Below are 90,941 nucleotides of genomic sequence, written 5' to 3' on the forward strand. Positions count from 1 at the left end.
CACGTGCTTCACGATCCCGCCCTTGCCGGCGGTGTCCATTCCCTGCAGGATCAGCAGGACGCGCTTGGTGCCGCCAAACTTGGACTCGGCAAACAGCTTTTCCTGCAGCTCGGCGAGCTTGTCATCCAACTCCTCAAGGAGGGCCTCGCCGTCGGCCTTGTTCCCGGGATAGCCCGGGGTGGTGTCCGGATCAACTTCCGCCAGCTTGAACCCCTTGCCGACTTTCAAGGATTCGGAGGGGAACTTCGTGAATTCCGCAACGCCGGCCATGGGGACCTCTTTCCACTGTTGTCTGTGGGTAAAGGCTAATTCCCCTGATACCTGCTGAGGAAGTCTCCCATGCGGCCAATTGCTTCCTCGATGTCCTTGACGTTCGGCAGGGTCACCATCCGGAAGTGGTCGGGCCGGACCCAGTTGAACGCCCGGCCATGCGAGACCAGGATCTTCTGTTCCTTGAGCAGGTCCAGGACAAACTTTTCGTCGTCCCGGATGTTGTAGACCTCCGGGTCCAGCTTGGGGAACAGGTAGAGGGCTCCCCGTGCCTGCTGGGTGCTGACGCCGGGGATGGCGTTGAGCATCTCGTACGCCTTGTTGCGCTGTTCCAGCAGCCGGCCGCCGGGCAGGATGAGGTCGCTGATGCTCTGGTACCCGCCCAGGGCAGTCTGGATGGCGTGCTGGGCCGGGACGTTGGCGCACAGCCGCATGTTGGCCAGCAGGTTAATGCCTTCGAGGTAGTCCGCGGCCTCCTTCTTCGGTCCGGAGATCGCCATCCATCCTGCGCGGTAGCCGCAGACGCGGTAGGCCTTGGACAGCCCGCTGAAGGTCAGGCACAGCACGTCGTCGCCGGTAAGCCCGGCCAGGTTCACGTGCACGGCGTCCTCGTAGAGGATCTTCTCGTAGATTTCGTCGGCGAAGATCACCAGCCCGTGCTTTTCCGCCAGGGCAACGATCTTGCGCAGGGTGCTTTCCGGGTACACGGCGCCGGTGGGGTTGTTCGGGTTGATGACCACGATCCCCTTGGTGCTGGGCGTGATCTTGGCCTCGAGGTCTTCCAGGTCGGGCTGCCAGCCGGACTCCTCGTCGCAGAGATAGTGCACGGGACGGCCGCCGGCCAGCGCCACGGAGGCAGTCCACAGCGGATAGTCCGGGGTGGGGATCAGGATTTCGTCGCCGTCGTCGAGCAGTGCCATCAGCGACATGGTGATCAGTTCGCTGACACCGTTGCCCAGGTAGATGTCGTCCACGTGGATGCTTTGGATGCCGCGGGTCTGGTAGTACTGCGAGACGGCGGTGCGGGCCGAGAAGATGCCGCGGGAATCGCTGTATCCCTGGGCGTGGGGCAGGTGGCGGATCATGTCCACCAAAATCGCGTCCGGCGCTTCAAAACCGAAGGGTGCTGGGTTGCCGATGTTCAGTTTGAGGATGCGGTGCCCCTCTGCCTCCATCTGCTGGGCGGCCTGAAGAATCGGTCCACGGATGTCGTAAAGGACATTATGAAGCTTGGTGGACTGCTTGAATTCTGCCATTCATCAAATATGCCACAAGCGGGATGTACTTCCGGGGAGACGTGCCTCACAGTCCCGTCACCCGCTTAACGACGACGGCGGCTGCCGGTCCGCGCGGAACCGGCAGCCGCCGTCGTACTCACTGAGTAAGCAGCACCGCCTACTTGACGATGCCCTTGTCCTTGAGCCACGCGGCAGCCGCATCCTTGGCGTTCTGCTTCTGGCTTCCGCTCACGGCACGGTTGAGGTTGATCAGGTCGTCCGTAGTGAGGGTCTTGGAGACGTTGTTCAGCGCCTCCTTGGCCTTGTCCGTCACCTTCGCGTCGTTGTAGAGCGGGAGCACCTGCTGGGCCTTGAAGTTGTTCTTCGGGTCCTCCAGCACAACGAGGTCGTTGTCCGCGATGGACGGCGTGGTGGTGAAGATGTCGGCCACCTGCACCTCGTCGCTCAGGAGCGCCTGCAGCGTGAGGTTGCCGCCGCCGTCGCTGAACGGCTTGAGCGCCTTGAGCTCGCAGTTGTAGTTCTTCTTGAGCCCCGGGAACCCGTAGGACCGGGTTTCGAAGGTGGCAGGCGCGGCCATGGTCAGGTCCTTGCAGACCTTGGCCAGGTCCTCGATGGACTTCAGCTGGTACTTTTCGGCGGTGGCCTTGGTGACCACCATGGCGTCCTTGTCCTCGGCCTTGGACGGCTCAAGCACGGCGAGACCCTGCGGAAGTTTGCCCGGAAGGGCCTTGTAGACGTCCTCCGGCGTGACCTCAGCAGCCTGCGCGTCGACGTGGGACAGAAGGTTGCCGGAGTAGTCGGGAACCACATCCACGGATCCGTCCTGGACGGCCTTGAAGTAGATCTCGCGGGAGCCGATGTTCGGCTTGGTGGTGGCGGTAACTCCGGCCGCGTTCAAAGCGCCGGCATAGATCTCGGCGATGATCTGGCTTTCCGGGAAGTCCGCGGAGCCCACGACAAGGGAACCGCCGGAGGTGGCGCCGCCGGTTGCACTCGTGGAGGGGGAAGACAGCGGGCTGCCGCTGCTGCAGGCGGACAGGGCAAGGACGACGCCGACACCGGCGGCGAGGCCGCCCAGGCCACGGCGGGTAAGAGTCGTGCGGACGGGGTGCTTCATGCGGTGCCTCCTTGAACAGCGGCCGCCGCGGGCGCGGCAGCCGAGAGATCGGTGGCGGCCTTGCGGCCGCCCTTGGAACGTGCGGAAAGTCCCGGTGAAACGACCAGCCGCTGCACGGCCGCCAGGACGAGGTCGACGACGATCGCCAGCGCCGCGATAAGAAGCGAACCTGCCAGCATCCGGGGGAAGTCCTGGAGCACCAGCCCGTCGAACAGGTAGCGTCCCAGGCCGCCGAGCGGAAGGTAGGCCACCACCGACACTGTGGCGATCACCTGCAGCACGGCGGTGCGGATGCCGCCGAACATCACGAGGAGCCCGTTGGGAACCTCCACGCCGAACAAGACCTGCAGCTCTTTCATGCCCATGGCGCGGGCGGCGTCCACCACGCTGGCGTCCACGCTGGAAATGCCGGCGTAGGTGCCGGCCAGCAGCGGCGGGACCGTGAGGATGACCAGCGCCCACACCGGCGGCATGAGGCCGCTTCCGGCAACGAGGGCGAACAGCACCAGCAGTCCGAGTGTGGGCAGCGCCCGGAGGGCTCCGGCCACGGCCACGGCCACCACGCGGCCCCTGCCCGTATGGCCGATGTAGAGCCCCACCGGGACGGCAATGGCCGCGGCGATAAGCAGGACCAGGCCGCTGTACTGCAGGTGTTCGAGGAGACGGACGGGTATCCCGCCCGGGCCCGACCAGTGCGAAGGGTCGGCGAGCCACGCGAAAGTTTCGGTGAAGATGTTCATGAGCCGGCCCCCGCGTGCACCTTGGCGTCGGCGAGGAATTCGGCGCCGGATTGAGCCTTCGCGCCGGTCCCTATGGAGCCTGCCCTGGTCCAGGGCGTGAGGACCCGTTCCAGGATCACCAGCAGGGCGTCCATCACCAGGGCCAGCAGCAGGATGGCGATAATCCCCACCACCACCTCGGTGACGAAGTTCCGCTGCAGCCCGTCCGTGAACAGCATTCCGAGGTTCCCGACCCCCAGCAGGGCGGCGACGCTCACCAGCGAAATGTTGCTCACCGACACGACGCGCAGGCCAGCGAACATCACGGGCAGGGACAGCGGCAGGTCGATCTGCAGGAACCGCGCGGCGGGCTTGTACCCCATGGCCACGGCCGCCTGCCGGAGGTCATCATCCACGGAATCGAAGGCGTCCATGGCGGCCCGCACCAGCAGCGCCACCGCGTAAATGGTCAGGGCGACAATAACGTTCAGCGGGTCAAGGATCCGGGTTCCCAGCAGCGGCGGCAGGATGATGAACAAGGCCAGCGAGGGGATGGTGTAGAGCAGGGAACTCACGGTGGCCACGAGCTGCCGGAGTGCGCTGTGCCGCCGCGAGAACTGTGCCAGCGGGATGGAGATCAGCAGGCCCAGGATCATCGGCACCAGGGCCAGGACCAGGTGCTGGCCGGCCCGTTCAAAGACCATGGGGCTGTTCGCCAGGAACCACTCCATCAGAGTGCGCCCTGCCGGGCCCGGCGTGCGGACTCGATGACGCTGAGCACCTCCGCGCCCTTGACGACGCCGGCAACCTTGCCGTCGCCGTCGACCGCGACGCCGAGCCCCGACGGCGAAGACAGCGCGGCGTCCAGGGCGCGCCGGAGGGTGTCGCCCGGCCGGAACAGTGAGCCGCCGGGAATGAGCTGGGAGTCGAGGCCGGGGCCTTCCCAGCCCAGCGGGCGCTGCTGTTCATCCACCACCAGTCGCCAACTGTCCGGATGTGCACCGGCGTCCCCGCCCCGGGTGACCGTTTCAACGGGATGGACCGCAACGCCGTCGGCCGTGGTGAACCCAAGGTGCCGGAAACCGCGGTCCCGGCCGACGAAGGAAGCGACGAACTCGCTCGCCGGTGCCCGGAGGATCTCCTCCGGCGTGGCGTACTGCGCCAGCTTGCCGCCGACGGCGAAGACCGCCACCTTGTCCCCCAGCACGGTGGCCTCGTCGATGTCGTGGGTGACAAAGACGATGGTCTTGGCCAGGTCGCGCTGCAGCCGGAGGAGCTCCTGCTGCAGTTCGTCGCGGACCACGGGATCCACGGCACTGAAGGGCTCATCCATCAGCAGGACCGGCGGATCGGCGGCGAGCGCCCGGGCCACGCCGACGCGCTGCTGCTGGCCGCCCGAGAGCTGCGACGGGTACCGCTTGCCCAGCGACGGGTCCAGCCCCACGACGTCGAGCAGTTCTTCCGCGCGCTTGCGGGCGTCGGCTTTCGAGACGCCGTTCAGGCGGGGCACGGTGGCGATGTTGTCCACCACGGAGCGGTGCGGCATCAGCCCGGACGACTGCATCACGTAGCCCATGGAGCGCCTGAGCTCGGCCGCCGGTACGGAGGTGACGTCCCGCCCGCCCACGGTGATGGTCCCGGACGTGGGTTCCACCATCCGGTTGATCATGCGCAGGGAGGTGGTCTTGCCGCAGCCTGACGGTCCCACGAACACCGTGATGGAGCCCCGGTCAATGGACATGCTCAGCTGGTCCACCGCCGGTTGCCCGCCCTGGTACTGCTTGGTGACGCTTTGGAACTCAATCATGGCTTCGGCCATACCCGGCTTACCTAACTGTTGGGCGGCAACATCGGACGGTAAAGCGAACTGATCATAAGCACGCTGTTTTTTGGCTGTAAAGCGCGTCTTGACACAGCGTAACCAGTGCCCGAAGCAAAACCGCCGAAGCCGCGGACACCGTGATCATTCGGAGACAAACACTGGTGATTCGGCGCCCTCCCCCGTCCGGATGGGTGGAGGAGTTTTTGTCCGGATAATGGGTCCAAATGCCCCCGGAGCGGCCATTGGCTGGACAAAAACTCCAGCCTCAGGAGTGGCGGTAGCGTTCGGCGGCCCGCTGGCTCCGGCCGGCCACCACCACCTTCTGGTGCCATTCCCGCTGGTACGCCCTTCTCGCCGCAGCGTCGTGGCGCCGCTCAAGGGCACCAAGCTCGCGCTGGAGCTTGCGGTAACTGGCCCACCGCCTCTCCTCGAGGGACCCGTCGTCGAGCGCGGCCCGGACGGCGCACCCGGGTTCGGTGTCATGGGCGCAGTCGGAGAAGCGGCACTGTTCGAAGAGCGCCTGCAGGTCGCTGAACATCTCCTCCATGCCGTCCTCGGCGTCGAACAGCCCGAAGCCGCGGACACCGGGAGTGTCCATCAGCACCGCGCCGTTGGGCAGCGGCACCAGCTCGCGCGACGTCGTGGTGTGCCGGCCCCTGCCATCGGCGGCCCGCACGTCGCCGGTTGACTGGACCTGGTGCCCCACGAGCGCATTGATGAGCGTGGATTTTCCGGCGCCGGAAGGGCCCAGCAGGGCGAGCGTCCACCCCGGCTGCACCCGCGAGAGCAGTTCGTCGATGCCGTCCCCCTGCTCGGCCGAGGTGGTCACCACGTCCACGCCGGCTGCCTGCAGGATCACCTTTCCGACGACGTCATCGGCGATGTCCGACAGGTCCGCCTTCGTGATGATCACCAGGGGTGTGGCGCCGGAATCCCAGACGGCCACGAGTGTCCGTTCAAGCCGGTTATGGCTCAGCGGACGGTCCACGGGAACAACCACGCCCACCATGTCGATGTTCGCGGCGAGGACCTGTGCTTCCGTGGACGGGTCAAAGGCACGCTTGCGGCTCAACTCGGAGGTGCGCGGGAGAACGCCGACGGCGGCCGGTTCCGCAGCCCGGCTGCGGCCGAGCCAGATCCAGTCACCGGTGGCCGGTACGGCGTGGGCCGGGTACGGCAGGTGCACGAGACCGTCGGCTGTGGCCGCGACAATCCGGTTACGGTCCACCCGGACGACGCGGGCGGCCGCCTCGCCGCCGGCCGCCGGATGGGCCGCAAAGTGCTCGGCCACCGCTGCCGTGAAACCGTACGGGACCGGGCCGGGCATGGGGTCAGGTTTTATTGAAGGGGTCTGGTTTTGTAGCTGGTTGGCACGAATGCCGGAAGGATTTTTCACTGTGAACCTCGGGTTGGCCCCGAAGCGCCGCCAGCCGTCCAGCGGTGCGCTGAGCGCAGTGCTCTGTGCACCGAGTGCGCTGGACTGGTTACGAGTGGGCAGCAGCGGGGGCAGGAGTAATGAGAGTGCTTTCGACAGGGCGCGGAGCGCGCACGAATTCTGCAGTCATCAGGTCCACCTCCCCGGTGCGAAGTTCATGCCAGGCTGGCCGCCGCCGGACAGAACATCCGGGGACTCCCCCAGAATAGCCAGCGGGGCGCCGGCTGGCTAGGGAAACCATGCGGTGGCCGAAATTCAGTCCAGCTTCCCGTTGACCGGCCGCTCCCGGAACAGCCGCAGCGCAGCGTCCACCAGGGACACCCGGTTGAGCGAGCCGACGTCGGGCAGCGGTATCCACGCGGCGTGCGTGGTGGTGCCGTTCTCTTCGTGGGTGAGCTCCCCGCCCGTCACCCTCGCCTCATACACCAGGCGGAGCGCCTGGAAGTCGCGGTCCGCCCCGTCCAGCCGAGAATCCGCCGGCCAGTGCCCGACGTCGATCCCGAGCATCGCACCGATTTCGGCGTGGTAGCCGGTCTCCTCGAAGACCTCACGGATACAGCCGTCCACCGGGTGCTCGGCCAGGTCCAGCCCGCCGCCGGGCAGCGTCCAGCCTTCCTTGCCGTCCTGCTTCCAGTACGCCAGGAGGATGGCGCCGTCGCGGATGATCACCGCGTAAGCGGCGGGCCGGGTGTCAAAGAGAACGGTCATGGCTCCAGCGTAGCCCGCGCTATCCGCGTGCAGGCGGCCGGCCGCGGACCCGGTCCTAGGCCTGGTCGCGGACGAGCAGCGGGACTCCGAAAACGGGGTCCTGCTCCAGGATCCGCACGTCGTGGACTCCTGCCACGGCCAGATGCTGCCGGAACGATTCCTGGAGCCGGACAACGTTCATGCCCAGGCCGCTGCCCAGAATGACCGGTCCGTCCAGCCCTAGCTGCCGGAGGACCTGGGCAGCCATGTCCGCCAGGTCCTTGCCCGCCTGGTCGATCAGGTCCCGACTGACCCTGTGGCCGGCGTCGGCCGCCTCCACCACGAGCCGGGCCTGCTGCGCCCAGAATCGGCGTCCGGTGTCCGGGGAGTGGAAGAGCGCGATCAGCTTGTTCGGGTCATCGGTGTTGCAGGAGTCCAGCAGCGCCCTGGTCAGCTCGTCCGGTTCCTGCCCCTGGTTCATCCGCCGCAGACTGTGCCGGACGGCTTCCCTGCCCAGCCAGTAGCCGCTGCCTTCGTCGCCCAGGAGGTAGCCCCAGCCGCCGGCCCGCGCCTCCTGGCCGGCGCCGTTCGCGCCCCAGGCCGCCGAGCCGGTGCCTGCAATGACTGCGACGCCGGTGCTGGCGCCGCCTGCCGCGAGCAGGAGCCGGGAGTCGTGGACCACCGTAATCCGGGCCTCCGGGACGTGCGGCTCGATGAGTGCGGCCAGGGCAGCGGCATCCTCATCGGTGTCGATCCCGCCGGCGCCGGCGTAGACCTGCGCTACCGTGCCCCGGCCGATTTTGGCGAAGAGCTCCGCGAGATGCGCCGCGGCGTCCTCACGGCTGACGTTCTGGACGTTGGCGCTCCCCACGCTCTCATCGGCTACCGGTTCCCCGTGCTCGAAGCGGACGCCCCGCGTCTTGGTGCCGCCGATGTCGAGGCCGATCACGACGTCGCTGGGCTGGGCGGCGCCGGACGGGGCGGCGCCGGACGGGGCTGTGCTGGACGGGACGGGGGCCGCACCGGATAGGTTGTCAGAACTAGTCATCTGAACAGACTACTGATCAGCCCCAAGGAGCCGGCCATGCCCCACGCCCAGTTTGATACCCGCATTATCGCAGCGCCCATGGCAGGCGGGACGTCCACGCCGGGCTTCGTCTCGGCGGTCCACCGCGCCGGAGGACTGGGCTTTCTCGCCGCAGGGTATAAGACCGCGGACGCCGTCAGCGCTGAAATCCGCGCCTGCCGGGACGCCGGCGTCCGGTTCGGCGTGAACGTTTTTGTACCGGACCATGCACAGCTGAACCCTTCCGCCGACGCCGTGGCAAGGCTGGAGGAGTACCGGAGCAGCCTTGGCCGTGACGCCGGGCGCTACGGCGTGGCCGTGCCGCCCCTGGTGCTGGACGACGACGACGCCTGGCAGGAGAAGATCGACCTCCTGCTGCAGAACCCCGTTGAACTGGTCAGCTTCGCGTTCGGGCTGCCCGATTCCGCAGTTGTCGAGGCGCTCCGGAAAGCGGGGTCGACCATCCTCGCCACCGTCACCAGCCGCGCCGAGGCTGAGCTGGCAGCGGACCGCGGAGCCGATGCCCTCGTCGTCCAGCACACCAGCGCCGGCGCCCATTCCGGTGCTTTCCTGCCCGGGACGAAACCCGGCGGCATGCCGCCGTCGACGGCTGACCTGATCCGGGAGGTGGGGGCCGCCGTCGACCTTCCGCTGATCGCGGCCGGCGCGGTGTCGGACGCCGCCGCCGTCAGGTCGGCCATTGCCGCCGGGGCGGTTGCCGCGCAGGTGGGAACGGCGCTGCTGCGGACGGACGAAAGCGGCGCGCGCCAACTGCACAAGGACGCCCTTGGCGATGACCGCTTCACCGAAACAACACCCACCCGAGCGTTCACCGGCCGCTACGCACGGGCACTCGTCAATGACTTTGTCCGCGACCACGGCGACGCCCCTGAAGGTTACCCCGCCATCCACCACCTGACATCCCCCATCCGCGCGGCAGCAGCGGCCGCGGGTGACCGGGAGCGGCTGAACCTCTGGGCAGGAAAGGGCTGGCGCTCGGCCAGGACCGGCCCCGTGGCCGAAGCGGTGGGCGCGCTGCTGGACAGTTAAGCGCCCGGTGAGGAGCCCGGCGCCAACGGCCGGTCAGGCACCCGACCGGGCCCGGACCAGCTCAGCCAGCAGCGCCGGCCCCTCCTCCAGCACCATCATCCGGAAGAGGCGCAGCGCGTCCGGTTCGCGCTCCCGCGCGCCGCGGCGCTCGCGCCAGGCCAGACCGATCTCGCGGTATGCCAGGTCCGATTTCAGCGCAATTTCGACCCAGCCCAGGTCGCCGGTGGCTGCCGTGACGCCGCGGCCCGGGCCGCTGCCGCCCTCCGGGGGAAGGATGCTGACTCCCAGCCCTGCGGACACCAGGCCACGTGCGGTGTGTGAATCCTGGCTTTCAAAGGCAATCCGCGGCCTGAAGCCCGCCTCCCTGAACAGGGCATCCGTCAGCGAGCGCAGCCCGTAGCCGGATCCGAGCGCAACGAACGGGTCTTTCCGGATCTCCGCCATAGCCACCGACGTCCGGCCTGCCAGCGGGTGCCGGTGGTGCACCACAAGCCGAAGCGGTTCACGGTACAGGGCGGCCGAGCCGATGGTTCTGGCAGCGGGTGCCACGGGTGCGGTCAGGGCGAGATCGGCGGCGCCGGAGGAAAGTTCCGCCAGGCAGCTGTCGCGGGAGCCCTGGCTGAGGTCGAACTCCGTCTGCGGGTAGCGGCTCCGGAACGCGCTGATGAGCAGCGGCAACGTCGCCTCGCCGAATGTGTGCTGGAAGGTTACGGCGATCCGGCCGCGCACCACCTCCGACTCGTGCCGGACGAGGTCAAGGCCGGCGCGGAACTCGGCGAGCGCCGATTCCACATAGGGCAGCAGCGTCGCGGCAGCAGGCGTGAGCCTTACTCCCCTGCCGTCCCTCACCAGCAGGTCGGTTCCCACCACGGCACTGGCGCGCGCCAGTGCGCGGCTGACCGTCGACTGCGGAACGCCAAGCAGCTCGGCGGTTTCGGTGATGTGCTGTGTCCGCCCAATCTCCGCCAGCAGCGGCAGAACCGGCAGCAGCTGCACGAGCTGCCTGTGTTCGATGTCCACGGTTTCCTCCGTCAATCAATCCGTTGCAGCATGAATTATCGATGAATCATGCATTGGATGCTAGGTCAGCCTAGATCTACGCTGAAGGCATGCCAACGCCCCGCACCCACGGAACCCAGCCGAGCGACTCCCGGCCCGCGCCGGCAGCGCGGGCAGAACCGGTGGCAGGGACAGCCGTCGAGTGGAACGGTCATCCCAAGGGTTCACAGGCCTACGGCAGGATCCTCGCCGGCTTGGCGTTTGCCGGGGTGGCCACCTTCGCCCAGCTCTATTCCACCCAGGCCGTGCTCCCCGTCATGGCCGCCGAGCTTCGGGTGAGCGCCGCGGAAGCCGCGCTGACCATTTCACTGGCCACCGTGGGTCTCGCCGTCACCGTCATCCCCTGGTCGTTCCTTGCGGACCGGATCGGGAGGGTGAAGGCCATGACCTGGGGGATCTGCCTGGCCACGGCGCTGGGACTGCTGGTGCCTCTGGCCACGTCCTTCCCCGTCCTGCTGGGCCTCCGCATGCTGGAGGGCATGGCCCTGGGCGGTATCCCGGCCATTGCCATCGCCTACCTCAACGAGGAGATCGACCGGGCGCACGGTGCCGTAGCGGCCGGAAGCTACGTCGCGGGCACCACCCTGGGCGGCCTGGCCGGCAGGCTTGTGGCCGGTCCGGCGGGGGAACTGTGGGGATGGCGCGCCGCCGCGCTCGCCGTCTCCGTCCTGGCCACCGCGGCCGCGGTACTCTTCCTGGTCCTGATTCCCAGGGCCCGCGGCTTCAGCCCGGCCCGGGGCGTAGGCCTCCGCGGAGCGGCCAGGACCCTGTCGGGGCACCTGGCCAACCCCCGGCTGATGGCACTCTACGTGCAGGCCTTCCTGCTGATGGGCGGCTTCGTGGCCGTCTACAACTATCTCGGGTTCCGGCTCTCCGGCGAACCGTTCAGCCTGCCGGCCACGCTCATCAGCCTCATTTTCCTGGCCTATCTGTCAGGCACCGTGACCTCACGCTGGGCCGGAACCCTGACGCAGCGCTTCGGCCGGCGCACGGTGCTGCTGGCAGGCATCGGGGTGATGGCGGCGGGCCTGGCCCTCACCCTCACCCAGGTGCTGGTGCTGATACTGGCCGGCCTCATCATCTTCACCGGCGGCTTCTTCGCGGCCCACAGCATCGGTGCTGGCTGGACCGGAGCCATCGCCCAGTCGGGCCGGGCACAGGCAGCATCGCTGTACAACCTCGCGTACTACCTCGGCTCCAGCATCCTGGGCTGGGCCGGAGGACTGGTGTTCCAGTCCCTCGGCTGGCCGGCGCTGGCGGCCGCCGTCATCATCCTGGGGTGTGCGACGGCGGTGATCACCGCCGTCGCACACCCCACCTCCGGGCGCCGGCGGCGGCAGCGCCAGCCGGACCAGGCAACCCTGCAGCTTCCCTGAATAATTCGCCGCCGAAGCGGGCAGAAAACCTGCAGATGTTCGGAAGTGGCGCCCGCCTGTGAATGTCTTGGCAACATTGCCGCCGCTAAGATGAACGGAGAACACTTCAGGAGGATCCGTGAGCAGCAACCCGAAGAATATTCGGCCGCCGGCGGGGCACGAGCCGCTTGACGCCATCGATGAGCGGCTGCTGGCGGCCCTGGTGGACGATGCCCGGATATCCAACAAGCAGCTGGCCGAGCTCGTCGGCATCGCCCCCTCCACCGCCCTCATGCGCACCCGCGCTCTTTCGGACCGGGGCATCATCCAGGGATTTGAAGCGAAACTGAGCCTTTCCGCGATTGGCCGGTCGGTCCAGGCCCTGATCGCCGTCCGGCTCCGCGCCCACGACCGGGAGCAGATCGACCGGTTCACCTCCCGCGTCCCCAAGCTGCCCGCAGTACTGTCGACCTTCCACACGTCCGGCTCGGTCGACTATCTGCTGCACATCGCCGTCGCCACCACCGAGGACCTGCGGGACTGGGTTCTGGACAACCTTGCCACCGACCCCGTGGTGGGCCACACCGAAACCACACTGGTGTTCGACCACATGCAGGGCAACCACGGGCCGCTGCCGGAACAGGACTGACCCCCGGCTGGGTCAACCGACGGGCGACGGGCCAACCGGCGCTGCCTAGCGGCGGGGAAGGAGCAGCCCCGAGTGGGCTGCCCCCAGGACATCTCCACGCAACAGGCTCAATTCGTCGCGGCGCCGCGCCGCGTCCCGCTGCTGCCGGACGGCTTCCTCCGGAACAACCCGGCGCCGTTCCGCCCATTCCACCAGGCCGGCGCCTATGCGGACGGCAACGGCTTCCAGCATGGAGGCACGGCGGTAGCCGGGGACGGACTGGTTGACCGATAGAGCGCTCATGGCTCTTTCCTTTCGGGACTCTCTGACTGTTCTGTGTTGTGTGACTCCGCTTCGGCGGGGTACTGGGTCTTGCGCTGGCCGCGGGTGCCTGCGGACGCGGGGACACCGAGGATGGGGAAGGCATTGAAGTGGATCTGGACCGGCCGGGCACCCTCCTGGTCCCCCTCGCCGCGGATCTCCTCCAGCAGCCGGTAGGAGAAGGCCTCCATGGCCTGCGTGTAGGCGCCCAGCTGCTCCTCGTTCATCCGCACATTGGCGGTGCTTACGGTGGCGGCCTCCAGCCAGTCGCGCTCCAGGGTGTCCGCGCCGTGCGCCATAAAGTCGGCGAGCGCGGCCTGGCGGCGGAGCTCGAATTCCCGGTTCACCAGCCGCGACGCTTCCTGGGTGGCGGGGGAACTGGCGAGCTCAGGCGACGAAACCTCAATGGCGCCGCGCGGCCGCTCCCACCACCGCTCCCGCGCAGTGCCTTTACCCTCCACCTCCCGGACGAAGTCGTGCTTGGCCAGCTGGCGCAGGTGATAGCTCGTGGAGCCGCTGGACTCCCCCAGCAGCTCGCCGAGGCTGCACGCCGTCTGCGCACCGTAGCGGGACAGCATCTCCAGGATCTGGACCCGCAGCGGGTGCGCGAGGGCTTTGAGGGAGGCCGGATCCATCTTCCGGACGGGGAACGGCAGATCCTGCACGTCGGGGGCTTCAGAGTTCGGCTTAGCTGCCATATCGCAAGGCTACTCTTGCAAAGATTTCTTTGCAATGGTTATTTTGCAATCAATCCTTTGCAATCGTTTCTTTGCAAGATGCTTCTTACGACGGCGATACCGCCGCGCGCGCTGCTACCGCCTGCTGGTTCGGGCCCGCTCCTACTGGCGAAGGCTGCGGCGCCACGTGATCGCTGCGAGCAGCCCCGCCGCGCAGGCGCAGGCTGTCACGAATCCGGCGACGGCCGCGTCGAGCCCGAAGGCCGCCGTCGCCATCCCCAGCCCCATCACGGGGACAGCACTTCCGAGGTAAGTGATCACATAAACGGTACTGATGATCTGTGCGTGCCGGGATGCCTCCACCTTGCCCGCCACGTCGTTGAAAACAGTCCGGAAGGCGACGCCCTGGCCGGCGCCTGCGGTCACGCTCGCGGCAACCAGCAGCCACGGGTTTCCGGCGGCACCCGCGGCCGCGAGGAGCGCCACCGCGCCGCCCAGCACCGCCAGCCCCGCCGGCACCGCGAACCTGCTCCGGACGGCGACCAGCTGGCTCAGGGCGGACGATCCCAGGGTCAGCCCGGCGAGCAGGCCGATCAGCGGCCGCGAATCGGTGCCGAGGATCTTGGCGAAATAACCGGGCGCGAGGGACAGGCAGAAGCCGAAGACGGCAAAGCTCAGGAAGCCGACGGCCGCCGCCAGCCAGAATGCGCCCCGGGCCTCGCGGGACACTGTGGGCCGGCGCGGTGCCAGCGCCTTCAGCGGGCGGGGGCCGGCGGCAGGCTTGATGGCGGGACGGGCCCGCAGCAGGTACAGCGGGACGAGCAGGGCGGCCAGGACGAGTGAATGGATGAGGTAGGGCGTGGTGGTGGAGCCGGGCAGGAGGGAGAGGATCCCGCCGATCGCGGGTCCCGCCGCCACTCCCCCGGCCGAGGCCAGCAGGGTGAAACGGGAGGCCCACTCCGGGCGCTCCGGCAGTAGTTCGCGCAGTGCCGCCGAACTGGCCCCGGTGGCCAGGGCGACGGCGACGCCCTGGAGCGCCCGCCCGCCGCACAGTCCGGCAAGAGTGTCCGCGGCCGCAAAGACCAGGCCACCGGCAAGCCCCGTCAGCACGGCAAGAACGAGGGCCGCACGGCGCCCGATGTGGTCGGACCAGTGCCCTGCGAGCATGAGCGTGGCCACGAGCGCCAGGACGTAGGCGGCGAACGCGACGGTGATGCCCAGGGAACCGATGCCCAGCCGTACCTGCAGTAGCGGATACAGCGGGGTCGCCAGGTTTGCTCCCACCAGGAGCGTGAAAATGACGACGCCGGCCATGGCCAGCCGTGCGGTGGTGGACGCATTCCAGCCCCAGCGGGTGGCCGTAACCGGACGCATTCGAAGTTCGCTAAAGACGGTCATGCCCGTGCCCTTGCCTGTGTGTCCGCGGAACCTGCCCCTTGTGGGGGCTGCTCGCACGGATGGAATCTTGGTATCTAAAGAATGCGGCAGGAGTGCGTACCCGCGCGTCCTTCTGTGGGAATATTGAGCAAAACCATCAAACTTTGGCCGGATTCATGAACCGGAGTGACGATTTGAACACCTTGGACCCCACGGATCTGAAGATCCTGCTCGAGCTGATCCGCGACCCCCGCGTCCAGATCGGCGAGCTGAGCGAAAAACTCGGCATTGCGCGGAACACTGCCCAGTCACGCGTGCGCCGGATGCTGCGCTCCGGCATACTGCACGACGGCGGCCGCGAGATCGACCTCGAAGCGGTGGGATACGACGTCGTCGCCTTTGTGACGATTGAAGTGACGCACCGGGAGCTCGACGGCGTGATCGCCGCTTTGCGGCTGATTCCCCAGGTCCTCGAAGTGCACGAGATCTCCGGCCGGGGCGACGTCTGGTGCCGGGTGGTGGCCACGGACACGCAGAATCTCCAAGGCGCGCTGCGTTCGATCCTGCGCATCAAGGGCGTGATCCGCACCGAAACGGTGCTGGCCCTCCATACCCACATCCCGTACCGGACCGAGCCGCTGATCAGCCGCCTCGTTCAATCGTCTCCGGGGCCCGCGGCCCTCCGGCCGGAATAGGATTCGAGCATGGACTGGCTCTCTTACTTCTTTCAGGTCAACTGGCTTGCGGTGCTTCTTGCCTTCGCCGCGAGCATGGCCATCGGCTTCGTCTGGTATCTGCCCGCCGTGCTCGGCAGGCGGTGGATGGAGGCCGTGGGCAAGACAGAGGAGGACCTCAGGAACACTGACGGCGGCGCCGGAATCTGGGTTCCCATGATGGCAGCTGCAGCCCTGACAGCCATCCTGCTCGCAGTTCTGATCAGCAAGCTCGGACTCGACAACGCGCTGGCCGGCGGATCGTTCGCCTTTGTGCTGGCAGTGGTTTTCCGCGTAGGCGGCCACGTCATCCACAACGGGTTCGCCGGACGCCCTGCCGCGGTGACGCTCATCGACTCCGGCCACGATGTCCTCGCCGTGACAGCTGCCGGAGTCATCATCGGCGCGATGTCCTGACCCCACGCGATGTCCTGACCCAAAGTCCTGACCCAACCAGACGGAGACCTGCAGACTGTGACCATTATCGACAACGCCGTCTACGTCGACGGGGTCCGCACCGCGGAACCCGGAAACCTGGAACAGACGTTTGAAACCCTGGACAGCCACGGCGGAATGGCCTGGATCGGACTGTACCGTCCCTCACAGGCCGAAATGGCCGCCGTCGCCGAGGAGTTTGGCCTCCACGAGCTGGCCGTCGAGGACGCTGTATCGGCCCACCAACGGCCAAAGCTGGAGCGCTACGGCGACAGCCTTTTCACTGTTCTAAGGCCCGCCAGGTACCGCGATGACACCGAAACCGTGGAATTCGGCGAGCTCCACATATTCGTTGGCACGAACTTCGTAGTGACCGTCCGGCATGCCGAGATGTCCGGCGTCGGACAGGTACGCCGCCGTCTGGAGTCCAGGCCGGATCTCCTCCGCCACGGACCGCCTGCGGTGCTGTATGCACTGCTGGACCAGGTGGTGGACGACTACGCCCCGGTGGTTGCCGGGCTGGAAAACGACATCGACGAAATCGAAGACCAGCTGTTTTCCGGGGATTCCGCGGTGTCCCGCCGCATCTATGAACTCGCCCGCGAGGTTATCCAGTTCCAGCGGGCCATCCATCCGCTGCCGGCCATGATGCAGCAGCTCAACGAGGGATTTGACGACTTTGCTGCCGACGCCGAGCTCCAGCACAACCTCCGGGACGTCGAGGACCACGTGGAGCGGGTGATCTCGCGGGCTGATTCATTCCGTGACCTCCTGCAGAACGCGCTGACCCTGGACGGCACTCTCACCGCCAACCGGCAGAACGAGGCGAGCGCGCAGCAGAACGAACAGGTAAAAAAGATCTCGTCCTGGGCGGCCATCTTCTTCGCCCCGTCGTTCGTGGCCGGCGTATACGGCATGAACTTTGACCATATGCCGGAGCTGCATTGGGCCTACGGCTATCCCATGGCGGTGCTGCTGATGGCTGCCACGGCAGCCCTGATGTACCTCATCTTCAAGCGGAAGGGCTGGCTCTGATGGCCGGGTTTCACCGGGGCCTGCTCATCACGCCCGGCACGGAGCGGCAATTGGGCGCCTGCGGGCTGTTCAGGCCTTCCCCTTCCCAGCGGGACGTGCTGTCCCTCCCCGCCGGTCCGCTGCCGGTGAAAGGCGCCGACCCGGACATGCTGTGGGCCGGCTTTGCCGAGCTGTGCGGCGGGGATCGGTCGACGGCGGACTATCTCCTGCTGGCGGAGACGTTCCCGGCCTGGGTGGTGGACGGCATACCTTCACCTTCTGCAGAGTCCGCTGCCAGTCCGGCTGACTGGCAGCGGTTCCTGGCGTTGCTGGACGTCCTCCACGACCGGGACATCACTCCGTTCCTCATTACGCCGGTCCTGTTTGGCAGCTTCTCCGGCGCGCCCGACGCCGGTGCTCCTGGGGAACTGGCCGCCGTCCTGTCACGCATCGGAGCACGGCTCTCGGTGCTGAGAAGGATCGAGTCGGACGAACAGTTGGCGGATGAGCAGTCCGGCGGCTGCTAACAACAGCCGTAACCCTGCCGTCCCGAGCCGGTGGTGTCTGCTTACAATCGATTGACATCAACTACTGAGGGAATCATGAAGAAACTCACTACCGCCCTGCTTGCCGCCGGGTTCGTCCTCTCCGCTTCCGCCTGCGCTGCACCGCAGCTCACCACCGCACAGACCTGCGACCGGATCAGGACGGTTGTCTCGAACCCCACGAACTCCGTGGGCAAGACCGGCATGACCCGCCTGGCCAATCAGATCCGTCCCATCGAGGCCGTGTCCTCGGACGAGCTGCGCCCGGCGCTGCAGGCCATCCTGGAATACACGGACGAGTCCGCCAAGGAAACCCCGGACGAGGCGAAGCTCACCGAGCTGAAGACCGGCTACGAGCAGGCCGGCAGCACCTACAGCAGGTTCTGCGGCGGCCAGTAGCCCGCACTCCTACACGTCTGGCGGCCACGGGCGGGGTACTCCTCCCGACCTGTGGCCGCCTTTTGTGTTGGAAAAACAAGTCCGCCCCTGCATAGATGCGGACGAATCCGGCTCTGCCCCGCTTTTCCTGGTATGGCAGCTACACGCCCAAGCTTGGGAAAACCTTGGGCGTGCAGCGTCCGACCCCGCACCCGAGGGGTAGAAACGAAGCCTGGCTCTCAGGTTGCTCCGGCGTTTCATAGCGTGCAGGCTGCAGACTGTTCCTGTCCCTGAAGCAGAAGGTAGCCGCGAACCGCCGCTTCAGAACTGCCGGGTCCGGGAACGCATTCCCCCCATGTACTCCGGACCCGGCGGACAATTACCTCACGAACTCTTGATCCGAACCTGCGACGACAGTGTCAGGTTCTTGAGCTGTGTCCCGGACCATTTCATTGAGAATCGCAGGACGGCGTGGACAACTGGATGAGGTGGCTGCATGACGGAGGAGGACCCGAACGCGGGCCAGGACCTTCCGGTACTGGACGACGGCGCGCTGCAGGACCTCACGGAGGAAGCCGGTGAGGAGGTAGCGCAGAAGTTCATGGAGGAGTATCTGGTGATGCTCCCCGTACGGGCCGCCAAGATCTTCAAAGGTCTCACCCGCGGCGATACAGACACGACCCTTGAGGCCATCATCAGCCTGAGGGCCAGCTCAGGGATGGCCGGTGCGCAGCGGCTCGAGGCCTACTGCCGCAGCCTTGAGAGCGCGCTGAAGCACGGGCACAACCCGGACATGACGGCAGTGAAGGCAGTACTGTTCGCCAACATCCGGCAGGTAGTCCGGGAAGCATCCCGACGTGGCCATCTGCCGCCTAAATCCCACGGACCGTCGGGTCCTTGAGCTGCAGCCACACATTCCCCTGCCAGGCGTGCCCGGCCCCGGCATTGCCGCAGGAGTCAGCCGACGGGCCCTGGCAGAGATGCTGCGGAAGAACAAACGTCTACGTGGGCTACGAGGATGAGGGAGTACCAAGCCAGGTCAATTATCTTGATCCAGTATTGATCAGTTGCCGCTATGCCCTTGAGTCACGTGGAGGAGATTGTTCTCAGCAGGAGCGCTACCAGACAGGACCGGAATGAATTCCGGCGGGAGATAGGGAGTCCAGCAATGACAGTCCGGCCAGCGACGAACAGCACCAACGAGGTCTCCGAAGACAAGCCCGCGACTGCGTTCATGCCGGATAGCCCAACTCCATCGACCGGCATCCCGGAGCCAACTCCCGCTTCCAAGCAGCGGAAGCTGGCCCTTCCTGAGGTCTTCCCCGTATACCCATTCGTCTGACCATGCGTCCTGACGCGGTGTGGGGCCGGCGGCGACTGGGGGGGAGTTGCCTACTCTCGGAGGTACTCGTCGCCACCGGCCAAATACAGTTTCTCTTGGAAAGCCGGCTCGCACCCGAGTAGCCGGTACCCGAATCCGGCCCCTTTCCACCACCCGGCTCCGCAGGCGGGGCTGTCGGCACGTCCATGGGTCGCCAGCCAGGATGCAAAAACACCCCGGTCCGAAGACCGGGGTGTAACTGTGGAGCTAAGGGGATTCGAACCCCTGACCTCTTCGATGCGAACGAAGCGCTCTACCAACTGAGCTATAACCCCGTGGCGCCGTTTTCCAGAGGAACTTCAACGCCGGTTTCCCTAGGCTACAAATTTTCTTGCCGGTTTGCCAACCAGGCCTCAAATGTCGTGTGTCCGTAACGCTGTTCGGGCACCAGGTTCTTTCCGTCACGCAGAAATCTGCCCATCTGTCCGGGCAGCGGCAGTTCGGTCACGAGGCCCCTGGCACCGGTTACGCGCTTCCAGGCGCCTGCCAGCGATCCCATGCTCAGCACCTCCGGCCCGCCGATTGTCCGCAACGCGTGGGCGTCACTGGTCGGCGGTTCCAGCGCGGCTTTCAGCAGCGCCGACGCAACGTCGGACGGGGCGATCGGCTGGAACCGGGCACCTTTGATCACCGGCACGAGGCCAATGCGGATACCCGCACCGAAAATCCCCGCCACCAGGCTGTGGAACTGCGTTGCCCGCACAGTGCGCGTGTCGAGCGGCGACCGCGCGTACACGCCCTCTTTGTCCGCTTTTGATCGGTAGTACGTGAGGGCGCTGCGGTCACAGTTAACGATGGAAAGCTGTACGGCCCTGGCCACGCCAGCCGCCGCGGCTTCGCCCAGCAGCAGCGCGCCGCCGGCCGCGTAGTGCCTGAGTGCTTTGCCGGTCCGCGCTTCCAGGCAATCGATGACGACGTCGGCCCCCGCCAGCGCTTCCGGCACCCCTTCTCCGGTGGTGACATCCGCGCGGAAGTACGCGGCGCCGTCGTAATACTCCCGCGCGTCCGGGAGCGGCGGGTTCCGAGTCAGAACGGCGACGGAGTGCCCCAGTCCAAGCGCCTGGCGCACCACTTCACGGCCGGCCTCACCAGTGCCGCCGGCTACGCAGATTCGGCTCATCCCGGCGCCGCCTGGGCCGGCATGGATGCCAGGCTACGCGCGGCGGCGCTGCAGGACGTCATCAAGGTTGCTCAGCGCACTCTGGGCCTTGGTCAGCGGCTTGGCGGGCGCGGCATTCGGGGAAGCTGCAGGAGGTGCGGCGGCCGTACCCTGCTTGAGTGAAGGCTTGCCCACGGACTTCGGTGCCTCGGGCAGCGCCAGCGGCTCGGGCGCCGGACGCTCGGCCTTGGCCGCTTCAACGTATGTCGGTCTGGGAACCTCCACCGGATCCCAGCTTGATTCAGGAGCCACCGGGCCCTGCACAGGGGCGGCGGCGCTTGCGTCGCCGGCCGCGAGGGCAACTGCCAGTGCAGCCTCGCGCAGTTCCACTGCGGTGAGGGGCTTGGGCTTGGGCGCCTCTGCTTCGGCGTCGAAGAGGGCACTTTCCCGAGGTTTCACGGGCTCCGGGGCGGGTTCCGTCTCCGCGGGGGGCTCGACGGACGACTCCCGGCTGACGGGCGAGCCCATGGCCGCCCTAAAGGCGGCGCTGACTTTCCTGCGCCGGTCACGGACGGCAAGCCGCCGCAAAACCACGACGGCGGCAACACCGGTCAGGAACGCCACGGCCGGAACCCAGGGGTTGCCGAGCCCGAACAGCCGCAGGACTCCGGCGACAATCGCCGTCAGGAAGGACAGCAAGCCGACGAAGGCGATCGCCGTCCGCCCGTAGCGGATCCGAAAAGCACCGGCCTCCTTGGCGGCAGGCCTATTGCCGGACGGACCCGGGGTGAGGCCTGTTGCTGGTTCGCTGCTCTTCCTGGTGTCCATGCGTTTCTCCTGCTGGGCGGCCATATACACGATCGTCCCGGCTTGCGGGTTTGCAGTTTCGGCGTCGGCGTTTTCCAACGTCAGGTCTCCGGCAGCCTGAAACTGATGCCGGCCGTTGCGGAGCACGTAAGGGGCAACCCAAACGATCCAGAGCGCAACAGCAGCCACAAGGATGACTGAGCTGCTAAGGGGGAAGTCCACACACAAAACCGTATGAGGAATGTTGGGGCTGTTGTGGCATTCGTCTCGGTGTGTCGCGGCCGAGCTTCAAATCATTGGACTTATGCACAGAACCCGGCCCTGACCAGCGGCTCCGCCGGTGAGCGGTCAGGCGGGCCTGACCCGCAGCCAGCGGCTGAGGAGGCCCTCCGGAACTTCCTCTGAAGTCAGGGCGAAGGAGCGGTGGTCTGCCCATTCCCCATTGATGTGCAGGTACCGCGGACGGTAGCCCTCGTCCCGGAAGCCGAGCTTTTCCACGACCCGCAGGCTGGGTCCGTTTTCGGGTCGGATGTTGATCTCCATCCGGTGCAGGCCAAGTGTCCGGAAGCAGTGATCGGTCGCCATCGCCACCGCCGTGGGAGCGATCCCGTGCCCGGCCCGTGCTTGATCCACCCAGTAGCCAAGCGTCGCCATCAGGGCTGACCCCCACACAATGGAGGAGACCGTCAGCTGTCCCACGATGACGGGGTCACGGTGTCCGGGTGTCCACTCCGCGATTACAAAGGGCAGCGCCGTGGCCTGGGCCGCCTGGGTGTTAAGTGACCTGACCATCTGGCGGTAATCGGGCAGCGAGCCGCCCGGGATCGGATTGGAGGCCTCCTAGGGCGCCAGCCAGTCGCTGTTGCGGGAACGGACCTCAGTCCACTCCTTCCGGTCCCGGTACCTGATCGGCCGCAGGACAAGGTCCCCGCACTCCAGCGTGACCGGCCAGATGTGGCTGACCCTCATGAAGGGTTACTTGGACAGCCGGGCGGCAACTTCCGGAAGCCAGGCACGCAGACCGGGTCCGAGGTCGTCGCTGTCGATGGCGAGCTCCACGCAGGCCTTGAGGTAGCTAAGCTTGTCCCCGGTGTCGTAGCGGCGGCCGCGGAAGACCACGCCGTACACACCGCCGCCTTCACCGTCCCGGCTGGCCAGCTCCTGCAGGGCATCCGTCAGCTGGATCTCGCCGCCGCGGCCAGGTTCGGTCTTTTCCAGCACATCGAAGACATCAGGGTGGAGCACATAGCGGCCTATGACAGCCAGGTTGGAGGGGGCCTCGTCGACGTCCGGCTTCTCCACGAGCTTGTTGATCCGGACAAAGCTTTCGCCATCAATTGCGGAGATGTCCGCGCAGCCATAGGCGCTGATCTGGGAAGGCTCCACTTCGATGAGGGCTACCACCGAACCGCCGGTCTTAGCCTGCACATCGATCATGATGCTGAGGAGATCGTCGCGGGCGTCGATGAGGTCGTCACCGAGGAGAACGGCGAACGGCTCGTAGCCCACGTGCTGGCGCGCACGCAGCACCGCGTGGCCCAGGCCTTTGGGGTCACCCTGGCGGACATAGTGGATGTCGCCCAGGTTGCTCGCGGCCTGGATCGACTCCAGCTTGGCCGTGTCGCCCTTGGCCTCCAGCGTCGCTTCCAGGGCCGGGACGCGGTCGAAGTGGTCCTCGAGCGCGCGCTTGTTGCGTCCGGTGATCATCAGGACGTCGCTCAGGCCAACCTTGACAGCCTCCTCGACGACGTACTGGATGGCCGGCTTGTCAACCACCGGCAGCATCTCCTTGGGCATGGCCTTGGTGGCAGGCAGGAACCTGGTGCCGAGCCCAGCAGCGGGGATTACGGCCTTGCGGACTGAACAATTAGTGGAAGTCACTGGTCTAATCTATCCGAGGGAACATTCATACGGTAAATGCATCCGGCATCGGCCCGGCCGCCTGCCGCTGCGACAAAGGATGACATCCATGCCAACAGGGACCATGCCGTCGAAGGACGGGATCCGTTCACGGCACCGGCAGATCCGGGCCACGATGACAGCAACAGACCTCTCAATCGCCGGCGACGGCATCGCCACCCATGGGCTGCCGTGGGCCGAAGCCATCGCCGCGGGCAAGCCTGCCACGTTCACCGCCTACCTCGGCGTCGATTTCGAACCGCCAACCCTTCCGCTGCTGCACGCACTGCATGAGGCCGGCCACAGCATCCTGCTCCCGGTCTGCGAACCGGACCGGGAACTCAGCTGGGTCTTCTGGACGCCCGACAGCGAGTTCATCCGCAGCAGGTATGCCCCCATCCAGGAACCTGCCGGTGAGCGCCACGGCCTGGATACGGTGCGGACTGCGGCCGGAATGTTCATGCCGGCAACGGCGGTGGACCGCAGCGGCAACCGGATTGGACAGGGCGGCGGCTACTACGACAAGTTTCTGGCTGCAGCCAACGCCGGCGGCCTGCACCTTCCGAAGGCCGCCATCATCTATGACTCCGAACTCCTGCCCGCTCAGTCCATCCCGGCTGAGGACTTTGACCGTCCCGTCGAGGCAGTCCTCATGCCCTCAGGGCTGGTAGCCTTCGCGTGACCTCGCCCGGGCGGGGTGATAGAATTGGCACTCAGGCCCTGCGACTGCTAATGGAGGCATTTCCGCCGCGGTGATCCGTCAAGGAGAATCCGGGAAATGAAGCCAGGCAGCACGGGACCTGTCGTTTGTCCAAGAGGAGGATCTACAGTGCCCACGTATGCCTATGCCTGCAAGGATTGCAGCCATGCTTTCGACATCGTGCAGTCTTTCACCGACAGCACTCTGACGTCCTGCCCCGAATGCCAGGGCACGCTGCGCAAGAAGTTCAACAGCGTCGGCGTGGTCTTCAAGGGCTCCGGCTTCTACCGGACTGATTCGCGCGACTCCAAGGGAAGCACCGTCTCGCCCTCCCCCGCTGCGTCAGCGCCGGCCGCCCCGGCAGCCTCCTCGTCAGCTGCATCATCCGCTGCCCCGGCAGCTGCGGCCGCGAGCTAGACGGATTTCTGCGGCACCGGCCGCCTTCAAGCAATAGAGTCCGGCCGGGATTACCCGGCCGGACTCTATTGCTTCGGCCGGGTTCCCGCCGGCCTCAAGTGTCGGTGCGGGCAGCCTTCCGACACGCCTCGGGGGCGCCTTTTCCACATACGCCTGCCTGCACCTGTCGTGAGGCGAGGGATGGCCCGTAGCGTGGCGGCATGCCAGCTACCGGAATTTTCCCTGCAAGGGCATCCCGCCCGGCCGTTCGTCCCGGCCGCGGCAGCACATTGCCCGGTTCTGCCGCCCGCCCGCGCCCGCGCGGACGGCGCTTCGCGGGATGGCTGAACCGTAACCGCCGTCTTGCCGTGGCACTCCTCCTCTGCGCGGCCGCGGGGATCGCCGTCCACCAGCTCACTCCTGCCCCTGCCCAGACCGTGAGCGTCCTGGCCGCTGCCCGTGACCTTCCAGCCGGAGCGAACCTGGCCGGAACTGATGTCAGGACCGTCAGCGTTCCGCCGGCCATGGTGCCGGACGGGACTTTCGCGGACAGCGCCGGAGTGGACGGCAAGCAGCTGGCAGTGCCGCTTCGCGAGGGGCAGCTCCTTACTGATGCGCAGCTGGTGGGGCCAGGCCTGCTGACGGGGGCGCCGCCCGGGTCCGCTGCGGTGCCGCTGCGGATGGCGGACCCGTCATCCATCCAGCTGGTGTCCCCCGGACAACTCGTGAACGTCGTCCTGACAAGCGGCAACGGTTATGAGCAGGCATCAGCCTCGAAGGTGCTCGCCACGTCAGTTCCCGTCCTGTGGACCTCCGGCCAGGAAGGCCGGGCCAGCCAGTGGCTTGCTGCCGGGGATTCGGACGGGCTGCTGGTGGTGGCCGCCACCCCTGCGCAGGCCAGTGCCTTGGCGGGGGCGTCAACCCAGGGAAAGCTGTTTTTCGTACTGGTGGGATCCGGTGCCCGGTGAGCCGGCCCGTGCGATTCCCCTGGCTGGTGGGAATCCAGTCGCTGGCAGGCATCCTCCCGCTCGCGGGATTCCGCAGCGTGTTTGCCCGGTTGCTCAGCCCCAGTGCGGTGGCTTCTGCTCCTTCAGCCAAGCGTCGTGGTCGTTGCCGGATTCTGCGTCGCCCCAGGTCCGGGGATCGTCCTCGGCTGCCCTCTTGGGGACCACGCCGGTCCTCGGCTGCCCGCCCGTCTTGTCGCGGCGAGACGTTGCGGGCGTCTCCTGGCTTACGGACTGCGCATTCTTGCGCTCGGTCTCATCCTTGCGCCCGGTCCCGTTGTTGCGCTCGGCCCCGCCGTCGGATGTCACAGCGGGCCCTCCTTCCGTTCCGTGCCTGGCCGTTTCAAGCCGGGCCCAGAGCCGAAGCCTACTCCGGCGCGGGCTGCGTCGGAATCGGAATCGTCCCTGTCGCCGTCCGCCTGGCCGGCGCCAGCATGATCCGTATCCCTCTGGTCACCGTCCCTCTGGTCACCGTCCCTCTGGTCACCGTCCCTCTGGTCAGTGTCCCTCTGGTCAGCGTCGCTCTGACCGGCGCCCGCCTGATCAAAGTCGCTCTGGTCAGCGCCTGTCGGATCAGCGTCAGTCTGGTCCGCATCCGAGGAGTGCGCGTCCGCCAGGACCGCCTCGGCGGCGCCCTGGTCGGGTGCTTCCCGGCCGCTCTGGTCCGCATCGTGACCGTTCGGGTCGTCACCGAATCCGCCGTCTGTGTCTTGGTACGGGCCCTCCTCCCCCTGTTCGGGCTCCAAGTCGCCCACCGCAAGGGTACTGACGTCGTCATCCAGGAAGAATCCCGGCGCCCCCACGGAACGCAGCGCAGGGGCAGGCTTCTCAAGCCCGAGGTACCCGCCGATCCTGTCGGCGCAGGCCGAGGGATCTGTGAAGACCTCGATGGTCCACAGCGGCATATACCGCCAGCCGAGCCGCTCCAGCAGCTGGGGGCGCAGCCGGCTGCGTTCCCGGACTGTCATCTGCCGGTACTGCTCGGTGCCGTCCGATTCGATGGCTACCGGGCGTGGAATGTCGGCCTCGTCCTGGCCCATGGTGCTGAGCGGGTCGGCCGCGGCCACTACGTCGATTGCGCCGTCGTACTGGTGCCATACGCGGGCACCGCGGGCACGCAGCCGGTCGCCGAGATCAGCAACCAGCGGATCAGCGCCCAACGCCTGTTCACTTGCCGCTGCCCTGGACGCAGGCGTCCCCAGGTCCGTGTTGCCGGAGATCTCCCGGTCCAGAAGTTCGAAGAGATCGACGGCGCCGTGGGCCAGCCGTGTCCGGTCAAGGTCCTCCGGTTTGAAGCACGTCAGGACGTGGAGCGACTGCCGTGCCCGGGTCATGGCCAGGGCGAACTTGGCCCGGCCGCCCTCGGCGGACAGCGGACCGAAGCTGTGCAGGGCACGGCCGTGCGGTGTCCGCCCGTAGCCCGGCGAGAAGATCACGCGGTCGCGGACCAGCCCCTGGGCACGCTCCAGGTCCACAACCCGGAAGGATTCATCACCTGCCGTGAAGAAGCCGGACAGCGACGGATGGTTGGGCAGCTGCAGCCGGATGGACTCGCCAATCCGTGCCGCGTGCCGGAGGCTGGCGGTCACCACCGCCAGCGATGTCCGGGGACGGAGCCGCGCGTGCTCGAACACGAGCTCCACCACCCGGTTGACCTCGGCCACCACCGATTCGACGCCCTCGTGGTCGGCGCTGGGCAGTCCCGTGCCGTCGGGCAGGTACTCCACCGTCAGGGCACGGTCCAGTCCCGTGGCCGACTGCCCTTCGGGGAGCCGGCGGAGCCGTCCGTCGTAAAAGTTCTTGCTCAACTGCAGCACCAGGTCCTCGTCCACCGCGCGGTAGACAGAGCGCAGCGGCGCCGTCGGCAGCACTGCCGAAAGTGCGGTGAACGCGCTTTCGACACTCTGGTGCGACTGTTCGCCGGCGGCAAGCCGCTCCACGGCCACGGTAAAGGTGCGGGGGCTGGCGATCCTGTCGTCGCCAAAGGCGATCACCTGCTTGGCGCGGGCGACGGCCGGGAGGACCGCCTGCAGCGAGGTTGCCTCGGCGTCGAGGATCACCACAGCGTCAAACTTCTGCTCGGCAGGCAGGAGGCCGGTCATGAGGTAGGGGCTGACCGACCAGACTGGCACCAGCATGGGAACCAGCCCCGGTGCCTGCGCCGTCAGCGCGGCCAGCGTGACCCGCCCGTCCTTGAGCAGGCTCCGGAGCAGGTCCGCCTGGCGGGCATGCTCCTCGATGCCCGCGCGCCAGCGCTCAGCCAGCTTCCACCGCAGCCGCCCGGCACCGCTGGCGATGTGTGCGTTGTCCGCGAGCCGGTACTCGGCCTCCAGCTGGCGCAGCGCATCGCCGTCGGACATGGCCAGGTAGTCGTCACCGCTGATCATCGCCTCGAGCGCCGACTGCCACCAGGCCAGGTCAAGTTCGGCAGCGACGGATTCGGCCCCGACCTCGCGCTCCGAGAGGTCTGCCAGCAGCTCCCCCAGCCCGTGCTCGCGCATGTTTTCGATGAGCAGGGTGCGCTCGGGCAGGGTCTGCAGCGTCTGTGTGTCCGCGACCAGCCGTTCCAGACGCTCCATGAGCTCCGGGTACGGAATGTTTTCGAGCGAACCGCCCGCAGCCGTGTGCCGCAGGGCATCACCCAGCATCTTCATCTCGCGGGTCAGTCCGCGGTGCATGATGCTGATTTCCGCGAGGCCGGACGGCACCGCCGGATGCCGCTGTGTGGTAGCGTATCCGGCCCATTGGGCGCGCTGTTCCTGGACCAGCACCAGCGAACTGTGAAGATCGGCAATGTGCACGCCCGGGCGGACGTACTCCTTGGCCACCCGGCGCAGGCGGGACCGCTGCATGGAGGCCATGTCGATGCCGCGTTCCCTGCGCCAGGACGAGGACGCCGTCGCGGAAATCAGGTCGGTCACGGGGCGGTCAAAAATGTCCGGGGTGAATTTGTCCAGGCTTTCGCGGACGGCCACCAGGAGTTTGAGCTGGGAGCCCCACTCGGCGAAGGTGGTGCCCAGGCGGATTTCGGCGTGGCTGGCCACGTCCTTCATCCGTTCCTGCAGCAGCGGCAGCTTGTTCGCCACCGCACGCGCCAGCTCCTGCGCTTCCTCGGTTTCCTTGCGGGTCACCAGCCGTGCACCGTGCCAGGGGCTGGTGGTCGATGCCCTGCTGAACGCACCGAGTTCGGCGGCGCGCTTCAGCCGGCCGGCCAGCTCCTCGCGGTCCCGGATGCTATCCAGGACGCTGCGCTTGAGGCGGACGGTGGTGGCGGGGGCGGGCTGGATGGACGTCAGCTCCGCGAGCGACTGCATGGCCTGGTACGGCGAGCAGCCCCACCGCTGCCGCACGTTGTGCAGCGACGCGACGTGGTCCACCAGCGCATGGCGGTGCTCGGTCAGCGTCTTGTGCAGGCTCCCGAGCTGCGGCTGCTGGGCCTTCTCGTTGCGCACAATGGCACGCACCAGCTGGCCCTTGAGCTGCTGCGGTGTTGCGTTTCCGGACAGCTGGAAAAGGATGGAGTCCAGGCCCAGGTTTTCGAGGCGTCCGGCCACTTCGTTGAGACTGGCACGCCGGTCCCCCACCACCAAGACGGTTTTGCCTTCGTCCACGAGCGCACCGATGGTGTTGATCGCCGTCTGCGTCTGGCCGGTGCCGGGCGGGCTGCTCACCACCAGCGAATCCCCTGCCCTGACGGCGTCGATCACATACTGCTGGTCGGCGTCGGCGTCCAGGAGAAGCAGCTCCTCGGCCGGGTCCCGCTCGTCCACGCTGGGAAAGCGCCCGGGCTGGAGCGCAGGCACATCGGCGATTTCGCCGGACGCGGCCTTGGCCAGCGAGGCCACCAGCGCGTTCTGCCCGTTGATCCACGGATCGTCAAGGTTGCCGGAAAGGTCCGCGAAGGTCGAGACGAGCAGGTTGTGCTCCACGTCAGCGCCGTGGATCGGCTTGACCAGGGTGCTGATCCGGTCCAGCACGGGCAGGGGGTCGAACCGGGCTGTGCTGTACGCCATCCGTGTCACGGCGTTGACGTCGAACACGATCCCGTGGATGGTTTTCAGGTGCCGGACCAGGGCCGGATTAATGCGGGCCTGCTCCGTGAGCTGAAGTTCGTAGTCGTCTTCCCCGGGGCGGATGGTGAGCGACATGGCCGTCAGCATCACCGGCGCCGAGACGCGCTGCGGTTTCCCGCCCACGGCGGAGGTCCACACCACGGTGCCAGCCGAGAAGTACCCGGCCTCGATGCCGCGGTCATTGGCCAGTTCGAAAATCTTCGAGCGCAGGTTCCGGCAGGCCCGGGCGGCCACGACGTACTGTTGCTGGTCGCGGATCAGCGTGGAGAGCCGCGTCCGGCGCCCGGCCATGAGCTGCGCCAGGCCCGAAGGGTGCGCGTGGGTGAGGTCGATGGAACCCTCGGGCGTTTTGGTGAAGCGCAGCATGGTGTCTGCCCCCGTAACGGGCTTGAGCCCGGACAGCCACTTCCTGAGCTCCTCCGAACCCTCGGAGTCGACCTGACCTACTGACACTACTGCCTTCTTTTCTGAGCTTGCGCGTGACGCCTTGGACCATACGGGCATAGTTTCGAGCGTAGCCGGAAACCGCCGCGGTTGAGAGACCGCAACACTGGGTCGGCCCAAGTTGCGGCGCATTTCGCACCGTTGCCCGCCATCCAGGATCCGATACCCGGGAATGCAAAATGGCCGGCCTCCCTGCGGAGGCCGGCCATTTTCACAACGCTATTCCCACTCGATGGTTCCCGGCGGCTTGCTGGTGACGTCGAGCACCACGCGGTTGACGCCGTCGACCTCGTTAGTGATTCGGTTGGAGATCCGGGCCAGCAGGTCGTAGGGAAGCCGCGACCAGTCGGCCGTCATGGCGTCCTCGGAGGAGACGGGGCGCAGCACGATCGGGTGGCCGTAGGTACGGCCGTCGCCCTGGACACCCACGCTCCGGACATCCGCGAGGAGAACCACGGGCATCTGCCAGACGTCGTTGTCGAGTCCGGCAGCGGTCAGTTCTGCGCGGGCGATGGCGTCTGCCTTGCGCAGAAGGTCCAGGCGTTCCTTGGTGACCTCGCCGACGATGCGGATTCCCAGGCCGGGGCCGGGGAACGGCTGGCGGCCAACGATCTCCTGGGGCAGGCCGAGCTGGGCGCCCACGGCGCGCACCTCGTCCTTGAACAGGGCGCGCAGCGGCTCAACGAGCTCGAACTGCAGGTCCTCGGGCAGTCCGCCCACGTTGTGGTGGCTCTTGATGTTCGCTGCGCCCTCGCCGCCGCCGGATTCGACGACGTCCGGGTACAGGGTGCCCTGCACGAGGAACTTGATCTTTTCACCGTGTGCCGCTGCCTCGGCGATGATCGCCAGTTCGGCTTCTTCGAACGCACGGATAAACTCGCGGCCGATGATCTTGCGTTTGGTCTCGGGGTCGCTGACGCCGGCCAGTGCGGCCTGGAAGCGCTCCTGCTCGTTGGCCACGTAGAGCTTCACACCGGTGGCGGCAACGAAGTCGCGCTCCACCTGCTCGGCCTCGCCTTCGCGAAGCAGCCCGTGGTCCACGAAGACACAGGTGAGCTGGTCGCCGACGGCGCGCTGGACAAGGGCTGCGGCAACAGCGGAGTCCACACCGCCGGAGAGGCCGCAGATGACACGGGCATCGCCGACCTGCTTGCGGATGCGCTCCACCTGCTCCTCGAGGATGTTGCCCGTGGTCCAGTTCGGTTCCAGCTTGGCACCCTTGAACAGGAAGTTCTCCAGGACCTGCTGGCCGTAGGCCGAGTGCTTTACCTCGGGGTGCCACTGCACGCCGTACAGGCACTTCTCCTCATTGGCGAAGGCGGCAACTTCAGCGCCCGCTGTGGTGGCCAGCACCTCAAAGCCCTCGGGAGCCTCGTGTACGGAGTCACCGTGACTCATCCAGGTGTTCTGGTGCTGCGGCATTCCTTCGAGGACGGAACGGCCTTCGCCGAGGATGGTGGTCTGGGTGGAGCCGTACTCCCGCAGGCCGGTCTTGTCCACCTTGCCGCCGAGGGCGTTGGCCATGGCCTGGAAGCCGTAGCAGATGCCGAAGACCGGAACACCGGCCTCGAAGAGGTCGGCGCCGACGCTCGGGGCACCATCGGCATAGACGCTGGCGGGTCCGCCGGAGAGGATGATTGCGGCGGGGTTCTTGGCCAGGAGCTGCTCAGTGCTGTAGGTATGCGGAACCACTTCCGAATACACATTCGCTTCCCGGACGCGGCGGGCAATCAGCTGCGCGTACTGGGCACCGTAGTCAACAACCAGCACCGGCTTCTGGGAAGTTTGGGATGCAGTGGGAGTAGTCACCGTACTAGCCTACTTTGCGTGATTGCCCCGACGCATCTTCAGCGGGCCCGCTGTGACGGACGGAACGCTGATCAGCAGCGGTTGGGATCAGTAGCGGCTGGCGGCCTGCGGGTTGGCGGCGAGTTCGGCCTCCACTTCGGCGTGGAACTTCTTCTCCACGATGAAGGACAGGAACGGGACCACGCCGCCGAGTGCCAGCAGGATCATTTTGGCGAACGGCCAGCGCATCAGCGTCCAAAGCCGGAAGTTGGACATGAGGTACACGACGTACATCCAGCCGTGGACGATGAGAACGGTCACGGACACGTTGAACCCGCCAAGGACGCCCTTCGGTTCCGCCTGCGCGAAGCCGAAGCCGAACGGCTGGCCGGTCAGGGCGTCCGTTCCGCCGGCGAAGAGGTACTGGCCGAAGCCGTAGCGGGCCACCAGCTCCGCGCACAGCAGCAGCAGCATGGCACCCGTGAGGTAGGCCATGACCTTGTAGAACTTCAGGGCGGAGCGGATCTGTGCCTCCGTGCCGCCGAAGCGTCGCTTCTTCGCCGCCCCGGTGGGGTTCGAGGGCTGGATGGCCGGCTTGGGTTCGATCATGGCTGTACCTTTTGTTGGATCTCGTTGGGTTGGGTAGGTTCTGGCCCGTCGTGGCTGTGGCCACCGGCGTCGTGGTCCTCGGCGTCCTCGAGGCTTCTGCGGTAATCGTCCTTGACCAGCCGCCACCAGATGAACAGGGCAAATCCGGCAAAAACGATCCACTCCACGGAGTAGAACAGGTTCAGCCAGTTGACCTTCTCGGCCGGCGGCTGGGCAGGGATGCTGAGCGGCTCCAGGCCGCTGCCGGCGGCAGCACCGACGTCGGCCGTTCCTGACTTTTCCGCCGTGGCGGAAACGAACGCGGGGTAACTGCTGACGTTCCAGGCGTTGATGAGTTCAGCCACCGAGACTGCCGACGCGTGGCCGGGTTCAGGGGCCGCGTTGGGCACCGGAGCTTCGGACGGCAGAAGCCGTCCGGTCAGCCTGATAACGCCCGACGGCGGAGCGCTGGCGTCAGCGGGGTCAGCGATCCAGCCGCGGGCCACCGGTATGTAGGTTTTAGGTGAGGCTGCCGCGCCCTTGAGCACCGGGGCGTCCGTCACGGCGAATGCCGTGACCACCCAGTATCCGGTCTTGCCATCCTTCAGCCGGCCCGCAACCAGGACCTGCTTCGCGGGGTCGTAGGTGCCGGACGCCTCGACCATCTGGTCCGCCACCGAACCACGGAAGAAGTCACCGGGCTGCAGGGTTTTCGTTAAGGCCTGGACCTGCTCCGTGGCGGGGTTGACAGGTACTTCAGGCTGCGTGGAACGGCCGAACTGCCACTGACTCAGGAGCACAAAGACACCCGAAACGGCGATCGCAAAGACCAGGCCTGCGATCCACCGGGGCTGGAGGGCTGTTTTCCACACCCCTTAACGTTACTTCGTCCTTGTGTAGAACAACGAAACGAGAGTGGGGCAGCGGGGTCCCTGCGTGGCGACGAAGTCGGACACGAAAGGGCCTGCCCCTAGAGTGGGGCAGCGGGGTCCCTGCGTGGCGACGAAGTCGGACACGAAATTGCGTGGCGACGAAGTCGACACGAAAGGGCCTGCCCCAATCTCTAGTGATCGAAGAAGACCAGGCTTGAGTTGATGAGCTCAGCGATGACCTCGGCGTCGTAGGCCCGGCGCAGCGATTCGCGGAACGATTCCTTGGACAGCGACCTCGCCAGGGTGGCGAGCACCTCAAGGTGGTCGGAGAACGAGCTCGCCGGCGTGGCAATGAGCAGGACCACGGTGGCCGGACCGTCAGAGGCGCCAAAGTCCAGGGCCTTGCCGTACTTGGTGATTCCGACGGCGATCGAGGTCTCGGAAACGAATTCGCTGCGGGCGTGCGGCAGGCCAACTCCCCCGGGCAGGCCGGTGGCCAGCTGGTGCTCACGGGCGTTGACGTGCGCCAGGAAGCCCTCGAGGTCTGAGACGCGGCCGGCATCGTAGAGTTTCCGGGCCAGCTGGCCGGCCGCATCCACTTTGTCCTCGGCATCCATTTCGAGGATCACCATGTCCGGTGTGGTGAGTTCCGCGTCGTAACGGTCCAGTGGTTCCGCCAAGTGGTGTCCCTTCAGTGAGGCCGGGGCCTGTCCGGCGGCGGTTTGCGAGCTCAGCGGAGCGGGACGATGTCCTCCGCACCCAGCCGGGCAGCATCGGCCGATTCGTCATCGGGCTGCTGCTGACTGAGCCGTTCGGCTTCCACCCGCGCAAGGTAATGCTTGATTTCGCTTTCCCGCTGCGCATCGCTCCAGCCAAGAATTTCTCCCATAAGCTTAGCGACTACCGGGACGGCAGACACACCGCGGTCCCACGCCTCGATGGAAATCCGGGTGCGCCGGGTCAGGACGTCGTGCACGTGCCGGGCGCCCTCGTGGGTTGCCGCGTAGACAGCCTCGGCCTGCAGGTAGTCGTCCGCGCCGGGCAGCGGTTCCGCCAGTTCGGGCCGGTCCTGGATGAGCGCAAGCACCTCCGATGCCATGGATCCGTAGCGGTTCAGCAGGTGCTCAACGCGTGCCACGTGCACCCCGGATTCCTCGGCAGTCCGGTTGCGGCGGTTCCAGGCAGCCTTGAACCCGCTCGCCCCCAGCAGCGGGATGGTTTCGGTGCAGCTCGGGGGCACGCGCTCGTCCATGCTGCGGGCGGCTTCGTCCACGGCATCCTTGGCCATGACTCGGTACGTGGTCCACTTGCCGCCGGCCACCACCACCAGGCCGGGCACGGGATGGGCCACGATGTGCTCGCGGGAGAGTTTGGCCGTGGAGTCGCTTTCCCCGGCCAGCAGCGGCCGCAGCCCGGCGTAGACACCCTCCACGTCTTCCCGGGTGAGGGGGCGTTTGAGGACCTTGTTGACGTGTTCCAGCAGGTAGTCGATGTCCTTGCTGGACGCCGCCGGGTGGGCCTTGTCCAGCCGCCAGTCGGTGTCGGTGGTGCCGATGATCCAGTGCCGCCCCCACGGGATGACGAACAGCACGGACTTCTCGGTCCGCAGGATCAGCCCGACCGTCGACTGGAAACGGTCCCTCGGCACCACCAGATGGATGCCCTTGGAGGCGCGCACCTTCAGCTGGCCCCGCTCGGTGACCATGGCCTGGGTTTCGTCGGTCCAGACCCCGGTGGCGTTGATGACCTGCTTGGCGCGGATGTTGAAGTGGGATCCGTCTTCGCGGTTGACTACCTTGGCGCCCACCACACGCTCGCCCTCGCGCAGGAAGTCGACGACGGCGGTCTGGTTGACCGCGTGCGCCCCGTAGTAGGCGGCGGTCCGCACCAGGTTTGCCACGTACTTGGCGTCGTCCACCTGGCCGTCGTAGTAGCGGATCGATCCGATGAAGGCGTCGTCCTTCAGGCTCGGGGCGGCCCGCAGTGTGCCCCGGCGCGAGAGATGCTTGTGGAACGGAACGCCGCGCTTGTGCCCGCCGGAAATCGACATGATGTCGTACAGCGCTATGCCGGCGCCGATGTACGGCCGCTCGACGACGTGTTTGGTCAGCGGGTACAGGAACGGCACCGGCCGGGCAAGGTGCGGGGCGAGCTCGGAAAGCAGCAGCCCCCGTTCCTGGAGCGCCTCCTTCACGAGGGCGAAGTCGAGCATTTCCAGGTAACGGAGGCCGCCGTGGATGAGCTTGGAGGACCGGGACGACGTCCCGGCGGCCCAGTCGCTGGCTTCCACGATGCCGACGTTCAGCCCGCGGGTCACGGCGTCAAGGGCCACCCCGGTGCCGACGATGCCGCCGCCGACGATAAGGATGTCCAGTTCCTTGCCCGGCTCCGCCGAAGCCTTCAGCGCGGCAAGCGCGGCCTCCCGCGCCTCGGGGCCCAACGCTCCCCTGTTCGTCGCCGGACGTTCACCGAAACCGGTCATGACGGGCCTCCATCCTCATCGCACGCTGTAGTTCACCAGAGTACTTCGTACGTCTGCCGATGGGCAGGGTGCGGGTGGAGGGCTGTGGATCAGTTTCCGGCGTAGGGCGAAACCACGACGTCGACCCGCTGGAACTCCTTGAGGTCCGAATAGCCGGTGGTGGCCATGGAGCGGCGGAGTGCACCGATCAGGTTGGAGGTTCCGTTGGTGTGGTGGCCCGGCCCGAAGAGCACCTCTTCGAGCGGACCGACGGTTCCGATGTTGACCCTGTCGCCGCGGGGCAGTTCCAGGTGGTGGGCTTCCTGGCCCCAGTGCCAGCCCTTTCCGGGGGCCTCCTCCGCCCGGGCGAGGGCGGTGCCGAGCATGACGGCGTCGGCGCCCATGGCGATGGCCTTGACGATGTCGCCGGAGGTGCCCATGCCGCCGTCGGCAATGACGTGGACGTAGCGTCCGCCGGACTCATCCATGTAGTCGCGGCGGGCGGCGGCGACGTCGGAGATCGCGGAGGCCATCGGCGAGTGGATGCCGAGGGCGCGGCGCGTGGTGGTGGTGGCGCCGCCGCCGAATCCGACCAGGACGCCGGCCGCACCGGTGCGCATGAGGTGCAGGGCGGGCGTGTAGCCGGCGGCACCGCCCACGATGACGGGGACGTCGAGTTCGTAGATGAACTGCTTGAGGTTCAGCGGCTCGTGGTCCTTCGAGACGTGCTCGGCGGAAACCGTGGTCCCGCGGATCACAAAGATGTCGACGCCGGCGGCCACCACGGTCTTGTAGTGTTCCTGGGTCCGCTGCGGCGTCAGCGACCCGGCCACGGTGATACCCGCGGCGCGGATTTCGGCAAGGCGCGACGTGATCAGCTCGGGCTGGATCGGTGCCTGGTAGAGCTCCTGCATCCGGCGGGTGACGGCCGGGCTGTTGGTTTCGTCGGCCAGCGCCCCGATCTCGTCCAGCACGGACTGTGGATCCTCGTACCGGGTCCAGAGGCCCTCAAGGTCCAGCACGCCCAGGCCGCCGAGCTTGCCGAGCGTGATGGCCGTCGCGGGGGACATGGCGGAGTCCATGGGTGCCGCGATGACGGGCATGTCGAACTTGTAGGCATCGATCTGCCACGAGACGGAGACGTCCTTGGGGTCACGGGTGCGACGGTTGGGGACGATCGCAATGTCGTCCAGGGAGTAGGCACGACGCCCACGCTTGCCACGGCCAATCTCAATCTCGTAAGTCACTGCTCTAGGTTATCCCAGCTGAACGCCTGTCTGAGGACCGGGACCCCGGGAGGCACGCCCCGGCGACGCGGGCGTTGGCTACAGTGGCCGGATGGGCAGACGCTGGATCTTCGACGGACACATCGCCGGCATCGGAACCGCCTCCGGCCTGCGCGCGGTGGTCGGGATCTGGCAGGAGTCGCCCTTTGGGCCGTTCGCGGATGCGATGGTCCAGCTGCCGTCGGGGCGTCGGATACTGCTGGCTCCAACCGGGGCCGTGGCTGAGTTCGTTGCCGCCACCTACAGCTTCGAGGAGGTCCGCGTCGTCGACGCCGCTGCCGTGCTGGCCGGGCAGACGTTAAGGGTCGACGCCGGTCCCCTGGTGATTCGGGCCGGGATCGGGAGACGGGCCCTCCTGGGTGCGCTTCTGCGGACGGTGCCCAGGCCGCTTGCCGCGCACACCCGCTGGCTGACCGCTGTCAGCCCGCTGGCGGCCGTGGCCAGCCCGGGAGCCCGGACGTTCGGCACGGCGGGCAACGGCAGGCTCGAGTTTTACGGCGTGAGCGACCTGCATCACATCGGCTCCGCCGCCGTCCGCTGGGAAGGCACGGACGCGGGAACGCTGTCCCCCATCAACCCTCCGGTGACATTCGGGTTCAGCAGCGTTCCGCCGCGGCCCAGCCTGGCCCGGGTCCGGACCACCGTGGTGGAGGAATCCTAACCGCCGGCTTCTGGGCCCACACCAGCAGGGTTCCCTGGCTGGGGAGCCGATTCGGCGAGGGCCCCGGGCCGAGCTTGCGAGGGCAGGGAGCCGGATTGGACTTGCGAGGTCAGGGGGCTGGTGGGGACACTGAGCTGGGACTCGAACATCCGGAAATAGCGGCCGCGGAGTGCCACCAGTTCCCGGTGCGTGCCCTGCTCCACGATCCGGCCGTCCTCCAGCATGTACACAATGTCCGCCTTCTCGATCGTGGCGAGCCGGTGGCTGATGGCGATGATGGTGCTGCTGCGCTCGGCGAACAGCCGGGTGAAGATCCTGTGCTCGGCCAGCGCGTCGATGGCGGAGGTGGGCTCGTCCATGACCATGAACGAGGCGTTCCGGTAGAAGTTCCGCGCCATGGCCAGCCGCTGCCACTGCCCTCCGCTCAGTCCGCTGCCCTTGCGGCCGCGCGGATCCTCCATCCAGTTGCTGACGTGGTTGTCCAGTCCGTTGGGCAGCTTGTTGATGAAATCCAGGGCCTCGGCATCGGCGGCCGCGCGGCTGATCCGCTCGTCGTTCCGGGGCGAGTCGACATCGCCGAACAGGATGTTTTCGGCTGCGGTGGCGAACTCGTACCTAAGGAACTCTTGGCTGAGCACCGCCAGGTGGCGGTGCCAGGAGGTGACGTCGACGGCGGCGAGGTCCACGCCGTCGAGCATCACCTGGCCGGAATCCGGGCGGTAAAGCCCGGCCAGGATGCGGATCAGCGTTGACTTGCCGGCGCCGTTCTCCCCCACGATGGCGATGTGCTGGCCTTCGCTGATGGTCATGCTGATGCCGCGGATCACTTCGATGTCGCTGCCGGTGTAGGTGAAGCGGATGTCCCGAAGCTCCACTGTCTTGGGAGCCTGCAGCAGCGGCGGCGCGTGGCTGGAATGCACGGGCAGCGCCATGAACAGCTCATAGTCCTTGAGGTTGGCGAGGTCCTCGTCGATGGAGCTGAGCGAGGACACCAGGCTGTTCGCGGTGGACAGGGCCCGGCTGACGATCTGCTGGACGTAGAGGAACTGGCCCACCGGCTGGGCCCGGGCGATGATCTGGCCCACCACCCAGATGAGCGAGACAACCTCCGCGGCGTATTGCAGGGCGTCGGCCGCCAGCTGCTTGGGGATGTACCGCTTCTGGAAGTCCAGCCGGCGCTTCTCGTCGGCGTCCCGGAGCCGGGAGCGCAGGCCCATCAGGTACCCGACGATCCCGTACAGGCGCATCTCGGCAATGTGCTGCGGGCGGAGCAGGTTGGTTTCGATCATCCGCCGCTGCCGCCGCGAATCCACCTGGGTGTTCCAGTGCGCGATCTGCTCGCGGGACAGCTTGAACTGCAGGTACACGCTGGGCACGATCGCGACCAGCACGATCACCGCGATCCACCAGCTCACCAGCAGCAGTGCGCCGATGGCCAGGATCACAGACACCAGCTGGGTGAAGATGGCCGCGATCCGGTCCAGGACCCTGGCATAGGAATCGGAGAACCGCTTGGCGCGGTCGTAAAGGTCCACCGTTTCCTTGTCGTCATAACGCCAGAAGTCCAGCGCCAGGAACCGCTCGTACATCAGGTCGCCCACGATGGCCCCCACCCTGAAGCTCATGAGCTGCTGGATGTAGCGGTCCACGCTGCTGAAGGCTCCCCAGAACAGGCCCAGCGCGGCGGTGATGATGACGTAGACGATGGCCTGCTGCCCGGCGCCGGCGTCCCCGTTATAGGCGGCGGCCAGCGCAGTGGTGGTCAGGCCGGCGAAGTACGTCGTGACCAGGGGCAGGACCGCCGAGATCAGCGATCCGGCCACCTTCATGAGCACGGCACCTGGCGATGCGCGGAAACTGACGCGGAGGACCTGGGCCACGGCCCGCGCATAGGGCTTCAGTGCCAGCCGCCGCTGGGGTTCCCTTTTCGGGTTCAGTTCGGCGGGATGGCGTGGTTGGGACATGGCTCCAGCCTAGTGCCGTGCCCCGGGACGGTGTCGGTTAGTACTCCTCGCCGTATTCGTACTCCGGGAAGTCGAAGCAGGCACTGTAGCCTGCGACCCTCAGCGATTCCGGGCCGTCCTCAAAAGACACGAACAGGTGCGTGCCGTCGCTGTGCAGGAGGTCGATGCGCCGCGCCCCGTGCGGGGTCGCACCGTCTTCCACCTTCCAGCCGTCCCTGGCCGCCATCAACTCCACGACCTCATCCAGGATGGCACCGCGGTCCACACCGGCCCCAACTTCGGCTACAGCGTCCCCGGTCCACTTGCGCCGGTCCCCGCCAGCGCAGGGCATCAGGCTGGAAGTATCGTGGGCGAACGTGGACAAGACCGCATTCTCAGGCAGCAGCCCCAGGATTTCCTGCTCCAAGGACATGACTTTGGATTTAGCTGATTCGAGGCTGACGTCCGTATTCTGTCCGGTTCCAGGCTGGCTGCAGGAAACCACCATTGCCAGAAGTGCTGCTGCTCCGGCCAGACGCCACGCCGGCGCGGGTCTGGACCTACCGTTCACGGACACTCGCTCCCCCAATTTTCAGCCAGGTGTTCCGTGACCGAATATACAAGGCGGAGACGCAAAGGAGGTGGGGAGAACTCCCCACCTCCTTTTCGACGTCGGCCTAGCGTGAACCGTAGTTCGGCGCCTCGACGGTCATCTGGATGTCGTGCGGGTGCGATTCCTTCAGGCCGGCCGGGGTGATGCGGACAAACTTGCCGCGGGCCTTGAGCTCGGGAATGGTCGGGGAACCCACGTAGAACATGGTCTGGCGGAGGCCGCCCACCAGCTGGTAAGCCACCGACGCCAGCGGGCCGCGGTAGGCCACCCGGCCCTCGATGCCCTCGGGGATGAGCTTGTCATCGCCGGAGACGTCCGCCTGGAAGTAGCGGTCCTTCGAGTAGGACGTGTTCTTGCCGCGCGACTGCATGGCACCCAGGGAGCCCATGCCGCGGTAGCTCTTGAACTGCTTGCCGTTGACGAAGATGAGCTCGCCCGGAGACTCGTCACAGCCGGCCAGCAGGGAGCCGAGCATCACGGTGTCAGCACCGGCGACCAGCGCCTTGCCGATGTCGCCGGAGTACTGGAGTCCGCCGTCGGCGATCAGCGGAACGCCGGCCGGAATGGCAGCTTTCGCCGATTCGTAGATGGCGGTGATCTGCGGAACGCCCACGCCAGCCACGACGCGGGTGGTGCAGATGGAGCCCGGGCCTACGCCCACCTTGATGCCGTCGGCTCCGGCGTCGATCAGCGCCTGGGCGCCTTCGCGGGTGGCAGCCTGGCCGCCGATGATATCCACGTGCGCAGCAACCGGATCTGACTTGAGGCGGCGGATCATGTCCAGCACACCCTGCGAGTGGCCGTTCGCGGTATCCACAAAGAGGGCGTCAACGCCGGCGTCCACCAGCTTCATGGCCCGCTCCCAGCCGTCACCAAAGAAGCCGATGGCGGCACCGACACGCAGCCGGCCCTCGTCGTCCTTGGTGGCCAGCGGGTACTGCTCGGCCTTGGTGAAGTCCTTGGTGGTGATGAGGCCTTTCAGGCGTCCCTGCTCGTCCACCAGCGGGAGCTTCTCGATCTTGTTCGTGGCCAACTTGTGGGAGGCCTCTTCGCGGCTGATCCCGACGTGGCCGGTGACGAGCGGCATCTTGGTCATGACGTCGCTGACCAGCCGGATCGGGAAGTCGGATTCCGGCACGAAGCGGGTATCGCGGTTGGTGACGATGCCGAGCAGCCGGTTGCCGTCGTCGACCACGGGAAGGCCGGAGACGCGGTAGCGGGCGCACAGTTCGTCAAGTTCCTGCAGCGTGGCCTCGGGGCCGATGGTGAGCGGGTTGGTGATCATGCCCGACTCGCTGCGCTTGACGCGGTCCACCTGGTCGGCCTGGTCGTCGATCGCCAGGTTGCGGTGGACGACGCCGAGGCCGCCCTGGCGGGCCATGGCGATGGCCATCCGGGACTCGGTGACAGTGTCCATGGCCGCGGAAAGCAGCGGCGTCTGGACGGTGATGCGCTTGGAGATCCGGGACGACGTGTCGGCGTCGGAGGGGATCACGTCGGTGTGGCCGGGAAGCAGCAGGACGTCGTCGTACGTCAGGCCGATGAAGCCGAAGGGGTCGTGCTCGGGCTGGGTCATGAGTGCGCCTCTTACCTTGGTTTACAGGTTCACGGGTAGGGGTTGCAGCCGATGACCAGCCCGTCATTACGGGACTGGCCTGTGCAGGGTTGGCTTGGGGCCAGGAGGTGGTTCTGGAGGAATTGAATTAATACTAGAACCTTGGCGGCGATCCCCATATTCCGCGCTGGCATTGTGAGCAAGGGCACTACCGCATGCCGGCTATTTCCACCCCGTGGCGGCCAGGAGCCGCTTTTCGAACATCGGAATCATGGACTGGACGTACGTCTTGGTGAGGTGGTTGTCGTCCTTGTAGACGTAGACGTTGCCCACCACGGCCGGGCAGATGCCGTCGGCGCAGATGAAGTCGCTCATGTCCATCAGGTGCAGCCCGTCCACCTTGCCCCGGTACGCGTCCAGCGGCGACTTGGCGGCCAGTGATTCACCCAGGGGCGGGTTGCACTCCGGCGCGTCGGTGCCGTACTTCTGGACGCATTCGGGCATGTTGATGGCGAAGCGGGGGTTGTCCCGGACCCCGACTACGTCCATTCCGGCGTCAGTGAACGGCTTGATGCCCGCCAGGTAGCCGGGCACTTCGGTTTCGAACGGGGCTTCCTTGTGTGTGAGGGATGCCACCGTGAACACCGCGTCCGGCTTGTGCTCCATGACATACGCGGCGCTGGCCTTGTTGAAGGCGTTGCACTCGGCGTCGCGCTCCGGGGATTCGGCGCCGAACCGGCAGTTCCCCTTCAGGAGGGTGACCACCTCCCAGCCGTGGTCCCTGGCGATGGGGCCGAGCGCGGCCATGTACTGCTGCGCGTGGGAGTCGCCCAGCACCACGATCCGCTTGGTGACCTTGTCCGGCTTGCTGTTCTGCAGGCAGCCGTTGAGCAGCGGGTCACTGGGGACGTTTTCGTCGGTGCACAGCCCGTCGATGTCCGCCCACTCGTTTTTCATGGCGGCCGGTGCCGGAATCACGGTGGCCTCCGGCGTAGGCTTGCCGGCGTTCTCCGGCGCCAGTGCGGCGGCGCCCGGAGTCAGCTCCCGCGGCTGCGCCGCTGCTGCCGCCTCCTCCGCGTTCAGCTTGGTTTGCCACAGCGCGACCGGCCCGGCCAGCAGGGCGCCGCAGGCAACAATAACGACGGCGGTGCGCCAGGCCCGCAGTTGCGGCCAGTGCCACTCGCGCAGCGGCTTTTCCACGAAGCGGGTGGTCAGCACGGCCAGGACCACGGAAGCAGCCACAATGGCGAGGCCCTGAACCAGGTTGGGCGCCGCGATGCCGGTGCCCGCCAATGCCAGCACCAGGACCGGCCAGTGCCACAGGTACAGGGCGTAGGAGTTGTCCCCCAGGGCCACCAGCGGCCTGGAGCACAGGATCCGGTCCACGCCGAACCGGCTGCCGCTTTGCCCGGCGGCGATGATCGCAGCCGCGGCCAGCGTGGGCCACAGCGCAATGAAGCCCGGGAAGGACCGGTCCACGGTGAGGAGCAGGCCGCAGGAGATCATGGCGGCGAGCCCTGCCCAGCCCAGCACCACGCGCAGCGCCTTCCCCGGTTTCAGGTAGGGCAGCGCCAGGGCCAGCAGCGATCCCAGCGCGAACTCCCACAGCCGGGTCCGTGTGTCGAAGTAGGCGTATGCCTGGTTGCTGGCGGTCTGGTCGATGGAGAACACCAGGGAGGCGATGAAGATGCCGCTGAAGGCCACTATCAGGACGGTCCGGTAGCTGACTTCCCGGCGTCGCTGCAGCAGCCGCCACACCAGGGCGGAGCCGGCGAAGATGAGGGGCCAGAGAATGAACACCTGGCCCTGGATGGACAGGGACCAGAAGTGCTGAAGCGGGCTGGCTCCGGAGTGGTTCTGCGCATAGTAGTCCACCGCGCTGTTGGCCAGCAGCCAGTTCTGCCCGTAGAGGAGGGACGCCCACGCCTCATTGAGGACGTCGGGCCAGCGGCTCTGCGGCAGGACCAGCCAGGTTCCGGCGAGCACGCCCAGGATCACCACGACGGCGGCTGGGATCAGCCGCTTGAAGAGGTGCAGCCAGTGGCTCACGAGCCGCAGCGGCGTGCCCTTCTCCACCTTGCGGACGAAGGACAGGGTCAGCAGGAATGCGGAGATGAGGAGGAAGATGTCGACGCCGCCGGAAACCCGGCCGAGCCACACGTGGTAGGTGACGACCATGAGCACCGCGAGGGCGCGAAGGCCCTGGACCTCGGGCCGGTAGCCCGGCTTGGCCTTCAGGCGGGCAGCCCGCGGTTCATGGTTTTGTCCCCCTGCCGGCTCCTCGCGCGGCATGCTTCTCATCGGGTCAGTCGACCTCGCTTCTGGCACAGATAACCCCTCAAACGGCAGCACAAAGTACCCATGTTACCGATTCGTGACATTCGAGACGAATCAAACGCCCGGGGTGTGATCCGCGTCTCAGCAGGGCGGATACCTGTTTCATGGGCACTATAGAGTCGGCCCCTAGGGGATTTAGCGGCGTGGGATTGGAGAACCCGGTGATTGTGCAGATGCGCATTTGCGTTCCGGCCGAACTGACAACTCTTGTGGCTGACCTGTGCCAGCAGCAGGCCGGCACGGCCGAGGTTGCCCTGCATACGGGCGCCTCGATCCTTCCCAAAGGCGACGTGTTTGTGGTGCACGTTGCCCGGGAATCGGTGGAGGAGCTGATGGAGAAGCTCCGCGCCCTGAAGATTGAGAGTCTCGGTTCGGTTGCCCTTACAGCTCCGGACCTGGTTCTCTCCGACAGGGCCGACAGGGCTGAGGAAACGGCGCCCGGGGAAGGCGCCGACACGGTGATCTGGGACGAGGTGTCGCGGCAGACCGGTGAAGAGTCCCGGCTCAGCTGGACTTTCCTGTCGTTCCTTGTGCTTGCCACCCTGCTCGCGGCCATCGGCATTGTCACCGACTCCACCATCGCCATCGTCGGTGCCATGGCCGTGGGGCCGGAGTTCGGGCCGCTGGCGGCGCTGGCTGTGGCTGTGGTGCGGGGAAACTGGAGCCTCGGCGGGCGCGCGGCGCTTGCCCTCGGTGTGGGCTTCCCTATCGCGATGCTCAGCACCGCGCTGATCACGTGGCTTGCGCTGCCCGCGGACCTCTTTCCGCGTGACGTGCTGGACCGTGCCCCGGCGGCCGAGTTCATCTACCACCCGGGACCGTTTTCGCTGATCGTGGCTGTCCTCGCCGGCGCCGCCGGGATGCTTTCCGTGATCAGCGGGCGCTCGGCCGCCCTGATCGGCGTCTTTATTTCGGTGACCACCGTGCCCGCGGCCGGCTTTGTTGCTGTGGCGCTGGTCCTAGGCGAGTTCAGCAAAGCGGCCGGCTCTGCCCTGCAGCTGCTGGTGAACCTCGGCGGCATCGTGGCCGCCGCCGTCGCGGTCCTGTACTTTTACCGGCTGGTCACCAAACGGCTTCCCGACGGCGTCGCGCTGCGGCTGCGCGGCCAGGCCATTCGCGCCCGGAGGTAGAGGGCGCTTAACGCCGGACGCAGGAAGCGCAAAGGAGGCCCGGCCAGCAACAGCTGGACCGGGCCTCCTTGTGAAACCGCGGAGCGGGCAGCAGCCTAGTGGCTGTGGCCTGCGTGCTCGTTTTCCTCGGCGGGCTTCTCGGCCACGAGGGTCTCGGTGGTGAGCACCAGCGCAGCGATGGAGGCTGCGTTGCGCAGGGCGGCGCGGGTGACCTTGACGGGGTCGATGACGCCGGCCGCGATCAGGTCCTCGTACTCGCCGGACTTGGCGTTGAAGCCGTGGTGGACGGCGGATTCCGCAACCTTGGCAGCGACGACATAGCCGTCAAAGCCTGCGTTCTGGGCGATCCAGCGCAGCGGCTGGACCAGTGCACGGCGGACGATGCCGACGGCAGCAGCCGCGTCACCCTCGAGTGCCGTGACAGCCGGGTCCTCGTCGAGTGCCTTCAGTGCGTGGATCAGGGCGGAACCGCCACCGGCCACGATGCCTTCTTCGAGGGCGGCGCGGGTGGAGGACACTGCATCTTCGATACGGTGCTTCTTTTCCTTCAGCTCAACCTCGGTGGCTGCGCCGACCTTGATCACGCCGATGCCGCCGGCCAGCTTGGCCAGGCGTTCCTGCAGCTTTTCCCGGTCCCAGTCGGAGTCGGTGCGGGTCAGCTCGGCGCGCAGCTGGGCAACGCGTGCTGCGACGTCCTCGGCCGAACCAGCGCCGTCAACGATGGTGGTGTTGTCCTTGGTCACCGTGATGCGGCGGGCGGTACCCAGCACCTCGAGGCCCACGGAGTCCAGGCTCAGGCCCAGCTCAGGGGACACCACCTGGGCGCCGGTCAGCGTGGCGATGTCCTGCAGCATGGCCTTGCGGCGGTCGCCGAAGCCCGGAGCCTTGACGGCAACCACGTTCAGGGTGCCGCGGATGCGGTTGACGATCAGCGTGGACAGAGCCTCGCCGTCGACGTCCTCGGCGATGATGAACAGCGGCTTGGAGCTCTGCAGCGCCTTCTCCAGCAGCGGCAGGAATTCCTGCACCGAGGAGATCTTGCCCTGGTTGATCAGGATGAGGGCGTCCTCGAGGACGGCTTCCTGGCGCTCGGTGTCGGTGATGAAGTACGGGGACAGGTAGCCCTTGTCGAACTGCATGCCTTCGGTGAGAACCAGTTCGGTCTGCGTGGTGGAGGATTCCTCGATGGTGATCACACCATCCTTGCCCACCTTGCCGAATGCCTCGGCGAGCAGCTCGCCCACCTCGTCGCTCTGGGCGGAGATGGCGGCAACGTTGGCCACCTGGGTGCCCTCGACGGGACGGGCGTTCTCCAGCAGGCGTGCTGCGACGGCCTCGACGGAGACCTCGATGCCGCGCTTGATCTGGCCCGGAGCGGCGCCGGCAGCAACGTTGCGCAGGCCTTCCTTGACCAGTGCCTGGGCGAGCACGGTAGCTGTGGTGGTGCCGTCACCGGCGACGTCGTTCGTCTTGGTGGCGACTTCCTTGGCCAGCTGGGCGCCAAGGTTCTCGTACGGGTCGTCCAGCTCGATTTCCCGGGCGATGGTTACGCCGTCGTTCGTGATGGTGGGGGCGCCCCACTTCTTGTCCAGCACGACGTTGCGGCCGCGGGGACCAAGCGTCACCTTAACCGTGTTGGCGAGCTTGTCGATGCCGGCTTCAAGCGACCGGCGGGCAGCGTCGTTAAACGCAAGCTGCTTTGCCATGGTTTGTCCTTTCAAGACAGAACCCCGTGCAGCCGCCCGGTCAGACAGAAATCAGACGCGGACGGCGGCACGGGGATCCAGAGAGTTACTTAACGACGATCGCCAGAACGTCGCGGGCGGAGAGCACGAGGTACTCGGTGCCGCCGGTCTTGACTTCGGTTCCGCCGTACTTGGAGTAGATGACAACGTCGCCAACGGCTACGTCGACCGGTACGCGGTTGCCGTCTTCGAAGCGGCCGGGGCCTACTGCAACAACTTCGCCTTCCTGCGGCTTCTCCTGGGCGGAGTCCGGGATGACCAGGCCGGAAGCCGTGGTCTGCTCGGCTTCGAGCGGGCGGACAACAATACGATCCTCAAGAGGCTTAATAGAGACCGACACTCGGACCTCTCCTTTTCGTCAAAATTCATGGACATTAAAACTGTTGCGCCATGGCGGCAGACCGTCGTCGCGGTGCCGGCAGCAGCCAGGCTGGCAGCTCTTCGTGTGTTAGCACCCTCCTAGGGAGAGTGCTAATGATGACTCTATGTAAGGGGTTAGCACTCGGTCAAGGCGAGTGCCAGAAATTCATCCGCCGTAACCCGCGGGACGCCTTGGATCAGCGCCCGGCCAGGTCGTCGAAGCCCAGGTCCTCGCCGCCGTCAGCGTCGTCGTCCCCCGCTTTCCGCTGTGCGCGGACAAGCACGGCGGCGGCCGCCGCCGCAGCCACGACCGACACGATGAGCACCACGATGCCGCCCACACGCGCGCCCAGGTACAGGTCCCGGATCTGCCGGGCTTCCTCGGTGGCGTCGCTGATGTTCTTGCCGCCCACGGAGTAGACGGTGGCATTGAAGGAGTCCAGCAGGAAGATGATCACCAGCAGGACAAGACAGACGACGGCCACCACTGCTCCGGCGATCAGCGCGGGGCGTGCATACCGGACCAGGCGGCTATGCTGCGCCGGGCCGGGGTTGGTGCTTTCGGGCTGATCGGGGGTGGGCGTTTCGCTGGATTCCATTCAGACCACCCTAGCGGGAAGAGCTTGGAGCGGCCGCTCCACTAGGCTTGATCCCATGTCTGAAGCACCGCAGGACCAGATCGCCCCGCTCCTCACGGAAGAAGGATGGGAGCTGCTGGCCTCGCTCGGACCCTACCGGGAGGACCGCTCCTTCGCCCTCAACTCGAGCCTCCGCAAGGCCGGCCACTCCCCCGAACTCGTGTCCGCGGTCCTGACGCAGTCACGGCTCCGGACCAGGGCGGAGGCCAAGTTCGGCGAGTTCGCCCGGCAGATGCTGTTCACCCAGGCCGGCCTGGAGCAGGCCACGCGCCTCAACGTCGCGGCCCGGCACGCCCAGCGCTTTGCCCAGGCGGGCATCCGCCACGTGGCCGATCTGGGCTGCGGCCTCGGCGCGGACGCCATGGCGCTGGCGTCCCTGGACATCGCCGTGACCGCTGTGGAGGTCGACGAGACCACCGCCGCGTGCGCCACGATCAACCTCATTCCCTTTCCGCACGCCACGGTGGTCCATTCGGACGCGACTTCCGTGGCGCTGGAGGACGGGGCGGGCGTCTGGCTGGACCCCGCCCGGCGCACCACCACCACGTCCGGCACCAAGCGGATCTGGGACCCCGAGGCCTTCTCTCCTCCGCTGTCCTTCGTGGAGTCGCTGGCGGCCGCGGGGCGCGCCGTCGGCGTCAAAATGGGGCCCGGCATGCCGCACGAGTCGGTGCCTGGCGGCTGCGAGGCGCAGTGGGTCTCGGTGGGCGGCGACGTCACGGAAGTCACGCTGTGGTTCAACGCCGTGGCCCGTCCCGGAATTCGGCGGGCCGCCCTGGTGATCGGCGCAGGGGGGGCCGCGGAGCTCACCAGCGGGGACGGTTTCGACGCCGGACCCGTGGCCCCCGTGGGGCCGGTGGAGGGCTTCCTGTACGAGCCGGACGGCGCCGTCATCCGTGCCGGGCTCGTGGCCGACCTGGCCCTCGACCTTGGCGGCCACCTCGTGGACGAGCACATCGCCTACATCTGTGCCCCGGAGCTTGTGGACACTCCGTATGCCCGAGCCTACCGGGTCCTGGAGGTCATGCCGTACAACGTCAGGGCGCTCAAGGCCTGGGTCCGGGAGAACGGCGTCGGCGTGCTGGACATCAAGAAGCGCGGCACGTCGGTGACACCTGAGGAGCTGCGCAAGCAGCTGCTGCCCGGGAGCAAGGGCGGCGGTAAAGCCGGCGGCAAGGCCGCGGGCAAAAAGACAGCCACCCTGGTCCTCACCCGGATCGGGGAAGAGCGAGTGGCTGTCTCCGTGGAGCCCGTTTAATCACTGGCTCATCACTGGGCCCCTCAGTTACTGGGCGCGGACGAACGCCTCGGCATCCCGGACCTGCTCCTCGGTGGGGCGGATTCCCGTGTACAGCACAAACTGCTCCAGCGCCTGGATGGTGGCCACCTCGGCCCCGGTGATGACCTGCTTGCCGGTCCCCCGGGCAGCCTTGATGAGCGGCGTTTCCGCCGGCAGGGCCACGACGTCGAAGACCACTTTGGCTGCCTCTATCGTTTCGGCGGGGAAGGACAGCGCGTCGGCCTCCGGCCCCCCGGCCATTCCCACGGGCGTGACGTTGATGACCATGTCGGCGGTGGCATCCGGGCCGGCGCCCAGGTCCGCCCGCCAGGCAAAGCCGTAGAGGTCGGCGAGCGCACGGCCGGCTGCCTCGTTGCGGGCGATGATGGTCACGTCCTTGAACCCCGCGTCGCGCAAGGCCGCGGCTGTTGCCTTGGCCATGCCGCCGGCTCCCTTGAGCAGCACCGAGGACTCCGCCGGCACGGCGTTGCGCTGCAGCAGCTGCTCGATCGCCGTGTAGTCCGTGTTGTACGCCGTCAGCCGCCCGCCGTCGTTGACGATGGTGTTGACGGAATCGATGGCCCTGGCGGACGGGTCCATGGCGTCCACCAGGGCGATCACGTCCTCCTTGTAGGGCATGGAGACGGCGCAGCCCCGGATCCCCAGGCCGCGGACGCCCGCGATCGCCTGGGCCAGGTCGGTGGGCGCGAAGGCCTTGTAGATCCAGTTCAGGCCCAGCTGGTCGTACAGGTAGTTGTGGAAGCGGGTCCCGTTGTTGCTCGGCCGGGCCGAGAGGGAGATGCACAGGGTCATGTCTTTGTTCAGTATCGGCACTCCTCCATTAAACGGCGGCACTGCCCTTGTTACCTGCAGCCGGTTCCGGGGCGGTGAGGTCCGACGGCGGCCGGCAGCTTTCCGGGGGCGGTGGCCTTGCCTGCCAGGACGGCCAGCAGCGCCTTGTACGCTCCGGGTGTCCGGCCGTAGAGGGCGATCTTCGTGGGCGCGGCGGACTGCGCCAAGGGCCATGGCGCGTCCAGGGCCACCGCAACATCGCCCCTGGCAGGGCTGCCGCCGTAGCCGATCAGGGTGACCAGCGGACCCGTCCCCAGGGTGATCCCCGCGTCCTTGGCGGCAGCGGCAAACCGCGCCCGGTCCACTGGCGTGCCCCCTGCCACGCGCACGTGGCCGCGCACGGTAGCGCCCTTGCACCGGCCGGAGACCACCGTGATGGCCCGTGCCGAAATTTTCGCGGAAAGCGCCTCGCCGCTCCCCGGCGCCGCCGGAGGCTTCGGCTGTGCCGTCCGTCCCCGCCAGATCATCATGGTGACCACCCGGCGGGCCGCTTCCTCGAGTCGCGAGAGCGGGAGCTTCCCCTCGGTGACAGCCCGGACGACGGCGGCATGCGCGGCGGGGGCATCAGCCGGCATCAGCAGCAGGTCCGCCCCGGCCTCCAGCGCGGCCGGGGCTGCTGAGCCGCGGGGATAACGGCCGGCCACCGCGCCCATGTTGAGCCCGTCCGTGACCGCCACGCCCTTGAAGCCCAGGCCGCGGAGCGCCTTGTAGGTTGCCTTCGAGATGGACGCGGGCACCCCCGGGTCCAGGGCCCGTGCCGCGATGTGTCCGGTCATGATCATGGGGGTTCCTGCCTTGACGGCGGCCTGGAACGGCTGCCAGTCCCGCGCCTTCAGCTGCGCGAGGGTGGCGTTCTGGACGGGGAGGCCCTTATGCGAATCGGTGGTCACCGAGCCGTGCCCGGGAAAGTGCTTGACAGCGGGCAGCACTCCGCCGGCCAGCATGCCTTTGGCGAAGCCGGCACTCAATGACGCCGCGGCACGGGCGTCGGCGGACATGGACCGCGCGCCGATGGTGGGATCGGCGGGGCCCATCGTGACGTCGGCTGCGGGCGCGAAGTCCACGGTAAAGCCCAGCGGCGCGAGTTCCGCCGCGAGCCCGGTGCCCGCTTCCGCGGCCAGGGGCACGCTGCCGGCCGCGCCGTAGCTCATGGGGGTGGGCCAGCGGGTCAGCGGCGCGCCGACGCGGCTCACGGCTCCGCCTTCCTGGTCAACGCCGATCAGGCCAGGCCAGGTGCGGCCGCCGGAGCGGGAGGCCTTGTCCAGCCGGCGCGTCACGCCGGCGAGCGCCGTGACATCCACCAGGCCAGTGGCCGTTCCGGGCACGTTGTCGGCCATGATCATGGACCCGGCAAGGTAGAGGCGTTCCACCATGGCAGCTTGGGCTTCATGGTTGAGACCGGTGTAGAAGGGCAGGAGCACCTGCCCCGCCTTCTCCTCCAGGGTCATTTTCGCCACCGCCCCGGCGGCAGCCTCGGCATCCCGCTGCTGCGGGCCCCAGCCCAGCGCCGCAGTTTCCTTCGTTGCAGGCTGCGCCGCGGACGGGGCCGCGCTGTGCGTGCCTGTCTGCGGCGAAGCGGTCTGCGGCGTCCCAGGTGAGCCGGAGGCGGAAGCCCCGGGCGCCGTCGTCGTACGTTGTTCTGGTTCAGGTGCTGGCGGCGCAGTGCATGACGCGACGGCGAACAGCGCCGTGAGCGCTGCCGCTGTCCCGGCGGATGCAATGCCGGAACGTTTTTGGGGGGATTTCGGGCGGCTGGTTGTGTGAACAGTCTCACGCGCCCTGTGTAGCCAAGCCATCTCTTCGATGCTACCCCTGCACTAGACTTGGATGACCGTTCCCCTGCCAGCCGTTCGCCAGGAACGGACGGCACCCGGACCAGACGTCATTAGGCCAGCACACAGCGAGGAACACATGAAGATTGATTTCGCTTCATCCAGGCAATCAACTCTTGGTGTGGAATGGGAACTCGCGCTGGTGGATGCGCAGACCGGCGAACTGGCGTCCGTGGCCAACGAGGTCCTGCGCGGGGTGGTGGCACGGCATCCCGAGCTCAACGAGGATGACGAGCACCCGCACATCAAGCAGGAGCTGCTGCTTAACACCGTGGAGCTGGTCACCGGCATCTGCGAGACCGCCGCCGAAGCGAAAGAAGACCTGGCGCGCTCCCTGGCCGCCGTTCGTGAAGTCACGGACCCGATGGGCGTGGAAGTGTTCTGCGCCGGAAGCCACCCGTTCAGCCCTCCGCAGCTGCAGCCGGTCACGGATAAGGAACGCTACGCCAAGCTGATCGACCGCACACAGTGGTGGGGCCGGCAGATGGTCATCTACGGGGTCCACGTCCACGTCGGCCTGGACCGGCGCAGCAAGGTCCTCCCCGTGCTCGACGGCCTGGTCAACTACTTCCCGCATTTCCAGGCACTGTCCGCGTCCAGCCCGTTCTGGGGCGGCGAGGACACCGGCTACGCCTCGCAGCGGGCCCTCATGTTCCAGCAGCTGCCGACGGCGGGACTGCCGTTCCAGTTCCCCAGCTGGGAAGAGTACGAGTCCTACGTCCAGGACATGTTCACCACCGGCGTGATCGACACCATCTCGGAGATCCGCTGGGACATCCGCCCGGTGCCGGCGCTGGGCACCATTGAGATGCGCATCTGCGACGGCCTGGCCACGCTGGAGGAAGTGGGCGCCGTGGCGGCCCTGACGCAGTGCCTGGTCCACGAATTCTCCGACACGCTCGACGCCGGCGGCAGCATTCCCACCATGCCGCCATGGCACGTCCAAGAAAACAAGTGGCGGGCCGCCCGCTACGGCCTGGACGCGATCATCATCCTCGACGCCGAGGGCCACGAACAACTCGTCACGGACCACCTGCTGGAGACCCTGAACCGGCTCGAACCCATCGCCGCGAAGCTGGGCTGCCCGGACGAGCTGGCCGACGTCGAAAAGATCATCAGCCGCGGCGCGGGCTACCAGCGCCAGCGGCGGGTGGCGGCCGAAAGCGGCGGAAACCTCCAGGCCGTGGTCCTGGACCTCGTGAAGCAGATGCGGAACGGCCCCACCGCGTAAGGGCGCCTTCTGTGCCGCCGGACCCGACTAGGTAGCAGTTGAGGGCGTTCCCAGCGCCGAGAACGCCCTGTCCTGCGACCTACTTGGCGCGGAAACCGTGGTGACCGGCATGGACGAGTCCGGCGCAAAATGTATGCCGCTGGGTTCGATGCCGGCCATGACCAGCTGCGCGCCGAGTGCGGCCACCATCGCGCCGTTGTCCGTGCACAGGTCCAGCGGCGGAACGTGCAGCGTGATGCCGGCGGCGGAGCAGCGCTGTTCGGTCAGCTGCCGCAGCCGCGAATTGGCGGCCACTCCCCCGCCCAGCAGCACGTCCGTGATGCCACGCTCGCGGCACGCCAGGACCGCTTTGGATGTGATGACATCAACCACGGCTTCCTGGAACGCTGCGGCGATGTCCGCCACCGGCACGGGCTCGCCGGCGGCTTCGAATTGCTCCACGCACCGGGCCACCGCGGTCTTCAATCCGCTGAAGGACCAGTCATACCGGTGGCGGCCGGGCTCCTCCGCGGTGCCCATGTATTTGGGCTGCGTCAGTCCCCGCGGGAACCGGATGGCCTTGGCGTTGCCTTCGCGCGCCAGCCGGTCAATGGCCGGGCCGCCGGGGTAGCCCAGGCTCAGGATCCTGGCGACCTTGTCGTAGGCCTCTCCCGCTGCGTCGTCGATGGTGGAACCGAGCAGCTCGACGTCGTCCGTGATGCTGCGGATCCGCAGGATCTCGGTGTGGCCGCCGGACACCAGGAGGGCGCCGAGGTTGTCGGGCAGTATTGGCTTGTCCGCGCCGTTACCGCGGGTGCCGCCGCTGCCGCCGGTGCCGCCGGTGCCGCCGCGGGGGTTCAGCAGGCCGACCCCCACGTGGGCCACCAGATGGTTGATGGCGTAGAGCGGCTTGCCCGTGGCGACGGCCAGCGCCTTTGCAGCGCACACGCCGACCATCAGTGCTCCGGCCAGCCCGGGTCCGGATGTCACGGCGATGGCGTCGACCTCGTCCAGTGTCACGTCCGCCTCGGCCAGGGCGGCCTGCAGAGCAGGAACTAAAGCGTCCAGGTGGGCGCGCGAGGCGATTTCCGGGATGACCCCGCCAAACCGGACGTGCTCCTCCATGGACGAGGACACGGTGTTGGTCAGGAGATCCGTGCCGCGGACGATGCCTACGCCCGTTTCGTCGCACGATGACTCAATGCCCAGTACTAGCGGCTGCGAGCGGTTCATTTCTGGTCTGCCTCCGTCGGAGCGGTCTCGCCGGCGCGGCCGGCTTCGTCAGTCTGCACGGGCCGGGGTCCGGCGCCGGGGATGGTGTCCTGGTGCAGGATCCCGCTGTGGAGGGCGAGCACGTCCTCCAGCTGAAGCCGCATGATCAGGGCGTCCACGCCGTCGCGGTAGTACCTTTTCCGCACGTGGATCTGCTCGAAGCCAAAGCGGATGTACAGCTGCTGGGCGCGCGGATTGTCGGCGCGGACCTCGAGCAGGATGTCGGCTGCACCGCGGCGCCGCCCCTCGGCGATCAGGTCGGTGAGGAGGGCGGTGCCGATGCCCCTGCCCTCATATTCGGGGACGACGGCGATCGTCTGGACGTCGGCGATCGGTTCGACGCACATGAGTCCCGCATAGCCAACGATGCCCTCCGGCGCTTCCGCCACAAGGTACCTGCGGGTCTCCGGCTGCATCAGTTCGTCCGTGAACATCTGCAGCGGCCACGCGTCCACCGGGAACAGCCGGACCTCCAGTTCGTGGACGGCAGGGATGTCGGCGGGAAGCATGTCGCGGATGGTCACGCCCGAGGCCAGCCGGCGCGGCAGGACGGGCGCGGTGCCGGGTTCCGGATCGCCGGGCGTGGGAATCCCGGGTTCCGGGTTGCCTGATGGTTCGGGCAGCAGGTTCACAGGGCACGCTTCCGGGGGCCGGGGACCTGGGCGTCGGATTCCCGCAGGTAGAGGGGCGTGGAGTCCAGCAACTGCCCGCCCGCTGCCAGCCTTGCCAGCGCGAACTGGCCCAGGTAGAGCGCGTCCGGCTGTTCGGTGCTGAAGTCCGGATCCGCGCGCACGTCGTCGGGGTAGAGCCCTGCGCCCGCGCCGTACGCCGGCAGGTCGGGAAGGTCTGCGGCGAACCCTACGTGCGGCCCGTCGGTGAGCTTTGGCAGCTGGCCCGCGGCCAGGGTGTAGCGGGCCCAGTAGACCTCTTTGCGCCGGGCGTCGGTGGCCACAAGGAACTCGGCCGGCGCCTCGGTGGATTCGGCCACTTCGAGGGCGACGGCGTCGAGGCTCATCATGCCGTGCAGCGGCGTGTTCCAGACGAAGGCCAGGGTGCGCGCCGTCGCGATGCCGGACCGGAGCCCGGTGAAGGGACCGGGACCGACGCCCACAACGATCGCGTCAATGTCTGCGCCGGTTACTCCGGCGTCTGCCAGCAGCCGCTCGATTCCGGGCGCGAGGACCTCGGCGTGGCTTTTGGTGTCCTCGGTGGAGAAGTTGCCCACCACGCCTTCGAGGGCGTCGTCGGACACCAGCGCGGCGCTGGCCACGGCCGAGGTGTCAATGGCGAGAATGAGCATCAGGAAATTCCTTCCGCGGCCAGAACGGGCTGTTCTGCCCAGCGCGGCCCGAAGCCGCGGATGATGATGGTGCGGGGCTCGTCGTCGTCCTCCGACTCGAAGTCCAGGACAGGCACGTCGGGACTGGGCGCGTCAGGGCCTGGCGCCGCAGTGCCGGGTCCGGTTGATTCCCCAGCGGCGTGAAGGTGCGCGGGAGCGGCGCCGCCCAGCTGGCGGTGCAGTTCCACCTCGAGCCGGCTCTCGGTCAGGTGCTCCACGCGGTCCCGGCCCCACTCCACCACGGTCACGGCAGAGTCCAGTGTGTTCTCCAGGTCAATGTCGTCGATTTCCGACGCCGATCCCAGCCGGTAGGCGTCCACGTGCACCAGGTCCGGCCCGCCCGGGCGCGGTCCGTCGGGGAGGTTCGGGTGGATGCGTACCAGCACGAAGGTCGGGGAAATGATGCCCTCGCGGACGCCCAGGCCCTCACCGAGGCCCTGCGTGAAGGTGGTCTTGCCGGCGCCCAGTTCGCCTGTGAGCACCAGGAGGTCCCCCGCCCGGAGCACCTCCGCCAGAGCCGCGCCGAGCACGTGGGTCTGGTCCGCCGTCGTGACCGTCAGGGTCTGCACCCACAGCGGGGCGTTGCCGGTTTCGGGAATGTTCACGGCGCCGGCGTTTCAGGCGCGGTCGCTCCGGTGGCGGGCTTTTCGCCGGGCGCACCGCTGAGGGGCGACTCGTTGATGTACGTGCGGGGCACGCGGGGGCTGATGCGGGTGACGATCTCGTAGTTGTTGGTGCCGGCGGCGCGGGCCCAGTCATCGGCCGTGGGCCCGCCGTCGGCGCCGTCTCCGAAGAGGACCGCCTCTGCTCCGAGGACGCTGTGCCCGCCCCGGGAAACGTCGAGGGGGCCGAGGTCGATTACCATCTGGTCCATCGCTATCCGTCCCACCACGGGGTAGGTGATGCCTTCCACACGGACGGGCCCGCCGGTGGCGACGCGGGGAACGCCGTCGGCATAGCCGAGCGGGATGAGCCCCAGCGTGCTCTCGCCGGCGGTGTGGTAGTTGAAGCCATAGGAGACGCCCTGGCCCGAGTGCACGTCCTTGCAGTGGGACACGACGGTGCGCAGGGTCATCGCGGGGCGGAGGCCCAGTTCCGCGGAGGTCTGCCCTTCGAAGGGCGAGAGGCCGTAGATTCCCAGGCCCGCGCGGACCAGGTCGAAGTGCGTGTCCGGCCGGGACAGGGTGGCCGGGGTGTTGGCCAGGTGGCGGACTTCGGGGTCCACGCCGGCGTCTTCGGCGATGGCCAGGACCTCGCGGAACGCTGCGAGCTGGTCATCGGTTTCCGGGCGCTCGGGTTCGTCGGCCACGGCTAGGTGGGAGAAGATGCCCACCACGCGCAGCAGCCCCTGGTCCTGGTACTCCACGGCGTCGCCCACCAGCCGGTCCCACACCTCGACGGTGGCGCCGTTGCGGCCAAGTCCGGTGTCGACTTTGAGGTGGACGCGTGCCGGCCGTTCCTGTTCCCGGGCGGCGGCCACAATCTGTTCCAGCTCCCAGCCGGAGCACCCGATGTCGACGCCGGCGGCCACTGCCGCGCCGAAGTTGCTTTCCGGGGTGTGCAGCCAGGCGAGCAGGGGCGCTTCGATCCCCGCGGCGCGCAGCGCCAGGGCTTCGGAGATGTGCGCGACACCCAGCCAGCTTGCGCCTGCCTCGAGGGCCGCGCGGGCCACCGGCACGGCGCCGTGCCCGTAGGCGTCGGCCTTGACGACCGCCATGACCTTGGCCGGTTCGGCGGCCGCGGCGAGCCGGCGGACGTTGTGCCGGATGGCCTCGAGGTCGATCACTGCGGAACGTTCGTGGGCCGGCCGGGCGTAGCCGTGGGATGTCCCGGCCGGGCCCGCCACTGCCGGGCGGTCTCCTGTTGCTGCTGGATAAATCACGCTATTGATTCTAGTGCTGGCGCTTCGGGCCGAATAATTGCCGGGGAAGGGGCGTGCCGGTGCCTGCTCAGGCGTCCGAGAGGTGCGCGATGGTGGCGGCCGCCCGCCGCTGGGCCTCCTGCGGAACGTCCCGGACGATGTCGGCGAGGAAGGAGTAGCGGCGCAGCCACTGGCTGCCACGGCGTTCCGGCCGGGCGTTGGCGCGCTTCCACCAGTCGGCGATGTCTCCCCAGCCGGGCGCCGCGAGGGAACCGCCCACTTCCTGGACTGCGAGTGCGGCGCAGAGATTGGCGAACCGAAGCCGGTCGCTGAGGGGCCACCCCGCCAGGCTCCCGACGATGAACGCGGCCCCGAAGCAGTCCCCGGCACCGGTCGGATCGTAGGCGGCCACCGGCAGTGAGGGCACCCACTCCTCCTCGCCGGTTTCCGAGTCCACCGCCACGGCCCCCTGCGCCCCCAGGGTCACCACGGCCACCGGCACCCGGTCCGCCAGGGAGTACAGCGCCGCCCAGGGATCGTTTTTGCCGGTGAAGGCCATGGCCTCGCGCTGGTTGGGCATGAAGGCATGGAAGTACTGCAGGTTGGCAAGCCGAGCGTGGGCCCATTCACCGGTAGGATCCCAGCCGACGTCGCCGAACAGTTTCACGCCCTCCTTGTGCGCCGCGAGCGCCCACGGCTCCAGTTCATGGCCGAGGTCCGCCACAGCAGCCAGCGCGCGGGGCGGCTTGCCGATCAGCTCGGAGGAGGTCACCGGTGCCGGGTGCCCGTGCGTGACCATCGAGCGGTCGTGGTCCACGCTGAGTGACACGGTCACCGGCGAGTGCCAGCCCGGGACCCGGCGGGACAGGGACAGGTCCACGTGCTCCTGCCGGTCCAGGACTTTCCAGTTGTAGTCGCCGTAGCCGTCGTCGCCGAAGGCCGCAGCCAGCCCGGTGCGCAGGCCGAGGCGCGCGGCGGCGATGGCCTGGTTGGCCACGCCACCCGGGCAGCTGCCCATCCCCTCGCTCCAGATTTCGGTGCCGGGCTCGGGCGCGTGCGGCAGCCCGGTGAAGATGATGTCCTGGAAAACGGTCCCGGCCAGCAGCAGGTCGAACTCTCCGGCCGCCTGGGTACGGACGGCCGCGAGCGGGTCGAAACGGCGTGTGGGATTCGCCTCCATGTTCGGCACATTACGCTGTGTACCTTGGCGTTGAAACCCCGCGATGTGGGGGTCGGGACGCGTCTGGGTGGCCTCCGGCGCTGCAGGCCCGGCCGCGTTGCTGGCTGCTGCGCATAGACTCCTGCCATGCGGCTCATGATCGCCGGCGGCGGCGGATTCCGGGTTCCCCTCGTTTACCGTGCCCTGTGTTCCGGGCGCTATGCCGGCCTGGTCAGCGAGGTGGTGCTGTTCGACGTCGACGGCGGCCGCCTGGCCGCCATCGAGGCTGTCCTACGGTCCATGTCTTTGGAGTTCAGCCGGTCTTTGGAGTTCAGCCGGTCTTCGGAGGTGAGCGGCGCGGCGGACGGAAGTTCCGGCGTCGGACGTTCCTCCCGCCGCCCGCCCGCGGTGACGTCCACGACGTCCCTCCCCCGCGCCCTCAACGGGACGGACATCGTGTTCGCCGCCATCCGCCCGGGCGGAACGGCCGGCCGGGTTGCCGACGAGCGGGTGGCCCAGGACCTCGGGCTGCTGGGCCAGGAAACCACCGGCGCGGGCGGCATCTCCTACGCGCTGCGGTCCATCCCGGCGATGCTGGAGCTGGCCGCGAACATGCGGACGCACTGCCCGGACGCCTGGCTGATCAACTTCACCAATCCGGCAGGGATGGTCACCCAGGCGCTGGTTCCCGTGCTGGGCCGGAGGGTGATCGGCATCTGTGATTCCGCGAGTGCCGTGGTGCACCGCGCCGCCCGGGCGGCCGGGGTGCCGCTGCCGGCCGGAAAGCTCGACGGCGTGGGCTACTACGGGCTGAACCATCTTGGCTGGCTGTACCGGCTGGAGAGCGGCGGCCGGGACCTCCTTCCAGGCCTGCTGGCCGACCGGGAAGCCCTGGCCAGCTTCGAGGAGGGCCGGCTGTTTCCGCAGTCTTTCCTGCGCGATCTGGGGCTGCTGCCGAACGAGTACCTGTTCTATTACTACGAAGCGGCGCGCGCGATGGCGGGCATGCGTGCCATGGCCAGGACGCGGGGTGAGTCGATCCACGGTCAGCAGGCGGAGCTCTATCCGCGGCTGGCCGCCGCCGGGGACGAAGCGTACGGCTTGTGGGAAGCGGCCCGGCGGTCGCGCGAGGAGGGATATCTGGCCGAGGCCAGGACCGGCGGCGAGGCACGGAACCCCGAGGATCTTGCCGGCGGCGGGTATGAGCAGGTGGCCCTGGCCGTGATGCTGGCGCTGGCCGGAGGTGCCGCCGCCGATGGCGTGGCCGACGATGGCGCCAGGGACCTTGGGGGCGGCGACGTTGGCGGCGCCCGTGGCGCTGCCACTGAGCTGATCCTCAATACACCGAACTCCCCTGGACAGTCCTCCGACGAGGGACAGTCCTCCGCCGCGGGACAGTCCTCCGCCGCGGGACAGTCCTCCGCCGCGGGACAGTCCTCCGCCGCGGGACAGTCCTCCGCCGCGGGACAGTTCTCCGCCGCGGGACAGTCCTTCGCCGGGGCGGGCGGCGCCCGGGCCGCTGTTCCCGGGCTGCCGCCGGACGCCGTCGTCGAAGTTCCCTGCTCGGTCACGCCGGAAGGGGCGGTGCCGATACAGCAGGACATGCCCGCCGAACCGCAACTCGGCCTTCTGCAACAGGTCAAGAAAGTGGAACTGCTCACCGTCCGTGCGGCCTCTGCCGGCGACCGCGACGCGGCGCTGGAAGCCTTCGCCGAACACCCACTGGTCGGCTCGGCTGAGCTCGCCACCGCGCTGCTCACCGGCTACGAAGGCGCGTTTCCGGAGTTGGCCGGGTTGTGGCGCCGGTGACGGGGCTCCGCAGGGCTCATTGAGGCACGTGGGCTGATTTAGCAGGGCCGTGCTACATCCGCTGGCCGGCGTGGTTGGCGTGTGAAACGCCACGTTGGCAGCACTGGCAACGCCACCGTTGCGCTGACGGTTCAGGAGTAGTGTTTTATCCGATGCAGTTCCAGCAGTCCGGAGAGGAGGGAGGCCCATGTCCGTGATCAAGCGTGTGGCTTTCCTGTCGCTGCACACCTCCCCCATGGAACAGCCCGGTTCCGGGGACGCCGGCGGCATGAACGTCTACATCCGCGGCCTCGCCTCCGCCCTGGCCGAAACCGGCATCGAAGTGGAGATCTTCACCCGATCCACCGCCGCCGGGCAGCCCGCCGTCGAACACCCCGACCCCGGCGTCTGCGTCCACAACGTCCTTGCCGGCCCGCCCCGCAAGCTGCCCAAAGAGGAACTCCCCGAGCTGCTGCACAGCATGGTCGCCGAAATCGAACGCATCCGCGGCCAGCAGCCCCACGGCCGCTACGACCTCATCCACTCCCACTACTGGGTCTCCGGCGTTGCCGGCCTGGAACTCTCCCAACTGTGGAACGTCCCCCTGGTGCACACCATGCACACCATGGCGAAGGTCAAAAACCTCCTCCTGCACTCCGGCGAACAGCCCGAACCCCGGCGCCGCGAGGACGGCGAACACCGCATTGTCGACGGCGCCACCCGCCTGATCGCCAACACCACCGCCGAAGCCGCCGAACTCGTTTCCCACTACGGCGCCGACTTCGACCACATCGACGTCGCACCCCCCGGCGTGGACCTCTCCGTGTTCACCCCCGCGTTCCGTGCCCAGTCCCGGACCGACCACGGCATCGACGCCGCAACTTTCCACCTGCTCTTCGCCGGCCGGATCCAACGGCTCAAAGGCCCGCAGATCCTGCTCAAGGCCGCCGCCTTGCTGCGCCGCCGCCGCCCCGACATCGACCTCAAACTCACCATCCTCGGCGCGCTCAGCGGCGCCAAGGACTTCAACCTCAAAACCCTCGTCAGCGCCGCCGGACTGGACGACGTCGTCACCCACCACCCGCCCGTCAGCGCACCCGAACTTGCCGGCTGGTTCCGGGCCGCCGACGTCGTCGTCATGCCCTCGTACAGCGAATCCTTCGGCCTGGTCGCGCTTGAGGCCCAGGCCTGCGGCACCCCCGTCGTCGCCACCCGCGTCGGCGGACTCACCCGCGCAGTCAGCCACGGCCGCACCGGCCTGCTCGTGGACGGCCACCACGCCGCCGACTGGGCCGATGCCCTCGAGGCCCTCCACGACGACCCCACCACCCGCCACAACATGGGCACCGCTGCCGCCATCCACGCCGCAAACTCCGGCTGGCAGCGCACCGCCGCCATCACCCTCGACAGCTACCACGCCGCCGTCGACGAATTTGCCTCCAGCCACCCCATGGCCGCCGTCTACGGGTCACGGCTCACCGGCTAAAACCCTTCCGGAAAGGACAATGATGTCTGACAGCACTCCCCTGAGCGGTACCGGCCAGAGCAGCACTCCCCTGAGCGACCTGGACATAGCCCGCAGGGCAGTGCTGCGGCCGATCGAGGAAATCGCCGCATCGGCGGGCATCGATGCCGGGGCAGTGGAGCACTATGGCCGCTACAAAGCCAAGATCGACCCCTCGAAGCTGTCAGCCCCCGCGCCGGCAGGAAAGGTGGTTCTGGTTTCGGCGATGTCGCCCACGCCGGCCGGTGAAGGAAAATCAACCACCACTGTGGGACTGGCGGATTCGCTGGCACGTGCGGGCCACAAGGTGATGGTCGCGCTGCGGGAGCCCTCGCTAGGCCCCATCCTCGGTATGAAGGGCGGGGCCACGGGCGGCGGGCTGTCCCAGGTTCTGCCGATGGACGAGATCAATCTGCATTTCACCGGCGACTTCCATGCCGTCACGTCCGCCAACAATGCCCTCATGGCCCTCGTGGACAACCACATCTACCAGGGCAACGAACTGAGCATCGACCCGCGCCGCATGACGTTCAAGCGGGTCCTGGACATGAACGACCGCTCCCTTCGCGAGGTGGTCATTGGACTCGGCGGGCCTGCGCAGGGCGTACCGCGCCAGGACGGCTTCGACATCACCGTCGCATCAGAGATCATGGCGGTCTTTTGCCTCGCCACCGACCTGGCCGACCTGCGGGACAGGCTAGGCCGCATCACATTCGGCTACACCTACGACCGGGCGCCGGTGACGGTGGCGGACCTCGGCGTGCAGGGTGCCCTGACGCTGCTGCTCAAGGAAGCGATCAAACCCAACCTCGTCCAGACCATCGCCGGCACGCCGGCACTGGTTCATGGCGGGCCGTTCGCGAACATTGCCCACGGCTGCAACTCGCTGATCGCCACGCAGACCGCCCGGCGGCTGGCCGACATCGTGGTGACGGAGGCGGGATTCGGGGCCGACCTCGGCGCGGAAAAGTTCATGGACATCAAGGCGCGGATCGCTGATGTGGCACCGTCCGCCGTCGTGGTGGTGGCGACCGTCCGCGCACTCAAGATGCAAGGCGGCGTTCCCAAGGACCGGCTGAACGAGCCGAACGTGGAGGCTGTGGCGGCGGGTGTGGCGAACCTGCGCCGCCATGTCCGGAATGTGGAGCGGTTCGGCGTGACGCCGGTGGTGGCGATCAACAGGTTCCCCGCCGATACCCAGGAGGAGCTCGACTGGCTGCTCGGCTGGTGCTCGGGTGAGGGCATCCAGGCATCGGTGGCGGACATCTGGGGTCGTGGCGGGGGCGGCGACGGCGGCGATGAGCTGGCTGCCAAGGTCGCCGCCGCGGTGAACGGGCCGTCGTCGTTCCGGCATCTCTACCCGCTGGACATGTCCGTGGAGGACAAGATCCGCACCATCGTCCAGGAAATCTACGGCGCCGACGGCGTGGACTTTTCAGTCCCTGCACTGCGCCGGCTTGCGGAGATTGAGAAGAACGGCTGGTCCGGGCTACCTGTCTGCATGGCGAAAACCCAGTACTCGTTTACGGATGACGCCTCGCGGCTGGGGGCACCCAAGGGCTTCACCATCCATGTGCGCGATCTCATCCCCAAGACCGGCGCGGGCTTCATCGTGGCCCTGACCGGAGCGGTGATGACCATGCCCGGCCTTCCGGCCGTTCCCGCCGCAATGCGAATGGACGTGGACGACGCCGGCAACCCTGTCGGCCTCTTCTAGACCCTTCCTCACCTCGTGTCGCTTGAATCCCATCCCTTCCTCACCTCCCGTCGCTTCAACAAAAACCCTTCCTCACCTCCCGCCGCTTCAACCAAAACCCTTCCTCACCTCCCGCCGCTTCAACAAAAACCCTTCCTCACCTCCCGCCGCTTCAACCGCAACGCTTCCTAGGCAAATCCGGACGCCTGAGGATGGTCCAGGCGGCTGGTTCGTAACGCTCGCTTGATCAGGCGGATGGCCCGATCGAAGCCGTCAGCCAAATCCTTCTTGCCAAACACAACAACGGTCCACCCAGCAGCCTCGAATGCTTTGTCACGCCGCCTGTCACTGAAAATCTGGGGCTCGAGAAGGTGATGGCCGCCGTCGTACTGTATGGCCAGCCGCCGATGCCTGTAGCCGAGATCGGCAGTCGGCCCTGTCGTCTTGTCCTCTCGCAGTGGCACCTGCAGCTGAGGCTCCGGAAGACCGGCATCCCCCATCGCGAGGCGGAGTAGGGACTCGGGCGCGGAATCCGCTCCGACGCGCATCCGCTCGAGCGCGGCGCGCGCCCGAATCACACCTTGAAGATTCGGATGGCGGGCGACGAGTGAACGCAGTCCGTCAAGCGTGTCGAATGGCTCGGTGCGGTCTTCGAATTCCGCTCTGGGAATGCGAATCAGTTCATCGCCCATGCAGACCAGTTCGCTCTCCGACAGCATTCTCGCCATATCGAGCCAGGTGCGGGACCTGCTGCTTATTCGAATGCCGTCGACGAATTCAATCTCGTCCTCGGAGGCCAACACCGAGTGCCCGATTACGCCTCTTCGCCGCACCTCCGGCAGGGAACGGGGTTTGCTCAAATGCAGTTCGGTCGAATCTGCCAACCATGCCGGCAGGATTTGGCTTCGAATCCGTGCCGCCGTGACATGCGATATCCAGGCGCCGGGTGAGGCCGCAGACAGTGCTCGTGCCGCGGCCTTAAGCTCGAAGCTCCAGCCGGTCGGGCGGTACAGTTCACGACTGACATGCGCGACGTCGGCCCGTCGGAGTCTGTTGGGTGGAACTCCGGACGCTTTGGCAGATCCCAGCGTGAAGGGAGCAGATACCAGGCTGATAGGAAGATCGGTACGTTTTTGCATACGGCATTGTTACTCGAAACCGACCAGACTCGCAGAAGTTATCCACAGGCGGGGCTTGCGCCGAACAACACCTGAGGAAGCGTTCCGGTTCAAGCGACGAAAGATGAGGAAGCGTTCCGGTTCAAGCGACGAAAGATGAGGAAGCGTTCCGGTTCAAGCGACCAAAGGTGAGGAAGCGTTTGGCTGTGCGGGCTTATTTTGGGCCCGCCACGGCCCCTGCTGAAGATGCGGCTGCCGCAGCCTGGTCCAAGCGCCGCCCCGCGGGCTGGATTCGCCGGCCCTCGCCGCGCCGCAGGGAAATGAAGACGACGGCGACGCTGAGCGCCACCAGAGCGGCAACGAACAGGGCGGTCGGCAGGTCCTCGGCCAAGAGGCTGGGAATGGCACGGCCCGGCACCGAGATGGCGAAGCCGAACGCCACAGCGATGCCGATGTAACTGCCGATCATGTTCCCCCGGTGCGCTGGGATGTTCCGGCGCACTGCGCTGATGAGCCCGAGAGTGACAGTCACGATTGTGAACGCCGAGAGCCCGTGAAGCCAGCTGAAGTGCCCGTCACTGACGATCCAGAAGCTGCTGAAACAGACGTAGTACATGGCCGCGACCCACAGGTGTCCCATGCTGCGGTGGATGCGGTCGCGGCGGCGCCGTAGGATCTGGACCGGTCCGATGGCAAGGACAAAGAGGGCGGCAATGACGTGGCTGGCAAGCAGTACATTCCAAGGCTCCATGCACCTAGGATAGGAGCACTATCCTGTGGTGTACACCAAGATAGCCAGCGCGGCAGCAGCTATCCAAAGAGCTGCCATCCGCCGAGGAACGGAGCGGGCATGCAGCTAAAGGAGCTTAGCGAGCGGACGGGAGTCTCCCCCGCCAGCATCAAGTTCTACCTCCGCGAAGGCCTGCTGCCCGCGGGCCGTACTGTTCACGCCACCCGGGCGGAGTATTCAGAGCATCACGCGAACCGGCTGGAACTGATCCAGGCGCTGCGCCGTGTGGTCGGGCTGAACATCGCCCAGATCGGCTCCCTGCTCAAAATGGCCGACGGCGGCGCACCCCGCCTTGAGCTTTTGGCCGCGATCCAGCGCACGGTGCTGGGCCTTGACGAGGTGGGCACGGAGCACGGCGAGCTGCGCACTCCGGCGGGTGACGCCGTCGTGCGTTTCCGGAACTGGCCGGACGTCCCGAGCGACGCCAGGAACGCCCTCAATGCCCAACTGGCCCGGATGGAAAGCCTCGGCGTACCTGTCACAGCCGAGCTGCTCGACGCCTACAGCCAGGCGGTAGATGCCATTGCGGCAACGAATATTTCGGCCACAACCGCGCCGGACGATGTCAACCAGCTAATCATGACGGCGGCCGTCGGGATGCATCTGCATGGCCAACTTGTCCTGAAGCTGCTCGCCCTCGCGCATGCGAGCCACGCCATCCGGCGCTACGAAAAAAGCATTTAAACTACGAGCTTCCCCACCCGAAGGTGAGGAAGCGTCGCGTTAAACCCGCAAAAACTGAGGAAGGGTCCCGTCAGAACCTGCAGGACGTGAGGAAGGGTCCGGGATTAGCGGTCCAGGTCGCCGCGGATGAAGGCCTCGACCTTGTCGCGGGCGAGGTCGTCGTTGAACTGCTCCGGCGGGGACTTCATGAAGTAGCTCGATGCGGAAAGCAGCGGGCCGCCGATGCCGCGGTCCAGGCCGATCTTCGCCGCACGGATCGCGTCGATGATCACACCGGCCGAGTTGGGCGAGTCCCACACCTCGAGCTTGTATTCCAGGGACACCGGGGCGTCGCCGAAGTTGCGGCCTTCCAGGCGCACGAAGGCCCACTTGCGGTCATCCAGCCACTGCACGTAGTCGGACGGGCCGATGTGAACGTCCTTCGCGGCCAGCTCGGCCTCTACGTTGGAAGTCACGGCCTGGGTCTTGGAGATCTTCTTCGACTCGAGGCGGTCGCGCTCCAGCATGTTCTTGAAGTCCATGTTGCCGCCCACGTTCAGCTGATACGTGCGGTCCAGCGTGACGCCGCGGTCCTCGAAGAGCTTCGCCATGACGCGGTGTGTGATGGTGGCGCCGATCTGGCTCTTGATGTCATCGCCCACGATCGGCACGCCGGCGGCGGTGAACTTGTCCGCCCATTCCTTCGTGCCCGCGATGAACACCGGCAGCGCGTTCACGAACGCCACCCCGGCGTCGATCGCGGCCTGGGCGTAGAACTCCGCAGCTTCCTGCGATCCGACCGGCAGGTAGCAGACCATGACATCGACCTTGGCGTCCTTCAGGGCCTGGACGACGTCGACCGGCTCCTCGGTGGACTGTTCGATGGTCTCCAGGTAGTACCGGCCCAGGCCGTCCAGGGTGTGGCCGCGCTGGACGGTCACGCCGGTCGGCGGGACCTCGGCAAGCTTGATCGTGTTGTTTTCGCTGGCCAGGATCGCATCGGCCAGGTCGATGCCGACCTTCTTGCCGTCCACGTCGAACGCGGCCACGAACTGGACATCGTTGACGTGGTACTTGCCGAACTCAACGTGCATCAGACCCGGAATCGTGGCCTGGGGGTCGGCATCCCGGTAGTAATGGACACCCTGAACCAGCGAAGCGGCACAGTTACCGACGCCGACGATTGCTACACGAATCGGATTTGAAGACACGGAACTCCTTTGAGAACAAACTTCATGTGCCCTGCGCGTCTGTACCTTGCTGTACGACGGCGTCTGACGGGCACCGCGCCACACGGCGCGCTTATCAGTCTAACCAAACGCCGCCGGGGCCGGCTTTGTTCCCGCCGTCCCCGGCCGCTTGATTACGTGTCAGTTGTGAAGCGGTGGTTCAGACCCGCTGCGCCCAGAGGTTGATGTCGGATTCGACGGCGAACTCGTCGATCGCCGTCAGTTCCTCGCCGCTGAACTCAAGGTTGTTGATGGCGGCAAGGGTGTCCTCGAGTTGCCTGACACTGGACGCCCCGACGAGCGCGGAGGTCACCGGGGAGCCCTTGGGCTGGTCGCGCAGGATCCAGGCGATGGCCATCTGCGCCAGCGACTGCCCGCGGCCGCCGGCAATGGCGTTCAGTCCCCGGACCCTGTCCAGTTTCTCGTCGGTAAGGGCCGATTCGGAGAGGAACCTCGCCTTGGCCGCACGCGAGTCGGCGGGGACGCCGTTGAGGTAGCGGTCAGTCAGCATGCCCTGGGCCAGCGGCGAGAACGCGATGGAGCCGGCGCCCACCTGGTCCAGCGCCTCGTAAAGGTTGGGGGTCCCGTTCTCGGTCCAGCGGTTCAGCAGGGAGTAGCTGGGCTGGTGGATGAGCAGCGGTGTGCCGAGTTCCTTCAGGATGCGGGCGGCCTCGAGCGTCTGTTCCGGGGTGTAGGAGGAGATGCCCACGTAGAGGGCCTTGCCCGAGCGGACCGCGTAGTCCAGCGCGCCCATGGTCTCCTCCAGCGGCGTCTCCGGGTCCGGGCGGTGGCTGTAGAAGATGTCCACGTAGTCCAGGCCCATCCGCTGCAGCGACTGGTCCAGGCTGGAAATCAGATACTTCCGGGAGCCCCACTCGCCGTACGGACCGGGCCACATGTAGTAGCCGGCCTTGGTGGAGATGACCAGCTCGTCGCGGTAAGGCTTGAAGTCGTCCTGCAGGTGCCGGCCGAAGTTGGTCTCCGCGGAGCCGTCCGGCGGCCCGTAGTTGTTGGCGAGGTCGAAGTGGTTGACGCCGAGGTCGAAGGCGCGGCGCAATATGGCGCGCTGTTCATCGAATCGCTTGTCGTCGCCGAAGTTGTGCCACAGGCCCAGCGAGATGGCCGGCAGTTTCAGGCCGCTGCGTCCGACGCGGCGGTACGGCATGGTGTCATAGCGGGTGTCCGAGGCCACATAAGTCATATGTTCCATCCTGCCAGCCGCGCCCAGGCTGCGGGGCCGGCGTCCACCATCCGGTCACCGGGGTGGACGCCGCCCCTGCCAGTTCACTCAGTCACTGACGACGGCGGCGCTCAGCGGCCCGAGCTCCGCACGCTCACCATCCAGCCGGATGGCGTCGTCGGTGGCCAGCAGCAGGGCCGTCCCCGCGCCCCCGAGGCTCACCGGCTGCTCCGAGAAGTTGAGCAGCACCTGCACGCCGCCGCGCCGGAACCGCAGCCAGCGGGCGTCCTCGTCGAACTCCACCTGCGTTTCCTCAAAGCCCAGCTTGGTGAGGTCCGGCGTGGAGCGGCGCAGGGCGGTGAGCGAACGGTACAGTTCCAGCAGCCGCGCATGGTGACCGGAGGAGGCTTCCGCCCAGTCCAGCTTGGACCGTCTGAACGTCTCGGGATCCTGGGGATCGGGCACGACGGCGGGGTCCCACCCCATGCGCTCGAACTCCTTGATCCGGCCTTCGGCGGTGGCCTTGCCGAGTTCCGGCTCAGGGTGGGAGGTGAAGAACTGCCACGGCGTGGTGGCGCCGTATTCCTCGCCCATGAACAGCATGGGCGTGAACGGTCCGGTCAGGGTCAGCACCGCGGCGAGCGCCAGGCTCCCGTAAGGCAGCGTCTGCGAAAGCCGGTCCCCCGTGGCGCGGTTGCCGATCTGGTCATGGTTCTGCGAGCAGACCACCAGGGCGGACGGATGCACGGTGCCGGAGTTGATCGGCCTGCCGTGATGGCGTTCCCGGAAGCTGGAGTAGCTGCCGTCGTGGAAGAAGCCGTCCCGGAGCACCTTGGCCAGGGCCGCGAGCGAGTCGAAGTCACCGTAGTAGCCTGTGGTTTCGCCGGTGATGTTGACGTGGACGGCGTGGTGGAAGTCGTCGCTCCACTGCCCCTCCAGCCCGTAACCGTTGACGTCCCGCGGATACAGCAACCGCGGGTTGTTGAGGTCGGATTCGGCAATGAGCGTCAGGGGCCGTCCCACTTCGGCAGAGATCTGGCTGGCCAGCGCCCCGAAGTCCTCCAGGATGTGGACAGCCCGCTCGTCCTTCAGTGCGTGGACGGCGTCCAGCCGGAGGCCGTCCACGCGGTAGTCGCGCAGCCACATGGCCAGATTGTCCAGGATGAACCGGCGCACATGGTCGGAGCCCGGCCCGTCCAGGTTTACGGAGTCGCCCCACGTGTTGCCCTCGCCCTGCTTGAGGTAAGGCCCGAACCGCGGCAGGTAGTTCCCGCTGGGGCCGAGGTGGTTGTAGACCACGTCCTGGATCACGCCGAGACCGGCCGCGTGGGCGGCGTCCACGAACCGCTGGTATGCCTCCGGGCCGCCGTACGCCTCGTGGACGGCGAACCACTGCACGCCGTCGTAGCCCCAGTTGTGCGTGCCGTTGAATGCGTTCACGGGCAGCAGCTCGATGAAGTCCACGCCCAGGCCGGCCAGGTAGTCCAGCTTGCCAGCGGCCGCGTCCAGCGTCCCTTCGGGTGTGAAGGTGCCCAGGTGGAGCTCATAGATGACCGCCCCCTGCAGTTCCCTGCCCTGCCAGCCGTCCTCCTGCCAGGTGTGCGCGCCGGGGTCGAACGTGCGGGACAGCGAGTGGACGCCGTCGGGCTGGCGCCGGGTCCGCGGATCCGGAAGCGGAGTTTCGTCGCCGTCCAGGAGGTACCCGTAGTCAACCTCGCCGGCTGCGGGTCCGTCGGGGGCGCTCCACCAGCCGTCATCTTCCGGTCCGGTGCCGGGCCGGCGCTGCATCGCATAGCGCTCCCCGCCGGCCAGCAGCGTCACGGACTTAGCCAGCGGCGCCCAGACGTCGAAGCGCTCCGCGCCCTGTACGGGTTTCGCTGCCTCACGGGGATAAGCCTGGCCTGCGTGCGTCATGATTTCCCTTCTGTCTGCGGCACCAGCAGCGCGACGGGGAAGGTCCGGAAGATGTCGGCGATCTTCACGGTCCCCGGTCCGAAGCCGGCACCGGTCAGTTCATCCTTCATGGCGATAACAAGGTCGACGGCGGTGTCCCGCCACCCGCCTGACTGTTCCAGTCCGTAGGGCAGCCGGGTGGCCAGGGTCAGCGCACCCGGCGCTGCCGCGGTGCCGCGGTCGAAGGCGAGCAGGTGCCCGGCGGCGGGGCCAGTGGCATTGACCGGCCGGTACCCGGTGAACAGCTGGGGCCGGTTCCGGCGCAGCCGCAGGGCGCGCGAGGTCACAAGCAGCTTAGTCCGCTCATCCGTAAATGACGGGGGCAGGTCGCCGGCATCGAGCTGTTCCAGCGCCGCGCGCCGGTCATCGAAGCTGAACGGGCGCCGGTTGTCCGGGTCCGTCAGCGACCTGTCCCAGAACTCCGTGCCCTGGTACACGTCCGGGACGCCGGGCATGGTCAGCTGCACGAGCTTGGCCGCCAGGGAGTTGGAGGCGCCGTGCGGATCCAGGAGTTCCACGAGCGACTCGACTTCAGCCCGCACCGCGCGGTTGTCGAACGCGGCGTCGACGGCGGCGGCCAGCTTCTCCTCGAACGCCGGATCGGGATCGGTCCAGTTGGTCGAGTTCCCGGCTTCGCGCGCGGCCTTCAGCGCGTAGTACTGCAGGCGCTCCCGGCTGGCGGGCCAGGCGCCGGCGATGGCCTGCCACAGCAGAGCGGACAGCGGGCCGTCCGGCAACGGCGCCAGTTCGCGCAGCCGGTTCAAGGCCCTCTCCCATTCGCCGGCAACCTCGGAGATGACCGAGATCCGTGCCCGGGTGTCCTCGCTGCGTTTGGTGTCGTGCGTGCTGAGCGTCGTCATGGACAGCGGAAGCTCTGCCTGCCGGCGGGCCATCCGGGCATGGAACTCATCCGGCTCCACGGAGAACTCGGTGGGGTCGGCGCCCACCTCCGTGAGGGTGCCAAGCCGGTTGTAACGGAAGAACGCGGTGTCCTCCACGCCTTTGGCCATGACCATTCCCGAGGTCTGCTGGAAACGCCGGGCAACCTCCAGGTCCGTGTCCAGCAGCAGCGGCTGCAAGGCCTGGATGGCCTGGTCGAGTTCCGGCCGCCTGCGCGCGGCAAGCTCGCAGGCCTCCTTCAGGACCTCCGCGCCCTCCGGCAGGTACGTGCGGTAGACCGGGAAAGCGGCGATGATCTCCGCGATGGCGTCCGCCGTGGCATCGGCGGGGAATCCGGCGTCGCCCGGAACCAGCCGGGCCAGCCGCAGGATCTCCGAGTGGAGGATGCCGTCGGTGATCCGGCGCTTGGTCCCCCGGATCATGTCCTCGTAGTCGGCAGGCTCCCCGCCGCGCAGCGAGGCGTCCAGCCGGTCCAGCGGTTCCTGGCCGCGCGGATCCACGAGAACCCGGTCTACGTCCGCCAGGGCGTCGTAGCCTGTGGTGCCCTCGCACTCGAAGCTGGCCGGCAGCTGCTCCCCCGGCTCAAGGATCTTTTCGATCAGCAGGTAGGCGCCGCCCGTGGCTTCCCGGAGCCGCTTCAGGTACCCCTCGGGGTCCGCCAGGCCGTCCGGGTGGTCAATCCGCAGCCCGTCCGCGAGCCCCTCACGGAACCAGCGCACCACTTCCTCATGGGCTTCATCGAAGACGGCGGGGATCTCCACGCGGACACCGGCCAGCGTGTTCACCGCGAAGAAGCGGCGGTAGTTCAGCTCGTTGTCCGCGCGCCGCCAGCCCATGAGTTCGTAGTGCTGCCGGGCGTGGACGTCACGCGGGGAATCGCCCTCCGTGTAGCTGCCGTCGGCCAGCGGGAAGCGGTGGTCGTAATACCGCAGCTCCCCGTCCTTGATTTCGAGCTGGTCCAGATCGTCGTCGCTGCCGAGGATCGGGAGCCGGATGCGTCCTCCGGCGAGGTCCCAGTCGACGTCGAACGCCTCCGCGTAGCGGGACTTGCGCCCGTCCTTGAGCAGCGACCACCACCAGGGATTCTGCGCCGGCGTGGCTACGCCGACGTGGTTGGGCACGATGTCGATCAGCACGCCCATGCCGGCGGCGCGGGCCGCCTTGGAGACGGCGGCCAGGCCCTCCGGACCGCCGCGTTCGGGGTCGACGGCGGAGGGGTCGGTGACGTCGTACCCGTGATCAGAGCCCTGCTCCGCGGTCAGGACCGGTGACAGGTAAACCCAGTCGACGCCGAGCGAGTGCAGGTACGGCACGGTTTCGGCGGCGTCGAAAAGCGTGAACCCCTGCCGGATCTGCAGCCGGTACGTGGAGACGGGGGTTTTCATGCGTCCTCCCCTACGGGCTTAACCGCCTTCAAGTGGCCGCCGCGCTTTCCAGCAGGCTTGGTGGCCGGCTTTTTTGCCGGCTGCTCCGCCGCGGCCTTCGCAGGCGCCGCATCCGGGGCCGGGTCCGCGGCAGGCTCAGCCTCAGGGGCATCCGCCGGCTCCGCAACCGGGTCAGCGGGCTTTTTCGTCCTGGCCGGCTCCGGAACGGCGGGGGCGGTAAGGGCCGCGGTCTCAGTGGTAGCGGTCTGGGTCAGCGCCGCGAGCGAGGCGGCCACGGAATGGTCCGGCTCCTCTTCAGGTGCGCTGTGGGCGCGCAGCACCACCAGGGACTTGGCAGCGACAGACAGCCTGCTGCCCGCGTTCGCCGGCTGGGAGTCAGCCCCTTCTCCCGCGGTGTCGATGATGACGTCCCAGGCCGGCGCGTACTCGTCCGGCGGCAGCGTGAACTCAACGTCGCCGTCGTGTGCGTTGAAGTACAGCAGGAAGTTCACGTCGGTGATCCGGCGGCCACGGCTGTCGTGGCCCTGGATCCCGTCGCCGTTGAGGAACATGCCCACGGAACGGCCGAAGCCGCTGTCCCAGTCCTCCGGCTGCATGAGGTTGCCGTCGGGGTCGAGCCAGACGATGTCCGGCAGCCGTTCGCCTTCGCCGCGCCGCACGGGCCGGCCGTCGAAGAAGCGGCTGCGCCGGAAGGTGGGGTGCTTGGCGCGCAGCGAGTTGACGGCTGCGGTGAATTCGATGAGCGGCTGGTCCACGCTGTCCCAGTTGACCCAGGTCAGTTCGGAGTCCTGACAGTACCCGTTGTTGTTGCCCTGCTGGGTCCGGCCGAGCTCGTCACCGTGCAGGATCATGGGCACGCCCTGGGAGAGCAGCATGGTGGCGATGAAGTTGCGCTGCTGCCGGGCCCGGAGGCCCAAAACCTTGGGATCATCCGAGGGGCCTTCTGCCCCGCAGTTCCAGGACCGGTTGTGCGATTCGCCGTCCTTGTTGTCCTCGCCGTTGGCGTCGTTGTGCTTCTCGTTGTAGGACACCAGGTCCCGCAGGGTGAAGCCGTCGTGTGCGGTGACGAAGTTAATGGATGCCACCGGGCGGCGGCCGGAGTGCTCGTAGAGATCCGCCGAGCCGGTGATGCGGGAGGCGAACTCGCCCAGCGTGGCAGGCTCGCCGCGCCAGAAGTCGCGCACGGTGTCGCGGTACTTGCCGTTCCACTCCGTCCACTGCGGCGGGAAGTTGCCCACCTGGTACCCGCCGGGCCCGACGTCCCACGGCTCGGCGATGAGCTTGACCTGGGACACCACCGGGTCCTGCTGGATGAGTTCGAAGAACGTGGAGAGCCGGTCGACGTCATAAAATTCCCGGGCCAGCGCGGCGGCGAGGTCGAAGCGGAACCCGTCCACGTGCATCTCGGTGACCCAGTATCGCAGCGAGTCCATGAGCAGCTGCAGGGAGTGCGGCTGGCGGACGTTCAGGGTGTTGCCGGTGCCCGTGTAGTCCATGTAGTACTGCTTGTCGTCCTCCACCAGGCGGTAGTAGGCCTCGTTGTCGATGCCCTTGAAACTCAGGGTGGGGCCGAGGTGGTTGCCTTCCGCGGTGTGGTTGTAGACGACGTCGAGGATGACCTCAATGCCTGCCCGGTGCAGCGAGCGGACCATCGCCTTGAAGTCCTGGACCTGCTGGCCGGTGTCGCCGGTGGAGCTGTAGGTGTTCTGCGGCGCAAAGAACCCGATGGTGTTGTAGCCCCAGTAGTTGCTCAGGCCCTTCTCCTGCAAGGTGCCGTCGTTGACGAACTGGTGCACCGGCATCAGCTCGATAGCGGTGACGCCCAGCTTTTGCAGGTGCGAGATCACGGCAGGGTGCGCCACGCCGGCGTATGTGCCGCGCTGCTCCTCGGGAATCTCCGGGTGCAGCTCGGTGAGCCCCTTGACGTGCGCCTCGTAGATGACCGACTTGTGGTACGGGATGCGCAGGTTCTGGTCGTTGTCCCAGTCGAAGAACGGGTTGATGACCACGCCCATCATCATGTGCGGCGCGGAGTCGGCGTCGTTCTTGGAAGAGGGATCGCCCATGTTGTACGAGAACAGGGCCGGATCCCAGTCGATCTGGCCGGAGACTGCCTTGGCGTAGGGGTCAAGGAGCAGCTTGTTGGCGTTGAAGCGCTGACCTTTGGCGGGGTCATAGGGTCCGTGGACCCGGTACCCGTACTTCTGTCCGGGCTGGATCTGCGGCAGGTAGCAGTGCCACACATAACCGTCCACCTCACGGAGGGTTACCCGGGTTTCGGTCCCCTCGTCGTCGAAGAGGCAGAGTTCCACCTTGTCTGCGTGCTCGCTGAACAACGCGAAGTTGGTTCCGGTACCGTCAAACGTGGCTCCCAGCGGGTAAGCCGATCCGGGCCAGATTTCCATTCGTGCTCCTATACCTCGTCCAACACTGCGTCCGCAGGTTTTCACACACTACCTGCAGGTAACTTGGTCTTACCGTAGCGGGTGGGTGTGACTATTACGCGACCCACCACTAATTACTAAGCGTGCTGACTTTACCCCATACTTCGGGTAGGGCGTCGGATATCCGCCCCGCCGTCAGCGGACCGCCGGCCGCTGCTGCGGCTCCGGCATGGCCGTGCAGGCTTGCCCCCATGGCGGCAATGGCCGCCCAGCGTTCGTCCGGATCGATGCCCCTTTCCCGGAAGCGTCCGACGTCGGGCCCCACCTGGGCGAGCAGCGCACCGATGATTCCGGCCAGCACATCACCGCTTCCAGCGGTGGCCAGCCAGGGCGTCCCCTCGGACTGGCTGTAGAAATCCTGGTATGGGGACGCCACCAGCGTGCTGGCGCCCTTCAGCAGTACTGTGGCCTCAGTCAGGCCAGCGGCGCGGCGCACGGCAGCGAGGGTGGAGGCTTCGACGGCCCCGCGGTCCAGGTCGGCGCCGAGCCGCTGCAGCAGGGTGGCCAGTTCCCCTGCGTGCGGCGTCAGCACCACCTGCGGGGCCAGCACGTCGGGCATTACAGGCAGGGCGCCGGCGTCGGCCACGGTGGGCAGGCCGGAGTCGACGGCGTCGCGGACGCGCTGCATCTCGTCCTCGTCCGAGCCGTCCATCCCGGCACCGACCAGCCAGGCCTGGACGTGGGTCTCTGCCACGGTGCCGGTGCTGCAGACCACCTCGGGGCAGCTGTGGCGGATAAGGTCGGCGACCTCCGGCGGCCCGACGTAGCGGACCATGCCGACGCCCGCGGCAAGCGCCCCGCGGCAGGCGAGCACGGCGGCGCCGGGGTAGGCCGGGGATCCGGCCACCACTCCGAGGACGCCCCGCGAATACTTGTGGGCGCGCCGTGCAGGGCGCGGGAGAAGGGCGGCCAGGTCGGCGGCCTCCAGGCGGCGCAGGGCGGGCCACGGGAGTGCGTCCTCAATGCCGATCGGGACCACCACCACCCGGCCGGCGAAATCCGCTCCCGGGTCCGCCAGCAGACCGGCCTTGGCCCCGCCGAACGTGACGGTGACGTCAGCGGGCAGCACGGGGCCGCCGGCCTCACCGGTGTCCGCATCAACGCCGCTGGGCACGTCGCACGCCACCACCAGGCCATGGGACCCTGCCGCCAGCCGGGACACGAGGTCCGCAGAAGCTCCCCGGAGTCCGCCCTGGGCGCCGGTTCCGAGCAACGCGTCAATTACGACGTCGGCCCTGCCGGCCAGCGCTGCCAGCTCGCCGGCGTTCGCGTCAGTCAGCGTGACCACCCGGCCGCCGGCGCGCCGAAAGGCGGCCAGACCGTCCGGGTGGGCCGTGTCAGAGGCGAGGACCGCCGTCGTCCGCATTCCCCGTCCGGCGAGGTGCGCGGCGGCGAAGAGGCCGTCGCCGCCGTTGTTGCCCTTGCCAGCCAGGACGGCAACGCTGGAGCCGTACAGGCGGTGTCCGCGGCTGCGCAGCTCCGCGATTGCGGCGCCGGCCATGCCGCGGGCCGCCCGCTGCATGAGAACAGCGCCCATACCTGAATCCAGCAGGGGCTTTTCAGCCTCCCTGATCTGGGTTCCGGTATAGGCGCTGATCATGTGGTCGGTCCGTCCGGGGGTCAGCCCTCTGCCAGGACGGTGGCCGTGGCAATGCCGCCGTCGTGGCTCATGGAGAGGTGCCACCGTTTGACGCCCTTGGCTTCGGCCACAGCGAGCACCGTTCCCTTGACCTGGACGGTGGGCCCGTTCTGGTCAAGCCCGATCCAGCAGTCCTGCCAGTTCATGCCGGCCGGCGCGCCGAGGACCTTGGCCACGGCCTCCTTGGCGGCAAACCGCGCCGCCAAGGATCGGGTGTTCAGGTCCCGTTCGGCCGGCACAAAGAGCCGGTCCCGAAGCCCGGGGGTGCGCTCCAGCTGCCGTCCGAAGCGCTCGATGTCCACTACGTCTACGCCGATGCCAACAATCATGGGCTTACTCTACTGTGACGCTCTTGGCGAGGTTGCGCGGCTGGTCCACGTCGTAGCCCTTGGCGCCGGCCAGTTCGGCAGCAAAAATCTGCAGCGGAACCGTGGTGAGCAGCGGCATCAGCAGCGTCGGGGTCTCCGGGACGTAGAACACGTGCTCTGCGTAATCCCGGACCGACTCGTCGCCTTCCTCGGCGATGACCAGGGTGCGGGCACCGCGGGCCCGGACTTCCTGGATATTGGAGACCACCTTGGAGTGCAGCGAGTCGCGGCCGCGCGGGGACGGGACCACCACGAACACCGGCTGGCCCTCGTCGATCAGCGCGATCGGGCCGTGCTTGAGCTCACCGGCAGCGAAGCCCTCCGCGTGGATGTACGCGATTTCCTTCAGCTTCAACGCACCCTCAAGGGCCACCGGGAAGCCCACGTGGCGGCCCAGGAACAGCACGGACTTCTCGTCCTTCATGCTCCGCGCCAGCTCACGCAAGGGGCCCGCGTTGTCCAGGATCTTCTGGATCTTGGCCGGGATCTTGCCCAGGTCCGCGAGGACGTCCTTGATCTGGCCGGAGAAGATATTCCCGCGCAGCTGCGCCAGATACAGGCCCAGCAGGTACGCGGCGGTGATCTGGGCCAGAAACGCCTTCGTGGACGCGACGGCGATTTCCGGGCCGGCGTGCGTGTACAGCACGGCGTCGGACTCACGCGGAATCGTCGAACCGTTGGTGTTGCAGATCGAGATGGTCTTGGCGCCCTGTTCACGGGCGTACCGGACGGCCATCAGCGTATCCATCGTCTCGCCGGACTGGCTGATCGAAACCACCAGGGTGTTCGCATCCACGATCGGGTCCCGGTACCGGAACTCGTGCGCGAGCTCCACCTCGGTGGGGATCCGGCACCAGTTCTCGATCGCGTACTTCGCCACCATGCCCGCGTACGCGGCCGTGCCGCAGGCCAGGACGATGATCTTATCCACCTGCTTCAGCAGCGCCGGATCGATCCGCAGCTCATCCAGGGTCAGCTTGCCGTTCAGGTCCGAACGGCCCAGCAGGGTCTGCGCCACGGCGTCAGGCTGGTCATGGATTTCCTTCTCCATGAACGAAGAGAAGCCACCCTTCTCCGCAGAGGCCGGGTCCCAGTCCACGTGGTACTCCTTGCCCTGCGCCGGGGCGCCGAAGAAGTCCGTGATCTCCACCGTGTCAGCGGTGATCGTCACGATCTGGTCCTGGCCCAGCTCCACCGCACGGCGGGTGTAATCGATGAACCCGGACACGTCCGAACCCAGGAAGTTCTCCCCCTCACCCAGGCCGACAACCAGCGGGGAGTTCCGGCGCGCCGCGACCACCACGTCAGGCTGGTCAGCATGCACCGCGAGCAGCGTGAACGCACCCTCCAGCCGCTGGCAGGCCAGCTCCATCGCCCGGGTCAGGCCGCCGTCCGAGACGTCCCCGCCCAGCTTGTTCCGGAAAATGTCACCCAGCAGCGCCGCGGCCACCTCGGTGTCCGTCTCCGACGCGAAGACAACACCCTTGGCCAGCAGCTCCTGCTTCAGCTCAGCAAAGTTTTCAATAATGCCGTTGTGGATCACCGCAAGCCTCCCGCCATCCGACAGATGCGGGTGCGCGTTCTGATCCGTCGGGCCACCATGCGTGGCCCACCGAGTGTGCCCGATACCGGTCAGCGACTCCGGCAACGGCCGCTCCTCCAGCTCGGCCAGCAGGTTGCTCAGCTTTCCGGACTTCTTCCGCGAGGAAATCTCCCCGTCAGCCACCACCGCAACACCGGCCGAGTCATAACCCCGGTACTCCAGGCGGCGCAAACCCTCAAGAACAACATCCAACGCGCCGTGCCCGGCATCAGCCCGACCCGACGAACGGCCAACATAACCCACGATTCCACACATGGGTATAAGCCTAACCGGCTTTGCGGAGAACCGACGTCGGATGACCTCCTCCGGCGTCTCAGTCCGAAGTGCTTCGTCAGCCCGCCAGTGGCGTCATCCTGCCCGCCGCCGCCGGCGAACGCCCAGGACGATGAGCAGCACGCACGGGCCAACGAGGCCCGCCGCCGCCAGCGTCATCCAGAGGTCGCGGTCCGCGTCGCCGAGTGCGCTGGTGAGGTAGCCAACCAGCGGGATTGCATAGAGGGGCTTCCCTTTAATCTGCCGGGCGCGGACGGGCTCGGGGTCGTTGGCGTTGGTGTTGTCGCCCCTGGTGATCAGGGTTCTCTCACCGTCCTGCATGGCGCCGAAGCCCACAATCCGGTGAGTGCGGACCTCGCGGCTGCCCGGGGCGGGCTGGTAGGTGACGATGTCGCCGTATTTCAGCTGGCTCAAGGTGGTGGGCCTCACCACGAGGAACGTGCCGGCGGAATATGTCGGCGCCATGGAGTTTGTGTGCACGGTGTAGGTCCGGGATCCGGTGGCCTGGGGGATGATGACGAGGCCCAGGGCAGCGAAGAGGAGGATCATGAGGACCGCAAAATTGGCCCAGCGCCCGGCCGCGGCAAACCGTTTCCGGCGCCGTATTTCGAGGATCCGGGTGGCTGCTCCCCCGCCCCGTCTGCCGCCAAAGTCGCGGCCAGTCCGCTGCGGCGCCTCCGGTGTGACTGCCTTTCCCATGTTGAGACCCTTCAAGAGTTCTGCCTTATTCACTGAACAGTCCCGCAGCAGGCTCAGGAATCAGTAATGCAAAGGGTCAAGAATCACTCAAGACAGGCCGCATTTCGCTCTCGGCGCCGGGAGGGGCAGAATCTCTAGGGTGACTTTGCAACGCAACGAAGCGAACGGAGAGGGTGTTTCCCCGTTCGTGGAGCTGGACCGGCAGACCTGGTCCCGCCTTTCGGCCCAGATGGAGCAGCCCCTTAATGAAGAGGATGTGCTGCGCCTTCGGGGCCTTGGTGACCCCTTGGACATCAGCGAGGTGCGCGAGGTCTACCTCCCCCTGTCACGGCTGCTGCATCTGTACGTGGAGGCTGCCGGCCAGCTGCATGCGGCCACCACAACATTCCTTGGCGAGCAGACCCAGCGCACACCGTTCGTGATCGGCGTTGCCGGCTCCGTGGCCGTGGGCAAGTCCACCATCGCGCGTGTCCTCCGCGAGATGCTGCGGCGCTGGCCGGGCACGCCGAACGTGGAGCTCATCACCACCGACGGTTTCCTGTATCCCCTGGCCGAACTCAAGCGGCGGCAGCTGCTGGACCGCAAGGGTTTCCCGGAGTCGTACGACCGCCGCGCGTTGCTGCGTTTCGTGAGCGAGATCAAGGGCGGCGCCGAGGAGGTGCGGGCACCCTGGTACTCGCACGTCACTTATGACATCGTCCCCGGCAAGGAAGTGGTGGTCCGGCGGCCGGACGTCCTCATTGTCGAGGGCCTGAACGTGCTCGCTCCCGCGCGGCCGCGGCACGACGGCCGCCAGGGGCTGGCGCTGAGCGACTTCTTCGACTTCTCTATATATGTTGACGCCAAGACGTCATATATCGAGGAATGGTACGTGGACCGGTTCCGCAAACTCCGTTCCACCGCCTTCGCGCAGCCGGAATCGTACTTCCACCGCTACGCCACGCTGTCCGACTCCGAAGCCGAAGCGACGGCCCGCGACATCTGGAAGCGCATCAATGAGCCCAACCTGGAAGAGAACGTGCTGCCCACCCGGGGACGGGCGCAGCTTGTACTCACCAAGGAAGCGGACCACTCCGTCCGCAGAATGCTGCTGAGGAAGGTCTAGCACGCATGTGCTGCAACTGCTCTCCGGAGCCTTCCGCCGATGCCCAGCCCGGACCACGCCCCACGCGCCGTGCAGTGGCGCGGCTGCTCATGACCGGCGCCGGCATGTCGGCCCTGGCGGCCTGCACCCCCGGCCCTGCACCGGACGCTCCGGGAACCGGTTCGACCGCCTCGGGCACAACCTCGAGTACTTCCGGCACGGCCTCGCCGGCCCCGTCCACCCCGGGGTCCGGCTCGGCGTCCGCCGGCAGCTCTGCCAAGGCGTCCGTCCCGGCTTCCCCGGCGGCCTCCGCTTCGTCGTCGGCCAGCGCGTCCGCAAAGTCGCCGTCCGCGACGGCGACGACGACGGCGGCGGCAGCCCCGCCGTCGGCCGCTTCACGCCTGGCCAAGCAGTACTCGCTGACCGCCCCCGCCAGCCCCTGGGTGATCGTCAACAAGCACCGCCCGCTCAGGCCGGCCAACTACGTTCCGGCCGATCTGGTCCAGCCTCGCGTGGCCCTCGCCGTCTCCGGCGAGGCGGCCCAGCTGAACCGCACGACGGCGGCTGCCGCAGAACGGATGTTCGCCGCGGCAGCGGCGGACGGCGTCACCATGACGCTGGCGAGCGGCTACCGGTCCTACGCGACCCAGACCGTCACGTACAACGGCTGGGTGAGCTCCCAGGGGCGTGCCGCAGCGGACACCGCCTCGGCCCGGCCGGGCTATTCCGAACACCAGACAGGATGGTCGTTCGACATCGGCGACGGCGGCGGCGCCTGCAGCTTCCAGCCCTGCTTCGCCGAGCAGCCCGCAGCCGTCTGGGCCAAGGCGAACGCGCACCGCTTCGGCTTCGTGGTGCGGTATCCGTGGATGCAGCACGCCATCACCGGATACTTCTACGAATCGTGGCATCTGCGATACATCGGTGTGGCGGCGGCCACGGACATGCGGAAGCGCGGCATCGCCACCCTCGAGCAGTATTTCGGCCTGGCGGCCGCTCCCGGTTACCGCTGACGCCGGGGCGCTGCTGCCTGCGCGCCGCTGGCCGGTCAACGTCCGGTGAACCGTCCCGTAAACAGGGTGCGGTAATTTGGTTGGCATGCTTAGTGGATTCAAAAAGTTCATTCTCAAGGGAAACGTCATTGACCTGGCCGTGGCGGTGGTCATCGGTTCAGCGTTCAGCGCCGTGGTGGATGCGCTGGTCAAGAGTGTCCTGATGCCGCTGATCTCGTTGCTGGTCGGAGAGCCGAACTTTGATGATTTCCTGGCGTTCGGCGACGTCCGGTTCGGTGTGCTGCTTACCGCCGTGGTCAACTTCCTGCTGGTTGCCTCCGCGCTCTACTTCGTCATCGTCGCCCCGATGAACCGGCTGATCGAGCACCGTAACCGCAAGCTGGGCATCGGGCAGGACACCAAGAAGGAAGCGGCCGAGGATCCGCAGATAGCCCTGCTGAAGGAAATCCGCGACGCCCTGCAGGAGCAGAACCAGGCGGCCAAATAGCGCCGGCCGGAGACGCCCGGCCTGAAGGCCAGGGAACGACAGCGGCCAGCGAATGGCCCCCAGGGCCAGCAAAAAAGCAGCCCGCCTCCGTCACGGAGGCGGGCTGCTTTTGCAGTACGGTGCGAAATTCAGTCGACGAGTTGCAGCGCCAGCTGGGTCTTCACGACCTGGGCGAGGCGTTCGGCGATGACCTGGGCGGTCTGCTGGTCGCCGGCCTCCACCATGACGCGCACAACGGGCTCGGTGCCGGAGGGGCGCAGGAGCACGCGGCCGGTCTCACCCAGTTCGGCTTCGGCTGCCTTGACGGCTGCAGCCAGCGTCTCGTCGCCCTTGACCCGGCTCCGGTCCACGTCCTTCACGTTGATGAGGACCTGGGGCAGCTTGGTCATGATCGTGGCGAGCTCCTTGAGCGGGCGGCCCGTCAGGGCCACCTGTGCAGCCAGCTGCAGGCCGGTCAGCACGCCGTCGCCGGTGGTGGCGTAGTCGGCGAGGATCACGTGCCCGGACTGTTCGCCGCCCAGGTTGTAGCCGCCGTCGCGCATTTGCTCCAGCACGTAGCGGTCCCCCACGCCCGTCTCGCGGATGGCGATGCCCGCGTCGCGGAGCGCGATCTTGAGGCCGAGGTTGCTCATCACGGTGGCCACAAGGACGTTGTCCGTGAGCTTGCCGGCCTTCTTCAGGGCAACGGCCAGGATGGCCATAATCTGGTCGCCGTCCACCTCGTTGCCTTCGTGGTCCACGGCCAGGCAGCGGTCGGCGTCGCCGTCGTGGGCAATGCCGAGGTCGGCGCCGTGCTCCACCACGGCCGCCTTGAGCGGGCCGAGGTGCGTGGAGCCGACGCCCTCGTTGATGTTCAGGCCGTCCGGTTCGGCGCCAATGACGACGACGTCAGCGCCGGCGTCCTTGAAGACCTGGGGGGAACAGCCACTGGCGGCACCGTGCGCGCAGTCGAGGACCACCTTGAGGCCGTTGAGGTTGTGCGGGAGGGTTCCCAGGAGGTGGACGATGTAGCGGTCCTCGGCGTCGGAGAATCGCTGGATGCGGCCCACCTCGCCGCCCACCGGGCGGAAGGGTTCCTGGCCCATCTGGGCCTCGATGGCGTCCTCCACCTCGTCGGGGAGCTTCTGACCGCCCCGGGCGAAGAACTTGATCCCGTTGTCGGGAGCCGGGTTGTGCGAGGCGGAGATCATGACGCCGAAGTCAGCGTTCAGGTCTGCCACGAGGTAGGCGGCGGCCGGAGTGGGCAGGACACCGGCGTCGTAGACGTCGATGCCGGAGCTGGAGAGCCCGGCTTCCACGGCTGCGGCGATGAACTCACCGCTTGCGCGGGGATCCCTCGCCACGACGGCACGCGGGCGCGCACCTTCGCTGGTGCGTTCATGGCCAAGCACGACGGCGGCGGCCTGGGCCAGCTGCATTGCGAGCTCGGCAGTCAGCAGGCCATTCGCCAGGCCCCGGACACCGTCTGTTCCAAATAATGTAGACATCGGGGTCAAGTTTAGACGATTCAGGTGCCCGTCCCTGCCTTGAACCCACCCGGAGCGGCGTCCGTGAAGGGCGTTGCGGACGTTTCCCCTGCTCACCGCCACTGCCCGTGCGGTAAGCGGGCTTAACGGCAGAAGCCCGCCCCGCCAATCGGCGGAACGGGCTTCTGAACGAGGCGAAATCGCCTCGACAAGCGAATTTAGCGCTTGGAGTACTGCTGAGCCTTGCGTGCCTTCTTGAGACCGGCCTTCTTACGTTCGATGACGCGGGCGTCACGGGTGAGGTAGCCGGCCTTCTTCAGCGTGGCGCGGTTGTTCTCGACGTCGATCTCGTTCAGCGAACGGGCGATGCCGAGGCGCAGTGCACCGGCCTGGCCGGAGGGGCCACCGCCGTGGATGCGGGCAATGACGTCGTAGGCGCCTTCGAGATCCAGGATCTTGAAGGGCTCGTTGACGTCCTGCTGGTGCAGCTTGTTCGGGAAGTAGTTATCCAGCTCGCGGCCGTTGATGGTCCACTTGCCGGAGCCCGGCACAACGCGAACGCGTGCAACGGCTTCCTTGCGGCGGCCAACAGCTGCGCCGGCAACGGTCAGTGCCGGGCGCTCCTTCTTCGGGGCAGCTTCAGCAGCGCCGCTTTCCGAGGTGTAGCTGGTCAGGTTTTCCTCAGCCTCAACGGCTTCGGTGGTCAGTTCATCGTTCTGAGCCACGGTTCTCCTTGTAGATAAAAGTGTTGGTGGCCAGGACTACTGGGCGACCTGGGTGATTTCGAAAGTCTTGGGCTGCTGGGCTGCGTGGGGGTGCTCGGCGCCACGGTAGACCTTCAGCTTGCTCAGCTGCTGGGCAGCGAGGGAGTTCTTCGGGAGCATGCCCTTGATGGCCTTCTCAACGGCGCGGACCGGGTTGGACTCAAGCAGTTCCGCGTAGTTGACGGAGGTCAGGCCGCCCGGGTAACCGGAGTGGCGGTATGCGCGCTTCTGCTCCAGCTTGGCGCCGGTGAGGGCAACCTTTTCAGCGTTGATGATGATGACGAAGTCGCCCATGTCCATGTGGGACGCAAAGGTCGGCTTGTGCTTTCCGCGCAGCAGTGTTGCGGTCTGGCTGGCAAGACGACCCAGGACAACGTCGGTGGCGTCAATGACGTGCCACTGGCGGTTGATATCGCCGGGCTTCGGGGTGTACGTACGCACGGTGTTTGCCTCGTTCTTGTTCTGGCGTTCTTGTTTTAGGCGTCACGCGGGGTGCGCCTACTATCTATGCGCGACCGGAACAGAGGTGAGGGCTCTATGGACCAGTTATCCCCTAGTCCCGAAAATGCCCGTTGGGTAGCGACCCTGCAACTGGATCCCCAAGCGGGCACGCATCATCGAGAAAGGACACGCACAACGACTACCAAGAATAGCGCCAACCGCGGGCCCGGGTCAAAATGGGGTATCCGGCGGCGGGGGCTTGGGGTCCTGCGCCAGCGCCGGGGCCCTTCCACCCAGGAGTCCATGTGTCGTCAGCAGGTATCGCCGCCAGTGCCGGCCCGCTCTTTGCCGTAGCCATTGGACTCCTTGGCATTCTACTGAGCCCGCTTGCTGAACTCCTCATCGCCCGCACCCTCCCCCGACTGGGCGGATTGCCGGGTGCACGGACAAGAATTACGACGGCGGCACTCACCGGATTGCTGTGCGGCACCCTTGCGCTGAGGTTCGGGATGGAGTGGTCACTGCCGGCCTTTCTTCTGCTGGCCGTCCTCGGCGTGCAGCTTGCCCGCATTGACCTGGCTCACCATTTGCTGCCGAATCCCCTCGTGCTAACGCTGCTGGCGGCCGGCCTGGCGCTCCTCTTTCTGGGCAGCTCCGTCGCGGCAGAGTGGGCCGAACTGCTTCGCGCGGCGGCAGGAGCCGCCGTCCTGTTCTTTATTTTCCTGATTTTGGCCCTGATTTCGCCAAACGGCATCGGCATGGGCGACGTCAAGCTTGCCGCCCCGGTGGGTCTTTACTTGGGCTACTTGGGCTGGAGCCAACTGTTCTACGGCGGAGCCCTCGGCTTCGTGCTGGGCGGGATTTTATCCGTCGTTTTGATTAGGCTAAAACGCGCCAATTTGAGCTCGGAAGTTGCCTTTGGACCCTCGATGCTGGCCGCTGCACTGGGCACCGTTTTACTGGCATCGTAAAGGCCAGGATTTCCGGTGAAACGTTGAATTTCCTATAAGGACCTTGATGATTTCTTGATCATCCAAGTAGTCCGGTGCTTGTAGTTTTCCTAACCTGAGTACCTGCTTGGGGGGAATACTTATTTCCGTGGGGGGAAACTCGGGTAGGCCTACGCATTGTTGCGGAGCCGGTTTTCGGTGGATTCTTTAGCTATCGAAGCGCCAGCCCTTTCGCGGTATGGGGGAGGCTGGAATTCGAAGCATTTATTCCACCAACTTTAAGGAAAATACAATGACTACTCTCATGGTCTCCGTTCTCGCTTTCGTTTCCGGAATCAAGGACCGGCTGGAATCCGAAAAAGGCGCCACCGCAACCGAATATTCGCTGCTCGTGGCATTCATCGCGTTCATCATCGTTGCCGGCGTCACAACGTTCGGCAACGGCCTCAGCGCTTGGTTCGCGGAGCTCGGCGGACACGTCGCAGCCTGGGCCAACTAGCTGCCACTTCGCAGTTTCCAATTCCCCCGGCGTGCCGCGTTCGCCCCAGCGGACGCGGCACGCTTCCCATTCCAGCTGTCCCTATTCGCGGAGGGGTCCAGTGAAACGCAGAAGTTCATGCTCCATCAGGGGAAAACACGTCCTGAGTGATCGCGGCGCAGTTGCCGTCGAGTTCGCTCTGGTTGCCCCCATCCTTCTTGCCCTGGTGGCGGGAATTGTCGAGTTCTCTCACGCCTATAACCTCCAGATTTCCGTCACTCAGGCGGCACGGGAAGCGGCCAGGGAGATGGCAATCGAGGATGACCAGGGCGCGGCAGCCCTCGCCGCGGCCGCCGGCGCGCCCGGGCTCAGTACCGGCGACTTCGACTACTCATTCAGCCCGGCCGCCTGCGCCGATGGCGACAACATGACTGTCACCATCACCTACCCCGCGGCCACCCTGACGGGGATCTTCGGAAGTTCCGTCACCGTGACTGGAGTAGGAGCCATGCGATGCGGCGGCTGACTCGACACCACACCGACGGCGAACGTGGAGCGGCGGGCGTGCTGGTGGCGGTGATGATGCTCGTAATCATCGGTGCCGGCGCCCTTGCCGTGGACGTGGGGCAGATCTACGCCGAGCGGGCGCAACTCCAGAACGGCGCCGATGCGGGCGCGATTGCGGTTGCCCAAGCCTGCCATGCCACGGGCTGTGCTCAGGCGGAGGCCGAAGCGATCGCGGAACCACTCGCAAACGGCAACTCCAACGACGGACAGTCCAACGTATCCGAAGTTGACTTGTCCGTAGCCGACCAGGTCACCGTCAGAACCACCACTCAAAACGGCAGCAACAGCTTCCTCAGCAAGCTGTTCGCGGCCGTATTGAATGCACCGCCGGCCTCTGTGGGCGCCTTCGCGATAGCCTCGGCCGAACCGCCCTCAGGCGGCAAAGGCTTCCCTCTGGCGATTTCCGACAACTGCTTCAATCTCTCGGAAGCAAGTCCGACCGGCGAGGTCCAGAAAATTTCATACAAGCCAGGTGGTACCTGCACCGGGCCTTCAGGCACACAGATTCCTGGCGGATGGGGCTGGCTGGACCAGAGTTCACCATGTGAGGCAACCACCGAAACCGGCACGAATCAGATCGGTTCGGACCCGGGCAACAATCCCCCGAGCGGCTGCGCCGCCATCCTCGGTGGCTGGAAGAGCACCATCCTTGCCGGCGGGGAGGTCAAGGTCGCCTTTCCCATCTTCGATGACGCCACCAACCAGGGACAAAACGGCCAGTTCCACATCATTGGCTATGCGACGTTCAAGATCTGGGGCTGGAAGTTCGGCAATAACCACGAGTACGAGTTCCGCAACACAGCGACTGATCCTGGCATGAACGCCTCACTGGCCTGTTCGGCAGGCAACAACCGCTGCATTATCGGCCAGTTCGTCAAATTCGAGTCAATTGACGCCTTTGAGGGTTCGGGTGAAGGAGCGGATTTGGGAACCGTGAACATCAAGCTCATCGATTAAGGCAATACAAAAGACAATCGAAATAGACATTTCTTTAAGGGGAATCCAGTGAAAGCTCGTTTAGTGGGAGGTATTGCTGCGCTTTTGGTGGCAATTATCGGGACAGTTCTTTTGGTCAATTACGTGCAGAATGCGGATAAGCGCGCCCTGGCCGACACTGAAACCGAATCCGTCTATGTGGTGGAGAAAACCATATCGGCCGGTACAGGAATCGATAAGGCTGCCGGCGCCGTCGTTCGCAAAGAAGTACCCAAACTGGCCGTAGCTACCGGCGCCGTGACCGATCTGAACCAGGTTGGCCAGAAAGTCGCCGCCGTGGACCTGATGCCCGGCGAGCAGCTCCTCACCACCCGCATGGTGGACGCCAATTCCATCCTCGGGCCGGCCCGAGTACCGGTTCCCGCGGGCATGCAGGAGATCACGCTGAAGCTTCCCATCGAGCGGGTTGTTGGCGGCACCCTGGCAGCAGGCGACACCGTTGGTGTCTTCCTGTCCGTGGACGACACCGCTGCAAAGTCGGGCCAAACCCAGCTGACCTTTCACAAGGTTCTGGTCACGGCGGCCCAGTTCAGCAACGGCAGCACTGCAAAATCCCAAGACACTGTAACCGAGGAGGACACTTCGAAGGGTTCACTGAACTCAAAGAAGTCCTCTAACTCGGATGACACCTACCTCATTACTGTGGCCCGCAACTCCTCCGACGCTGAGCGGATCATCTTCGCCACCGAGTTCGGCAGCGTTTACCTCTCGAAGGAACCGGCGACCGCGGTGGAGGGCACATCCGGCGTAGTGAACACCGGAAGGCTGTTCCGATGAGCCGCTTCGTCCTCATCACCCCGGAAGCCGAGTTCGAACGCCGAATGCAGCTGGCCGTGTCCGGCATGCACGGGTCGCTGCGGGTGTTCCAGGCGGACTACCTTCCCGAGAGTCCGCAGGATTTCCTCCGGCAGCTCGTCGGTGAGCCGCCTGAGGTGCTGATCCTCGGACCGGGCCTGCCGGTCGATGGCTCGCTAAAGCTGGCATCGGTCATGGACCTCCAGTATCCGGAGATCAGCGTGGTTTTAGTGGTGCCGGAAACGAAGGAAGTCGTACTCCAGGCCATGCGTTCAGGAGTACGGGACCTGCTCGATCCGGCCGCCGACCCGGACGCTATCCGCGTCCTGCTGGAGCGGGCCAGCCTCGCGGCGGCGGGCCGCCGTCGCGGCTTGGCCCCGGGCGCCTCGGAGCACGCCGACCACGGCGAGGGCGGACGGGTCATCGCGGTCATGTCCCCCAAAGGCGGGGTTGGCAAGACCACGGTGGCAACCAATCTCGCCGTCGGCCTGGGAAGGTCAGCCCCGATGAGTGTGGTGATCGTCGATTTGGACTTGCAGTTCGGAGATGTTGCCAGCGGCCTGATGTTGGATCCGGAGCACACCATCACCGATGCCGTCGTGGGCGCCGCCAGCCAGGACTCCATGGTCCTCAAGGCGTACCTCACCGTCCACCCCGCCGGGATCTATGCTCTTTGTGCGCCTAAGAATCCTGTCGAGATGGACCGAATTTCCGGTGAACAGGTCAGCCAGCTCCTGAACCAGCTGCGCGAGGAGTTCCACTACATCGTGGTGGACACGGCACCGGGCCTGGGCGAGCACGTCCTCGCGACGCTGGAGCAGGCCACCGATGCCGTCTGGATCTGCGGCATGGACATTCCCAGTATCCGGGGCCTCAGGACGGGCTTCCAGATCCTCGCCGAACTCGGCCTCCTCCCGGAAAAGCGGCACGTGGTGCTGAATATGACGGACCGCCGGGCGGGCCTCACGCTGCAGGACATCGAAGCCACCATCGGCTCCCCGGTGGATGTTGCGCTCCCCCGCTCCAGGACGCTGCCCTTCTCCACTAACAAGGGAGTGCCCATCCTCCAAGACGGCAGCCGGGACTCGGCCGCCAAAGGGCTCCGCCAGCTGGTGGAGCGCTTCAAACCGAATTGGGACGAAAGACCCCACAAAAAGCTGCACAGAAGGGCGGTAGTCCAGTGAACCTCACAGACCGGTTCCAGAACCTCCGGGGCGAGCCCAAGCCCGGCCCCGGGAAGCCACAGCCCGCAGACGTCTTCAAGCCCAAGCCAACGGCCGCCACCCTCGGCAAGAAGCACGAGGAACAGGCCGCGGGCTCGGCGGCGAGCGCCACGGCAGCACTGGAAATGCCAGCCGCCGCCTCCGTTGCCAGCGAAGCCCTAAATGCCCTCAAGGAGCGGGCAACGCAGACGCTCTTTGAACGGCTGGGTTCACGGCTCACCGACTCTACGCTCGAGGACGAGGAACTTCACCAGTTTGTCCGGGATGAACTGAAGATCGTCGTCGACGAGGAGCAGGTTCCACTGTCCGGCCCCGAAAGGCAGCGGCTCATCCGGGACATCATCGACGACGTCCTGGGCCACGGCCCCATCCAGCGGTTCCTCGATGACCCTTCCATAACGGAGGTCATGGTCAATCGTTATGACCAGGTCTATGTTGAACGCCAGGGCCGCATCCTGCCCACGGATACGAAGTTCAGCTCTGACGATGCGCTGCGCCGGGTGATCGATCGCATCGTGTCCAAGGTGGGCCGCCGCATCGACGAATCCTCCCCGCTGGTGGATGCCCGGCTCGCGGATGGCTCGCGCGTCAACGCCATCATTCCGCCGCTGGCTGTGAACGGGCCCGCGCTGACCATCCGGAAGTTCGGCCGAGACGCGCTGACAGTCCATGACCTCGTGTCCCTCGGCAGCCTCTCCCCCGAGATGGCCGAGCTCCTGCACGCCTGCGTCGTGGCCCGCATGAACATCATCGTTTCCGGCGGCACCGGCACGGGCAAGACCACACTCCTGAATGTACTGTCGGGGTTCATCCCCCCGGAGGACAGGATCGTGACCATCGAGGACGCTGTGGAACTCCAGCTTCAGCAGGAGCACGTCATCCGGCTCGAAAGCCGCCCGCAGAACATCGAGGGCAAAGGTGAGGTTTCCATCCGGGACCTGGTCCGGAACTCGCT

82 protein-coding genes, 1 tRNA gene and 2 pseudogenes (1 of these 85 only partly in view) are annotated in these 90,941 nt (G+C 66.9%); 30 read left to right on the top strand and 55 right to left on the bottom strand.

Features of this window, described 5'->3' with window-relative positions; genetic code table 11:
- The 9 genes from ARGLB_RS17945 to ARGLB_RS17985 form a co-directional block, all read right to left on the bottom strand.
- A protein-coding gene (locus ARGLB_RS17945) for a polyphosphate kinase 2 family protein (protein WP_003805208.1) crosses the window boundary here: on the bottom strand, positions 1-270 show its start. It extends 585 nt beyond the left edge of the window; 270 of the gene's 855 nt are visible here — the first part of the coding sequence; it begins with the start codon at positions 268-270; the stop codon falls past the left edge of the window.
- Positions 271-305: 35 nt separating this feature from the next.
- Complete coding sequence (locus ARGLB_RS17950; RefSeq protein WP_003805210.1) at positions 306-1,526, bottom strand: pyridoxal phosphate-dependent aminotransferase; 1,221 nt, start codon at positions 1,524-1,526, stop codon at positions 306-308.
- A gap of 139 nt (positions 1,527-1,665) precedes the next feature.
- Positions 1,666-2,625 (bottom strand): ABC transporter substrate-binding protein, encoded by a 960-nt coding sequence (locus ARGLB_RS17955; RefSeq protein ID WP_003805213.1) that lies wholly within the window; start codon positions 2,623-2,625, stop codon positions 1,666-1,668.
- Positions 2,622-3,365, bottom strand: a complete 744-nt coding sequence (locus ARGLB_RS17960; protein WP_003805214.1) for an ABC transporter permease — start codon at positions 3,363-3,365, stop codon at positions 2,622-2,624. The genes ARGLB_RS17955 and ARGLB_RS17960 overlap by 4 nt, the downstream gene beginning before the upstream one ends.
- Complete coding sequence (locus ARGLB_RS17965) at positions 3,362-4,075, bottom strand: ABC transporter permease (RefSeq protein WP_003805215.1); 714 nt, start codon at positions 4,073-4,075, stop codon at positions 3,362-3,364. Before ARGLB_RS17965 ends, ARGLB_RS17960 begins: the two co-directional genes overlap by 4 nt.
- Complete coding sequence (locus ARGLB_RS17970) at positions 4,075-5,163, bottom strand: ABC transporter ATP-binding protein (RefSeq protein WP_003805216.1); 1,089 nt, start codon at positions 5,161-5,163, stop codon at positions 4,075-4,077. The genes ARGLB_RS17965 and ARGLB_RS17970 overlap by 1 nt, the downstream gene beginning before the upstream one ends.
- 268 nt (positions 5,164-5,431) lie before the next feature.
- Positions 5,432-6,493 (bottom strand): ribosome small subunit-dependent GTPase A, encoded by a 1,062-nt coding sequence (gene rsgA / locus ARGLB_RS17975; protein ID WP_003805217.1) that lies wholly within the window; start codon positions 6,491-6,493, stop codon positions 5,432-5,434.
- Positions 6,494-6,856: 363 nt separating this feature from the next.
- Positions 6,857-7,309, bottom strand: a complete 453-nt coding sequence (locus tag ARGLB_RS17980; RefSeq protein WP_003805218.1) for an NUDIX hydrolase — start codon at positions 7,307-7,309, stop codon at positions 6,857-6,859.
- A 55-nt stretch (positions 7,310-7,364) separates the two neighbouring features.
- Positions 7,365-8,336: an N-acetylglucosamine kinase gene (locus ARGLB_RS17985; RefSeq protein ID WP_003805219.1), complete on the bottom strand. Its 972-nt coding sequence runs from the start codon at positions 8,334-8,336 to the stop codon at positions 7,365-7,367.
- Positions 8,337-8,372: 36 nt separating this feature from the next.
- Between ARGLB_RS17985 and ARGLB_RS17990 the strand changes: the two genes are divergently transcribed.
- On the top strand, positions 8,373-9,404 hold the full coding sequence (locus tag ARGLB_RS17990; protein ID WP_003805220.1) for a nitronate monooxygenase: 1,032 nt from the start codon (positions 8,373-8,375) through the stop codon (positions 9,402-9,404).
- A 33-nt stretch (positions 9,405-9,437) separates the two neighbouring features.
- Here the strand turns inward: ARGLB_RS17990 and ARGLB_RS17995 are convergent, their stop codons facing one another.
- Positions 9,438-10,424, bottom strand: coding sequence for a LysR substrate-binding domain-containing protein (locus tag ARGLB_RS17995; RefSeq protein ID WP_003805222.1), 987 nt, complete (start codon positions 10,422-10,424; stop codon positions 9,438-9,440).
- An 89-nt stretch (positions 10,425-10,513) separates the two neighbouring features.
- On the opposite strand from ARGLB_RS17995, the gene ARGLB_RS18000 reads away from it, so the two are divergent.
- Together ARGLB_RS18000 and ARGLB_RS18005 are read left to right on the top strand one after the other, a co-directional pair.
- Entirely contained in the window at positions 10,514-11,839 is a 1,326-nt protein-coding gene (locus ARGLB_RS18000; protein ID WP_085929208.1) for an MFS transporter, read from the top strand.
- A gap of 118 nt (positions 11,840-11,957) precedes the next feature.
- Positions 11,958-12,467, top strand: coding sequence for an Lrp/AsnC family transcriptional regulator (locus ARGLB_RS18005; protein ID WP_003805226.1), 510 nt, complete (start codon positions 11,958-11,960; stop codon positions 12,465-12,467).
- A gap of 45 nt (positions 12,468-12,512) precedes the next feature.
- Here ARGLB_RS18005 and ARGLB_RS18010 read toward each other — a convergent pair whose 3' ends face one another.
- From ARGLB_RS18010 to ARGLB_RS18020, 3 genes are all read right to left on the bottom strand, one after another.
- Entirely contained in the window at positions 12,513-12,749 is a 237-nt protein-coding gene (locus ARGLB_RS18010; RefSeq protein ID WP_003805228.1) for a hypothetical protein, read from the bottom strand.
- Positions 12,746-13,465: an ArsR/SmtB family transcription factor gene (locus tag ARGLB_RS18015; protein ID WP_003805230.1), complete on the bottom strand. Its 720-nt coding sequence runs from the start codon at positions 13,463-13,465 to the stop codon at positions 12,746-12,748. The genes ARGLB_RS18010 and ARGLB_RS18015 overlap by 4 nt, the downstream gene beginning before the upstream one ends.
- Positions 13,466-13,606: 141 nt before the next feature.
- Positions 13,607-14,842 (bottom strand): MFS transporter, encoded by a 1,236-nt coding sequence (locus tag ARGLB_RS18020; RefSeq protein WP_003805231.1) that lies wholly within the window; start codon positions 14,840-14,842, stop codon positions 13,607-13,609.
- Between the two features lie 155 nt (positions 14,843-14,997).
- Between ARGLB_RS18020 and ARGLB_RS18025 the strand changes: the two genes are divergently transcribed.
- The 6 genes from ARGLB_RS18025 to ARGLB_RS18050 all read left to right on the top strand — a co-directional run bounded on the left by ARGLB_RS18025 (position 14,998) and on the right by ARGLB_RS18050 (position 18,807).
- Entirely contained in the window at positions 14,998-15,516 is a 519-nt protein-coding gene (locus ARGLB_RS18025; protein WP_043419696.1) for an Lrp/AsnC family transcriptional regulator, read from the top strand.
- A gap of 9 nt (positions 15,517-15,525) precedes the next feature.
- The gene (locus tag ARGLB_RS18030; RefSeq protein WP_003805235.1) at positions 15,526-15,951 is read left to right on the top strand and encodes a DUF1761 domain-containing protein; all 426 of its coding nucleotides are present in this window, start codon (positions 15,526-15,528) and stop codon (positions 15,949-15,951) included.
- A gap of 57 nt (positions 15,952-16,008) precedes the next feature.
- Complete coding sequence (gene corA / locus ARGLB_RS18035) at positions 16,009-17,004, top strand: magnesium/cobalt transporter CorA (RefSeq protein ID WP_003805236.1); 996 nt, start codon at positions 16,009-16,011, stop codon at positions 17,002-17,004.
- Positions 17,004-17,510, top strand: coding sequence for an AFG1/ZapE family ATPase (zapE, locus tag ARGLB_RS18040; protein ID WP_003805238.1), 507 nt, complete (start codon positions 17,004-17,006; stop codon positions 17,508-17,510). The genes corA and zapE overlap by 1 nt, the downstream gene beginning before the upstream one ends.
- A gap of 75 nt (positions 17,511-17,585) precedes the next feature.
- Positions 17,586-17,927, top strand: a complete 342-nt coding sequence (locus tag ARGLB_RS18045) for a hypothetical protein (protein ID WP_003805240.1) — start codon at positions 17,586-17,588, stop codon at positions 17,925-17,927.
- Between the two features lie 475 nt (positions 17,928-18,402).
- Positions 18,403-18,807, top strand: coding sequence for an Hpt domain-containing protein (locus ARGLB_RS18050; protein WP_003805241.1), 405 nt, complete (start codon positions 18,403-18,405; stop codon positions 18,805-18,807).
- A gap of 682 nt (positions 18,808-19,489) precedes the next feature.
- On the opposite strand, the gene ARGLB_RS18055 is transcribed toward ARGLB_RS18050, so the two are convergent.
- From ARGLB_RS18055 to galU, 5 genes and pseudogenes are all read right to left on the bottom strand, one after another.
- Positions 19,490-19,562, bottom strand: a tRNA-Ala gene (locus tag ARGLB_RS18055).
- Between the two features lie 44 nt (positions 19,563-19,606).
- On the bottom strand, positions 19,607-20,407 hold the full coding sequence (locus ARGLB_RS18060) for an SDR family oxidoreductase (RefSeq protein WP_003805242.1): 801 nt from the start codon (positions 20,405-20,407) through the stop codon (positions 19,607-19,609).
- Positions 20,408-20,440: 33 nt separating this feature from the next.
- On the bottom strand, positions 20,441-21,415 hold the full coding sequence (locus tag ARGLB_RS18065; RefSeq protein WP_003805244.1) for a hypothetical protein: 975 nt from the start codon (positions 21,413-21,415) through the stop codon (positions 20,441-20,443).
- Positions 21,416-21,541: 126 nt separating this feature from the next.
- Positions 21,542-22,162: pseudogene (locus ARGLB_RS18070) on the bottom strand (GNAT family N-acetyltransferase).
- A gap of 6 nt (positions 22,163-22,168) precedes the next feature.
- Entirely contained in the window at positions 22,169-23,074 is a 906-nt protein-coding gene (galU, locus tag ARGLB_RS18075) for a UTP--glucose-1-phosphate uridylyltransferase GalU (RefSeq protein WP_003805248.1), read from the bottom strand.
- An 88-nt stretch (positions 23,075-23,162) separates the two neighbouring features.
- Between galU and ARGLB_RS18080 the strand changes: the two genes are divergently transcribed.
- From ARGLB_RS18080 to cpaB (ARGLB_RS18090), 3 genes are all read left to right on the top strand, one after another.
- Positions 23,163-23,774, top strand: a complete 612-nt coding sequence (locus ARGLB_RS18080) for a 5-formyltetrahydrofolate cyclo-ligase (protein ID WP_003805250.1) — start codon at positions 23,163-23,165, stop codon at positions 23,772-23,774.
- 147 nt (positions 23,775-23,921) lie between these two features.
- Complete coding sequence (locus ARGLB_RS18085) at positions 23,922-24,209, top strand: FmdB family zinc ribbon protein (RefSeq protein ID WP_003805252.1); 288 nt, start codon at positions 23,922-23,924, stop codon at positions 24,207-24,209.
- Positions 24,210-24,556: 347 nt separating this feature from the next.
- The gene (gene cpaB, locus ARGLB_RS18090) at positions 24,557-25,156 is read left to right on the top strand and encodes a Flp pilus assembly protein CpaB (protein WP_003805254.1); all 600 of its coding nucleotides are present in this window, start codon (positions 24,557-24,559) and stop codon (positions 25,154-25,156) included.
- Between the two features lie 93 nt (positions 25,157-25,249).
- Here cpaB (ARGLB_RS18090) and ARGLB_RS18095 read toward each other — a convergent pair whose 3' ends face one another.
- The 8 genes from ARGLB_RS18095 to ARGLB_RS18130 form a co-directional block, all read right to left on the bottom strand.
- Positions 25,250-25,501 carry a hypothetical protein gene (locus tag ARGLB_RS18095; RefSeq protein ID WP_003805255.1) on the bottom strand — a complete coding sequence of 84 codons (252 nt, stop codon included), beginning with the start codon at positions 25,499-25,501 and terminating at the stop codon, positions 25,250-25,252.
- On the bottom strand, positions 25,498-29,769 hold the full coding sequence (locus ARGLB_RS18100; protein WP_245531559.1) for an AAA family ATPase: 4,272 nt from the start codon (positions 29,767-29,769) through the stop codon (positions 25,498-25,500). The genes ARGLB_RS18095 and ARGLB_RS18100 overlap by 4 nt, the downstream gene beginning before the upstream one ends.
- Positions 29,770-29,928: 159 nt before the next feature.
- On the bottom strand, positions 29,929-31,518 hold the full coding sequence (gene guaA / locus ARGLB_RS18105; protein ID WP_003805262.1) for a glutamine-hydrolyzing GMP synthase: 1,590 nt from the start codon (positions 31,516-31,518) through the stop codon (positions 29,929-29,931).
- 87 nt (positions 31,519-31,605) lie between these two features.
- Entirely contained in the window at positions 31,606-32,106 is a 501-nt protein-coding gene (locus ARGLB_RS18110) for a DUF3817 domain-containing protein (protein WP_003805264.1), read from the bottom strand.
- Positions 32,103-32,957 carry an SURF1 family protein gene (locus ARGLB_RS18115; protein ID WP_003805266.1) on the bottom strand — a complete coding sequence of 285 codons (855 nt, stop codon included), beginning with the start codon at positions 32,955-32,957 and terminating at the stop codon, positions 32,103-32,105. Before ARGLB_RS18115 ends, ARGLB_RS18110 begins: the two co-directional genes overlap by 4 nt.
- A gap of 191 nt (positions 32,958-33,148) precedes the next feature.
- Positions 33,149-33,637 carry a PTS sugar transporter subunit IIA gene (locus ARGLB_RS18120; RefSeq protein ID WP_003805268.1) on the bottom strand — a complete coding sequence of 163 codons (489 nt, stop codon included), beginning with the start codon at positions 33,635-33,637 and terminating at the stop codon, positions 33,149-33,151.
- 50 nt (positions 33,638-33,687) lie between these two features.
- Positions 33,688-35,439 (bottom strand): glycerol-3-phosphate dehydrogenase/oxidase, encoded by a 1,752-nt coding sequence (locus ARGLB_RS18125; RefSeq protein ID WP_003805270.1) that lies wholly within the window; start codon positions 35,437-35,439, stop codon positions 33,688-33,690.
- An 89-nt stretch (positions 35,440-35,528) separates the two neighbouring features.
- Entirely contained in the window at positions 35,529-36,665 is a 1,137-nt protein-coding gene (locus ARGLB_RS18130; RefSeq protein ID WP_003805272.1) for a GuaB3 family IMP dehydrogenase-related protein, read from the bottom strand.
- 91 nt (positions 36,666-36,756) lie between these two features.
- Between ARGLB_RS18130 and ARGLB_RS18135 the strand changes: the two genes are divergently transcribed.
- Entirely contained in the window at positions 36,757-37,365 is a 609-nt protein-coding gene (locus tag ARGLB_RS18135; protein ID WP_003805273.1) for a hypothetical protein, read from the top strand.
- Here the strand turns inward: ARGLB_RS18135 and ARGLB_RS18140 are convergent.
- From ARGLB_RS18140 to ARGLB_RS18155, 4 genes are all read right to left on the bottom strand, one after another.
- A complete protein-coding gene (locus ARGLB_RS18140) occupies positions 37,362-39,329 on the bottom strand; it encodes an ABC transporter ATP-binding protein (protein ID WP_003805278.1) in 1,968 nt (655 codons plus the stop codon). The two genes, ARGLB_RS18135 and ARGLB_RS18140, sit on opposite strands and share 4 nt — an antisense overlap.
- 37 nt (positions 39,330-39,366) lie before the next feature.
- Positions 39,367-39,741: a hypothetical protein gene (locus ARGLB_RS18145; protein WP_245531560.1), complete on the bottom strand. Its 375-nt coding sequence runs from the start codon at positions 39,739-39,741 to the stop codon at positions 39,367-39,369.
- 244 nt (positions 39,742-39,985) lie between these two features.
- The gene (gene guaB / locus ARGLB_RS18150) at positions 39,986-41,497 is read right to left on the bottom strand and encodes an IMP dehydrogenase (RefSeq protein WP_003805281.1); all 1,512 of its coding nucleotides are present in this window, start codon (positions 41,495-41,497) and stop codon (positions 39,986-39,988) included.
- A 201-nt stretch (positions 41,498-41,698) separates the two neighbouring features.
- Positions 41,699-43,768 carry an acyltransferase family protein gene (locus ARGLB_RS18155; protein WP_003805283.1) on the bottom strand — a complete coding sequence of 690 codons (2,070 nt, stop codon included), beginning with the start codon at positions 43,766-43,768 and terminating at the stop codon, positions 41,699-41,701.
- A 188-nt stretch (positions 43,769-43,956) separates the two neighbouring features.
- Between ARGLB_RS18155 and ARGLB_RS18160 the strand changes: the two genes are divergently transcribed.
- Entirely contained in the window at positions 43,957-44,943 is a 987-nt protein-coding gene (locus ARGLB_RS18160; protein ID WP_245531561.1) for a DUF389 domain-containing protein, read from the top strand.
- Between the two features lie 95 nt (positions 44,944-45,038).
- Here the strand turns inward: ARGLB_RS18160 and groL are convergent, their stop codons facing one another.
- The 3 genes from groL to ARGLB_RS18175 form a co-directional block, all read right to left on the bottom strand.
- Positions 45,039-46,649, bottom strand: coding sequence for a chaperonin GroEL (gene groL / locus ARGLB_RS18165; protein ID WP_003805287.1), 1,611 nt, complete (start codon positions 46,647-46,649; stop codon positions 45,039-45,041).
- A gap of 85 nt (positions 46,650-46,734) precedes the next feature.
- A complete protein-coding gene (gene groES, locus ARGLB_RS18170; RefSeq protein ID WP_003805290.1) occupies positions 46,735-47,028 on the bottom strand; it encodes a co-chaperone GroES in 294 nt (97 codons plus the stop codon).
- Positions 47,029-47,245: 217 nt separating this feature from the next.
- Positions 47,246-47,647 carry a hypothetical protein gene (locus tag ARGLB_RS18175; RefSeq protein WP_003805291.1) on the bottom strand — a complete coding sequence of 134 codons (402 nt, stop codon included), beginning with the start codon at positions 47,645-47,647 and terminating at the stop codon, positions 47,246-47,248.
- 55 nt (positions 47,648-47,702) lie between these two features.
- Between ARGLB_RS18175 and ARGLB_RS18180 the strand changes: the two genes are divergently transcribed.
- Positions 47,703-48,944: a THUMP-like domain-containing protein gene (locus ARGLB_RS18180; RefSeq protein ID WP_003805293.1), complete on the top strand. Its 1,242-nt coding sequence runs from the start codon at positions 47,703-47,705 to the stop codon at positions 48,942-48,944.
- A 27-nt stretch (positions 48,945-48,971) separates the two neighbouring features.
- Here ARGLB_RS18180 and ARGLB_RS18185 read toward each other — a convergent pair whose 3' ends face one another.
- Both ARGLB_RS18185 and ARGLB_RS18190 read right to left on the bottom strand, forming a co-directional pair.
- Positions 48,972-49,799 carry a shikimate 5-dehydrogenase gene (locus ARGLB_RS18185; RefSeq protein WP_003805295.1) on the bottom strand — a complete coding sequence of 276 codons (828 nt, stop codon included), beginning with the start codon at positions 49,797-49,799 and terminating at the stop codon, positions 48,972-48,974.
- 29 nt (positions 49,800-49,828) lie between these two features.
- Positions 49,829-51,265, bottom strand: coding sequence for a glycoside hydrolase family 3 N-terminal domain-containing protein (locus tag ARGLB_RS18190; protein ID WP_043419625.1), 1,437 nt, complete (start codon positions 51,263-51,265; stop codon positions 49,829-49,831).
- 463 nt (positions 51,266-51,728) lie between these two features.
- Between ARGLB_RS18190 and ARGLB_RS18195 the strand changes: the two genes are divergently transcribed.
- Complete coding sequence (locus tag ARGLB_RS18195; protein WP_003805298.1) at positions 51,729-52,880, top strand: glutamate--cysteine ligase; 1,152 nt, start codon at positions 51,729-51,731, stop codon at positions 52,878-52,880.
- A 27-nt stretch (positions 52,881-52,907) separates the two neighbouring features.
- Here ARGLB_RS18195 and tsaD read toward each other — a convergent pair whose 3' ends face one another.
- The 6 genes and pseudogenes from tsaD to ARGLB_RS18225 all read right to left on the bottom strand — a co-directional run bounded on the left by tsaD (position 52,908) and on the right by ARGLB_RS18225 (position 58,511).
- Positions 52,908-54,092 carry a tRNA (adenosine(37)-N6)-threonylcarbamoyltransferase complex transferase subunit TsaD gene (gene tsaD / locus ARGLB_RS18200; RefSeq protein ID WP_003805302.1) on the bottom strand — a complete coding sequence of 395 codons (1,185 nt, stop codon included), beginning with the start codon at positions 54,090-54,092 and terminating at the stop codon, positions 52,908-52,910.
- Between the two features lie 128 nt (positions 54,093-54,220).
- A pseudogene (gene rimI, locus ARGLB_RS18205) lies at positions 54,221-54,640 on the bottom strand (ribosomal protein S18-alanine N-acetyltransferase); the annotation flags it as partial.
- A gap of 119 nt (positions 54,641-54,759) precedes the next feature.
- Positions 54,760-55,431, bottom strand: coding sequence for a tRNA (adenosine(37)-N6)-threonylcarbamoyltransferase complex dimerization subunit type 1 TsaB (gene tsaB, locus ARGLB_RS18210; RefSeq protein ID WP_003805307.1), 672 nt, complete (start codon positions 55,429-55,431; stop codon positions 54,760-54,762).
- Positions 55,431-56,075, bottom strand: coding sequence for a tRNA (adenosine(37)-N6)-threonylcarbamoyltransferase complex ATPase subunit type 1 TsaE (gene tsaE / locus ARGLB_RS18215; protein WP_003805309.1), 645 nt, complete (start codon positions 56,073-56,075; stop codon positions 55,431-55,433). The genes tsaB and tsaE overlap by 1 nt, the downstream gene beginning before the upstream one ends.
- Positions 56,072-57,352, bottom strand: coding sequence for an alanine racemase (gene alr / locus ARGLB_RS18220; protein ID WP_083839690.1), 1,281 nt, complete (start codon positions 57,350-57,352; stop codon positions 56,072-56,074). The genes tsaE and alr overlap by 4 nt, the downstream gene beginning before the upstream one ends.
- A 67-nt stretch (positions 57,353-57,419) precedes the next feature.
- Entirely contained in the window at positions 57,420-58,511 is a 1,092-nt protein-coding gene (locus ARGLB_RS18225; protein ID WP_003805313.1) for a carbohydrate kinase family protein, read from the bottom strand.
- Between the two features lie 126 nt (positions 58,512-58,637).
- Between ARGLB_RS18225 and ARGLB_RS18230 the strand changes: the two genes are divergently transcribed.
- From ARGLB_RS18230 to ARGLB_RS18240, 3 genes are all read left to right on the top strand, one after another.
- Positions 58,638-60,299 carry a family 4 glycosyl hydrolase gene (locus ARGLB_RS18230; RefSeq protein WP_003805315.1) on the top strand — a complete coding sequence of 554 codons (1,662 nt, stop codon included), beginning with the start codon at positions 58,638-58,640 and terminating at the stop codon, positions 60,297-60,299.
- Positions 60,300-60,486: 187 nt separating this feature from the next.
- Positions 60,487-61,764, top strand: a complete 1,278-nt coding sequence (mshA, locus tag ARGLB_RS18235; RefSeq protein WP_003805317.1) for a D-inositol-3-phosphate glycosyltransferase — start codon at positions 60,487-60,489, stop codon at positions 61,762-61,764.
- A gap of 22 nt (positions 61,765-61,786) precedes the next feature.
- Entirely contained in the window at positions 61,787-63,499 is a 1,713-nt protein-coding gene (locus ARGLB_RS18240; protein WP_003805320.1) for a formate--tetrahydrofolate ligase, read from the top strand.
- Between the two features lie 167 nt (positions 63,500-63,666).
- Here the strand turns inward: ARGLB_RS18240 and ARGLB_RS18245 are convergent, their stop codons facing one another.
- Entirely contained in the window at positions 63,667-64,617 is a 951-nt protein-coding gene (locus tag ARGLB_RS18245; RefSeq protein WP_043419628.1) for an endonuclease domain-containing protein, read from the bottom strand.
- Between the two features lie 193 nt (positions 64,618-64,810).
- Positions 64,811-65,347 carry a DUF2306 domain-containing protein gene (locus ARGLB_RS18250; RefSeq protein ID WP_003805325.1) on the bottom strand — a complete coding sequence of 179 codons (537 nt, stop codon included), beginning with the start codon at positions 65,345-65,347 and terminating at the stop codon, positions 64,811-64,813.
- A gap of 99 nt (positions 65,348-65,446) precedes the next feature.
- Between ARGLB_RS18250 and ARGLB_RS18255 the strand changes: the two genes are divergently transcribed.
- On the top strand, positions 65,447-66,070 hold the full coding sequence (locus ARGLB_RS18255; RefSeq protein ID WP_003805327.1) for a MerR family transcriptional regulator: 624 nt from the start codon (positions 65,447-65,449) through the stop codon (positions 66,068-66,070).
- 104 nt (positions 66,071-66,174) lie between these two features.
- Here ARGLB_RS18255 and ARGLB_RS18260 read toward each other — a convergent pair whose 3' ends face one another.
- The 9 genes from ARGLB_RS18260 to ARGLB_RS18300 form a co-directional block, all read right to left on the bottom strand.
- Positions 66,175-67,260 (bottom strand): inositol-3-phosphate synthase, encoded by a 1,086-nt coding sequence (locus tag ARGLB_RS18260; RefSeq protein ID WP_003805329.1) that lies wholly within the window; start codon positions 67,258-67,260, stop codon positions 66,175-66,177.
- A 178-nt stretch (positions 67,261-67,438) separates the two neighbouring features.
- A complete protein-coding gene (gene mgrA / locus ARGLB_RS18265) occupies positions 67,439-68,479 on the bottom strand; it encodes an L-glyceraldehyde 3-phosphate reductase (RefSeq protein ID WP_003805330.1) in 1,041 nt (346 codons plus the stop codon).
- 87 nt (positions 68,480-68,566) lie between these two features.
- Positions 68,567-70,372 carry a malto-oligosyltrehalose trehalohydrolase gene (treZ, locus tag ARGLB_RS18270; RefSeq protein WP_003805332.1) on the bottom strand — a complete coding sequence of 602 codons (1,806 nt, stop codon included), beginning with the start codon at positions 70,370-70,372 and terminating at the stop codon, positions 68,567-68,569.
- Positions 70,369-72,696 (bottom strand): malto-oligosyltrehalose synthase, encoded by a 2,328-nt coding sequence (treY, locus tag ARGLB_RS18275; RefSeq protein WP_003805333.1) that lies wholly within the window; start codon positions 72,694-72,696, stop codon positions 70,369-70,371. Before treY ends, treZ begins: the two co-directional genes overlap by 4 nt.
- A complete protein-coding gene (glgX, locus tag ARGLB_RS18280) occupies positions 72,693-75,101 on the bottom strand; it encodes a glycogen debranching protein GlgX (RefSeq protein ID WP_003805335.1) in 2,409 nt (802 codons plus the stop codon). The genes treY and glgX overlap by 4 nt, the downstream gene beginning before the upstream one ends.
- A gap of 109 nt (positions 75,102-75,210) precedes the next feature.
- Positions 75,211-76,740 (bottom strand): NAD(P)H-hydrate epimerase, encoded by a 1,530-nt coding sequence (locus ARGLB_RS18285; protein WP_003805336.1) that lies wholly within the window; start codon positions 76,738-76,740, stop codon positions 75,211-75,213.
- A 20-nt stretch (positions 76,741-76,760) separates the two neighbouring features.
- A complete protein-coding gene (locus ARGLB_RS18290) occupies positions 76,761-77,108 on the bottom strand; it encodes a holo-ACP synthase (protein WP_003805338.1) in 348 nt (115 codons plus the stop codon).
- A 4-nt stretch (positions 77,109-77,112) separates the two neighbouring features.
- Positions 77,113-79,005 (bottom strand): glutamine--fructose-6-phosphate transaminase (isomerizing), encoded by a 1,893-nt coding sequence (glmS, locus tag ARGLB_RS18295; RefSeq protein ID WP_043419630.1) that lies wholly within the window; start codon positions 79,003-79,005, stop codon positions 77,113-77,115.
- Positions 79,006-79,098: 93 nt separating this feature from the next.
- Positions 79,099-79,722 (bottom strand): signal peptidase I, encoded by a 624-nt coding sequence (locus ARGLB_RS18300; protein WP_003805340.1) that lies wholly within the window; start codon positions 79,720-79,722, stop codon positions 79,099-79,101.
- A gap of 139 nt (positions 79,723-79,861) precedes the next feature.
- Here ARGLB_RS18300 and coaA point away from each other — a divergent pair, with 139 nt between their 5' ends.
- The 3 genes from coaA to mscL all read left to right on the top strand — a co-directional run bounded on the left by coaA (position 79,862) and on the right by mscL (position 82,306).
- Positions 79,862-80,827 (top strand): type I pantothenate kinase, encoded by a 966-nt coding sequence (gene coaA / locus ARGLB_RS18305; protein ID WP_003805342.1) that lies wholly within the window; start codon positions 79,862-79,864, stop codon positions 80,825-80,827.
- A 5-nt stretch (positions 80,828-80,832) separates the two neighbouring features.
- Complete coding sequence (locus ARGLB_RS18310; protein WP_043419632.1) at positions 80,833-81,819, top strand: M15 family metallopeptidase; 987 nt, start codon at positions 80,833-80,835, stop codon at positions 81,817-81,819.
- An 85-nt stretch (positions 81,820-81,904) separates the two neighbouring features.
- On the top strand, positions 81,905-82,306 hold the full coding sequence (mscL, locus tag ARGLB_RS18315; RefSeq protein WP_043419633.1) for a large conductance mechanosensitive channel protein MscL: 402 nt from the start codon (positions 81,905-81,907) through the stop codon (positions 82,304-82,306).
- A 128-nt stretch (positions 82,307-82,434) separates the two neighbouring features.
- Here the strand turns inward: mscL and glmM are convergent, their stop codons facing one another.
- The 3 genes from glmM to rplM form a co-directional block, all read right to left on the bottom strand.
- Complete coding sequence (gene glmM / locus ARGLB_RS18320; RefSeq protein WP_003805349.1) at positions 82,435-83,793, bottom strand: phosphoglucosamine mutase; 1,359 nt, start codon at positions 83,791-83,793, stop codon at positions 82,435-82,437.
- A gap of 197 nt (positions 83,794-83,990) precedes the next feature.
- Entirely contained in the window at positions 83,991-84,497 is a 507-nt protein-coding gene (rpsI, locus tag ARGLB_RS18325; protein ID WP_003805350.1) for a 30S ribosomal protein S9, read from the bottom strand.
- A gap of 36 nt (positions 84,498-84,533) precedes the next feature.
- Positions 84,534-84,977 (bottom strand): 50S ribosomal protein L13, encoded by a 444-nt coding sequence (gene rplM / locus ARGLB_RS18330; protein ID WP_003805351.1) that lies wholly within the window; start codon positions 84,975-84,977, stop codon positions 84,534-84,536.
- 305 nt (positions 84,978-85,282) lie between these two features.
- Here rplM and ARGLB_RS18335 point away from each other — a divergent pair, with 305 nt between their 5' ends.
- The 7 genes from ARGLB_RS18335 to ARGLB_RS18365 form a co-directional block, all read left to right on the top strand.
- Positions 85,283-85,948 (top strand): prepilin peptidase, encoded by a 666-nt coding sequence (locus ARGLB_RS18335; RefSeq protein ID WP_003805352.1) that lies wholly within the window; start codon positions 85,283-85,285, stop codon positions 85,946-85,948.
- A gap of 271 nt (positions 85,949-86,219) precedes the next feature.
- A complete protein-coding gene (locus tag ARGLB_RS18340; protein WP_003805354.1) occupies positions 86,220-86,426 on the top strand; it encodes a Flp family type IVb pilin in 207 nt (68 codons plus the stop codon).
- A 100-nt stretch (positions 86,427-86,526) separates the two neighbouring features.
- Positions 86,527-86,931 (top strand): TadE/TadG family type IV pilus assembly protein, encoded by a 405-nt coding sequence (locus ARGLB_RS18345; RefSeq protein ID WP_050934404.1) that lies wholly within the window; start codon positions 86,527-86,529, stop codon positions 86,929-86,931.
- Positions 86,919-87,929: a TadE/TadG family type IV pilus assembly protein gene (locus ARGLB_RS18350; RefSeq protein ID WP_003805356.1), complete on the top strand. Its 1,011-nt coding sequence runs from the start codon at positions 86,919-86,921 to the stop codon at positions 87,927-87,929. Before ARGLB_RS18345 ends, ARGLB_RS18350 begins: the two co-directional genes overlap by 13 nt.
- A gap of 123 nt (positions 87,930-88,052) precedes the next feature.
- Positions 88,053-88,745, top strand: coding sequence for a Flp pilus assembly protein CpaB (gene cpaB / locus ARGLB_RS18355; protein ID WP_245531563.1), 693 nt, complete (start codon positions 88,053-88,055; stop codon positions 88,743-88,745).
- On the top strand, positions 88,742-89,947 hold the full coding sequence (locus ARGLB_RS18360; RefSeq protein WP_003805358.1) for a CpaE/TadZ family protein: 1,206 nt from the start codon (positions 88,742-88,744) through the stop codon (positions 89,945-89,947). Before cpaB (ARGLB_RS18355) ends, ARGLB_RS18360 begins: the two co-directional genes overlap by 4 nt.
- Positions 89,944-90,941 (top strand): TadA family conjugal transfer-associated ATPase (locus ARGLB_RS18365; RefSeq protein ID WP_003805359.1); only part of this gene is annotated, 998 nt, incomplete at its 3' end. The genes ARGLB_RS18360 and ARGLB_RS18365, both read left to right, overlap by 4 nt.

The sequence above is a fragment of the Arthrobacter globiformis NBRC 12137 genome, from assembly GCF_000238915.1.
GTDB classification, from domain to species: domain Bacteria; phylum Actinomycetota; class Actinomycetes; order Actinomycetales; family Micrococcaceae; genus Arthrobacter; species Arthrobacter globiformis.

Excerpts from the sequence above, each read along its gene's own strand:
- ARGLB_RS17950 (WP_003805210.1), bottom strand. The coding sequence starts at position 1,526 with ATGGCAGAATTCAAGCAGTCCACCAAGCTTCATAATGTCCTTTACGAC.
- ARGLB_RS17955 (WP_003805213.1), bottom strand. The coding sequence starts at position 2,625 with ATGAAGCACCCCGTCCGCACGACTCTTACCCGCCGTGGCCTGGGCGGC.
- ARGLB_RS17960 (WP_003805214.1), bottom strand. The coding sequence starts at position 3,365 with ATGAACATCTTCACCGAAACTTTCGCGTGGCTCGCCGACCCTTCGCAC.
- ARGLB_RS17965 (WP_003805215.1), bottom strand. The coding sequence starts at position 4,075 with ATGGAGTGGTTCCTGGCGAACAGCCCCATGGTCTTTGAACGGGCCGGC.
- ARGLB_RS17970 (WP_003805216.1), bottom strand. The coding sequence starts at position 5,163 with ATGGCCGAAGCCATGATTGAGTTCCAAAGCGTCACCAAGCAGTACCAG.
- rsgA (WP_003805217.1), bottom strand. The coding sequence starts at position 6,493 with ATGCCCGGCCCGGTCCCGTACGGTTTCACGGCAGCGGTGGCCGAGCAC.
- ARGLB_RS17980 (WP_003805218.1), bottom strand. The coding sequence starts at position 7,309 with ATGACCGTTCTCTTTGACACCCGGCCCGCCGCTTACGCGGTGATCATC.
- ARGLB_RS17985 (WP_003805219.1), bottom strand. The coding sequence starts at position 8,336 with ATGACTAGTTCTGACAACCTATCCGGTGCGGCCCCCGTCCCGTCCAGC.
- ARGLB_RS17990 (WP_003805220.1), top strand. The coding sequence starts at position 8,373 with ATGCCCCACGCCCAGTTTGATACCCGCATTATCGCAGCGCCCATGGCA.
- ARGLB_RS18000 (WP_085929208.1), top strand. The coding sequence starts at position 10,514 with ATGCCAACGCCCCGCACCCACGGAACCCAGCCGAGCGACTCCCGGCCC.
- ARGLB_RS18010 (WP_003805228.1), bottom strand. The coding sequence starts at position 12,749 with ATGAGCGCTCTATCGGTCAACCAGTCCGTCCCCGGCTACCGCCGTGCC.
- ARGLB_RS18015 (WP_003805230.1), bottom strand. The coding sequence starts at position 13,465 with ATGGCAGCTAAGCCGAACTCTGAAGCCCCCGACGTGCAGGATCTGCCG.
- ARGLB_RS18020 (WP_003805231.1), bottom strand. The coding sequence starts at position 14,842 with ATGACCGTCTTTAGCGAACTTCGAATGCGTCCGGTTACGGCCACCCGC.
- ARGLB_RS18025 (WP_043419696.1), top strand. The coding sequence starts at position 14,998 with ATGAACCGGAGTGACGATTTGAACACCTTGGACCCCACGGATCTGAAG.
- ARGLB_RS18030 (WP_003805235.1), top strand. The coding sequence starts at position 15,526 with ATGGACTGGCTCTCTTACTTCTTTCAGGTCAACTGGCTTGCGGTGCTT.
- zapE (WP_003805238.1), top strand. The coding sequence starts at position 17,004 with ATGGCCGGGTTTCACCGGGGCCTGCTCATCACGCCCGGCACGGAGCGG.
- ARGLB_RS18045 (WP_003805240.1), top strand. The coding sequence starts at position 17,586 with ATGAAGAAACTCACTACCGCCCTGCTTGCCGCCGGGTTCGTCCTCTCC.
- ARGLB_RS18050 (WP_003805241.1), top strand. The coding sequence starts at position 18,403 with ATGACGGAGGAGGACCCGAACGCGGGCCAGGACCTTCCGGTACTGGAC.
- ARGLB_RS18060 (WP_003805242.1), bottom strand. The coding sequence starts at position 20,407 with ATGAGCCGAATCTGCGTAGCCGGCGGCACTGGTGAGGCCGGCCGTGAA.
- ARGLB_RS18080 (WP_003805250.1), top strand. The coding sequence starts at position 23,163 with ATGCCAACAGGGACCATGCCGTCGAAGGACGGGATCCGTTCACGGCAC.
- ARGLB_RS18100 (WP_245531559.1), bottom strand. The coding sequence starts at position 29,769 with ATGCCCGTATGGTCCAAGGCGTCACGCGCAAGCTCAGAAAAGAAGGCA.
- ARGLB_RS18110 (WP_003805264.1), bottom strand. The coding sequence starts at position 32,106 with ATGATCGAACCCAAGCCGGCCATCCAGCCCTCGAACCCCACCGGGGCG.
- ARGLB_RS18125 (WP_003805270.1), bottom strand. The coding sequence starts at position 35,439 with ATGACCGGTTTCGGTGAACGTCCGGCGACGAACAGGGGAGCGTTGGGC.
- ARGLB_RS18135 (WP_003805273.1), top strand. The coding sequence starts at position 36,757 with ATGGGCAGACGCTGGATCTTCGACGGACACATCGCCGGCATCGGAACC.
- ARGLB_RS18140 (WP_003805278.1), bottom strand. The coding sequence starts at position 39,329 with ATGTCCCAACCACGCCATCCCGCCGAACTGAACCCGAAAAGGGAACCC.
- ARGLB_RS18145 (WP_245531560.1), bottom strand. The coding sequence starts at position 39,741 with ATGTCCTTGGAGCAGGAAATCCTGGGGCTGCTGCCTGAGAATGCGGTC.
- guaB (WP_003805281.1), bottom strand. The coding sequence starts at position 41,497 with ATGACCCAGCCCGAGCACGACCCCTTCGGCTTCATCGGCCTGACGTAC.
- ARGLB_RS18155 (WP_003805283.1), bottom strand. The coding sequence starts at position 43,768 with ATGCCGCGCGAGGAGCCGGCAGGGGGACAAAACCATGAACCGCGGGCT.
- groL (WP_003805287.1), bottom strand. The coding sequence starts at position 46,649 with ATGGCAAAGCAGCTTGCGTTTAACGACGCTGCCCGCCGGTCGCTTGAA.
- ARGLB_RS18175 (WP_003805291.1), bottom strand. The coding sequence starts at position 47,647 with ATGGAATCCAGCGAAACGCCCACCCCCGATCAGCCCGAAAGCACCAAC.
- ARGLB_RS18180 (WP_003805293.1), top strand. The coding sequence starts at position 47,703 with ATGTCTGAAGCACCGCAGGACCAGATCGCCCCGCTCCTCACGGAAGAA.
- ARGLB_RS18190 (WP_043419625.1), bottom strand. The coding sequence starts at position 51,265 with ATGACCCTGGAGGAGAAGGCGGGGCAGGTGCTCCTGCCCTTCTACACC.
- ARGLB_RS18195 (WP_003805298.1), top strand. The coding sequence starts at position 51,729 with ATGAAGATTGATTTCGCTTCATCCAGGCAATCAACTCTTGGTGTGGAA.
- tsaD (WP_003805302.1), bottom strand. The coding sequence starts at position 54,092 with ATGAACCGCTCGCAGCCGCTAGTACTGGGCATTGAGTCATCGTGCGAC.
- tsaB (WP_003805307.1), bottom strand. The coding sequence starts at position 55,431 with ATGCTCATTCTCGCCATTGACACCTCGGCCGTGGCCAGCGCCGCGCTG.
- ARGLB_RS18225 (WP_003805313.1), bottom strand. The coding sequence starts at position 58,511 with ATGGAGGCGAATCCCACACGCCGTTTCGACCCGCTCGCGGCCGTCCGT.
- ARGLB_RS18230 (WP_003805315.1), top strand. The coding sequence starts at position 58,638 with ATGCGGCTCATGATCGCCGGCGGCGGCGGATTCCGGGTTCCCCTCGTT.
- mshA (WP_003805317.1), top strand. The coding sequence starts at position 60,487 with ATGTCCGTGATCAAGCGTGTGGCTTTCCTGTCGCTGCACACCTCCCCC.
- ARGLB_RS18240 (WP_003805320.1), top strand. The coding sequence starts at position 61,787 with ATGTCTGACAGCACTCCCCTGAGCGGTACCGGCCAGAGCAGCACTCCC.
- ARGLB_RS18245 (WP_043419628.1), bottom strand. The coding sequence starts at position 64,617 with ATGCAAAAACGTACCGATCTTCCTATCAGCCTGGTATCTGCTCCCTTC.
- ARGLB_RS18250 (WP_003805325.1), bottom strand. The coding sequence starts at position 65,347 with ATGGAGCCTTGGAATGTACTGCTTGCCAGCCACGTCATTGCCGCCCTC.
- ARGLB_RS18255 (WP_003805327.1), top strand. The coding sequence starts at position 65,447 with ATGCAGCTAAAGGAGCTTAGCGAGCGGACGGGAGTCTCCCCCGCCAGC.
- mgrA (WP_003805330.1), bottom strand. The coding sequence starts at position 68,479 with ATGACTTATGTGGCCTCGGACACCCGCTATGACACCATGCCGTACCGC.
- treZ (WP_003805332.1), bottom strand. The coding sequence starts at position 70,372 with ATGACGCACGCAGGCCAGGCTTATCCCCGTGAGGCAGCGAAACCCGTA.
- treY (WP_003805333.1), bottom strand. The coding sequence starts at position 72,696 with ATGAAAACCCCCGTCTCCACGTACCGGCTGCAGATCCGGCAGGGGTTC.
- glgX (WP_003805335.1), bottom strand. The coding sequence starts at position 75,101 with ATGGAAATCTGGCCCGGATCGGCTTACCCGCTGGGAGCCACGTTTGAC.
- ARGLB_RS18285 (WP_003805336.1), bottom strand. The coding sequence starts at position 76,740 with ATGATCAGCGCCTATACCGGAACCCAGATCAGGGAGGCTGAAAAGCCC.
- ARGLB_RS18290 (WP_003805338.1), bottom strand. The coding sequence starts at position 77,108 with ATGATTGTTGGCATCGGCGTAGACGTAGTGGACATCGAGCGCTTCGGA.
- glmS (WP_043419630.1), bottom strand. The coding sequence starts at position 79,005 with ATGTGTGGAATCGTGGGTTATGTTGGCCGTTCGTCGGGTCGGGCTGAT.
- ARGLB_RS18300 (WP_003805340.1), bottom strand. The coding sequence starts at position 79,722 with ATGGGAAAGGCAGTCACACCGGAGGCGCCGCAGCGGACTGGCCGCGAC.
- ARGLB_RS18310 (WP_043419632.1), top strand. The coding sequence starts at position 80,833 with ATGTGCTGCAACTGCTCTCCGGAGCCTTCCGCCGATGCCCAGCCCGGA.
- mscL (WP_043419633.1), top strand. The coding sequence starts at position 81,905 with ATGCTTAGTGGATTCAAAAAGTTCATTCTCAAGGGAAACGTCATTGAC.
- glmM (WP_003805349.1), bottom strand. The coding sequence starts at position 83,793 with ATGTCTACATTATTTGGAACAGACGGTGTCCGGGGCCTGGCGAATGGC.
- ARGLB_RS18340 (WP_003805354.1), top strand. The coding sequence starts at position 86,220 with ATGACTACTCTCATGGTCTCCGTTCTCGCTTTCGTTTCCGGAATCAAG.
- ARGLB_RS18350 (WP_003805356.1), top strand. The coding sequence starts at position 86,919 with ATGCGGCGGCTGACTCGACACCACACCGACGGCGAACGTGGAGCGGCG.
- ARGLB_RS18360 (WP_003805358.1), top strand. The coding sequence starts at position 88,742 with ATGAGCCGCTTCGTCCTCATCACCCCGGAAGCCGAGTTCGAACGCCGA.